At 61.9% G+C, this 112,555-nt stretch carries 109 protein-coding genes (1 of these 109 cut by a window edge); 42 read left to right on the top strand and 67 right to left on the bottom strand.

What is annotated here, in order from left to right:
- Window positions 1–7: the end of a GNAT family N-acetyltransferase gene (locus AAC029_RS05490; protein WP_339744864.1), read on the top strand. Its footprint begins 470 nt before the window's first position; the window shows 7 of its 477 coding nt (coding positions 471–477); the start codon falls outside the window, past its left edge; its stop codon occupies window positions 5–7.
- A 56-nt stretch (window positions 8–63) separates the two neighbouring features.
- Here the strand turns inward: AAC029_RS05490 and AAC029_RS05485 are convergent, their stop codons facing one another.
- The 4 genes from AAC029_RS05485 to AAC029_RS05470 all read right to left on the bottom strand — a co-directional run bounded on the left by AAC029_RS05485 (window position 64) and on the right by AAC029_RS05470 (window position 3,134).
- Complete coding sequence (locus AAC029_RS05485; protein WP_339744862.1) at window positions 64–693, bottom strand: trimeric intracellular cation channel family protein; 630 nt, start codon at window positions 691–693, stop codon at window positions 64–66.
- Window positions 690–1,154 carry a hypothetical protein gene (locus AAC029_RS05480; protein WP_339744860.1) on the bottom strand — a complete coding sequence of 155 codons (465 nt, stop codon included), beginning with the start codon at window positions 1,152–1,154 and terminating at the stop codon, window positions 690–692. The genes AAC029_RS05485 and AAC029_RS05480 overlap by 4 nt, the downstream gene beginning before the upstream one ends.
- A gap of 86 nt (window positions 1,155–1,240) precedes the next feature.
- The gene (locus AAC029_RS05475; protein WP_339744857.1) at window positions 1,241–2,260 is read right to left on the bottom strand and encodes a TIGR00341 family protein; all 1,020 of its coding nucleotides are present in this window, start codon (window positions 2,258–2,260) and stop codon (window positions 1,241–1,243) included.
- Window positions 2,261–2,264: 4 nt separating this feature from the next.
- Window positions 2,265–3,134, bottom strand: coding sequence for an NAD(P)-dependent oxidoreductase (locus AAC029_RS05470; RefSeq protein WP_339744854.1), 870 nt, complete (start codon window positions 3,132–3,134; stop codon window positions 2,265–2,267).
- Window positions 3,135–3,195: 61 nt separating this feature from the next.
- Here AAC029_RS05470 and AAC029_RS05465 point away from each other — a divergent pair, with 61 nt between their 5' ends.
- On the top strand, window positions 3,196–5,523 hold the full coding sequence (locus AAC029_RS05465) for a penicillin acylase family protein (RefSeq protein WP_339744852.1): 2,328 nt from the start codon (window positions 3,196–3,198) through the stop codon (window positions 5,521–5,523).
- Here AAC029_RS05465 and AAC029_RS05460 read toward each other — a convergent pair.
- Window positions 5,505–5,969 (bottom strand): flavin reductase family protein, encoded by a 465-nt coding sequence (locus AAC029_RS05460; protein ID WP_339744849.1) that lies wholly within the window; start codon window positions 5,967–5,969, stop codon window positions 5,505–5,507. The genes AAC029_RS05465 and AAC029_RS05460 overlap by 19 nt on opposite strands.
- 87 nt (window positions 5,970–6,056) lie before the next feature.
- Here AAC029_RS05460 and AAC029_RS05455 point away from each other — a divergent pair, with 87 nt between their 5' ends.
- The 7 genes from AAC029_RS05455 to AAC029_RS05425 all read left to right on the top strand — a co-directional run bounded on the left by AAC029_RS05455 (window position 6,057) and on the right by AAC029_RS05425 (window position 14,729).
- Window positions 6,057–6,971, top strand: coding sequence for a flagellar motor protein MotB (locus tag AAC029_RS05455; protein ID WP_339744846.1), 915 nt, complete (start codon window positions 6,057–6,059; stop codon window positions 6,969–6,971).
- A 125-nt stretch (window positions 6,972–7,096) separates the two neighbouring features.
- Window positions 7,097–8,944: an SLC13 family permease gene (locus AAC029_RS05450; protein ID WP_339744843.1), complete on the top strand. Its 1,848-nt coding sequence runs from the start codon at window positions 7,097–7,099 to the stop codon at window positions 8,942–8,944.
- A gap of 55 nt (window positions 8,945–8,999) precedes the next feature.
- Window positions 9,000–9,770, top strand: coding sequence for an arginyltransferase (locus AAC029_RS05445; protein ID WP_339744840.1), 771 nt, complete (start codon window positions 9,000–9,002; stop codon window positions 9,768–9,770).
- A gap of 22 nt (window positions 9,771–9,792) precedes the next feature.
- Complete coding sequence (locus AAC029_RS05440) at window positions 9,793–10,908, top strand: TRAP transporter substrate-binding protein (RefSeq protein ID WP_339744837.1); 1,116 nt, start codon at window positions 9,793–9,795, stop codon at window positions 10,906–10,908.
- A 2-nt stretch (window positions 10,909–10,910) separates the two neighbouring features.
- A complete protein-coding gene (locus tag AAC029_RS05435) occupies window positions 10,911–11,696 on the top strand; it encodes a TRAP transporter small permease subunit (RefSeq protein ID WP_339744834.1) in 786 nt (261 codons plus the stop codon).
- 1 nt (window position 11,697) lies between these two features.
- Window positions 11,698–13,293 carry a TRAP transporter large permease subunit gene (locus tag AAC029_RS05430; RefSeq protein WP_339744831.1) on the top strand — a complete coding sequence of 532 codons (1,596 nt, stop codon included), beginning with the start codon at window positions 11,698–11,700 and terminating at the stop codon, window positions 13,291–13,293.
- 332 nt (window positions 13,294–13,625) lie between these two features.
- Window positions 13,626–14,729: an AI-2E family transporter gene (locus AAC029_RS05425; protein ID WP_339744828.1), complete on the top strand. Its 1,104-nt coding sequence runs from the start codon at window positions 13,626–13,628 to the stop codon at window positions 14,727–14,729.
- A gap of 72 nt (window positions 14,730–14,801) precedes the next feature.
- On the opposite strand, the gene AAC029_RS05420 is transcribed toward AAC029_RS05425, so the two are convergent.
- The 4 genes from AAC029_RS05420 to parC form a co-directional block, all read right to left on the bottom strand.
- A complete protein-coding gene (locus tag AAC029_RS05420; RefSeq protein ID WP_339744825.1) occupies window positions 14,802–16,013 on the bottom strand; it encodes an AIPR family protein in 1,212 nt (403 codons plus the stop codon).
- Between the two features lie 154 nt (window positions 16,014–16,167).
- Window positions 16,168–17,196, bottom strand: coding sequence for a M48 family metallopeptidase (locus AAC029_RS05415; RefSeq protein ID WP_339744822.1), 1,029 nt, complete (start codon window positions 17,194–17,196; stop codon window positions 16,168–16,170).
- Between the two features lie 11 nt (window positions 17,197–17,207).
- Window positions 17,208–17,759, bottom strand: a complete 552-nt coding sequence (locus tag AAC029_RS05410) for a LemA family protein (protein WP_339744819.1) — start codon at window positions 17,757–17,759, stop codon at window positions 17,208–17,210.
- Between the two features lie 51 nt (window positions 17,760–17,810).
- Window positions 17,811–20,087 (bottom strand): DNA topoisomerase IV subunit A, encoded by a 2,277-nt coding sequence (parC, locus tag AAC029_RS05405; RefSeq protein WP_339744816.1) that lies wholly within the window; start codon window positions 20,085–20,087, stop codon window positions 17,811–17,813.
- A 263-nt stretch (window positions 20,088–20,350) separates the two neighbouring features.
- On the opposite strand from parC, the gene AAC029_RS05400 reads away from it, so the two are divergent.
- Window positions 20,351–21,670, top strand: a complete 1,320-nt coding sequence (locus AAC029_RS05400) for a hypothetical protein (protein ID WP_339744813.1) — start codon at window positions 20,351–20,353, stop codon at window positions 21,668–21,670.
- 44 nt (window positions 21,671–21,714) lie between these two features.
- Here the strand turns inward: AAC029_RS05400 and recO are convergent, their stop codons facing one another.
- The 10 genes from recO to folK all read right to left on the bottom strand — a co-directional run bounded on the left by recO (window position 21,715) and on the right by folK (window position 29,493).
- Complete coding sequence (recO, locus tag AAC029_RS05395) at window positions 21,715–22,443, bottom strand: DNA repair protein RecO (RefSeq protein WP_339744810.1); 729 nt, start codon at window positions 22,441–22,443, stop codon at window positions 21,715–21,717.
- Between the two features lie 8 nt (window positions 22,444–22,451).
- On the bottom strand, window positions 22,452–23,399 hold the full coding sequence (gene era, locus AAC029_RS05390) for a GTPase Era (protein ID WP_339744807.1): 948 nt from the start codon (window positions 23,397–23,399) through the stop codon (window positions 22,452–22,454).
- The gene (rnc, locus tag AAC029_RS05385) at window positions 23,389–24,078 is read right to left on the bottom strand and encodes a ribonuclease III (protein ID WP_339744805.1); all 690 of its coding nucleotides are present in this window, start codon (window positions 24,076–24,078) and stop codon (window positions 23,389–23,391) included. Before rnc ends, era begins: the two co-directional genes overlap by 11 nt.
- A complete protein-coding gene (gene acpS, locus AAC029_RS05380; RefSeq protein WP_339744802.1) occupies window positions 24,071–24,484 on the bottom strand; it encodes a holo-ACP synthase in 414 nt (137 codons plus the stop codon). The genes rnc and acpS overlap by 8 nt, the downstream gene beginning before the upstream one ends.
- Window positions 24,481–25,215, bottom strand: coding sequence for a pyridoxine 5'-phosphate synthase (locus tag AAC029_RS05375; RefSeq protein WP_339744799.1), 735 nt, complete (start codon window positions 25,213–25,215; stop codon window positions 24,481–24,483). The genes acpS and AAC029_RS05375 overlap by 4 nt, the downstream gene beginning before the upstream one ends.
- Window positions 25,215–25,799: an orotate phosphoribosyltransferase gene (gene pyrE / locus AAC029_RS05370; RefSeq protein WP_339744797.1), complete on the bottom strand. Its 585-nt coding sequence runs from the start codon at window positions 25,797–25,799 to the stop codon at window positions 25,215–25,217. Before pyrE ends, AAC029_RS05375 begins: the two co-directional genes overlap by 1 nt.
- Entirely contained in the window at window positions 25,796–28,024 is a 2,229-nt protein-coding gene (locus tag AAC029_RS05365; RefSeq protein ID WP_339744795.1) for a bifunctional (p)ppGpp synthetase/guanosine-3',5'-bis(diphosphate) 3'-pyrophosphohydrolase, read from the bottom strand. The genes pyrE and AAC029_RS05365 overlap by 4 nt, the downstream gene beginning before the upstream one ends.
- A 6-nt stretch (window positions 28,025–28,030) precedes the next feature.
- A complete protein-coding gene (gene rpoZ / locus AAC029_RS05360; RefSeq protein WP_339744793.1) occupies window positions 28,031–28,402 on the bottom strand; it encodes a DNA-directed RNA polymerase subunit omega in 372 nt (123 codons plus the stop codon).
- A 128-nt stretch (window positions 28,403–28,530) separates the two neighbouring features.
- Window positions 28,531–28,872 carry a hypothetical protein gene (locus tag AAC029_RS05355; RefSeq protein WP_339744790.1) on the bottom strand — a complete coding sequence of 114 codons (342 nt, stop codon included), beginning with the start codon at window positions 28,870–28,872 and terminating at the stop codon, window positions 28,531–28,533.
- A gap of 117 nt (window positions 28,873–28,989) precedes the next feature.
- The gene (gene folK, locus AAC029_RS05350) at window positions 28,990–29,493 is read right to left on the bottom strand and encodes a 2-amino-4-hydroxy-6-hydroxymethyldihydropteridine diphosphokinase (RefSeq protein WP_339744787.1); all 504 of its coding nucleotides are present in this window, start codon (window positions 29,491–29,493) and stop codon (window positions 28,990–28,992) included.
- 37 nt (window positions 29,494–29,530) lie between these two features.
- Here folK and AAC029_RS05345 point away from each other — a divergent pair, with 37 nt between their 5' ends.
- Both AAC029_RS05345 and AAC029_RS05340 read left to right on the top strand, forming a co-directional pair.
- Window positions 29,531–30,106, top strand: coding sequence for an NYN domain-containing protein (locus AAC029_RS05345; protein WP_339744784.1), 576 nt, complete (start codon window positions 29,531–29,533; stop codon window positions 30,104–30,106).
- Window positions 30,103–30,762: a uracil-DNA glycosylase gene (locus AAC029_RS05340; protein WP_339744781.1), complete on the top strand. Its 660-nt coding sequence runs from the start codon at window positions 30,103–30,105 to the stop codon at window positions 30,760–30,762. The genes AAC029_RS05345 and AAC029_RS05340 overlap by 4 nt, the downstream gene beginning before the upstream one ends.
- Here the strand turns inward: AAC029_RS05340 and AAC029_RS05335 are convergent.
- Window positions 30,710–31,102, bottom strand: coding sequence for a hypothetical protein (locus AAC029_RS05335; RefSeq protein ID WP_339744779.1), 393 nt, complete (start codon window positions 31,100–31,102; stop codon window positions 30,710–30,712). The two genes, AAC029_RS05340 and AAC029_RS05335, sit on opposite strands and share 53 nt — an antisense overlap.
- Between AAC029_RS05335 and AAC029_RS05330 the strand changes: the two genes are divergently transcribed.
- Window positions 31,101–32,102 (top strand): GlxA family transcriptional regulator, encoded by a 1,002-nt coding sequence (locus tag AAC029_RS05330; protein WP_339744776.1) that lies wholly within the window; start codon window positions 31,101–31,103, stop codon window positions 32,100–32,102. The two genes, AAC029_RS05335 and AAC029_RS05330, sit on opposite strands and share 2 nt — an antisense overlap.
- Before the next feature lie 143 nt (window positions 32,103–32,245).
- A complete protein-coding gene (locus AAC029_RS05325) occupies window positions 32,246–34,327 on the top strand; it encodes an ATP-binding protein (protein ID WP_339744773.1) in 2,082 nt (693 codons plus the stop codon).
- On the opposite strand, the gene smpB is transcribed toward AAC029_RS05325, so the two are convergent.
- Both smpB and dapA read right to left on the bottom strand, forming a co-directional pair.
- The gene (gene smpB / locus AAC029_RS05320; RefSeq protein ID WP_339744770.1) at window positions 34,324–34,788 is read right to left on the bottom strand and encodes an SsrA-binding protein SmpB; all 465 of its coding nucleotides are present in this window, start codon (window positions 34,786–34,788) and stop codon (window positions 34,324–34,326) included. The genes AAC029_RS05325 and smpB overlap by 4 nt on opposite strands.
- Window positions 34,785–35,666 carry a 4-hydroxy-tetrahydrodipicolinate synthase gene (gene dapA, locus AAC029_RS05315; RefSeq protein ID WP_339744768.1) on the bottom strand — a complete coding sequence of 294 codons (882 nt, stop codon included), beginning with the start codon at window positions 35,664–35,666 and terminating at the stop codon, window positions 34,785–34,787. The genes smpB and dapA overlap by 4 nt, the downstream gene beginning before the upstream one ends.
- A 145-nt stretch (window positions 35,667–35,811) precedes the next feature.
- Between dapA and AAC029_RS05310 the strand changes: the two genes are divergently transcribed.
- The gene (locus AAC029_RS05310) at window positions 35,812–37,848 is read left to right on the top strand and encodes a lytic transglycosylase domain-containing protein (protein WP_339744765.1); all 2,037 of its coding nucleotides are present in this window, start codon (window positions 35,812–35,814) and stop codon (window positions 37,846–37,848) included.
- A gap of 29 nt (window positions 37,849–37,877) precedes the next feature.
- Here AAC029_RS05310 and AAC029_RS05305 read toward each other — a convergent pair whose 3' ends face one another.
- The gene (locus tag AAC029_RS05305) at window positions 37,878–38,870 is read right to left on the bottom strand and encodes a threonine/serine dehydratase (protein ID WP_339744762.1); all 993 of its coding nucleotides are present in this window, start codon (window positions 38,868–38,870) and stop codon (window positions 37,878–37,880) included.
- A gap of 164 nt (window positions 38,871–39,034) precedes the next feature.
- Here AAC029_RS05305 and AAC029_RS05300 point away from each other — a divergent pair, with 164 nt between their 5' ends.
- Together AAC029_RS05300 and AAC029_RS05295 are read left to right on the top strand one after the other, a co-directional pair.
- Window positions 39,035–40,678, top strand: a complete 1,644-nt coding sequence (locus AAC029_RS05300) for a long-chain-fatty-acid--CoA ligase (RefSeq protein ID WP_339744759.1) — start codon at window positions 39,035–39,037, stop codon at window positions 40,676–40,678.
- A 160-nt stretch (window positions 40,679–40,838) separates the two neighbouring features.
- A complete protein-coding gene (locus tag AAC029_RS05295; RefSeq protein ID WP_339744757.1) occupies window positions 40,839–41,042 on the top strand; it encodes a superinfection immunity protein in 204 nt (67 codons plus the stop codon).
- On the opposite strand, the gene AAC029_RS05290 is transcribed toward AAC029_RS05295, so the two are convergent.
- From AAC029_RS05290 to AAC029_RS05275, 4 genes are all read right to left on the bottom strand, one after another.
- The gene (locus AAC029_RS05290; protein WP_339744754.1) at window positions 41,039–41,710 is read right to left on the bottom strand and encodes a nitroreductase family protein; all 672 of its coding nucleotides are present in this window, start codon (window positions 41,708–41,710) and stop codon (window positions 41,039–41,041) included. The two genes, AAC029_RS05295 and AAC029_RS05290, sit on opposite strands and share 4 nt — an antisense overlap.
- A gap of 184 nt (window positions 41,711–41,894) precedes the next feature.
- The gene (locus AAC029_RS05285) at window positions 41,895–42,584 is read right to left on the bottom strand and encodes a nitroreductase family protein (protein ID WP_339744752.1); all 690 of its coding nucleotides are present in this window, start codon (window positions 42,582–42,584) and stop codon (window positions 41,895–41,897) included.
- A gap of 4 nt (window positions 42,585–42,588) precedes the next feature.
- A complete protein-coding gene (gene tdh, locus AAC029_RS05280; protein WP_339744750.1) occupies window positions 42,589–43,617 on the bottom strand; it encodes an L-threonine 3-dehydrogenase in 1,029 nt (342 codons plus the stop codon).
- Window positions 43,614–44,351 carry a hypothetical protein gene (locus tag AAC029_RS05275; RefSeq protein ID WP_339744748.1) on the bottom strand — a complete coding sequence of 246 codons (738 nt, stop codon included), beginning with the start codon at window positions 44,349–44,351 and terminating at the stop codon, window positions 43,614–43,616. The genes tdh and AAC029_RS05275 overlap by 4 nt, the downstream gene beginning before the upstream one ends.
- Before the next feature lie 193 nt (window positions 44,352–44,544).
- Between AAC029_RS05275 and AAC029_RS05270 the strand changes: the two genes are divergently transcribed.
- On the top strand, window positions 44,545–45,474 hold the full coding sequence (locus AAC029_RS05270) for a polysaccharide deacetylase family protein (protein WP_339744746.1): 930 nt from the start codon (window positions 44,545–44,547) through the stop codon (window positions 45,472–45,474).
- Between the two features lie 17 nt (window positions 45,475–45,491).
- Here AAC029_RS05270 and AAC029_RS05265 read toward each other — a convergent pair whose 3' ends face one another.
- The 4 genes from AAC029_RS05265 to AAC029_RS05250 form a co-directional block, all read right to left on the bottom strand.
- Complete coding sequence (locus tag AAC029_RS05265) at window positions 45,492–46,601, bottom strand: NAD(P)/FAD-dependent oxidoreductase (protein ID WP_339744744.1); 1,110 nt, start codon at window positions 46,599–46,601, stop codon at window positions 45,492–45,494.
- 71 nt (window positions 46,602–46,672) lie between these two features.
- Window positions 46,673–47,113, bottom strand: coding sequence for a DUF1330 domain-containing protein (locus AAC029_RS05260; RefSeq protein ID WP_339744742.1), 441 nt, complete (start codon window positions 47,111–47,113; stop codon window positions 46,673–46,675).
- Window positions 47,114–47,183: 70 nt separating this feature from the next.
- Entirely contained in the window at window positions 47,184–48,386 is a 1,203-nt protein-coding gene (gene kbl / locus AAC029_RS05255; RefSeq protein ID WP_339744738.1) for a glycine C-acetyltransferase, read from the bottom strand.
- Between the two features lie 108 nt (window positions 48,387–48,494).
- Window positions 48,495–49,643: a serine hydrolase domain-containing protein gene (locus tag AAC029_RS05250; protein WP_339744735.1), complete on the bottom strand. Its 1,149-nt coding sequence runs from the start codon at window positions 49,641–49,643 to the stop codon at window positions 48,495–48,497.
- A gap of 187 nt (window positions 49,644–49,830) precedes the next feature.
- On the opposite strand from AAC029_RS05250, the gene AAC029_RS05245 reads away from it, so the two are divergent.
- From AAC029_RS05245 to AAC029_RS05235, 3 genes are all read left to right on the top strand, one after another.
- Window positions 49,831–50,112, top strand: a complete 282-nt coding sequence (locus AAC029_RS05245; protein ID WP_339744732.1) for a type II toxin-antitoxin system RelE/ParE family toxin — start codon at window positions 49,831–49,833, stop codon at window positions 50,110–50,112.
- 25 nt (window positions 50,113–50,137) lie between these two features.
- On the top strand, window positions 50,138–50,437 hold the full coding sequence (locus tag AAC029_RS05240) for a HigA family addiction module antitoxin (protein ID WP_339744729.1): 300 nt from the start codon (window positions 50,138–50,140) through the stop codon (window positions 50,435–50,437).
- 81 nt (window positions 50,438–50,518) lie between these two features.
- Window positions 50,519–50,953, top strand: coding sequence for a hypothetical protein (locus AAC029_RS05235; RefSeq protein WP_339744726.1), 435 nt, complete (start codon window positions 50,519–50,521; stop codon window positions 50,951–50,953).
- Window positions 50,954–51,182: 229 nt separating this feature from the next.
- On the opposite strand, the gene AAC029_RS05230 is transcribed toward AAC029_RS05235, so the two are convergent.
- From AAC029_RS05230 to hutI, 5 genes are all read right to left on the bottom strand, one after another.
- A complete protein-coding gene (locus AAC029_RS05230; RefSeq protein ID WP_339744723.1) occupies window positions 51,183–51,350 on the bottom strand; it encodes a hypothetical protein in 168 nt (55 codons plus the stop codon).
- Window positions 51,351–51,444: 94 nt separating this feature from the next.
- Window positions 51,445–53,115, bottom strand: a complete 1,671-nt coding sequence (gene hutU, locus AAC029_RS05225) for a urocanate hydratase (RefSeq protein ID WP_339744721.1) — start codon at window positions 53,113–53,115, stop codon at window positions 51,445–51,447.
- Complete coding sequence (hutG, locus tag AAC029_RS05220; protein WP_339744719.1) at window positions 53,112–53,921, bottom strand: N-formylglutamate deformylase; 810 nt, start codon at window positions 53,919–53,921, stop codon at window positions 53,112–53,114. Before hutG ends, hutU begins: the two co-directional genes overlap by 4 nt.
- Window positions 53,921–55,444, bottom strand: a complete 1,524-nt coding sequence (gene hutH / locus AAC029_RS05215; RefSeq protein ID WP_339744717.1) for a histidine ammonia-lyase — start codon at window positions 55,442–55,444, stop codon at window positions 53,921–53,923. The genes hutG and hutH overlap by 1 nt, the downstream gene beginning before the upstream one ends.
- Complete coding sequence (gene hutI, locus AAC029_RS05210; RefSeq protein WP_339744715.1) at window positions 55,441–56,649, bottom strand: imidazolonepropionase; 1,209 nt, start codon at window positions 56,647–56,649, stop codon at window positions 55,441–55,443. Before hutI ends, hutH begins: the two co-directional genes overlap by 4 nt.
- Before the next feature lie 79 nt (window positions 56,650–56,728).
- Between hutI and AAC029_RS05205 the strand changes: the two genes are divergently transcribed.
- Together AAC029_RS05205 and hutC are read left to right on the top strand one after the other, a co-directional pair.
- Complete coding sequence (locus AAC029_RS05205; protein WP_339744712.1) at window positions 56,729–58,099, top strand: formimidoylglutamate deiminase; 1,371 nt, start codon at window positions 56,729–56,731, stop codon at window positions 58,097–58,099.
- Window positions 58,096–58,836 carry a histidine utilization repressor gene (gene hutC, locus AAC029_RS05200; RefSeq protein WP_339744709.1) on the top strand — a complete coding sequence of 247 codons (741 nt, stop codon included), beginning with the start codon at window positions 58,096–58,098 and terminating at the stop codon, window positions 58,834–58,836. The genes AAC029_RS05205 and hutC overlap by 4 nt, the downstream gene beginning before the upstream one ends.
- On the opposite strand, the gene AAC029_RS05195 is transcribed toward hutC, so the two are convergent.
- Both AAC029_RS05195 and AAC029_RS05190 read right to left on the bottom strand, forming a co-directional pair.
- Window positions 58,833–59,795 (bottom strand): hypothetical protein, encoded by a 963-nt coding sequence (locus AAC029_RS05195; protein ID WP_339744706.1) that lies wholly within the window; start codon window positions 59,793–59,795, stop codon window positions 58,833–58,835. The genes hutC and AAC029_RS05195 overlap by 4 nt on opposite strands.
- Window positions 59,788–60,387 carry a hypothetical protein gene (locus AAC029_RS05190; protein ID WP_339744703.1) on the bottom strand — a complete coding sequence of 200 codons (600 nt, stop codon included), beginning with the start codon at window positions 60,385–60,387 and terminating at the stop codon, window positions 59,788–59,790. Before AAC029_RS05190 ends, AAC029_RS05195 begins: the two co-directional genes overlap by 8 nt.
- 223 nt (window positions 60,388–60,610) lie before the next feature.
- Here AAC029_RS05190 and AAC029_RS05185 point away from each other — a divergent pair, with 223 nt between their 5' ends.
- A complete protein-coding gene (locus AAC029_RS05185; protein ID WP_339744700.1) occupies window positions 60,611–62,116 on the top strand; it encodes an MFS transporter in 1,506 nt (501 codons plus the stop codon).
- A gap of 7 nt (window positions 62,117–62,123) precedes the next feature.
- Here AAC029_RS05185 and AAC029_RS05180 read toward each other — a convergent pair whose 3' ends face one another.
- From AAC029_RS05180 to AAC029_RS05145, 8 genes are all read right to left on the bottom strand, one after another.
- Window positions 62,124–63,332, bottom strand: a complete 1,209-nt coding sequence (locus AAC029_RS05180; RefSeq protein ID WP_339744697.1) for a serine hydrolase — start codon at window positions 63,330–63,332, stop codon at window positions 62,124–62,126.
- A gap of 114 nt (window positions 63,333–63,446) precedes the next feature.
- Complete coding sequence (hisIE, locus tag AAC029_RS05175; protein WP_339744695.1) at window positions 63,447–64,067, bottom strand: bifunctional phosphoribosyl-AMP cyclohydrolase/phosphoribosyl-ATP diphosphatase HisIE; 621 nt, start codon at window positions 64,065–64,067, stop codon at window positions 63,447–63,449.
- Complete coding sequence (gene hisF / locus AAC029_RS05170; RefSeq protein WP_339744693.1) at window positions 64,064–64,831, bottom strand: imidazole glycerol phosphate synthase subunit HisF; 768 nt, start codon at window positions 64,829–64,831, stop codon at window positions 64,064–64,066. The genes hisIE and hisF overlap by 4 nt, the downstream gene beginning before the upstream one ends.
- Window positions 64,813–65,547 (bottom strand): 1-(5-phosphoribosyl)-5-[(5-phosphoribosylamino)methylideneamino]imidazole-4-carboxamide isomerase, encoded by a 735-nt coding sequence (gene hisA / locus AAC029_RS05165; RefSeq protein ID WP_339744691.1) that lies wholly within the window; start codon window positions 65,545–65,547, stop codon window positions 64,813–64,815. The genes hisF and hisA overlap by 19 nt, the downstream gene beginning before the upstream one ends.
- Window positions 65,544–66,143 carry an imidazole glycerol phosphate synthase subunit HisH gene (hisH, locus tag AAC029_RS05160; RefSeq protein WP_339744689.1) on the bottom strand — a complete coding sequence of 200 codons (600 nt, stop codon included), beginning with the start codon at window positions 66,141–66,143 and terminating at the stop codon, window positions 65,544–65,546. Before hisH ends, hisA begins: the two co-directional genes overlap by 4 nt.
- Entirely contained in the window at window positions 66,140–68,041 is a 1,902-nt protein-coding gene (gene hisD / locus AAC029_RS05155; protein ID WP_339744687.1) for a histidinol dehydrogenase, read from the bottom strand. The genes hisH and hisD overlap by 4 nt, the downstream gene beginning before the upstream one ends.
- 1 nt (window position 68,042) lies before the next feature.
- Window positions 68,043–68,924, bottom strand: a complete 882-nt coding sequence (gene hisG, locus AAC029_RS05150; protein ID WP_339744684.1) for an ATP phosphoribosyltransferase — start codon at window positions 68,922–68,924, stop codon at window positions 68,043–68,045.
- Window positions 68,921–69,241 (bottom strand): YerC/YecD family TrpR-related protein, encoded by a 321-nt coding sequence (locus AAC029_RS05145; RefSeq protein WP_339744681.1) that lies wholly within the window; start codon window positions 69,239–69,241, stop codon window positions 68,921–68,923. The genes hisG and AAC029_RS05145 overlap by 4 nt, the downstream gene beginning before the upstream one ends.
- Before the next feature lie 176 nt (window positions 69,242–69,417).
- Here AAC029_RS05145 and AAC029_RS05140 point away from each other — a divergent pair, with 176 nt between their 5' ends.
- From AAC029_RS05140 to AAC029_RS05125, 4 genes are all read left to right on the top strand, one after another.
- Window positions 69,418–70,287, top strand: coding sequence for an MBL fold metallo-hydrolase (locus AAC029_RS05140; RefSeq protein WP_339744679.1), 870 nt, complete (start codon window positions 69,418–69,420; stop codon window positions 70,285–70,287).
- The gene (gene sulP, locus AAC029_RS05135; protein ID WP_339744677.1) at window positions 70,277–72,037 is read left to right on the top strand and encodes a sulfate permease; all 1,761 of its coding nucleotides are present in this window, start codon (window positions 70,277–70,279) and stop codon (window positions 72,035–72,037) included. Before AAC029_RS05140 ends, sulP begins: the two co-directional genes overlap by 11 nt.
- Before the next feature lie 161 nt (window positions 72,038–72,198).
- A complete protein-coding gene (gene acs, locus AAC029_RS05130) occupies window positions 72,199–74,151 on the top strand; it encodes an acetate--CoA ligase (RefSeq protein WP_339744675.1) in 1,953 nt (650 codons plus the stop codon).
- Window positions 74,148–74,663, top strand: a complete 516-nt coding sequence (locus AAC029_RS05125) for a hypothetical protein (protein ID WP_339744673.1) — start codon at window positions 74,148–74,150, stop codon at window positions 74,661–74,663. The genes acs and AAC029_RS05125 overlap by 4 nt, the downstream gene beginning before the upstream one ends.
- 84 nt (window positions 74,664–74,747) lie before the next feature.
- Here AAC029_RS05125 and aceB read toward each other — a convergent pair whose 3' ends face one another.
- Together aceB and aceA are read right to left on the bottom strand one after the other, a co-directional pair.
- Window positions 74,748–76,388, bottom strand: a complete 1,641-nt coding sequence (gene aceB, locus AAC029_RS05120) for a malate synthase A (RefSeq protein ID WP_339744671.1) — start codon at window positions 76,386–76,388, stop codon at window positions 74,748–74,750.
- An 80-nt stretch (window positions 76,389–76,468) separates the two neighbouring features.
- The gene (gene aceA, locus AAC029_RS05115; protein ID WP_339744668.1) at window positions 76,469–77,755 is read right to left on the bottom strand and encodes an isocitrate lyase; all 1,287 of its coding nucleotides are present in this window, start codon (window positions 77,753–77,755) and stop codon (window positions 76,469–76,471) included.
- A 146-nt stretch (window positions 77,756–77,901) separates the two neighbouring features.
- On the opposite strand from aceA, the gene AAC029_RS05110 reads away from it, so the two are divergent.
- The 3 genes from AAC029_RS05110 to AAC029_RS05100 all read left to right on the top strand — a co-directional run bounded on the left by AAC029_RS05110 (window position 77,902) and on the right by AAC029_RS05100 (window position 81,149).
- A complete protein-coding gene (locus AAC029_RS05110; RefSeq protein ID WP_339744665.1) occupies window positions 77,902–79,332 on the top strand; it encodes a short-chain fatty acyl-CoA regulator family protein in 1,431 nt (476 codons plus the stop codon).
- Window positions 79,333–79,453: 121 nt separating this feature from the next.
- Window positions 79,454–80,467: a hypothetical protein gene (locus AAC029_RS05105; RefSeq protein WP_339744663.1), complete on the top strand. Its 1,014-nt coding sequence runs from the start codon at window positions 79,454–79,456 to the stop codon at window positions 80,465–80,467.
- Between the two features lie 88 nt (window positions 80,468–80,555).
- The gene (locus AAC029_RS05100; RefSeq protein ID WP_339744661.1) at window positions 80,556–81,149 is read left to right on the top strand and encodes a class I SAM-dependent methyltransferase; all 594 of its coding nucleotides are present in this window, start codon (window positions 80,556–80,558) and stop codon (window positions 81,147–81,149) included.
- A gap of 79 nt (window positions 81,150–81,228) precedes the next feature.
- On the opposite strand, the gene AAC029_RS05095 is transcribed toward AAC029_RS05100, so the two are convergent.
- The 4 genes from AAC029_RS05095 to AAC029_RS05080 all read right to left on the bottom strand — a co-directional run bounded on the left by AAC029_RS05095 (window position 81,229) and on the right by AAC029_RS05080 (window position 86,608).
- On the bottom strand, window positions 81,229–82,317 hold the full coding sequence (locus AAC029_RS05095; protein ID WP_339744659.1) for a ferritin-like domain-containing protein: 1,089 nt from the start codon (window positions 82,315–82,317) through the stop codon (window positions 81,229–81,231).
- A gap of 121 nt (window positions 82,318–82,438) precedes the next feature.
- A complete protein-coding gene (locus tag AAC029_RS05090) occupies window positions 82,439–83,407 on the bottom strand; it encodes a sterol desaturase family protein (RefSeq protein ID WP_339744657.1) in 969 nt (322 codons plus the stop codon).
- A gap of 3 nt (window positions 83,408–83,410) precedes the next feature.
- Entirely contained in the window at window positions 83,411–83,827 is a 417-nt protein-coding gene (locus AAC029_RS05085; RefSeq protein WP_339744655.1) for a hypothetical protein, read from the bottom strand.
- A gap of 75 nt (window positions 83,828–83,902) precedes the next feature.
- Complete coding sequence (locus AAC029_RS05080) at window positions 83,903–86,608, bottom strand: TonB-dependent receptor (RefSeq protein ID WP_339744653.1); 2,706 nt, start codon at window positions 86,606–86,608, stop codon at window positions 83,903–83,905.
- Window positions 86,609–86,859: 251 nt separating this feature from the next.
- Here AAC029_RS05080 and AAC029_RS05075 point away from each other — a divergent pair, with 251 nt between their 5' ends.
- The 4 genes from AAC029_RS05075 to AAC029_RS05060 all read left to right on the top strand — a co-directional run bounded on the left by AAC029_RS05075 (window position 86,860) and on the right by AAC029_RS05060 (window position 92,265).
- Window positions 86,860–88,158: a serine hydrolase gene (locus AAC029_RS05075; protein WP_339744651.1), complete on the top strand. Its 1,299-nt coding sequence runs from the start codon at window positions 86,860–86,862 to the stop codon at window positions 88,156–88,158.
- On the top strand, window positions 88,151–89,761 hold the full coding sequence (locus AAC029_RS05070) for a GMC family oxidoreductase N-terminal domain-containing protein (RefSeq protein ID WP_339744649.1): 1,611 nt from the start codon (window positions 88,151–88,153) through the stop codon (window positions 89,759–89,761). The genes AAC029_RS05075 and AAC029_RS05070 overlap by 8 nt, the downstream gene beginning before the upstream one ends.
- A 54-nt stretch (window positions 89,762–89,815) precedes the next feature.
- Complete coding sequence (locus tag AAC029_RS05065) at window positions 89,816–91,237, top strand: coniferyl aldehyde dehydrogenase (protein WP_339744647.1); 1,422 nt, start codon at window positions 89,816–89,818, stop codon at window positions 91,235–91,237.
- Window positions 91,238–91,506: 269 nt separating this feature from the next.
- The gene (locus AAC029_RS05060) at window positions 91,507–92,265 is read left to right on the top strand and encodes an SDR family oxidoreductase (protein WP_339744645.1); all 759 of its coding nucleotides are present in this window, start codon (window positions 91,507–91,509) and stop codon (window positions 92,263–92,265) included.
- Between the two features lie 32 nt (window positions 92,266–92,297).
- Here AAC029_RS05060 and AAC029_RS05055 read toward each other — a convergent pair whose 3' ends face one another.
- The 4 genes from AAC029_RS05055 to AAC029_RS05040 are packed head-to-tail and all read right to left on the bottom strand — an operon-like array spanning window position 92,298 to window position 95,090.
- Window positions 92,298–92,654 (bottom strand): chorismate mutase, encoded by a 357-nt coding sequence (locus tag AAC029_RS05055; RefSeq protein ID WP_339744643.1) that lies wholly within the window; start codon window positions 92,652–92,654, stop codon window positions 92,298–92,300.
- Window positions 92,639–93,541 carry a U32 family peptidase gene (locus AAC029_RS05050; RefSeq protein WP_339744641.1) on the bottom strand — a complete coding sequence of 301 codons (903 nt, stop codon included), beginning with the start codon at window positions 93,539–93,541 and terminating at the stop codon, window positions 92,639–92,641. The genes AAC029_RS05055 and AAC029_RS05050 overlap by 16 nt, the downstream gene beginning before the upstream one ends.
- Window positions 93,538–94,539 carry a peptidase U32 family protein gene (locus tag AAC029_RS05045; protein ID WP_339744638.1) on the bottom strand — a complete coding sequence of 334 codons (1,002 nt, stop codon included), beginning with the start codon at window positions 94,537–94,539 and terminating at the stop codon, window positions 93,538–93,540. Before AAC029_RS05045 ends, AAC029_RS05050 begins: the two co-directional genes overlap by 4 nt.
- Window positions 94,536–95,090 carry an SCP2 sterol-binding domain-containing protein gene (locus tag AAC029_RS05040; protein ID WP_339744636.1) on the bottom strand — a complete coding sequence of 185 codons (555 nt, stop codon included), beginning with the start codon at window positions 95,088–95,090 and terminating at the stop codon, window positions 94,536–94,538. Before AAC029_RS05040 ends, AAC029_RS05045 begins: the two co-directional genes overlap by 4 nt.
- 191 nt (window positions 95,091–95,281) lie before the next feature.
- On the opposite strand from AAC029_RS05040, the gene AAC029_RS05035 reads away from it, so the two are divergent.
- A complete protein-coding gene (locus tag AAC029_RS05035; RefSeq protein WP_339744633.1) occupies window positions 95,282–95,662 on the top strand; it encodes a DUF6481 family protein in 381 nt (126 codons plus the stop codon).
- A gap of 295 nt (window positions 95,663–95,957) precedes the next feature.
- Here the strand turns inward: AAC029_RS05035 and AAC029_RS05030 are convergent, their stop codons facing one another.
- Genes AAC029_RS05030 through AAC029_RS05020 form a run of 3 tightly spaced genes read right to left on the bottom strand, consistent with a single transcriptional unit; the run spans window position 95,958 to window position 99,507 of the window.
- Entirely contained in the window at window positions 95,958–96,734 is a 777-nt protein-coding gene (locus tag AAC029_RS05030; protein WP_339744631.1) for a hypothetical protein, read from the bottom strand.
- A 46-nt stretch (window positions 96,735–96,780) separates the two neighbouring features.
- Window positions 96,781–98,553, bottom strand: coding sequence for an amidohydrolase family protein (locus AAC029_RS05025; RefSeq protein ID WP_339744628.1), 1,773 nt, complete (start codon window positions 98,551–98,553; stop codon window positions 96,781–96,783).
- Window positions 98,554–98,556: 3 nt separating this feature from the next.
- Complete coding sequence (locus tag AAC029_RS05020; RefSeq protein ID WP_339744625.1) at window positions 98,557–99,507, bottom strand: bile acid:sodium symporter; 951 nt, start codon at window positions 99,505–99,507, stop codon at window positions 98,557–98,559.
- A gap of 290 nt (window positions 99,508–99,797) precedes the next feature.
- Here AAC029_RS05020 and AAC029_RS05015 point away from each other — a divergent pair, with 290 nt between their 5' ends.
- The 4 genes from AAC029_RS05015 (at window position 99,798) to AAC029_RS05000 (ending at window position 103,203) form a co-directional block, all read left to right on the top strand.
- Window positions 99,798–100,280 (top strand): helix-turn-helix domain-containing protein, encoded by a 483-nt coding sequence (locus AAC029_RS05015; RefSeq protein ID WP_339744622.1) that lies wholly within the window; start codon window positions 99,798–99,800, stop codon window positions 100,278–100,280.
- Between the two features lie 87 nt (window positions 100,281–100,367).
- Window positions 100,368–101,606, top strand: coding sequence for a parallel beta-helix domain-containing protein (locus AAC029_RS05010; protein WP_339744620.1), 1,239 nt, complete (start codon window positions 100,368–100,370; stop codon window positions 101,604–101,606).
- The gene (locus tag AAC029_RS05005) at window positions 101,603–102,757 is read left to right on the top strand and encodes an SO2930 family diheme c-type cytochrome (RefSeq protein WP_339744617.1); all 1,155 of its coding nucleotides are present in this window, start codon (window positions 101,603–101,605) and stop codon (window positions 102,755–102,757) included. Before AAC029_RS05010 ends, AAC029_RS05005 begins: the two co-directional genes overlap by 4 nt.
- A gap of 137 nt (window positions 102,758–102,894) precedes the next feature.
- Window positions 102,895–103,203, top strand: a complete 309-nt coding sequence (locus tag AAC029_RS05000) for a hypothetical protein (protein ID WP_339744614.1) — start codon at window positions 102,895–102,897, stop codon at window positions 103,201–103,203.
- A gap of 66 nt (window positions 103,204–103,269) precedes the next feature.
- On the opposite strand, the gene AAC029_RS04995 is transcribed toward AAC029_RS05000, so the two are convergent.
- Complete coding sequence (locus AAC029_RS04995) at window positions 103,270–104,649, bottom strand: M28 family metallopeptidase (protein ID WP_339744611.1); 1,380 nt, start codon at window positions 104,647–104,649, stop codon at window positions 103,270–103,272.
- A gap of 168 nt (window positions 104,650–104,817) precedes the next feature.
- Here AAC029_RS04995 and AAC029_RS04990 point away from each other — a divergent pair, with 168 nt between their 5' ends.
- Entirely contained in the window at window positions 104,818–105,306 is a 489-nt protein-coding gene (locus tag AAC029_RS04990) for a DUF805 domain-containing protein (RefSeq protein ID WP_339744607.1), read from the top strand.
- Here AAC029_RS04990 and AAC029_RS04985 read toward each other — a convergent pair.
- On the bottom strand, window positions 105,263–106,039 hold the full coding sequence (locus tag AAC029_RS04985) for a Crp/Fnr family transcriptional regulator (RefSeq protein WP_339744604.1): 777 nt from the start codon (window positions 106,037–106,039) through the stop codon (window positions 105,263–105,265). The two genes, AAC029_RS04990 and AAC029_RS04985, sit on opposite strands and share 44 nt — an antisense overlap.
- Window positions 106,040–106,139: 100 nt before the next feature.
- Here AAC029_RS04985 and AAC029_RS04980 point away from each other — a divergent pair, with 100 nt between their 5' ends.
- Window positions 106,140–106,985, top strand: a complete 846-nt coding sequence (locus tag AAC029_RS04980; RefSeq protein WP_339744602.1) for a sterol desaturase family protein — start codon at window positions 106,140–106,142, stop codon at window positions 106,983–106,985.
- A gap of 18 nt (window positions 106,986–107,003) precedes the next feature.
- Here the strand turns inward: AAC029_RS04980 and AAC029_RS04975 are convergent, their stop codons facing one another.
- The 6 genes from AAC029_RS04975 to AAC029_RS04950 form a co-directional block, all read right to left on the bottom strand.
- A complete protein-coding gene (locus AAC029_RS04975) occupies window positions 107,004–107,981 on the bottom strand; it encodes an NADPH:quinone oxidoreductase family protein (protein WP_339744600.1) in 978 nt (325 codons plus the stop codon).
- On the bottom strand, window positions 107,978–109,180 hold the full coding sequence (locus AAC029_RS04970; protein ID WP_339744598.1) for an acetyl-CoA C-acyltransferase: 1,203 nt from the start codon (window positions 109,178–109,180) through the stop codon (window positions 107,978–107,980). Before AAC029_RS04970 ends, AAC029_RS04975 begins: the two co-directional genes overlap by 4 nt.
- 5 nt (window positions 109,181–109,185) lie before the next feature.
- Window positions 109,186–110,001 (bottom strand): thioesterase family protein, encoded by an 816-nt coding sequence (locus tag AAC029_RS04965; protein WP_339744596.1) that lies wholly within the window; start codon window positions 109,999–110,001, stop codon window positions 109,186–109,188.
- A 3-nt stretch (window positions 110,002–110,004) separates the two neighbouring features.
- Complete coding sequence (locus AAC029_RS04960; protein WP_339744594.1) at window positions 110,005–110,925, bottom strand: SDR family NAD(P)-dependent oxidoreductase; 921 nt, start codon at window positions 110,923–110,925, stop codon at window positions 110,005–110,007.
- A 22-nt stretch (window positions 110,926–110,947) separates the two neighbouring features.
- Window positions 110,948–111,409 (bottom strand): MaoC family dehydratase, encoded by a 462-nt coding sequence (locus AAC029_RS04955; protein WP_339744592.1) that lies wholly within the window; start codon window positions 111,407–111,409, stop codon window positions 110,948–110,950.
- Window positions 111,409–112,555 (bottom strand): fatty acid--CoA ligase family protein (locus AAC029_RS04950; protein WP_339744590.1); only part of this gene is annotated, 1,147 nt, incomplete at its 5' end. The genes AAC029_RS04955 and AAC029_RS04950, both read right to left, overlap by 1 nt.

Below are 112,555 nucleotides of genomic sequence, written 5' to 3'. Positions count from 1 at the left end.
CGGCTAGCCGACCGGCCCGGCGTCACCCAGCGGTGACGCCGGGCCTTTTTGCGTCCAAGCCGCTCAATCGCCCAGCATGATCGCGGGCAATGACCATTTGAATTGAATGGCGCAGCCGCGCAGCACGAAGGCAAGCACCGCAGAGCCGATGGTCACGGCGCTGGGGTCAAGGCCCAGTGCCATGCCGGCGACATAGGCCGCCGCGCCGGCCAGAGCCGCAAGCGCATAGATATCCTCGCGCAAGACCAGCGGCACATCATTGACGATGATGTCGCGCAACAGCCCGCCAAAGGCTGCGCTCATCACCCCGGTCAAAAGCGCGATCGTCCAGTGGGCCCCGGCATCAAGGCCGGCTCGAGCACCGAGCACGCAAAAAACCGCCAGCCCGATCGCATCGGCCCAGATCAGCACGATGCGCCGCGTCGCCAGCCATTGCGCGCCTGGCGCCAGGAAATAACCCAGCAAGGCACCGCCGAGCGCGATCCAGAGATATTTCGGCTCAACGATCCAGTAGACGGGCAGATCACCCAGCAAAACATCGCGCAAAGTACCGCCGCCCATGCCCGCGACAGCGCCGAGGATCGCCGCCCCAAACGGGTCGAGCGATTTGCGCGCTGCCAGCATGCCGCCGGAAAAAGCAAAGAATCCGATCCCGGCGAAATCCAGGATCAAAAAGACGGTGCCGACATTCATGCTGACGAAGTCCGGTTTGCACGGGCCAGAACCCGGCGCGCCTGTTCGAAACACAAGAGGTCGGCCAAATCGCGAGCGCGCCAAGCGGCGGCCATCAAGATCCCGACGGCGACGGCCCAGACACCCAGAATAACGATGACGGTTTCAATCTGGCTGAAGCCAGCCTGTTCCCAGATATCGGGGTCGATCTCATTGATCCCGACGGTCGCACCAACCGGGATTGTGACCAGGATCAAGGCGTAGGTTCTAAATGAGCGTTCAACCCTGCTGGCATTCAGCTCAGCATAGGTCTTGAGGAAATCAATCTGGCCGTCGTCCAGCCCGCCGAGCAGGCCCAGCCCGATTTTCCAGTGGACCGCCTTGTTGAGGGGCGTGAGATGATCATTCCCGAAATGGTGCGCGCCGCGCCGGGTAAAACCGGACAGAACAATCAGCCGCCAGGTCGCGAAACCTTTGGTCAAGCGCTGCCAAACTCCCATCGCAACCGGATCAGTGCGAATCAGACCATTTGCGGCGTTTGTGTTGGATTGAGTCATCTTCGCCTCATTCATGGCCGCGGCACGCCGGGCACTTCCGGCACGCCAGGGACTGTCAGATATACAGCCACCAGGGTCAGCGCCACAATCAGCACCGCCCAGACGGCGGCATTGATCAAGACCGAGCGCTTGGCCGAGCGGCGTTCCAGCCAGGTTCGCGGGCGTACGCCCTTGAAGAAGAAGACCAGCAGGGCTGCCAGATTGACGCTGACGATATTGATCATCAACAGCAGGCCCGCGCGCGCCGCCAACGGGAAGTCTCCCGAACCGGCAAACAGGCCAGTCGAGGCCGCCGGCGGCAAGAGCGCCACCGCCACCATCACCCCGACCAAGGTAGAGGGCAGACCGGCGACAATCGACAACGCCGCTGCCGCGCCCGAGGCGAGCGCCAGCGCAGTCGAATCCAGACCAACGATCGTCCGACTGGTCAGCTCGGTCGAGCCAAGATTGACGTCAAACACCAGGCCGATCACGACCGAGATCGCCATCCCCAGGAAGAGGCCTGACAACGCCGTGCGCGAGGCTTTGGTCATCAGTTCGAAATCGCCCAAGGCCGAGCCGAGTGCAAAGGCGAGGATCGGGCCGAGCAAGGGGGCGATCACCATCGCGCCGATCACGGCGGCGACATTATCGGCAGCCAGTCCAAACACGACCACAATGGTTGAAAGCGCCGTCAGGATCAGAAAATCACGGTCGAGCTTCGTGCCCGCCTCGATGTCCTGATAAATCTCTTCGCGCAACGCCACCATGCGGTGCTGCTTCTTCACTTCCGGGTCTTCTTCAGCCTGTTTGGGCAGGCTGGCCTCGACCGGTAAAACAACCAGACGCCAATCGTCCTGGTGTTCCAGCATGGTCGAGATGGCGTCGAGCGCTTTTTGCCCGTCACCCTCGCTGAACACCATCCGCATCAGTCGCCGCCCGCCGGAATCGGCATCGCTGAGACTGCAATCGAGTGGATTGGTCGCGAGCACGGCCTGATGCACCGGGCCTACGTTATCGCCATCGGCCATGCTCAGCTCAAACAGGCGCATGGTTTCAGCCTTTTCCAGGGGGTTGCAGGCGGAAAATCAGGCTCGACGTGTCCCAGCGGCTACCACCGGCATCCTGGATCTCGGCATAGAACTGATCGACCAGCGCTGCGACCGGAAGCTCGGCCCCGTTGCGCCCTGCTTCACCCAGCGTAATGCGTAAATCCTTGCGCATCCAATCAACCGCGAAACCATAATCGAACTTGCCCGCGACCATGGTTTGCCAACGATTTTCCATCTGCCAGGATTGCGCCGCGCCCTTGGAGATGGCACCGATCACCTTGGCCGGGTCGAGCCCGGCGCATTGAGCGAAATGCAGGCCTTCCGACAGGCCTTGGACGATGCCGGCAATGCAGATCTGGTTGACCATTTTGGCCAATTGCCCCGAACCAGCCGACCCGATCAGCGAGGCCGCTTTGGCATAGGCATCCATCACCGGCTGTGCGCGGGCAAAATCGGCCTCGCTGCCACCGCACATGATGGTCAATTGCCCATTCTCGGCTCCGGCCTGGCCACCAGAAACAGGACCATCGATAAAGCCGATGCCGGCAGCGCGCGCCTCTACATCGAGCTCGCGCGCCAGTTCGGCGGAAGCGGTGGTGTGGTCAACCAGAATGGCGCCGCGTTGCATGGCCGGGATCACCCGGTCGGCGACGATGCGCACATCGGGATCATCACCGAGGCAAAAGAAGACGAATTCGGCGGCTTCCACGGCCGCCTGCGGCGTCGCGGCGGCCGTGCCAGCGTGTTGCGTCGCCCAGTTGGCCGCCTTGCTTGCCGTCCGGTTCCAGACCGTGACCTCATGTCCCGCTTTCACCAGATGGCCCGCCATCGGAAAGCCCATCACACCGAGACCCAAGAATGCGCACCGTGCCATTAGACACTCCCAATTCGATTTCACTCTTGCTAGTCTCCCGCGCTCAGGGGAGCAAGTCATCATGATCAAATCAGTATTGCGCAAAACCGGCATCGCCGTTGGCATCCTTCTCGCCGCGATCGTGGTGTTCGCACTGGTGTTCGCCAACCGGCTCTATGCCTCGCTGCCGCAAACCACCGGCACGCTCGATATGGCAGGGCTCGAAGCGCCGGCCGATATCGTGCGCGACGCGCATGGTGTGCCGCATATCTTCGCCGCCAATGCCCATGATGCTTATTACGCGCTTGGCGCCGCCCATGCCCAGGACCGAATGTGGCAGATGGAGATTACCCGGCGTGCGATTCGCGGCCGGTTGTCGGAAATTCTCGGCGCCAGCACGCTCGATACCGATATTTTCTTTCGCACCATGGGACTGGCCAGTGCCGCAGAGGCTTCGGTCAGCAATCTTCCCGCCGACGTGCAAGCCGCGCTGCAAGCCTATAGCGACGGCGTCAACGCCATCATCTCCGCACCGGGCTATGTCGCTCCGCCGGAATACCAGATCCTGATGTTTGCACCGGAACCCTGGACCCCGGCAGACACCGTCACCGTGTTCAAGGCGATTGCGCTCGACCTGTTCGGCAATGCGTTCCAAGAGCCGGCCCGCGCAGCGCTCGAAGCCGTACTCGGTGCCGAGAGAACCGAGGAATTCATCGGCCGCTACCCCGCCGATGCGCCGCGCTCATTGAGCATGGCTGATCTTGGTTTGACGGGCGCGCCGGCTGACACCGGGATTGAAAGCCCTGCCCCCGCAATCGGGCCTGAAGATCCCGGCCGGGACGGCTCCAATAATTGGGTCCTCGCCGCCAGCCGCACCACGACCGGCGCACCGATCCTGGCCAATGACCCACATCTGGGCCTGAAAGCACCGGATATCTGGTATCTCGCCAGCGTGACCACGCCGCAGGGCTCGACCGTCGGAGCCACCCTGCCCGGCACGCCCTTCGTGACGCTGGGCCGCAATGACACCATCGCCTGGGGCTTCACCAATACCGGCCCTGATGTTGGTGATCTGCATCCAGCGACGCAGGCCGATGTCACCGGCAGCCGCGAGGAGATCATCCATGTCCGCTTCGGCGCGGACGTCACCATCACCCGCCGCGAAACCGCGACCGGGCCGGTACTCGATCCGGAGCATTTCAACTACCCGCTGCCCGAGGGTGCCGATTTCTTCGCCCTGCAATGGATGCTCGACGAGCCCGATGACACCACGCCCGGTGTCGGCATGGCGATTTCCAGCGGTCGCGGCTGGGATGATTTCGTCAATGCCGTGCGCAGTTTCGTCGCGCCGCAACAGAATATGGTGTTCGCCGCTACCGATGGCGATATCGGCTTTTACGCACCTGCGCGGATCCCCGTGCGCGATGGGTCTGGCGACTGGGTCTCGACCATTCCCTTCGATGACCTGCCGCACACACGCAATCCGACACGCGGCTTCATCGCGACCGCCAATAATATGATCGTGCCGGATGCCTATCCCTATTACCTGACCAATGAATGGTATGGCGTCAGCCGCATCCGTCGGATCTATCACGGCATTGAGGCGCAGCCGCGCCATGATCTCGACAGCCTGCAGGCCCTGCAGACCGATACCGTTTCGGACATGGCCCTGCGCATCCTGCCGGTTCTGCTGACGGCGGAACCAATGACGACGGCCGGGCGAGACGCGCTCGCTTTGCTGCAGGACTGGGATGCCGACATGGCGGTCGATGAGCCGCAACCGCTGATCTATTCAGCCTGGATGGTCGAGCTGCAACGGCGCGTTTATGCCGACGAACTCGGGACGCAATTCAATCGCTGGTATGCCGACCGCCGCGTCTTCATGATGGACGTGTTGACCGGCGATCTCGGCGCCTGGTGCGATGACGTCAACACCAGCGATGTCGAGACCTGCCATGAATTGCTCGGTGCCTCGCTCGACGACGCGATCGCCAATACGGTCGCCGCCCAAGGCCCTGACATCGCGGCCTGGCAGTGGGGCGATGTGCATTACGCCCGCAGCGACCACACGCCATTTTCCAGCTTTCCGGTGCTGAAGGACTGGTTCACCATCACCACGCCGGTGCCCGGCGACGGCTCGACGGTCAATGTCGCGCCCTTCTCCTTCCGCCAGACCGGTTATGCCGTCACGCACGGACCGTCCTACCGCTCGCTGTATGATCTGTCGGATATGAATAATTCGCGCTTCATGATCACCACCGGCCAGTCGGGCAATGTGATGTCGCGCCATTATGCCGATCTGGCCCCCTTATGGGCACGCGGCGAGTATTTCGAGGTCCGCACGGATTGGGATCCAGACGCCATGCCGGAGGGCGCAGAACGGCTCAGGCTTCAGCCCGCCTTGCCGTAGCTGCCGCGCGAAAACAGCAGGGACTCCACCGGCCGCAGTGTATCGAAAGCGATGACTTCGCCAATGATGATGTCGTGATCGCCACCCGAATGAACCGCGTGCTGGCGGCACAGGAGGCGCGCGACAGCGCCGTCGATCAGCGGTGCCACATCGCCTGACCAGCTTGCACCGCAAGCGGCGAGATTGGCCTCATGGGCACAGAGCTCCGCCATGGCGGACTGGTCATGCGCCAGGATATTGATCGCGTAATCCTTCGCGTTGCGTAACAAATCATAGCGATGCGTCGTGCGCTCGATCGACCAGAGAACCAGCGGTGGCTCAAGCGAAACCGAGGCGAAGGAATTCACCGTCATGCCCAGGGCAACGCCACCGGCATAGGTCGAGACGATGGTCACGCCCGTGGGGTAACACCCCAAAGCGTCGCGGAAAGCTCGGCTATCAATCAAAGTCTTCCCTTCACATACCGGCTCGAAACCTGGCCTTAACGTTAACCGTCTACAGGAGTTGGGTGAGTGTAAACAAGGTGGGTAGACATGGCGGCGAACGACAGGCCGATCATCATCAAGAAGATCACCAAGGTCGCAGGCGGACACCATGGCGGTGCCTGGAAAGTTGCCTATGCCGATTTCGTGACCGCGATGATGGCCTTCTTCCTCTTGATGTGGCTGATCAATACCACCACGCCCGAGCAAAAGCGTGGCATTGCCGACTACTTCGCACCCGCCAGTGTGAGCCCCTCGACCTCTGGATCGGGTCAGCCTTTTGGCGGCACGACGCCAGGTCAGGATGGCGTGCAGGGCAATGGCGATGCTTCAATGGTGCGCCGCCTCGCCCCGACTGTGCCGCAGGACAGCGATGAGAGCGAGCAGGCGACGCCGGCCTCGACATCCGAATCGACCGAGACCCCGCAAGTCACCCAGTCCGCTATGGCCCAGGCACAACAACGCCGCGAGGATGCCCTGTTCCAGAGCGCTGCGATGTCACTGCGCCAAGCGATGCAATCAATGCCGGAACTGGCCGAGCTCTCCAACCAGGTCATCATGGACGTCACCCCGGAAGGTCTGCGCATCCAGTTGATCGACCAAGAGGGGCGGCCGATGTTCCAGCCCGGCGTCGCCGAGCCAAATCCCCGCGCAGTGACCCTGCTCAACGCCATTGCCGCCATTGCAGACCGCCTACCCAATCGCCTGTCGATCTCCGGTCACACCGATTCCGGGCCGGCCGGCAGCGGCGACTACACCAACTGGAATCTTTCAGCTGACCGCGCCAATGCCGCGCGCGCCGTGCTACAAGAGGCCGGGGTCAATGATGACCGCATCTATGACGTGCGGGGCAAGGCGGGGTCCGAACCACTTTATCCCGACGATCCCTACATGCCCGGCAATCGACGCATCTCGATTGTGCTGCTGCGCGAAGCACCTATCCTGCCGTCCGGTCACGAACTCTGATTTCTGACTGAGACCGAAGCGACATCACAGACAGCGCCACGCACCAAAAGGGCTTCGCAAGCGCGGCGGCCGCATGCTAGCCTTGCAATGGCCAGATCGGGTCCGACGCTTCCTGAAACAACAATATGCCAGACATGACATCGGTAAACGATTGGCAGATGTGGGCTGTGCTTGCCGGCCTGTGTATCGCGATTGTTTTCTATTGCTGGGAGCGTTTCGCGATCGAAATGGTCTCTGCGGCCATCGTGGCCATATTGCTGGTCTTTTTCCATTTTTTCCCGCTCGAAACCGACAATCCCTCGGTCAGCGCACTGTTGGCCGGCTTCGCCAACCCGGCCTTGATCACGATCATGGCCTTGCTGATCGTGGGTCAGGGCATATTCCAGACCGGCGCAATGGAAGGTCCAACCCAGGCGTTGCTGCGCTCCTTCGACCAATACCCTAAAGCGACACTGCTGGGCATGTTCGCCTTTGTCTTTGTGATCAGTGCTTTTATCAACAATACGCCAGTCGTGGTGATGTTCGTTCCCATCCTCGGCGCCATCGCCAAGCGGATGGAACAGAGCGCCTCCAAACTCATGATCCCGTTGAGCTATATCTGCATTTTCGCTGGAATGACGACGCTCATAGGCTCCTCAACCAATCTTCTCGTCGCCGATTCACTGCTGACGACAACCGGCGTCCATCTGGGGTTTTTCGCCCCGACCGGACCGGGCCTTTTCCTCGCGGGGATTGGCGTGCTCTACGTCATGTTCATCCTGCCCAAGCTTCTGCCCGATCACTCTTCGATGGAAGAAGAACTGGCCGGCGCCGGCGGGCGCCAATTCATCGCCCAGCTTGAAGTGACCAGTGATCACCCGCTGGCCGGCAAGAAACCAGTCGCCGGCATGTTCGTCGATTTGCCTGACATGACCGTGCGCATGATCCAGCGCGGCGAGCACGCCTTGCTCCCGCCCTTCGACCAGATAGAATTGCGTCCGGGTGATCTTGTCATCGTCGCCGCGACGCGCCAGACCCTCACCGACCTTCTCTCGAAAAACGCTGATTTCATGCGCGGCCTGTTGCGGACCTCCGGCCCTGGCCCCGGCGAGGAGCCCAACCCGGGCGACCAGTTGAAAATGACTGAAGCTGTGGTCGCGCCAGGCTCGCGCCTGATCGGCCGGACGATTGCCCAGATTGGCTTTCGCCATGCCACCGGGTGCGTTGTGCTGGGGATCCAACGCCGCAGCCGGATGATCCGCTCGCGCATGGGAGAGATCCGTCTCGAGGCGGGCGACACATTGTTATTGTTCGGCACCTCCAATGCGATGCGCTCGATGCGGGCTGATCGTGATCTTCTGCTGATGGAGTGGTCCTCGACGGCCCTGGCCGACCCGCGCCGCGCCAATATTGCGCGCGCGATCTTCGCCGGGGTCGTCCTCTTCGCCGCGACGGGAACCATGCCGATTGCAGTCGCCTCCTTCCTCGGCGCTGTCGCGATGATCGTTGGTGGTTGTCTCAATACCCGTCAGGCGGCGCGCGCCGTCGATATCCGGGTCTATCTGCTGATCGGATCGGCCATCGCCCTCGGCACGGCCATGCAGTCCACCGGCGCGGCCGACTTGCTGGCGCTCGGCGTCGTTTCGGTGTTTGAGCCGTTCGGGCCTGTTGTGCTGATGTCGGCCCTGTTCATTCTGGTCGCGCTTTTGACCAATGTCCTGTCCAACAACGCCACGGCCATTCTGTTCACGCCGATCGCCATCGGAGCCGCGCACCAGATGGGCGCAGACCCGACCCTGTTCGCGATGACGGTACTGTTGGCCGCCAATACGTCCTTCGCCACACCGATCGGATATCAGACCAATTTGCTGGTGATGGGGCCGGGCCATTATCGCTTCATCGACTATCTGCGCGCCGGCACACCACTTATCATCTTGTTCTGGGCCGGATATACCGCCTATATTGCGATGTATTACGCGCTCGGTGGGGCTTGAGCGCGCTCCAGTAACCCGCTCGATTGAGCATCCAGATTGAACCCAAGGCGAAAACGTGACCCACCCGTTTGCCACCCAACAAATTCCATTTTTCCTGACCGCGTCCGCGCCCTGCCCCTATCTGCCGGGCCGGATGGAACGCAAGGTCTTCACCCGGATCGAACCCGGCGAAGGTCCGGCGCTGAACGACGCCCTCACCCATGCCGGCTTTCGCCGCAGCCAGGCCGTCCTCTACCGGCCAGCCTGCGAGAAATGCGATGCCTGCCGCTCGGTCCGCATCGATACCGGGCACTTCATCTGGAAAAGGCGTTGGCGCAAAATTCTGAGTCGCAACAGCGATTTGCGAGTCTCCACCCACGCAGTGGCGGCGACGATGGAACAATATGAGCTGCTCGATCGCTATCTGGAAAGCCGCCATCATGATGGCGATATGGCGGGCATGTCGTTCGGCGAATTCGTGATGATGATCGAGGATGGCGCCCAGCGCACCCATTTGACCGAATACCGCGATGCGGAAGGCGAACTGGTGGCGGCGGTCCTGACCGATCGACTGCGCGACGGACTGTCGATGATTTACAGCTTTTTCGATCCGGACGCCGGACGCCGCAGCCTTGGCGCCTATATGATTCTCGATGCGATCCGACAGGCGGAGCTTGCCAGCCTGCCCTTCGTCTATCTGGGCTATTGGGTTCGCGGCAGCCGCAAAATGACCTACAAGGCCGAGTTCCAACCACTTCAAGTCCTCACCCCGGCGGGTTGGCAGCCGCATGCCGAGCTGGAATTCGAGGATGAGGACGACATAGACTGCACGCCGAAACACGACTGACGCACTCTTGGGGGAGACATTCATGGACAGACGCACATTTCTCAGCGGTGCGAGCATCGCCGCGGCAACCGTCGCAACCGCCTGCGGCGACACGACCCAGACGGCCGCCCCCGCCTCGCCAGCCATTCTGCGCGGCGTCAAGCAATTGCGCATGGTCACGACCTGGCCGGCCAATTTCCCCGGCCTCGGCACGGCCGCCAATAATGTCGCCGCCTTCGCCACTGCCGCCTCGGGCGGCTCGTTGGAGGTTCGCGTCTATGCCGCTGGCGAGCTGGTCAGCGCCTTTGAGGCCTTTGATGCGGTCTCCGAAGGCACCGCCGACATGTATCACGGCGCCGAATATTACTGGCAGGGCAAGTCGCAAGCCTTCAATTTCTTCACAGCCGTGCCGATGGGCATGACCGCGAGCGAGATCATGGGCTGGGTCGAGTTTGGCGGTGGCCAAGCGTTGTGGGACGAGCTTTCGGCCCAATTCAACATCAAGCCCTTCCAAGCGGGCAATTCCGGCCACCAGATGGCCGGTTGGTTCAAACGCGAAATCAATACGCTGGAAGATTTCCGCGGTCTGCGCATGCGGATGCCGGGCCTCGGCGGCTCGGTGCTGCGCGAGCTTGGCGCCGCCGCCGTCACCCTCTCGGGCGGTGAGATTTATCCGGCGCTGCAATCGGGCGCCATCGACGCGACCGAATGGGTCGGCCCGTGGAATGATCTTGCCTTCGGCTTCTATCGCGAAGCGCCCTATTATTACGGCCCCGGCTTTCACGAACCAGGCTCGAGCCTCGGCGTCGGCATCAATCTCGATGTCTGGAACGGTCTTGAATCCGACCACAAGGCCATCCTGAAACAGGCATGCTGGGCCGCCAATAATCAGTGCCTGGCCGAGTTCCAGTATCAAAATGCCCTCGCGCTGGATGTGCTGATCAATCAGCACGGTGTGCAATTGCGCTCCTTCAGCGACGAGATCTGGGACCGGATTGGTGTGGTCTCAGAACAGGTCGTGGCCGACACCGCCAATGGCGATGCGATGACGCGGCGTGTCTATGACAGCTATCTGGCCGCGCGCAACGCGATGCGTGGCTGGGACCGGATCTCCGAGATGCCCTATATGGCACAGCGCGAACGCGTGCTGGGCCGCTAGGCATGAGACGCGCGGGCGACGGACTGATCCTGACGACCGGTGCGCTCATGCTGGCGCTGACGGTGGGCGATATCGCCACTGGCGGCGGCGTTGCCGCTTGGGCGAGCGAGCATCTGGCCAGCCAGGCCCAGGCGATTGGCGGCGTGCTCGGCACGCTGGGTCAATATGGTTGGCCGCTGCTGCTAATCCCGCTAGTGGCCGGTCTGGCCGGACGCTTCCTCACCCTGCCAACTATCCTCGCCGGCGGCCTGCGCCGCGCCATCGGCCTCATCGACTCCCTCAATCTGAGCTTGGGCGGCGCGGCGCGCTGGTTCGCGCTCGGCCTGGTGATCGCGACGGCGACGGTGGTGATCCAGCGCTATGTGTTCGGCTATGCCTCGACCAAGCTGGCCGAGAGCGTCATCTACATGCACGCCTTGCTCTTCCTGCTCGCCTCAGCCTCAACCCTGCTCAGCGACGGCCATGTCAGAGTCGATATTTTCTATTCCAAGATGAGCGAGCGCGGCAAAGCCTGGGTTGATCTGATCGGCACTTATCTCGCCCTGATCCCGACGAGCGCGCTGATCCTGTGGGCTTCAACCGGCTATATGAATTCGACCTGGCGCATTCTGGAGCGTTCGCGCGAAGCTGACGGTCTGCCGCTGGTCTTTGCGCTGAAGACCGCCATCCCGCTGTTTGCCATCCTGATGATCCTGCAAGGCCTTTCAATGGCGGCCCGTGCCGCCCTGACGATTGCCGGCCAGGAGGCGCCGCCAACCCCGGCCAATGCCAGCGCGGGAGAGATGTAGGATGAACCTGTTCATCGAACTCCTGCCCTTCTTGATGTTCCTGGTCGCCTTCGCCGCCTTGCTGCGCGGCTATCCGGTCGCCTTCACCCTGGCCGGCGTTGCACTGGCCTTCGCCTTCCTCGGCCTGGGCCTTGGCTTGTTCGACCCGGTGCATTTGCGCGCTTTCCCGCAGCGCATTTACGGCAATCTGATGGAGATGGATCGCTCCATCCTCGTCGCCGTGCCGCTGTTTGTCTTCATGGGCGTGATGCTGGAAAAATCGCGCATCGCCGAGGAATTGCTTGAAGCGATGGGGGCCTTGTTTGGCACCATGCGCGGGGGCTTGGGCATCTCGGTCATCATTGTCGGCGCGCTGCTGGCCGCCTCAACCGGCATTGTCGGCGCGACCGTGGTGACGATGGGCCTGTTATCCCTGCCCACCATGCTCAAACGCGGTTATTCGCCGGAGCTCGCCGCCGGATCGATTGCGGCGTCCGGCACGCTGGGCCAGATCATTCCGCCCTCCATCGTCCTCGTCCTGCTCGGTGACCAGATCTCCAATGCCTATCAGCAGGCCCAACGCTCGCAGGGAATTTTCTCGCCGGATATCGTCTCGGTCGGCGATCTCTTCGCCGGCGCGCTGATCCCGGGCCTGCTTCTGGTGGGCATGTATATTCTCTACCAGATCGGCATCGCCATCTTCCGCCCCAATGACGCGCCCGCCGCTCCTGCCAGCGAAGGCACCACCGATTGGGGTCAGCTGCTGCACGCCCTGCTGCCCCCGCTGGCGCTGATGACTGCCGTGCTCGGCTCGATCCTGACCGGTGTCGCCACACCCACAGAAGCCGCCGGTGTCGGCGCTGTGGGCGCGACCTTTATCGCCGGTGCGCGCAATGCCGGCGCTGCGAAGAACCCGTTGCCTGGCCAGCTCGTCGCCTTTGCCGGCCTCGCCGCCCTGCTCGGCCTGTTTGCCCTTGTGGTCGTCGCCAATATTGGCGCCGACCGCCGCCTCTATGTCGCCGATCTCGGCCCGGCCGCCACGATGTTCGCCTTCGTGCTCGTCGCCATCACCCTGGTCGGTGCGGCGCTCAGCCTGCTGCGTCTGAAACGCTCCGGCGTGCTTGACGATGTGATGGCCTCGACCGCCAATATCTCGGCCATGGTGTTCGTGATCCTGATCGGCGCGGCGCTGTTTTCCCTGATCTTCCGCGAGCTTGGCGGTGACCTCGTCGTGCAGCACGCCCTCACCGCCGTGCCCGGCGGCAAGTATGGCGCGCTGGCCGTCGTGATGCTGGTGATGTTCCTGTTGGGCTTCTTCCTCGACTTTATCGAGATCACCTTCGTCGTCGTGCCCATCGTCGCGCCGATCCTGCTGGTCATGGGGATCGACCCGGTCTGGCTCGGCGTGTTGATGGCGATGAATCTGCAAACCAGCTTCCTCACGCCCCCGTTTGGTTTCGCCCTCTTCTACCTGCGCGGCGTCGCCCCGCCTTCGGTGACGACCGCGGCGATCTATCGCGGCGCGATCCCGTTTGTGATCATTCAGTTGTTGGCGATCCTGGCGGTGGTGCTGCTGCCGTGGTTGGCGACGGCGTTGCCGGAATGGTTGTACGGGTAGTGGCTGGCGCATGGCGCCACCTCTCTTACTCACAAAATGCAAATTTTTGTCATCCCTGACCTATGCCCGGACGCGAAGCGATCCGGGCATAGGTCAGGGATCCAGACGCCCGACGCTTGGTGGCTCTCGTATCGAAGGTTCGGATTTCGCCGGTTTGCCCAACGGGAATCGCCTTGGCGCTTCTGGGTCCCGGATCTGCGCCCCGCATCCGCGGGGCATCCGCCTGCCCTCGCGAAGGCGAGGGTCCGGGATGACAAGGTATATATATGAGAAGAAGTAAGCTCGCCCGCCCCCACCCTTGGCGAATCTGCGCCGCGCGATAAGATGCCGCCATGACCCCGATCCGAAAAATCGCCATCGAGCGCGGCTTCATCATTATCCTCGCGCTGGTCGTCTCCTGGATCTTCCTGTGGATGATCCGCGATTATCTCGCGGCGCTCTTCCTCGCGGCGGTTCTGACGCTCTTCCTGCAGGCGCCGCAGGACTGGCTCAGTGCCGGGCTGGGCGGGCGCAAAGGGATTTCTGCGGGGCTGCTGGTGGCCGGCTCGGTGCTGGCCTTTGTGATCCCGGCCTCCATCCTGCTCGGCGTCGTCGCGGAGCAGGCGATTGAGGTCATGGGCATGGTGACGCCCTGGGTGCAGGAACAGGTGACGCTGATCCGCGAGAACGGGCTCGACAGCCTGCCGGCCTGGCTGCCGTTTCGCGATGAGATGATCCAGTATCAGGCCACCATCGCCACCCAGATCGGGTCGCTGGCCGGGTCGGTCGGGCGCATCCTCGTCTCCAGCCTGCGTGCCGGCACCGGCGGCGTGCTGATCGCGGCGCTCAACCTTTTCATCCTGATCTATGCGCTGTTCTTCTTCCTGCTCACCGGGCGCGAGAGCGGACGCCAGGCGGTCAATCTGATCCCGATGGTGCGCAAGGATCGCGAATTGCTGGCCGAGCGCGCCATCTCCACCATTCGCGCCACGGTGAAGGGCTCCTTCCTGATCGCGCTGGTGCAAGGCTCGCTGACGGGGATCGGCCTGTTCGCCGCCGGTGTGCCCGGCGCGATCTTCTGGGCTGCGGTCGCGACCCTGCTCTCCATCATCCCGATGATCGGACCACCGCTGATCTGGGGGCCCGCCGCGATCTGGCTGCTCGCCTCGGGTCACCCCGTCGCCGGCATCGCGCTGGCGGTCTGGGGCGCCGTCGTGGTCTCGACCTCGGACAATATCCTGCGGCCGATGCTGGTGGGCAAGGATGCGAAAATGTCAGACCTGATGGTGCTGATCTCGACCCTGGGCGGGCTGGCCATGTTCGGTGCCGTCGGGATCATTCTCGGCCCGGTGATCGCCGCGCTGTTCACCTCAGTCTGGTTCATCTTCCGCGAGGCATTTGCCGGTCTGCTGGAGGAGGAGGAGACGGAGGAGCCCGTTGTGGAGAGCGACCAATGACAGTACTCAACGCGCTATCTGGCCAGCCAAATTGAGAGGGCAGGACCAGCCTGCCCTCTCAGCCCGGTCAGATTATTTCGACCGGTGAAGACTACGAAGCAGGTGGACCTCAACGGTCTTGTGGACATTGTTCCAATGGCCGCGTGATTTACCAAGGACATCTGGCTTCCGCCCGTAATCCTTTATTGCCGCCTTAGTCTGCCTGACCAGCTCTACGGCAGTCGTGTCCCACAGCTCCAGAACTGAATCAAAGCCCCCATCCCATTCAGCGAGACCCGTTTCCGAGTTGATCCAAACCTTGTTCCGAAACGCCGCGAAAATCGGATACAGCGCGCCTTTGGTCAAACGGTACTCAGAGTCATCGAGACCCGCGAACGGGAAATCAAACGATTTCCCCTTCCGAGCCCTCTCCACGATATCGAGGGCCCCGGCATTCCCCAAGGTTTCGCGATTGTAGACCTCGCGAAAGTCATGACGAATGGTATCGTAGAGCACAAGAGCGTCCCGGAGCAACGGCCGCAAACGTTGGTAAGTAGAATGTTTGGGACTAAGTTCGTTCAGGTCTGCATCGTCGGAGAATTTTTTGGTGACCCTCTCGCGCGCCTCATAGGCAGAAATCGGGTGGATGCCGCTTTCGTTAGCAAAATCGATAACGTTCATCGCTTCAAGAACGCAAATCAAGTCACGTACATCATAATCGCCAGCGTCAGTTTCGCGCCAAGCGATCCTCGATGCGTACGGCTGATCTGCCACCTCTTCCTTGATCCACTCGTATTTGCCGTCAAGGTTTGCGATAGAGTGATGCTTCACCGCGATGCCCGTATTCAAGCCCGCTGAAATTTCGGTAATCAGATCATCATCGACGCCAGTACGAATTTGAATTTCGACATACTGATCCTCGGGAATACTGTCCTCAGCCTGCGCTTTGCAGATGATTTCGTATGTATGGCCGCCATCGACAATCCCTTGGCCCTCCCGAATCCGGATCTCATAAACGTCTTCACCGACCTTCCGCACGCTTTCGGCGAGTATGACGATCCCCTTATTCTTAAGATCAAAAATGCCGGGAAGGGAGTTCTCAGCCAAAAGGCTCTTTTGCACTTCCCGATAGACTTGTTTCCGCAAGTCCTGCCCTTCGCCGTCACGCGCGTTGGCGTCCTTCCGGATACCGTCGGGCACATCTATTGCCCGGACGGTCAGATAGTGTTTCTCGATTTCAGGGAATACGGGGTGCTTAATGCGGCGCGCTTCAGGTGCGCGAATTTTGTGCGTCGTAACGCCCATTTTCATTCTCCATAGGTTGTGTCGCGAGGCGACCAAAAATGCCGCAGACGAATCCACGTGCACTCACTGGATAGCACAACCTAATCGCACTGTGCAAGTGCAGATTTTGTCAACATGAACGGAGACGTAGGTAGAGCGTAAAAGCAAGTCGAGACTAAACCTGCGGCACACTCGACACCCGCTGCGCCCGCTTTCCACCGGCATATTCCACCAGCGCCTCGATGCGTTTCTCGATCGGTGGATGCGTCGCGAACACGCCCATGAAGCCCGTGCTGTGGTTCTCGATGAACATTTCGCGCACCTCTTCCGGCGCCTTGTCGATTTCGGAATGGCCCGAGATTTTCGCCAGCGCCGAGATCATCGCATCGGGGTTGCGGGTCAGTTCGACCGCGCCCGCATCGGCCATGTATTCGCGCCGCCGCGACAGCGAGAAACGGATCATGATACCAAGCAGATAGGCGACAGCGATGCAGGCCATGGCGATAATGATGAGCGCACCGCCATTACGCGATCCACTGCGCCGGCCGCCGCCGCGCATGCCGCCATAAAACATGCCGCGAAAGGCAATCTCGGCGGCAAAGGAAATGATGCCGACAAAGATGATCGCGATCACCAGCAGCCGCACATCCTGGTGGCGGATATGCGAGAGTTCGTGCGCCAGCACGCCTTCCAGCTCGGCATCATTGAGGGTCTGCATCAGACCGCGCGTGACCGTCACGGTGTATTGGCCCTCGCGTAGCCCCGAGGCATAGGCATTGAGGCCGGGCGTTTCGATGATCGCCATTTTCGGCACCGTCATGCCCCTGGAAATGCACAGGTTTTCCAGCAAATTATAAAAGCGCGGCTCATCCTTGCGGGTCACGGAGCTGGCACCCGTGGCGGCATTGATCATCGCCTGGTGGCCAAACCAGGCGATGACGAACCAGATCCCGGCCGCAATCGAGGCGAAGACAGCAATTTGCGGCAGGATATAAACCGCCGCCATCATGGAATCGCCCAGCGTCGCCGCGCCGTAACTGCCCTTGGAGGCCATGTAATCGCCCTCACCGCTCATCGCGATGACGATCAGGGCGATGGCATAGCCGATCAGGGTCAGCAGGACCGGAAACCCGGCCAGCAAGGCAATCGATTTGAGATTATTGTTCCAGATATGGCTGCGCAGTCCCGCGGCCCCGAACATCATGGCTCAAAATCCTAGAATTTGACCTGGGGTGCAGCGCGCTCGCCCTCACCGACTTCGAAGAAGTCACGCTTGGCAAAGCCAAACATCGACGCCATCAGCACGGCCGGGAATTGTTCGATCGAGGTGTTGAACTCAGCCACGGCATTGTTGAAGAAGCGGCGCGCGGCAGCGATCTTGTTTTCCAGATCCGACAATTCGCTCTGCAATTGCATGAAGTTCTGGTTGGCCTTCAGGTCGGGATAGGCTTCCGACAGGGCAAACAGTTGACGCAGGGCGCCGGAGAGCATGTTTTCCGCACCGGCGAGCTCTTTCACATTCGGAGCAGCCATCGCGGTTTGGCGCGCCTTGATGACGTTTTCCAACGTGTCTTTCTCGTGGCTGGCATAGCCCTTCACGGTCTCGACCAGATTGGGGATGACATCATGGCGCTGCTTGAGCTGGACATCGACATCGCCCCAAGCCTGGTTGCAGGTCTGCCGCAGCGCGACGAGGCGGTTATAGATCATCACCAGCATGAAGCCGACGGCGATGACGACGATCAGAAGGATCAATGAGGCGTCCATGAATAAGTCTCCCGGGCGGGCTGGGGGCAAAGTCTCAATTGGGCAGTCTAGTTATTGCGCTTTCGCCTGTGAAGCGAGGAATTCCGAACCGCGCGGCGCGAAGCGCAGGCTGCGCGGGAAACCGCGTGGTGCCATCTTGCCGGCTTGGGCGCGTTTGGCCCCCCACATCTGCCAGTCATCGAGCGCATGGCGGCGACCGGCACCGTCAAGCCAGGAGAGGCCCTCCTCGGCCGTGAACACCATCACATCGGCAACACGCGCCCCCTTGCCGCCGAGCAGGCGTACGCCCTTGCCGCGCGACATCACCGAAATTTCGTCGAGCGGGAAGACCAGCAATTTCTTGTTCTCGCCGATCACCGCGACCTGGTCGCCCATCGCCGGGATGCACAGCAGGGCCTCGTCGCCGGCATTGAGGTTGAGGATTTGCTTGCCGCCCTTGGTCGCGGCCATGCAATCCTTTTCCAGCACCCTAAAGCCATGCCCCTCGCCGGAGGCGACCAGCAGGGAGCGCGTCGGATCGTATTTGAACAGGCCGATTGGCGCCGCATCTTCGGGCAGGTCGACATGCAGCCGCACCGGCTCGCCATGGCCGCGCCCGCCGGGCAATTTATTGGCATCGAAAGTGTAGAATTTGCCGTCGGTGGCGAACATCAACAGCTTGTCGGTGGTCTCACACTTGATGGCGAAGGCAGAGCGGTCGCCTTCCTTGAATTTCAACTCGGTCACGTCGGAAGCATGGCCTTTGAGCGTGCGCACCCAACCACGCTCGGAGAGCACGGCGGTGATCGGTTCGCGCACGATGAAGGCCTCGATCGAGGTTTCGGCAGTGACCAGCGGCGCATCGGCGAAGACCGAGCGGCGCGCACCGATTGCCGACTTTGGCCCATAGAATTTCTCGACGTCTGCGATCTCGCCATCGACCTTGGCCCATTGCAGCTCGCTCGAGGCGATCAGGTCAGCCAAGCTCTGACGTTCGCCGCGCAAAGTGTCGTCTTCCTTGCGAATTTCGAGCTCTTCCAGCTTGCGCAAGCTGCGCAGCCGCATGTTGAGAATGGCCTCGGCCTGCCGGTCGGACAGTTCGAATGTCTTCATCAACAAGTCTTTGGGCTTGTCCTCGAAACGGATGATGCGGATCACCTCGTCCAGATCGGCATAGACAATCAGATAGCCGGCCAACACTTCGAGCCGGTCCTGCACCTTGGCCAGCCGCGTCTCGGCCCGGCGCACGGCAACCGAGCGCCTGTGTTCGACCCAGATCGCCAGCACATCCTTCAGGCTCATCACCCGCGGCGTGCCTTCAGGATCGAGCACATTGAGATTGAGCGGGAAACGGTTTTCCAGATCGGTCAGCTTGAACACCGACTCCATCAGCAATTCCGGATCGACCAGCTTGCTCTTCGGCTCCAGCACCAGGCGGATATCCTCGGCGCTCTCATCGAGCACATCTTCGAGCAAAGGCAGGCGCTTGGCTTCCATCATCAAGGCGATGCGTTCGACCAGTTTGGATTTTTGAACCAGATACGGGATTTCGGTGATGACGATGCGCCACATGCCGCGACCGATATCCTCGGTCTCCCATTTCGCCCGTACGCGGAAGCCGCCGCGCCCGGTCTCATAGGCCTCGCGGATGGCCGCTTCCGGCTCGATGATAATGCCACCGGTCGGAAAATCGGGGCCTTTGACATATTTCAGAAGATCGATGACTTCGGCATCCGGCTTCTTGATCAGATGCCGCGCCGCTTTGCACAGCTCGTAGGCATTGTGCGGCGGGATCGAGGTCGCCATGCCGACGGCAATGCCGGTCGAGCCATTGGCGAGCAGGTTGGGGAATGCGCCCGGCAGGACCAGGGGCTCGCGCTCGGAGCCATCATAAGTGTCCTCGAAATCGACCGTGCCGTGCTCGATATCCTGCAACACCAGTTCGGCAGCCTTGGTCAGGCGGGTTTCGGTGTAGCGCATGGCGGCGGCGCTATCGCCGTCAATATTGCCGAAATTGCCTTGGCCATCGACCAGCGGATAGCGCGAGGCGAAATCCTGGGCCAGACGCACCAACGCCTCATAGACCGACTGGTCGCCATGGGGGTGGTATTTACCGATCACATCACCGACGACGCGGGCGGATTTCTTGAACGCCGATTCCGGGTTCAGCTTCAGCTCGCGCATCGCATGGAGAAGCCGCCGATGGACCGGTTTCAGGCCGTCGCGGGCATCGGGCAGAGCGCGCTGGGTGATCGTCGACAGGGCATAGGCCAGATAGCGCTTGGACAGCGCCTCATCAAAGGGTTCCTCGATGATATGACCGGCATCCGGATCGAAATTATCGCCCATGGGACTTCGCCTCGTGATTCGTGGCTTTCAGTATAGGGCGATTGGCTTGTGGCACAGGGACGGGGCGCAGGAATATGTGGGGAAAGGGGTCTCTACCAGCCAAACGGAATATTTCTGGGTGCTCGTTCACGGTCGCTTTGACCAATCCGATGCTAGTCTTCTAGGGTTGTGCGTGGGATTCCGCTTCCAACAGTGCGCCCTCATCCACCGATGTGCTAATGCAACCAATCACGTCCATCACAACCCAAGGGCAAGTTCGACCGATGAGCGAAACAGAACGACGGCTGAAAGACTACTTAGACTCTCGACAGGCTGGGCGCGAGCGAATGTGCCTCGAAATATTGTCCGTTCAACACGGGTTTTCAGATGTTAGGCCACGTCTACCCAAGGGCGGCCCGGATGAAGCCCGCGATATCCAAGCACTGTATGAGGGCGAATTGTGTTTTGGAGCAGTCGGTTTTGTAAACGGGGCCACCGACACCCAACAACACCGCAAGCAAATCAAGAAAAAATTCGAATCCGATCTGGGTGCCGCATTTCGGGTCAAGAGAGATCAAACGCCCAACCCAAAATCATTTGTATTTTTTACAAATGTTGGACTTACTCCCGGAATCATTACGAGTTTACAAAAGCTCGCATACAAAAATGGGGTCCAGCATTGCGATATTTTTGATCGCGAACGCATTCGAGTAGCGCTCGATTCAAATCGAGGTTATGCGATTAGGTCGCGATATTTGGATTTGCAGCTCAATGATGCTGAACAAAAGGACTTTTTCAGCGCGTGGGGAGACGAGATTAATTCGGCTATAGGTGCGAAATTTCAGGGAATCGACCGTACTACTAAACGAATTCAATTCCTCCTTGAAGCAAACATTCCGCTAAATCAGCTCGGCACCAAAGTGAAGCTGGACTCGTCAATTTGGGACAGCTGCCAAGGTGAGTTTTTCTTTCAAACATACCTTTCGCTGCGCGCCCACTCGGACGGGCTTCTCGGGCTAACGTTCGGTGGCGGGAATGCGCGCATCGTCGAGACTTTGGAGGAGTGGGAAGAGAGGGGAAAAGGTCGCACCAAAAACTCTCAATATAGCTTTGGATTCAGTTGGATTATGCCCGACACACTCGAGCATTCGAGATATGTTGAGAATGTTGATGGCCTTGAGTACCCAACGAAATTAGGAGGAGAGGTCCACGAAGACGAAATTCGCACTTCGAGATCGGTGTCAATTCTAGAAGTGGATCGAACTCAATTTTATTTTGAATCCTTGTCCGAGCCATTCATCGAACGATTTCAGCCGACCTGCAATTTACTTGAATTGGACGGTTGCACTATCCTTTTCGATTGTAACCCCGAAATTGCCGACCATATAGTTGAAATCACCCTCGTTGCTGGGGGGTACGAGTTGCTAAAATTGTCCTCTAGCGATTTCTGCCCGGAGCCAAGCAATTCAAATCGCTTGAGGTTTCCCACGGAAGCAAAGCTGTTGGTCGGTAGCCATAAGTGGGTCGCGCTACGACCATCCAATTCCAATTCGTGCTTCACCCTAGATCTGATGGGCGAGACCCCTACCCGATACGATTGGTAGGGCGGTCTGCGAACAAACTCCGAGCCCACACCACGCGCGCCATCCTAAAGCCGCCCCACCCGCTCCAGCTCGGCGATCATGCGCGCCCGCGCTCCGGGCAATTGCTTGTCGATCTGCCACAGCACGCGGCGATCGATGAAATAGCCGGTCAGGGCCAGGCCCATGGCGATATCGCCGGGCTCGATCGTGCCGGAGCCCTGCATGAAGCCGGGGATTTGCAGCAGTTTGGCCAGATAGGGCGCCGCCTCTTCGCGGCAGACGGCGCGGCCGGTGCGCGGGCTGACATGGGTGAGATCATCGATGACGCCGGTGACGGCGCAGGTATCGAGATCGAGGCCATAGCCCAGAGCGGACAACAGTCCCGCTTCCCAGCTGACATAGAGTGCCGGCCAGACATCCTCCTGCTCCAGCGCCGCGAGAAAAATGCCAAAGCCCTCATGGACACGCGGATGTGGCTCACGCTCAGGTAAGGCCATCACGGCGACGGCGCAGGCTGAGTTGAGCCCCGCCAGGGCAGCGCGGTTTTCCATCACAGCGCCAGCGCCCAGATGCTCGGCTTCAACGACAAAAGTACCGAGATGATCGGCCAGCCGCGCCCGCCAGGTGACCGCGACACGATTGCCCGGCTGCAGCACCGGCCGCATGCTGCGCGAGCGCCCGCCGCGCACTAGGCCGGCATGGCGGCCATTCTCAGCCGTCAGCACCTCGATGATCGCGCTGGTCTCCCCGTGCGGCCGAACCGCCAGGACAATGCCGCTATCAGACCATTCCATCGCAATGCCTAAGCATCAAAATCAAGCCCGACATCAGAGAAGTGGGACCGCCGCGCCATCCAGCGTGGGTCGACCTTCACATTGATGAAGAGATGCACCCGGCAGCCGAGCATTTCTTCCAGCTCACGCCGGGCCGCTTCCCCAATCGCTTTGACGGCTGAGCCATGCTTGCCGAGCACGATGGGTTTTTGGCTGTCGCGCTCGATGATGATCGATTGCTCAACGCGGACAGAACCGTCGCGCAGCTTTTTCCAGCTCTCTGTCTCGACCATCGAGGCATAGGGCAATTCCTCGTGCAGGCGCAGATAGAGTTTTTCGCGGGTGATCTCGGCGGCGAGCAGGCGTTGCGGCAGATCGGCGATCTGGTCTTCGGGATAATGCCAGACGCCTTGTGGCATCAGGGTCGCCAGATGCGCTTTGAGCAGCGGAACGCCGAAGCCTTTTTTGGCGGAAATCATGAAAACGTCGGAATAAATGCCCGTATCGTAGAGCTCTTTCGACATCGCCAGCAGATGATCGCTATCGATGGTGTCGATCTTGTTGAGCACGAGCGTCGCCTGACGATTGGCCAGTTTGAGGCCTTCCATGACGCGGTCATCATCTTCAACCATCAGACGGTCGCCGGGCTTGCCATTGCCGGCCTCGATGCGGTCGCGAGCACCGACATCGATCACGTGGACCACACAGTCTGCGTCATCGGCGCCGCTCCAGGCAGCGCGGACCATGGCCTTGTCGAGCCGGTTCTTTGGTGCGAACACGCCGGGCGTATCGACCAGGCAGATCTGGGTCTTGTCCTCGATCGCCACGCCGCGCACGGCAAAGCGCGTCGTCTGCACCTTGTGCGTGACGATGGAAATCTTGGCGCCGACGAGCGCATTGACCAGGGTCGATTTGCCGGCATTGGGGGAACCGATCACGGCGGCAAAGCCAAATCGGGTTTCTGCTTCAGCCGACATCTTGGCCCTCTCTGTTCAACAGTGTCTTTGCGGCGGCGCGCTCGGCCGCCTGTTTGGTACCACCCTCGCCGATAGCCGGCTCAAGCGGTGAAATTGTGACCTCGACCGTAAAAACCGGCCGGTGATCGGGGCCGGAGCGCCCGGTGAGCCGGTAGCGCGGTGTGTCATGGCCGGCCTTGGCGGCCCATTCCTGCAGTGTCGATTTGGCATCGCACGGCTTGGATTTGAGCGCTTCGATCCGGTCATTCCAGTGCGTATCATAGAAAGCCTGCACGCAGGGCCGGCCACCATCGAGATAGAGCGCCGCCATCAGTGCCTCGCAGGCGTCACCGAGGATAGAGGTCTTGGCCTTGCCGCCACCCTTTTCTTCTGAGCGCCCCATGCGCAAGGCCGAGCCGAGGTCGATCTCACGCGCGACATCGGCGCAGGTTTCCTTGCGCACCAGCGCGTTCAAACGCGGTGCCAGCGCACCTTCGGACGCCGTGTCAAAAGCGCGAAACAGCGCTTCCGCCGTCATCAGTCCAAGCACGCGGTCGCCGAGAAATTCCAACCGCTCATAGCTGCGAAAGCCCGGACGGCCATCGCCAAAGCTGGAATGGGTCAGCGCCCGCTCGATCAGCTTTCTGTCCTTGAAGACATAGCCGATGCGGGTTTCCAGATCGGCGGTTGGATCAACCATGGGCCGAACCGATAACACGCGCTTCGATCACGACGAAGGCCTGGGCGTAGGGATGGTCATCGGTGATGGTGATATGGGCATGCGCTTCCATCCCCTCCGGCGTCAGCGCGATCAACCGCTCCAGCGCCCGGCCTGTGAAGGCCAGGGTCGGCTTGCCGCCGGGCAGATTGACGACCCCGATCTCTTTCCACGACACGCCGCGCGCGATCCCGGTGCCAAGCGCCTTGGCGCCGGCCTCCTTGGCGGCGAAACGCTTGGCATAGCTGGCGGCCCGCATGCGGCGCGCTTCGGATTTGGCCTGCTCGACCTCCGTAAACACGCGTTGCACGAAACGGTCGCCGAAGCGCTCGAGCGAACGCTCGATGCGGCGAATGTCCATCAGGTCTGAGCCGAGACCGATGATCATGCCCGGGCCTCGGCGATCAAGCCACGCATGGTGGTAACCGCTTCGCGCAGACCGCGAAAAATCGCCTCGCCGATCAGAAAATGGCCGATATTGAGCTCGGCGAGTTCCGGGATCGCGGCAACCGGCCTCACCGTGTCATAGGTCAGACCGTGACCGGCATGGACTTCCAGCCCGCGCGCATGGCCATCTGTCGCCGCCAGCTGCAGACGTTTCAGGTGCAGCGCCATGGCCTTGGCATCGCCGGCAATCGCCGCTTCGCAATAGGCTCCCGTGTGCAGTTCGACGACGCTGGCGCCCATCGCCTCGGCGACGGCGATCTGGACCGGGTCGGCCTCGATGAAGAGCGAGACGCGAATGCCGGCCTCGGCCAGCTGGCGCACATAGGGCGCGATATGATTGTGGCCGGCAGCGATATCGAGCCCGCCCTCGGTGGTGCGTTCCTCACGCTTTTCCGGCACCAGGCAGACCGCATGCGGCTTGTGACGCAGGGCGATCTCGAGCATTTCCGGCGTTGCCGCCATTTCCAGATTGAGCGGCAAATCGATCTCGGCCATCAGCCGGTCGATATCGCTATCGGTGATATGGCGGCGGTCCTCACGCAAATGCGCGGTGATGCCATCGGCGCCGCTTTCGGCCGCCTGACGCGCCGCGCGCACTGGATCGGGGTGCGCCCCGCCACGCGCATTACGAATGGTAGCGACATGATCGATATTGACGCCGAGGCGAAGCATCAGGCTAGACCTCTGCTGCCGGGTTTGATCGCCGGGATCGCGGCGAGTTCTGGCGGCAGCTGGTCAGCGGGATAGGCCGGCACCTTGTATTGCGTCAACGCGATCAGCGGCACGCCAACATCGGCCTCGCCGCCGGAACGGTCCACCAGACAGGCCTCGGCAATCACCCTCGCGCCGGTCGCCTGGATCGCCTCGATGCATTCGCGCGACGACAGGCCGGTGCTAACAATATCCTCGACCACAAGGACGCGGTCCTCAGGACCGAGTTCGAAGCCACGACGCAGAGTAAACTCGCCATTCTCGCGCTCGACATAGAGCGCCTTGAGCCCCATCTGCCGCGCCGTCTCATAGCCGGGCACAATGCCGCCAACGGCGGGCGAGACGATGACGGTCGGCTGTTCAGTGAGTTCCGCCCTCACCTTGTCGGCCAGCGCCTTGCAAAGCCGGGCGGTGCGTTCCGGATCGGCAAACACTTTCGCCTTTTGCAGGAAGACAGCGCTGCGCAGGCCGGAGGACAGGATGAAATGTCCTTCCAGCAAAGCGCCGGAGGCGCGGAATTCATCGAGCACTTCGTCACGTGTCATTCGTCTTGCTCCTCGGCCTCGGCCCGCATCCGTTCCGCCGAAACCACGGTGGAACACATCCGCACGGCGGCGAGGACATTGGCCAGGTGGCGGGTGTCGAAGACTTCGATGTCGAATTCCATCTCGAAGAAATCGGGGGCCCGCTTATAGGTTTTCACATTGGCAATATTGCCGCGATTCTCGCCGACCGTTTTGGCAATTTCGGCCAAGGCACCGGGTTCATTGTGCATCACCGCCTTGATGCGCGCCATCGAGACGGCGCTGGCACCAGCCTCGTCGGTCCAAACCAGGTCGAGCCATTGATCCATATCGCCCTCTTCGAACTGGGCCAGGCGTTCGCAATCGATCGTGTGAATCTCGATGCCGCGCTCGGGCACCAACATGCCGACGATACGGTCGCCCGGCAGCGGCGAACAACATTCGGCAAAGTGCAGCGTCACGCCCGGCGTCAGTCCGCGTCCGCGCACATAGAGCCGCGCCTTCTTGTCCTCGATCAGATCACGCTCGACGACATCGCTGCGATCATCAAGCCGGCCCGGGAAGACGGCATTGAGCAAGCCCGTTGAGGTAATACGGCCACGCCCAAGCGCCTCGTAGAGGCTTTCCACGTCCTTCAATTCCAGCCGGCTGATGGCTTCGGCGAGATCCGGCTCAACCAGCGCCCGGCCCTCACGGCGAAAGGCGTGGTCGGCCATAATCTTGCCAATGCGGCAGAACTCGTCGCGCTCCGATTCCCGGATCAGACGCCGGATCGAAGCGCGCGCCTTGCCGGTCACGGCCAAGCTCTCCCAACCACGCGGCGGCTGGCGCACCCCACCTTTGACGATCTGGACGATATCGCCATTGTGCAGCTCGGTGCGCAGGGGCCGTTCGCGGCCATTGACCCGTGCAGCGACCGTGGTGTGGCCGAGCTCGGTATGAACGGCATAAGCGAAATCGAGCGGCGTGGCCCCCGAAGGCAGGGCAATCAGATCGCCGCCCGGCGTGAAGCAATAGACCTGGTCAGCAAACATTTCGAGCTTGGCGTGCTCGAGGAATTCGTCCGGATCACCGCCTTGGTTGAGAATCTCGACGAAGGGCCGCAAGCGCTCCAGTGGATCGCCACCGGCGGCCTGGGCCGCCTCGGGGTCGTAGCGATAGGCACTGTCCTTGTAGCGCCAATGGGCCGCGACGCCGCTCTCGGCAACCGCCTCCATCGCCTCGGTGCGAATCTGCAATTCGATCCGCACGCTGTCGGGTCCGACAACGGTGGTGTGCAGCGAGCGGTAATTATTCGGTTTTGGTACCGAGATGAAATCGCGAAACCGTTCCGGCACGCTGCGCCAAGCCTGGTGGATCACCCCGAGCGCACGGTAGCACTCATCCGGCTCGGCAACGATAACGCGGAAAGCGTAGATATCGGCGATATCATCAAAGGTCAGTCCTTTGCGCTCCAGCTTGCGCCAGATCGAATAGGGCCGCTTCTGGCGGCCAAAGACGCGCGCGTCGATCCCGACCGCGCCGAGCTTGTCGGTGATCGCCTCGGAAACCACCGAAACCTCATCGGCATGTTCGTCGCGCAGCAATTGCAGGCGCCGGTTGATCGATTCATGAGCTGCCGGATTGATATGGTGGAAAGCGAGATCTTCCAGTTCGACGCAGACGCGGTTAATCCCGATCCGGCGCGCCAAGGGGGCATAAATCTCCAGCGTTTCACGTGCGATACGTTCGCGCTTTTCCGGCCGCGGGATGGCACCAAGCGTGCGCATATTGTGCAGGCGATCGCACAATTTGACGATCAGAACGCGGACATCGGAAGAGATCGCAACGACCAGTTTTTGCAGGTTTTCCGCCTGCTTGGTGCGCTTCGAACGCAATTCCATCTGGCCTAGCTTGGTGACACCGTCCACCAAGCCGGCGACTTCGCTGCCGAACAGGGTTTCCAGTTCGTCCAGCGTGGCGGGTGTGTCTTCAACGGTATCGTGCAGCAGGCCGGTACAGACGGTGGCGACGTCCATGCGCAATTCGGTCAGGATGATCGCCACGGCCACGACATGGCCGAAATAGGGTTCGCCCGACTGGCGCCTTTGTGGCCGGTGCGCCTCTTCGGCAAAATCATAGGCGCGACGCACATAATCGGCATCGACGGTCGGAAAATATTTCCGAATCCGTTCGATCAGCTCGTCCGCGCTCGGGATGGCGGGCGGCGGCGAAACCGTATCAGATGATATCGCCCCGGCAGTCAAGGCGCATCAGAGGCGGCCGTCAGGCGCGCCGTCCCGGTCGTTTTGCAGGGCTTTGAGCATTTCCGCTTCGTCGAGTTCGACCGGCGGGGCTGGCAGGGCTTCGAATTCCTGGCGGCCTTCGGCCTTGCGGGCATCTTCCTCGTCTTCGCTCGGCAGAACGCGCTGCAAGCCATTGATAAGGCTCTCACGAAGCACGTCGAGATCGAGGGTCTCGTCGGCGATTTCACGCAGAGAGACGACGGGATTTTTGTCGTTATCGCGATCAATCGTCAGCGCAGAACCGGCGGAAATATTCCGCGCACGGTGCGCCGCCAAGAGAACCAGGCGAAAACGGTTAGGGATCTTATCGATACAATCTTCGACGGTGACGCGGGCCATACGCGCGATCTCCTTGAACAAGCGCTGCAGTTTGAACCGCGTTTCCTATCGGTCCCGCCCCGGTCTGGCAAGGGCCAGCGGCGTTCAGCGCAGTACGGTGCGCAGCTGGGTGCGGCACGCTTACGGAGCTAGGGCTGGGCCTGTAGCTCGATCAGCAGAAAAGGCGTGTCAAAGGAGACAAACGGCGAGACTGCCATGAGGGCGATATTGTCGACCCGTCGAACCAGATCAGACTCGATTGATCCGTCGTCTGATCCACGGCAATTATTGAAGAAATAGGTCGTCAAGGCTTGTGCCTGATCCGCCTTGGACGCCGCATCCAGCGCTTCATAGGCGGCAAACACACCAAAGTTCGAGCCGGGGAAATGCGGCGTTGTGCGTGCAGGACAGGCCAGCACCGCTTCGGTGCGCAGCAAGGCACCAGCAAACAGCCCCATCACGACCAACAAGATTATAAACGCGATACGCATCACAAATCCGCCCCTGCCCGCTTTCGGCCATCACCACCGGTATCGGTGTGCCAGACCCTGCTTGATGGCCCGAGTCTAGCGGCAAACCTCGTGACTGGCGATCATTGATCGACCGCATCAGCGATGCGTCGCCGCAATATCGGCTGGTGGCAACTGGTCGATCAGATGCCCGATCAGCTTGCCCGAACCCGGCGCACACCAGTCCGGTGCAATCTCGGCCAGCGGCAGCAGAACAAAGGCCCGATCCGTCATGCGCGGATGCGGCACATCCATGCCACCCGCATCAGTGCAGCGCTCGCCGCGATAATCGAGCAGGTCGAGATCGAGCACTCGCGATTCCCAACGGATGTGGCGAACCCGGCCAAACTCGGCTTCAACCGCATGCAATTGGTCCAGCAGGGCGCGCGGAGCCAGCCGGGTTGCGACCTCCGCCACCGCGTTGACATAGGCCGGGGCGCTCGGATCGGGCCAGGCCGGGCTGTGCCAATCGGATGAGCGCGCCACCACCGTGATGCCGCGCGCCGCAAGCGCGTCGAGCGCCCGCGCCAATGTCTGAGCCGGGCTGAGTCCGGCCGATGGCAGATTGGCACCAAGCGCGATATAAATCGGTGATGTTTTCAATTTTTCATGCCCGCATATCTCAAAGGATTTTTTTCCAATGACTTTCTATCCCGATGAACGCATCGGCATCTTCATTGATGGTGCCAATCTGTTTGCGACCACCAAAGCGCTCGGCTTCGATATCGATTTCAAACGCCTTCTCGAGGAATTCCGCAAGCGTGGCCGGCTGATCCGGGCCAATTATTACACTGCCCTGCTGGAGCATGAGGAGTATAATCCGCTGCGTCCGCTGGTCGATTGGCTCGACTATAATGGCTTCCACGTCGTCACCAAGCCGGCCAAGGAATTCACCGATTCCGAGGGCAATCGCCGCATCAAGGGCGATATGGATCTCGAGCTCGCCGTCGACATGATCGATGCCGCCGATTATCTCCAGCACATCATCCTGTTTTCCGGCGACGGCGATTTCTGCCCCGCGATCGCGGCGGCGCGCCGGCGCGGCGTGCGGGTCAGCGTTGTCTCCTCGATGAAAACCAAACCACCGATGATCGCCACCGAGCTGCGCCGGCAGGCCGATGATTTCATCGAGCTGCTCGATTTGCAGCACATGATCGGCCGCCCGGAGAACCGGCCCGAAAACCGGCCCGACAGTCGGACGGATGGCACGGTATGAGCGTGCCGCCCGAACCGGCGCCAGATTGTCCGCTCTGCCCGCGATTGGTTGCCTATCGTGAACGCAATGCCGTGCTGTTTCCCGACTGGCATAACGGCCCGGTCAATTCCTTTGGACCCGATGATGCGCGCCTGCTGATTGTCGGTCTGGCGCCGGGCCTGCGCGGGGCCAATCGCACTGGCCGTCCCTTCACTGGCGACTGGGCCGGCGACCTCCTGTTTGCGACCCTGGCCAAACATGGCTTCAGCAGGGGCGCTTACGGGCTCGATGCCGATGACGGTCTGACCCTCGAAGACGTCATGATCACCAATGCGGTGCGCTGCGTGCCGCCGGAGAACAAGCCGGTTGGGGCCGAAGCCAATGCCTGCCGGCCGTTTCTGGTCAGCCGGATCGCCGCCCTGCCGCGTCTGACCGCCATTCTGGCGCTCGGCAAGATCGCCCATGACAACACATTGCGCGCGCTCGGTCAGCGCCTGGTCAGCGCGCCATTCGGCCATGCCGCCGCCAGCGATATCGACACCCCGACCGGCCCGCTGCGCCTGTTCAGCAGCTATCATTGCTCGCGCTACAACACCAATACAGGCCGTTTGACCGAGCCGATGTTCAGCGCCGTTTTTGCCGATATCCGCCGCTTCCTCGACGCAGATGCGCAGTAGCCAGCCAGCTGTGGATAACAAGGTTAATGAAATGATATCGCGGCTCTACCCTTGACGACACCATCGCGTTGGCGCGCCGAACCAGCTTTTCCAGCCAGGTTATCGATCGTGATGTCGAAATGGCAGCAGGCGCGTTGAATTTGTCACGACAGGCCGGATTGTAGAAGCCAACGACTTGACCGTGATAGCGGGTCAGGCTGTCCACCCGCACCGGTTTGCCCGACCATGGGCAAATCGCATTTATGACAACTTTCAGCTCTAGCCTTGCCATTGCAGCCCTCCCAAGTGGCGGTAAAAGCCACTGGCTATTCTTTTTCACTGATGGCACAAATGACAACATGCCAACCTTTCCTGCCAATACGCCCCTGATCGAACGTCATATCGCTTTCTTCCTGTTCGAAGGGGTGAAGCTGCTCGACGCGACCGGTCCACTCCAGGTTTTCGCTGATGCCAATGAGGTGTTGGGCTATGACGCCTACATCACCACCCTCGCCTCGCATCATGGTGGCCCGGTCAAGACCGATACCGGCATTCTGCTCAATACGCGCCGTGTCGCAGGCGTCGGGCTCGACGAAACCGATACGCTGATCATCTGCGGCGGCGACGGCGTTTACACCGCCAGCCGCGATAATCGCCTCGTCGCATCGCTGCTACGCGCGACCGAGCGATGCGGCCGCATCGCCTCAACCTGTACCGGCGCTTTTCTGCTCGGTGCCGCCGGTCTGCTCGACGGACGCCGCGCCGTCACCCATTGGCGCCGCTGCGAGCAATTGGCCGAAACCTGCCCGAAGGCCGAAATCGACCCTGACCCGATCTATATCGAAGATGATGGCGTGTGGACCTCGGCCGGCGTCACCGCCGGCATCGATCTGGCGCTGGCGATGGTGGAAGCCGATCACGGCCGCGACGCGACGCTGGAACTGGCCCGCAATCTGCTCGTCTATATCAAACGCCCCGGCGGCCAGGCGCAATTCAGCGAAGCGCTCAAGGAGCAGACCCGATCCGCCAGCGGCCGCTTCGATGCGCTACATTTCTGGATGCGCGACAATCTCACGGCCGACCTGCGGATCGAGGCCTTGGCCGAACGCTCCGGCATGAGTGCGCGCAATTTCGCACGCCTCTATATCCGAGAAACCGGTGACACGCCGGCCCGCGCCGTCGAACAATTTCGCGTCGATGCGGCCCGGGTAATGCTGGAAGACGTCAAATTGAGCATCAAGACGATCGCCACCGCCTGTGGCTTCGGCAATGACGAACGCATGCGCCGCAGCTTCGCCCGCCTGATGGGCGTCACGCCGCAGGCTTATCGCGACCGATTTGCTGCGACTGCACATGAATAAGGCTAATATTTCCTTTCTGCCTCGCAAATAAGTTAATCCCTGACATCGCCAAACTTCTGGTTGTACCGTCGCCGCAGATCTTGGCAGCCTCGACGATTCGGGGCTTGCGAGAGATTTGATACCTACCGGAGACGCTGTAGCGAATGACATCTGGAACCCGCGCTCCGGTCCTCGACCTGATACAGACGCAAGGCTTTCTCGCGGTGCTCGCCCTGGCATTGATCCCTGCTGTACTGATGTTGGCCGGTATCGATTTTTCTGCAATGGCGTCTACAGGCACCTCCGAAGCTGCGAAGGCGCCAGCTGTCCAAGACCATTATCAGGCGCTCCGGGGGGCGATCATACACGCCCTGCTCGAATGGAGTTCGGTGGCCTTCGCTCTCATCGTCGCAGCGCTGGCTTTCTTGCACTATCGGGTCAGTGGCGAGATAACGGCGCCAATTATCGGCCTCGCCATGCTTTTTTCCGGGGCGATGGACGCATTTCATACCCTCGCCGCGATGCGCTTGATCCACGCAGCCGCCCCCGACGCCGATTTCATACCCTTTACCTGGGCGCTGTCGCGCAGCTTCCACGCGCTGATCCTGCTCGTCGGGACGTTGCTAGCCCTGCGCGTCGCGCGAGCCGGAACCACCCCCTCACCCAAGACACTGCCCAGGGTCGCCCTCGCATTCGGCTTGGTCGCGCTCAGTTTGATCATCATCACCGCCACCGTCCGCGATCTGCCGAGCACCCAGTTCGAAAACTCCCTGGTAAGCCGTCCTTATGATCTGTTTCCCCTCGCGATTTTTCTTCTGGCTGCGCCATTTCTGGCCCGCCTGTATAAGGCAACGCCAAACCCGATGACCGCGTCATTGATCTTTGCGCTCATACCGGCCATTGCCCTTGAGATTCACATGGCCTTCGGCTCGCGAGTCCTCTTCGACTCCCATTTCAATGTCGCTCACGGGCTGAAGATTCTCGAATACGCCGTTCCCTTCATCGGGGTGACCGCAGAATATGTTCGCCAGAACGCCCAACTTGTCCGGGCACGCGAAGACGCAATTCTCGCCAACAAGGCGAAGAGCGCTTTCCTGGCCAATATGAGCCACGAAATCCGCACACCGCTGAACGGCGTGCTCGGCATGGTGCAAGCCCTCTCGGAGACGCCCCTCACGCCCAAACAAACAGAGATGCTGAACCTGGTGACCGGTTCCGGGCGCGATCTGACGGATATTCTCAATTCCATCCTGGATCTTTCCAAGATGGAAGCCGGCAAATTCGAGTTGGACGAGCAGGCGTTTGCGCTCGAGGACTGCCTCGAGAGTTCGATCGCCCTGCACCGGTATGCCGCCACGGAAAAGACCCTGAGCCTGAACCTCGTCATCGATAAAAGCTGCCGGCACACCTGCTATGGCGACGCACTGCGCATCCGGCAAATCATCCAAAACCTGGTCGCCAATGCGATCAAATTCACCCATCACGGATCGATCACCATAAGCGCCGAGTGTCGACCGGACCCGCAGGGTGGTGACCGGGAAACGCTCCAATTGCGAGTGGCCGATACCGGGATCGGGATCGCTCCCAAGCATCTGGACCGCTTGTTCAACGCGTTCACCCAGGCCGACAATTCAACCACGCGCCGGTTCGGCGGAACCGGGCTTGGCCTGTCGATCATCAAATCACTGGCCGAGCTGATGGGCGGGAGCGTCCGTGTCGCGAGCCAACTCGGTCAGGGGGCGACGTTCACCGTCGAAATCCCGCTTGTTCGACTGGATGCCAAGCCCGGCGAGATACCCGCCATTTCCGCCGACCTGCCGCCCACCGATGCTGCAGCGGGTGCTAACCGCTTCAGGCTGGCTGAGATGCGCGTTCTCGCCGCAGAAGACGTCAAGACCAACCAGATCGTACTGCAGGCGCTTTTAGGCCCGCGTTGCCAATCACTGGATTTTGCAGAGAATGGCGAGACCACGATCAAGCGTTGGCGCGACCTCCGGCCCGATCTTGTCCTGATGGATAAACACATGCCGGTGATGGACGGTTTGACCGCGATCCGCGCCATCCGCGACGCCGAACTGCAAGAAAAACTGCCGCGCACCCTGATTATCGCCCTGTCCGCCGACACGCTGAGCCATCATGTCACCGAGATGCTCGAAGCCGGCGCGGATAGTCATGTCGCCAAACCGATCAACCTCGACCTGCTGCTGTCCACGATCAATCGTGAGGGTGTGAAAAGAGCGGCCTAGCCGTGATCTTTCATTAGTCGTGATTTCTGTTTGTTCCACTCGCGGTCCTTGATCGTCTGGCGCTTGTCGATATTGCGCTTGCCCTTCGCCAAACCGATCTCAAGCTTGGCGATGCCGCGATCATTGAAATAGAGCTTCAACGCAATGACGGTGCGCCCTTCGCGGGTGACCGCACCGATCAGCCGATTGATTTCCTTCTTCTTCAACAACAGCTTGCGGTGACGCCGCGGCTCGTGATTGAAGCGGTTGGCGGGGGCGTATTGCGGGATATCGGAATTGATCAGCCACAGGCCTTCGCGCTCGGGGCTGACATAGGACTCCGCGATATTGGCGCGGCCCTCGCGCAAGGATTTGACCTCCGAGCCCATCAGCATCAGGCCGGCCTCGAATGTCTCTTCGATCTCGTAATCATAGCGGGCGCGGCGATTGAGCGCGACGGGCCGCGTATCGGGCTTGCTCATGAGCGATCCAGCAATCCGGCAATCACCATCGCCTTGCGTACCGCCAGTTTCGACGCCTCATCCGGCTCAGTCAGCGGCAGACGCATTTCTGTCCCGGTGACGCCGAGCAGGCTCATCGCATATTTGGTCGGTCCGGGGCTGGACGAGGTGAACAGCGCGTGGTGCAGCGGCGTCAGCCGGTCGTTCAACTGCCGCGCCCTCTCCCAATCACCCGCAAGGGTCGCGTCCTGGAACTGCGCACACAGAGCCGGAGCGACATTCGAGGTTACGGAAATCATGCCGACTCCGCCGCAGGCATTGAAGCCAAGCGCCGTTGGATCATCGCCGGACAGCTGGGTGAACCCCTCGCCGATCAGACGGCGATGGTCGGAGACGCGCGACATATCGCTTGTTGCGTCCTTGATGCCGACCACATGCGTCAGCCCGGCGATGCGCGCCACTGTCGAGGCCCCGATATCGATCACGGTCCGACCGGGTACATTATAGACAATGATTGGCAGATCGACGGCGTCATTAATCGCCCTAAAATGCTGGTAGAGCCCCTCGGGATTGGGCTTGTTGTAATATGGCGCAACCACCAGTCCCGCATCGGCACCAAGCGCCTTGGCGCGGGCCTGGTTCTGAATCGCGACACTGGTCGAATTCGATCCGGTACCGGCGATCACCGGCACGCGGCCGGCGGCGGTCTTCACCACCAGTTCGACCACGCGCATATGCTCATCAAAGCTCAGCGTCGCAGATTCGCCCGTTGTGCCGCACGGAACCAGCCCATGACTGCCGGCGGCAATCTGGCGTTCACACAGTGCGATTACCTTGTCCTCATCGACGGCACCGTTCTTGAACGGTGTGACGAGTGCGGTGATGGAGCCCTTGAACATGTTTTGGTCCCGAAGTCCGGATTATGAGCTGGCAAGCATAAGGGCGCCGCTGCCTGCGGCCAAGCGTCCTCAACAAGGCTGGACAGTGAGGGGCATTCGGGCCGATGATGGTAGCGTTAAACTATCAGGATCCGTGTTGCGACCCATGATTATCCGTTGTCTCTCGGCATTGTTAGTGCTCTCCTTCGCGCTGCCGGCGCAAGCCCAGGCACCGACGCCGCGCATGCGGCCCGAGCCGCAGAATTATTCCACCTATCTCAGCGACGCTGATTTCAACCTGTTTCGACAAGGCCTTGATGCGGCCGATGATGAGGATTGGGAGCTGGTTGCCGATACTCGCCTGCGCCTGAGCGACACAGCCGCGCGTAGCGTCCTGTTATGGCGCACGGTGTTGAACAATCCACGCGCCACCTTTCTGGAGCTCAATCTCGCCCTTGACGAACTCGACAATTGGCCGCGCGACAGCTTCATCCGCACCGAGGCCGAGTCCAAGATCACCGATTCCGGCCTCAGCCCGCCCTTCATCATCAGCTGGTTCGAGGCCAATCCGCCGACATCCGGGCGCGGCAGTATCGCCATGGCCGAAGCCCTGTTGGCCGATGGCCGCACCGAGGAAGGTGAAGCGCTGCTGCGCGAAACCTGGCGCACCAGCTATCTGTCGCTCACCGCGCAGAGCGAAGTTTACCGCAATCACGACTCAGTCCTGACCGCCGCCGATCACCAGGCGCGGATCGACTATCTGATCTGGTCCAATCAAATGTCGGCAGCGCGGCGCGTTCTGCCGCTGCTACAAGGCACCGACCACGATCTCGCCGATGCACGGCTGCGCCTGGCCGGGCGCCAGAGCGGCGTTGAGCGCGCGGTTGAACGCATCCCGGTCAGCCTGCAGAACGACCCTGGCCTGACCTATGAACGCGCCCGCTGGCGTCGCCGCTCGGGCATGACCGATACGGTCCTGCCCCTGCTGCTGCAATTGCCCGACGCCCATTCCGATCCCAACGCTCTCGGTTTGATGTGGACCGAGCGCAAGCTGATGATCCTGAACCTGATCCGCGATCAGGATTTTGCCACTGCCTATCAACTCGCCCAAGCGCATGGCATGCAATCCGGCGCCGATTTCGCCGACGCCGAATTCATGGCCGGCTGGCTGGCCCTGATTCATCTCGGCCAGCCCGACCAGGCGATGACGCACTTCACGCGTCTGCGCGACAATGTCTCGACGCCCGTCTCGCTGTCGCGCGCATCCTACTGGATGGCCCGCGCCGCCGATGCGGCCGGCAATCCGGAACTGGCCGCGACCTATTACGCCGAGGCCGGCACCCACTCGACGGCCTATTACGGCCAATTGGCGCTGGCACAACTCTCTGACGGCCCTGCCCAATTTTCGCTAGAGGCCGAGCCGGTGCCCGACGACGCGGCCCGCGTCGCCTTTGAAGCGCGGCCGCAAATCCGCGCCATGCGTCTGCTCGCCGAGCAGGGCGAAGATTATTATTTCCGCCTCTTCATGTACCGGCTCGACGATCAGGTTACAGACCCGGTCGAAGGTGTCTTGCTGGCCAATCTGGCGAATGAGTATCTGCAAACCCGCCAAGCGGTCCGGGCCGCCAAACAGGCGCGCCTCAACGGCATCATCCTGCCGCAAAGCGCCTATCCGACGATCAGCCTGCCGGCGTCTGCTGACAGGCTGCCGGAAAGCGCGCTGGTGCATTCCATCATCCGCCAGGAAACCGAATTCTCTCAAGACGCCGTGAGCGGCGCCGGGGCACGCGGCATGATGCAATTGCTGCCCTCGACAGCCCAGGCCACAGCCCGCTCAATCGGCGCGCCCTATCGCTTTAATTGGCTGACCGATGATCGCGACTACAATATCTCGCTGGGCATGCACCATCTCGAAGACGTGGTTGACCAGTTTGACGGCTCCTACGTGCTCGCCCTGGCCGCCTATAATGCCGGTGCCCACCGCGCCAATCGCTGGATCGAGAATTACGGCGATCCGCGCGATCCCGATGTCGATCCCATCGACTGGGTCGAGAGCATCCCTTTCTCCGAAACGAGAAACTACGTCCAGCGCGTGCTGGAGAATGTCCAAGTCTACCGTACCCGTCTGATAGACGACGCCCCGGCGCCGCTTATGATCGAGCAGGATTTGCGGCGTGGAGCGCCCGGGACTGTGCCGGAATAGGCTGGGAAACCCGAAAACCTACTGCGCCCTCATCCCAGCTCCAGCGCCCGCGCAAATACCGCCCGATCCACATTACCGCCCGTTGCGATCACGCAGACGGTTTTGCCGGTGACATCCAGCTTGCCGGTCAACACGGCGGCCAGCGCGACCACGGCGCCCGGCTCGATCACGATCTTCAAATGCCGCCAAGCGTAGGCCATTGCGGCCAGCACTTCGTCATCACTGACGGCGACGCCACCACTGAGCTGGCGGGCATTAAGCTGCCAGGTCAGCTCGCCGGGTGTCGGGGTGATGATGGCGTCGCAGATCGATCCGGTCAGACGCGCATTGGCGACGCGCTCGCCTGCCTCGAGCGATCGGCGGTGATCATCAAACTCAGCCGGCTCGGCGGCCCAGATCTGCGCATCCGGATGGGCATGCTTGACCGCCAGTCCGGTGCCAGCAATCAGCCCACCGCCACCGGCGGGGGCCGAGAGGATATCGGGCGCCAGACCAAGCTCAGCCAGCTGCTCGACCACTTCGAGCCCCGCCGTGCCCTGCCCGGCAATGATGAATTTGTCCTCATAGGGCGGCACCAGAATGCGGCCCTCCTCGGCCGCGATCCGCGCGCCCATTTCTTCGCGCGATTGGCTCGCACGGTCGTAGGAGACCACCTTGCCACCCCAGAAGCGCACGCCCTCAACCTTGGCCACGGGCGCATCGGCGGGCATCAAAATGGTGGCGTGGGTGCCGACCAACCTTGCCGCCGCAGCGACGCCCTGGGCGTGGTTACCGGAGCTGTAGGCGATGACACCGCGAGCCTTTTCCTCGGCATTAAGTCTGGAAATCCGATTATAAGCGCCGCGAAATTTGAAAGAGCCGGTGCGCTGCAGGCACTCAGCCTTCACGAAGATGCGCGCGCCGAGCCGTTCGTCGAGGACATCATTGCGCAAGAGCGGCGTGCGCACGGCCTGGCCGGCGAGCTGGCGCGCGGCGTCGAGCACATCGGCATGGCCAGGAAGATCGAAAACTGCAGACGCCATGGTCTCAACACTCCGGATCGGGCCGAAACCGGCCGCCAAACACGCTTAAACGCATAAGCATTTCAGCACTGCCGCGCAAAGGGATTGCGCGGCGGGGCGGGAAGCCTTTTGATAAGAAAAAAACAGAGCATTGCGAAATTGGTTGATATCCAAGGGGAGACACGATGACCTTGCGCGCACACATGATGGAACGTCCGTTGATGATTTCGGACATTCTGGTCCACGCCGCCCGATGCCATGGCGATCAGGAAATCGTCACCCGCCTGCCCGAAAGCGGTCTGATCCACCGCCAGGGCTATGCCGCCACCCACCAGCGCACCAAGCAATTGGCCAATGCGTTGCAGAAAAAACTGAAAGTCCGCGAAGGCGACCGCGTCGCGACAATCGCATGGAATTCACACCGGCATTTCGAGCTCTACTACGCGATTTCGGGAATCGGCGCGGTAATTCACACCGTCAATCCGCGGCTCGACCCGAAACAATTGATCTGGATGCTCGATCACGCCCAATCGAAAACCGTCTTCTTCGACAAAACGTTTGCGCCGCTCGTCGACGCGATCTCGAAACAATGCAAGTCCGTGCGCCACTGGGTGCTGATGACCGATTCCACCTATAAGGACGGCGTTGCGACCAAATGCCTGACCTATGAAGAGTTGATCGCCGACCAGAGCACGCAATATGACTGGCCGATGTTCGACGAGAACACTGCTGCGGGCCTTTGCTACACTTCCGGCACGACGGGCGACCCCAAGGGCGTGCTCTATTCCCACCGCTCCAACGTACTGCACGCCATGGCCTCCTCTGCCTCCGACGTGATCGGCGTCGGTGCCCGCGGCACGCTGTTGCCCGTGGTGCCGATGTTCCACGTCAACGCTTGGGGCATCCCCTATGCGGCACCGATGAACGGCGCCAAACTGGTCATGCCCGGCGCCCAGATGGACGGTGCCAGCATCCACGAGCTGATCGAAGCGGAAAACGTCAATTACGTCGCCGGCGTGCCGACCGTCTGGCTCGGCCTGCTGCAATTCCTGCAGAAAACCGGCAAGCGCATCGACAGCGTCGAGCGCGTCCTGATCGGCGGCTCGGCGCTGCCCGAAGCGTTGCTGCGCGCCTATGAGGACGAGTATGACGTCGTCATGCAGCAAGGCTGGGGCATGACGGAAATGAGCCCGCTCGGCACCGTCAACAATCTCCTGCCCAAGCACGACAAGCTGGACCGCGAGGCCCAGATCAAGGTCAAACTGAAACAGGGCCGGCTGGTATTCGGCGTCGGCATGCGCATCGTCAACGATGCCGGCGACATTCTGCCCTGGGACGGCAAATCCTCCGGCCACGTCCAGGTGCAGGGCCCGTGGATCGCCTCGTCCTATTATCGCGGTGCCGGTGCGGAGAGCTTCACCGATGATGGCTGGTTCAAGACCGGCGATGTCGCCTTCATGGACGGCGATGGTTTCATGACCATCACCGACCGCTCCAAGGACGTGATCAAAACCGGCGGTGAATGGATCTCCTCGATCGATCTGGAAAATGCGGCAATGGGACACCCCTCTGTGGCCATGGCCGCCGCCTTCGGCATGCCCCACCCGAAATGGCAGGAACGGCCCCTGCTGGTCGTCCAGCTCAAGGAAGGCGCCGAACCTGATGCCGCTTCGATCATCGACTATCTGCGCGGTCAGGTGCCCAAATGGTGGCTGCCCGATGCGGTTGAATTCATCGCGGAAATGCCAATCGGCGCGACTGGCAAAATCCTCAAGACCAAGTTGCGCGAAATCTATGCCGGCTATGAATTCCCGTCAGTGGAGAGCTGATCCGACAGTCTCATTGTCAACACGAGCAGGCCCTGGGCGACCACCCGGGGCCTGTTTGCGTCAGGAGGGATTGGTGCGCATCCAATCCCGCATCATGGGCCTTGTGCCGGGTCGTGGTTCGGCGTAATTTCATATCGAAAGTCGATAAGGAAACCACGTTATGGAGTATCATCTGATGGGGCCGGAAGGCGCAATCGCCGTTTTGATCATTGGCTTCCTGCCAACCCTGATCGCCCTGCTGCGCGGCCATGACAACAGCTTCGCCATCTTCCTGACCAACGTGCTGCTGGGCTGGACCGGGATCGGTTGGCTCATCGCCCTGATCTGGAGCTTCACTGCCATCCGCCGACGCGTGCGCCCTTAATCCCCCGATTCCAGCATCATGGCGACGGTGTGAAATGGCTTCTTGGATGCGTTGACGGCGTTGGCGGCCGTGATAGCTCCCTCAGCCGCATGGCCGACGAGCACTATCATGACCAGTTTTTCGCCCTCGGAATCGATGGCAATTTCCTCAAGATAGTCCGCCGCCGCCGGGATATGGACCAGCGTTTCCAGCCCCATTTGATGGAAGGCCGAGACCAGAAAGCCTGTCGCGATGCAGGCCGAATCGGTGACATGCAACTTGCGTCGACCGCTCGTCTCGGCACCAAGCGGCGTCTCATTGGCGAAGATCGCGATCAGCCAGGGTGCCTCTTCAATCACCGCGCAGGGATCGGGGCGCCAGCCGGGCAACTTGTTCGCTAGCCAGGGCTTGTTATCGTTTTGCACGAGGAACTCATCCCATTCCTCCTCCGCCAGCTGGCGCACCGCCTTGCGGATGTCGGGATCGGAGATCGCCACGAAGCGCCAGGCCTGAAGATTGACTCCGCTCGGCGCACTGACCGCGATTTCGAGCCCGGCCCGGATCACCTCCCGCGGCACCGGCGTGTCGGCGAAAGCGCGCACCGAACGCCTTGTCTGCATTTGCCGTGATAATTGCTGCGCACGCTCGATCAACGCGCGTGTCGCCCTATCCCCATCCGATGCTGTCATTGCCCGCTCCCGCCTAACCCAAACGACAAGTGCGACCGTTCAGATTTTGAAGTAAAACCAAGCGCGGGAACAGCATTGCCTGCGGATAACATCGGGCATTGTTATTAACATGGCATGTATTCAGAAGCGATGACGACACCGACGTTTCACCCCGGAACGAGCCTATGAAATAAAAGCGCCACTGCTACAACCAAGTTGAAATTTCGCCGACCGTTTTCTTGATCAACGCATGCTCGGGCACCGTCGCATCCTCGGCCGGATAACCGGCGACAATCAGCATGAAGGGCTTCTCATCGAGCGGCCGGCCACAAATCTCGGTGAGGAATTTCATTGGGTTGGGTGTGTGGGTCAGCGTCACCAGACCGGCCTCGTGCAAGGCCGCCAGCATGAAGCCGCAGGCGATGCCGACGCTTTCATTGATATAATAATTCTTCTTCGATTGCCCGATGCGCTCGCCGCCACGTTTCTGGGCGAAGACGGCGATCAGCACGGGTGCGGTCTCGAGGAAGGGTTTGGCGCTATCGGTGCCGAGCGGCGCCAGCGCCTCAAGCCATTCTTCGCCGCCCTTGCCTTCATAGAAGGCTTGTTCTTCTTTTTCCGCCGCTTCACGCAGGGCTTTGCGCCGCTCCGGATCACGGATCACGACGAAATGCCAAGGCTGGTGATTGGCCCCCGAGGGCGCGGTGCCGGCGGCATCAATGGCATGCCCGACGATCTTCGCATCGACCGGCCGGTCGGCGAAATCGCGCACGGTGCGGCGGCGCTTGAGATGCCGCGCGAAGGCGGCTGCCCGGCTGAGCATTTCAGCCGGGGCATATTCGACATAATCGGTCAGCGGCACGCGCTTGGCATCGCCCTGGTGTTCATCAATCATGGGCTCAGCTCCAGTCCAGGATGACCTTGCCAGACTTGCCCGAACGCATGGCGTCAAACCCCTTCTGGAACTCATCCGCTGAATAGCGGTGAGTGATCACGCGGCTGACGTCGAGCCCGCTTTCGAGCATCGCGATCATCTTGTACCAGGTCTCGAACATTTCGCGGCCATAGACGCCCTTCAGTGTGATCGCCTTCAAGACTAGCGAGCCAAAATCAACCGGGATCGGCTTGGACGGCAGACCGAGCATGGCGATCTTGCCGCCCATCACCATCGCGTCCAGCATCGCGCCGATGGCCGTCGGTGCGCCGGACATTTCCAGCCCGACATCAAAGCCTTCGCTCATGCCAAGCTCGGCCATCACTTCTTTCAGGCCAATCTCGGCGACATTGACGGTGTGGACGCGTGGCACGACCTGGCTGGCCAGGTGCAGGCGGTGAGTATTGATGTCGGTCAGCACGACATGGCGCGCGCCGACATGGCGTGCGATGGCGGCGGCCATAATGCCGATCGGGCCAGCGCCGGTAACGAGCACGTCTTCACCAACCAGATCGAACTGCAGCGCCGTGTGTACCGCATTGCCGAGCGGATCGAGAATCGCGCCGAGCTCGTCGGTCACTTCCTCGGGCAGTTTGACGACATTGAAGGCTGGCAGAGCGAGATATTCGGCGAAAGCGCCGGGAATATTGACGCCGACACCTTGGGTATCGGGATCGAGATGGAAACGGCCGGCGCGTGCGGCGCGCGACAAAGTGCCGACAACATGGCCCTCGCCCGAGACGCGCTGGCCGATCTCGACGCGTTTCACATTGGCACCCCGGTCGACGATCTCGCCGGAATATTCATGCCCGACCACCATCGGTGTCGGCACATTCTTGGCGGCCCAATCGTCCCAGTTATAGATATGGATATCGGTGCCGCAGATCGCGGTTTTATGGATCTTGATCAGCACATCGTCCGGGCCGATTTTCGGCATCGGCACGTCCTGCATCCAAATGCCTTCTTCGGGCTTTGCCTTGACCAGGGCCTTCATGGCGTTTCCTCGCGCTCGTGATGTTGCGACGCGTCTGTCGGTGACGGCGCAGATTTGTCGCGAAGATACAGCACCGCCGCCAGAGGGAAAGTCAGCATGAAAGGAATGAGCAGCGTGCTCATGATTTCAGCGACCTGACCATTGGACCCGCTCAGCCAGGTCGCGCCGATTGCGAGGGCCGCGATTATGCTGGGGATCGCCAGCAGGCGCCGCTTGTCCTGCCACATCAAGACGCTGAACAGGGCCGCATAAAGGCCAATCAGCCCCCACTTGATCCAGGTATGCCCGTGCAGAGCGGCCAGCAGTCCGGCGCGCGGCGCATCACCGGCGGATATCTCCGCCAACAGCCGGTTGAGCACGGCATTTTCGGCCCAATCGGCACCGATGGTGACCACCGCGACCGCAAGGGCAGCCCAAGCCAGCCAGCGCCCAGGGCGTCGCAGGCCGAGCGCGAGAAAGAACAGCGCCGCCATGCCGGCATAGGCGAGTGGGAAGAAGCGGTCGAGCGATTGGGTATGGACCAGGAAGGCGCGCAGCCCGGCCGCCGAATCGCCCTGCAAGAAGGTGAGCTCATCGGCCGAACGGGCAAATTCGAGCGCCAGGATCGGGGTTTTGAACCCGGCCGCCATCGGCGCCGCACCGAGATCAGGCGCCGAGCCGAACAGGATCGGGAAGACCAGCGTCGCGACGGCAGCCAAAATCGCTGCGATGAAGGCCAAATTCGATGCACGCATAGAGCTTTATCTCCGCCCGATTGTTCCGCACCGGATCAGGCCGCAGCGGGCGGGCAAGGTCAAGGGCGATGGCACGTCAGTGGGCTTTTCCTGGACTTCCGATATACTCAAGCATGAACCGGGCGCCGCTTGCATGAGGCTGGGGGCAGAGCGAAGGTTCCAGACTGCAATGAGGTGTGGCGTGAGAGTTGTCATGTTCGGATTGGCGCTGATGGCGGGCCTGGGCCCCATCGCAGCAGCTCAGGAGCCCACACCACGCGGCCGGATCGCCCTCTCCTTCGACGACGCGCCGCGCGGACCCGGTCCGCTCTATTCCGGCACCGAACGCGCCGAGGTCCTGCTCGCAAGCCTGCGCGCCGTGAACGCGCCGCCCGTCGTCTTCTTCGTCAAGACCGAGGGGCTTGATACCGAGGAGGGCCGGTCCCGCATCAGAGCTTATGCAGACGCTGGCCATCTCATCGCCAATCACACCAATAGCCACCCATGGCTGAGCCGAACCGACGCCGACGCCTATATCGCCGAGATTGATCTCGCGGAGACGCGGCTGGATGGACTGCCCAACCGACGCCCCTGGTTTCGTTTCCCCTATCTGGATCAGGGCACACCGCTCGAAAAGCGTGATGCCGTGCGCGCAGCTCTGACCGAGCGCGGTCTGCGCAATGGCTATGTCACGGTTGATGATTACGACTGGTATATCGAAAGCCTTTGGCAGGCGGCGGTGCGCTCCGGGCGGCAGGTCGATCAGGCAGCGCTCGGCGCGGCTTATGTCGAGATCATCCTGGGCGCGGTGGACTTCTATGACGCGCAGGCCCTGACGGCCCTTGGGCGTTCGCCGGCCCATGTGATCCTGCTGCACGAAAACGATCTGGCAGCGGAGTTTATCGACGAGTTGATCGTAGCCCTGCGCGCGGCTGGCTGGACGCTGATCAGCCCTGACGAGGCCTATGCCGACTCGATCGCGGCGATTGAACCAGAGACCTTGATGACCCGTCAGGGTCAAGTCGGCGCCCTGGCTGTGCAAGCTGGCATCGAGCCGGCCACGCTCACCCACAGGGCAATCGAAGAGGCGCAAATCGAGGCCTTCCTGGAAGAGCGCCACGTCTTCTCGTCGCCGGACCACTAGCGGGCGGCCTCAAGCCCTCAATCTACCAGACGCCGCACAACCTCATCACCAATCGCCAGCGAAGAGGTCAGGCCCGGGCTTTCAATCCCGAACAGGGCGATCAGGCCGGCGAGGCCGTGGGCATCGGAGCCATCGATGCGAAAATCGGTCTGTAGTTCGCCCGGCCCGTGCAGCTTGGGGCGAATGCCGGCATAATCCGGCACCAACGCCTCATCCTTGAGGCCGGGCCAGAAGCGGCGGATCGTGTCGTAGAAGGCCGCGGCGCGCGCCGGATCAACGCTGTAATCAAGCGCATCAACGAAATCGAGATCGGGGCCGAACCGCATCTGACCGCCGAGGTCACGCCGATAATGCGTGCCCAGCGCGCCGGGAATCGGCAGCGGATAGACCAGGTGTTTGAACGGCGCCTTGCCGGCACAGGTGAAATAGACGCCCTTGCCATAATGCAGGGCCGGGATTTGCGCGGCCGGAAAGGTCTCGACCGTGGCAGCGGCAGCCTGGGCCCCGAGGCCGGCGGCGATGACGAGATAACGCGTCGTCACTTCCGTCGCCGCCTCACCGGCGGTGCGGACCACGAAGCCGCCGCCCTCGAGCGGTGTTGCGCCGGCAAAGGGTGTATTGACCACCACCGCCCCGCCCAGCGCCGAGATTTCACCCGCCAGATTGGCCATATAGCCATGGCTGTCCATCACACCGCTCAAGGGTGAGAGGATCGCCGCTGTGGCATTGAGCTCGTGTTCCAGCGCCCGCGCCTGCTCACCGCTGAGGCGTTGCAGGCCTTCAACGCCATTTTCCTGCGCCTGCTTCAGAATCGCTTCGAGCCGTGCCGCCTCGTGCGGCCGGGTCGCCACGACCAGCTTGCCGCAGCGCTCATGCGCGATGTGGTATTTGTCGAGATAGGCGTAGAGCAATTGCCGTCCAACCACGCAGAGCCGTGCTTTCAGCGAACCTGTCGGATAGTAGAGCCCGGCATGAATGACTTCGGAATTGCGCGCCGAAATGCCCTGCCCGATAGCCGCCTCGGCCTCCAGCACCAGGGTCTCATGCCCGCGCAGCGCAAAGGCCCGGCCAGTCGCCAAACCGACAGCGCCAGCCCCAATGATGATCGCGTCTGTCTCGAAAGCCATTCAGTCCCCTCCGCCGCCCCTCTTCCATCCCCGAGCCACAAGACGGTGTCAACAGGATCGCAGGCGCGGCCTCACCCCTTGGCGAGCCCCGCCAGCAGGGCCGGCGGCATCACCGTCTCGATATTGAGCTGACCCTTGAGGCCGGCCTCGCGGTGCACCGCGATGTCCTGCCAAGCCGGCGCCATCGACATGCGCAAAAGCGCGGCGCGATCAGGATACATGATGATCGCCACCTCCTCCCAGAGCTCCTCGACCTGGCCGAGGGCGAGGAAGGTGGTGTTGCCCACGAAGACCAGCTTGCCGCCAAACTCCGGCAGGACTTTCATGATCGCCTTGCCGTAAATATTATAGGCCTCGCGCCCGGTCAGCGCGCACTCGCGCCCGTCGGCATATTCGGCCTTATCCTTGAATTTCAACATATTGACCATGAAGACCGGCCCGGCAGGACCGGGCTGCATCATTTCGTCGATCTGTTTGGGATCGGTGGGGAGGACTTCGTTGGTGACTTGCATGGTGTGGGCTCCGGGGTGGGTGCTGGGTTTCCGGGTCGGGACACGTACCAAAGGTACATGTCCCTTGGCGCTAGATGACCCCCAGCTCCTTGCCAACCTTGGTGAAGGCCGCCACGGCGCGATCGATCATTTCCGGGGTGTGGGCAGCGCTCATCTGGGTGCGGATGCGGGCCTTGCCCTTGGGGACGACCGGGAAGAAGAAGCCGGTGACATAGACGCCCTCGCCCATCAGCTTGGTGGCCATTTGCTGGGCCAGTTTGGCATCGCCGAGCATGACCGGAATGATCGGGTGTTCGCCCTCCAGGAGGTCGAATCCGGCCGCTGACATGCCGGCCCGGAAACGCTTGGCATTGTCGAACAGGCGGGCGCGCAGGGCATCACCCTCGGCGACCATGTCGAGCGCCTTGAGTGAGGCGCCGACAATCGCTGGCGCCAGCGAATTGGAGAAGAGATAGGGCCGCGAGCGTTGGCGCAGCATGTCGATCACTTCCTGGCGCGCCGCGGTAAACCCGCCCATCGCTCCGCCCAGCGCCTTGCCGAGCGTGCCGGTGATGATGTCGATCTGGCCGAACACGCCGCAATGCTCCGGCGTGCCGCGCCCCTTGGCACCCATGAAGCCATGCGAATGGCAATCATCGACCATGGTCAGGGCATCATATTTCTTCGCCAGGGCGACGATCTCGGCCAGTTTGGCGATATAGCCATCCATCGAGAACACGCCATCGGTGACGATCAGGACGTGGCGGCAGCCATCGGCCTTCGCCTGCTTGAGCTGGACTTCCAAGTCGCTCATGTCGGAATTGGCATAGCGATAGCGTTTCGCCTTGCACAGACGCACGCCGTCAATGATCGAGGCATGATTGAGCGCGTCGGAAATGATCGCGTCCTCTGCGCCCAGCAGGGGTTCGAACACGCCGCCATTTGCATCAAAGGCCGCCGCATAAAGGATCGCATCCTCGCAGCCGGTGAAGGCGGCGATCTTGGCTTCGAGCTGTTTGTGGATGTCCTGGGTGCCGCAAATGAAACGCACCGAGGCGAGGCCGAAGCCGTGGCTGTCGAGCGTATCCTTCGCGGCCTGGATCAGCTCGGGTCGGTTGGCGAGGCCGAGATAATTATTGGCGCAGAAATTGATGACGTGATGGCTGGTACCGTCCGCCGTCACATCGATTTCGGAGAATTGCTCCGAGGTGATGATCCGCTCGCGCTTGTAGAGCCCATCGGCGTCGATACGGGCGAGTTCTTCGGTCAGGTCGGAATAGAAAGCGGCGGACATGGCGGGGGCTCCTGGGGCGGGATTCGTTGGGGGCAGTTCTATTAGGCCGGCCTCCGATTGTCATCCCGGCGCGCGATCAATTGCCTGCCTCAAGACGATAACCCCAGATCAATCAACAAACTGCTCGGGATAGATCCACCACCAGGGCACCGGATTTGGTCCCATGGCCTGCTCGACAATGGCCGGGTAAATCAGCTCGGCGCGTACCGAATTGGCCAGCAGCACGATGCAGCGCTGGGTTTCCTCGTGGCAAATGGCGCGATTGCCGGTCCAGGGATTATGCCCGCCCTTGTCGAACCAGACCCCGTTTTCGTCGTGATAGACAATCAGGCCAAGCCCGCCCGACAGCCCGATCGCCGCAGCGCGGGGGTCCTCCGCTGTCGTGATGGTCGGAAATTGACTAGGTGAGCGAATGACTTGCGACGGCGCGATGAATTCATCGCGCGACGCCTCGCTCAGCCCGTCACCGGTCACGAAGCCGGCCCACATCCGCGCCTGATCGGCGATGCTGGTATCCATCGAGCCGGCAGCGGAGACGCCTGAGCGCTCGTCATGCGGCTCGAACGTGCCGTCCATCGCATAGCCGTCGGCGAGGTTGTCGCGGAAGTCCGGGCGCCACTGCATCGAGGTGTCGGTCATGCCAAAGCGATCAAAGATGCGCGTCTGCATTTCCGCTTTCAAATCAAGGCCCAGACCTTCCTCAATCACGTGCTGGAGAATGTAGAAGCCTTCGGCGGAATAAGTCTGGCGTTCGCCGGGCGCGAAGTGAAATTGCAGCCGACCGTCCTCCTCCAGCCAGCGAAAATTGGCGAAGCCGGTTCCCTGGGACAGGATGATCCGCGCCGTCAGATCGCGCCATTGCGGCTGATCGGCCAGATCGGCCCACTCCTCATAGTCCGGCAGCGGGCGCGGCAGGTAGTCCGCGATCGATGTATCGAGATCAAGCCGGCCCTCATCGACCAGCATCAGCACGTAATAGGCAAAGGCCGCCTTTGTCAGCGAGGCGCCGTACATGATGGTGTCGGTTTCAAGCGGCCATTCATGCTCCTGGTTGCGATAGCCAAACGAGGCAACATGCTCGACCTCGCCGGCGTCGATGAGCGCATAAGCCAACCCGACGACTTCCTGGTCCGCCATCAGCTGCTGGATCGATGCATCGAGCCCGGCGATTTCGGCATCTGTCCAGCCATCAGGCTGGGCGTGGGCGGCGGCGGTCAGGGCGACCAGTGAGGTCGCGGCGGCGAGCAGGGTACGCATGGGCGTTTCCTTCATGTTGCTTGAAGGAAAGCTAGGCGCGTTGCGGACAGGTGGGTAGCGGGAAACTGGCGGGAGCGATCCCGTGCGGGGGAGGTCAACAAACTCCGCCACGTACCGGTAGGAGATACAAAGTAATTGACTTGTGTACCGACAAACGGTACACCCCTCACAACCGGGAGCGCAACGGATGATCCGAAGCTGGGCCGACAAGCGGACACGGCAAGTCTTCGAAGGTCAGGTGCCGAAAGGCTTCCCGGCCGAGCTGGCGGCACGGACCCGGCGTTTGCTGGAGCGGATTCATGCGGCACATGCAGTCCGCGATTTGCGCTTCCCGCCATCGCACCGATTGCACCGCCTCACCGGCGATCAGGCCGGTCGTTGGTCGGTTTCGGTGAATGACCAATTCCGGGTGACATTCGCCTTCAGGGGCAATGACGCCCACGAAGTGCGGTTCGAAGATTATCATTGAGTTTTGCGTTGAAAGGGCGGCAATCATGACCAATACATTCAAGACCCCGACCCATACGGTCGGCGAACATCTGGCTGAATTCATGGACGAACTCGCCATCAAGGCGCCAACCCTGGCGCAACAGCTCGCCGTGCCCCGGTCGCGCATCGTCCGCCTGCTCGAGGGCGCGCGCTGCGATGGTGACATGGCCCTGCGACTGGCGCGCTATTTCGGCACCACGCCGCAATACTGGATCAATCTGCAGGCGCTGCGGGATCTGTCCGAGGCGCAAGTGAACCACGGCGCCGCGATCATCGAGGCGATCACGCCGCACAAGGCGGCTTGAGGCGGGGATAGGCAGCGACGAACGCCGACGAGCCTGCGCTTTTTCGCTTTGACCTCCGTCTCGCTTTGCTAGAATTGAGCCATGGCTACACCAATTCGAATTCGATCAGTACTGGCCTTCCTCATTGCCCCGCTATCCGTTGGCTTGCTCTTCTTCGTAATCTTGCCGTTTCTGACGTCGCCATCGGAGGGAATTTTTGCCCTCTTCTTCTCTGCCATCATTGGCTATCCTGTCGCAATTGTTCTTGGAACTCCGACATATATTCTCCTCAACAAACTGGGATGGACCGGGTTATTCCCCTACACACTCGCGGCTGTCGCGTTTTCGGTCATTCTGATCGGCGCGTTCCTTGTGGCGCCGGCACTCACACCACCATATTCCGCCGTCATTGAGCTGACATCCGAAACGCGGATCGTGCAAATGTCCGCTCTGACCGGTTTCATCTCTTTCAGCGTCCTCGTCTTCTGGCTCATCGCCAGGCCTGATCGAGCTGCTGGGATCCAGCAAGTTACCTGAAAATTGCGCGCCCTGGCGCAGGCCAAACCATTGATCGCTTGTCAGCCAAGGGGCCACCGGGGTTCAGCGCCGTCAAGGCCGCCTTCGGCGCCGCGAAGCGGGCATGCGCCTTGACGGCGCTGACCCCCGGTGGCGAAATCCCGGCAAGCGGTGAATGGGTTATTCCAGGCCCGAGGGTCTGAATTTCTGAACCAATGCGATTGCCGGTCCTGCCGAAGCGAGCGCAAGCCTAGGCTGCCGACCGGCCCCGACGGCTGGCGATGATGACACCGCCCAGCCCAGACAGGGCGGCCAGCAAGGCGATCCAGAAATAGAGAAAGCTTGTGTCGTGGTGCACGACGCCGTCGATGAAGCACCGCCCGTTCTCGTCGAAGCAGGCGCGGTGGTTCCGGTACATCGTCACAAATAGCCAGCCGAACCAGATCGCCAGCAAGGCGGATGACAGAGTCCATATCTAGGCGAGAAGTCTGATCAATGCGGCCGGAACGCCCCTACCCCACGCTCGGCAAATCCAGCCCTTGGCTCTTCGCGCACTCTTTCGCGATCTCATAGCCCGCATCGGCATGGCGCATCACGCCGGTCGCCGGGTCGTTCCACAGCACGCGTCCGATACGCGCCGCCGCTTCATCGGTGCCGTCGGCAAGGGTGACCTGGCCGGAGTGGATGGAATAGCCCATGCCGACGCCGCCGCCATGGTGGAGCGAGACCCAGGTCGCGCCGGAGGCGGTGTTGAGCAGGGCGTTGAGGATCGGCCAATCGGCGACGGCGTCGGAGCCGTCCTGCATGGCTTCGGTTTCGCGATTGGGGCTGGCGACGGAGCCTGAATCGAGGTGGTCGCGGCCGATCACGACAGGGGCGGACAGCTCGCCGGTGCGGACCATCTCGTTGAAAGCAAGGCCCAATTTGTGACGCTCGCCGAGGCCGACCCAGCAGATGCGCGCCGGCAGGCCCTGGAAGTGGATGCGCTCGCGGGCCATGTCGAGCCAGCGGTGGAGATGGGGATTATCGGGGATGAGTTCTTTGACCTTGGCGTCGGTCTTGTAGATATCCTCGGGATCTCCCGACAGCGCGACCCAGCGGAAGGGTCCGACGCCGCGGCAGAAGAGTGGACGGATATAGGCCGGGACGAAGCCGGGGAAATCGAACGCGTTGGTGACGCCCACGTCATGGGCCATCTGGCGGATATTATTGCCGTAATCGACGGTGGGAATGCCCGCCTTGTGGAAGGCCAGCATCGCCTCGACCTGGATCGCCATTGATTTTTTGGCGGCTTTCGAGACGGCGTCGGGGTCGGAAATTCGCATCGATTCCCACTGGTCGAGCGTCCAGCCGAGCGGGAGATATCCATTGACCGGGTCGTGGGCCGAAGTCTGGTCGGTGACGATATCGGGGCGGACGCCGCGTTTGACGAGTTCGGGGAAAACCTCGGCCGCATTGCCGAGCAGGCCGACCGAAACGGCCTCGCCCTTGGCGCAGGCTTCGTCAATCATTTCCAGAGCTTGGTCGAGATCGTGAGCCTGTCTGTCGAGATAGCCGGTCTTCAGACGCATCTCGATCCGGCTCGGCTGACACTCGATGGCGAGCATGGAGGCGCCTGCCATGGTGGCCGCGAGCGGCTGGGCGCCGCCCATGCCGCCAAGGCCGCCGGTAAGTATCCACTTGCCTGCCAGATCTCCGCCGTAATGTTGCCGTCCGGCTTCTACGAATGTCTCGTAGGTTCCCTGCACAATGCCCTGGCTGCCGATATAGATCCAGGAACCGGCCGTCATCTGGCCGTACATCATCAAGCCCTTTTTATCGAGCTCGCGAAAATGCTCCCAATTCGCCCAATGCGGCACGAGATTGGAATTTGCGATCAGAACGCGCGGCGCGTTGGAATGGGTCTGGAACACGCCGACCGGCTTGCCCGACTGGACCAGCAGGGTTTCGTCGTCTTTCAGGCGTTTCAGGGTGGAGACGATCCGGTCATAGCTTTCCCAGTCGCGCGCGGCGCGGCCGATGCCGCCATAGACGACCAGCTCTTCCGGTTTTTCGGCGACATCGGGGTCGAGATTATTCATCAGCATGCGCAGCGGCGCTTCTGTGGCCCAGCTCAGAGCGTCGAGTTCATTGCCGCGTTTGGCACGGATCACGCGCGCATTGTCGAGCCGGGTTGAGGTCATCTCATTTCTCCTGAATAGAGGTTTTCCGCAGCGCGCAGGGCTGCCGTCATCGTGTCCTTGAGGGCGAGGCGCAGCACATTGGCCTTGGTCTCGTCGAAGGCCTTGCTCGCCATGTCGAGATAGGCCGACTGGGCCAGCTCCATCTGCACGGCGTGGATATTCTGGTTGGGGCGGCCATAGGCGCGGGTGATGAAGCCGCCGCGAAAACGGCCATTGACGATCGAGGCGTATTCCTCGTGATCCATCATCGCCCTCAGCGCGGCGCGTTCGATCACCGGATCGCAAGACTCGCCGCCAACGGTGCCCAGATTGAGATCGGGCAACACGCCCTCGAAGAGGCGCGGCACTTCATCGGTGATCGAATGGGCATCCCACAAGAGGGCAAAGCCATGCTCCATCCGGGTCTCGACCAGAAGCTCGGTCAAGGCCTTGTGATAGGGGTCGTGATAATCGGTACGGCGCGCTTCCAGCTCGTCTTCGTCGGGCTCCTGGCCGTCGCGATAAACGGGTGAGCCATCAAAGAGGGTCAACGGCACCAGATCCGTCGTCGCCTGGCCGGGATAGAGCGAGGTATTGTTCGGTGCCCGATTGAGATCAATGACATAGCGCGAATAGTTCGCGCGGATCGTCGCGACGCCGAGGCCGTCGAGGAAGTCATAGAGCTGCGGCACATGCCAATCAGTGTCCGGCAGGCCCGAGGCGGCCGGCGTCAGCCGTTCGGCCAGACCGGGGCTCAGGGCAAGCCCGGAATGCGGCATTGAAACAACCAGCGGGCTGGTGCCGGCTGCAAGCGTATACACGTCCATCAAATGACTCCGGGCAAATCACCGGCGGCTGTGACCAGCCCGCCAGAGGCGACCAGATCGCGCGCCGCGGCGATGTCTGTCGCAAAATAGCGATCATCGCCATAGGGCGCCACATCCCGGCGCAACACCGTCTTGGCCGCCTCGATGCGGGCCGAGGAACGGTCAGGGGCATGGAAATCCGTGCCCTGGGCAGCGCAAAGCAATTCGATCCCGACCACGGCGTGGAGGTTTTCCGCCATTTTCAACGATCGGACGGCGCCATGCGTCGCCATCGAGACATGGTCTTCCTGATTGGCACTGGTGGGGATGGAATCGACGCTGGCGGGATAGGCTTTCTGCTTGTTCTCCGAGACCAAAGCGGCGGCGGTGACATGGGCGATCATGAAGCCGGAATTGATCCCCGGTTTCGGTGACAGGAAAGCCGGCAGGCCGCTGACGGCCGGATCGGTCAAAAGCGCGATGCGCCGCTCACAGATCGAGCCGATCTCACAGGCGGCCATGGCCAGTTGATCCGCAGCAAAAGCGACCGGTTCAGCATGGAAGTTGCCGCCGGAGATCGCTTCGCCGGTATCTGTGAAGATCAGCGGATTGTCGGTGACGGCATTGGCTTCGATCTCGAGCGTGCGTGCGGCCTGACGCAGCAGATCGAGCACGGCGCCCATCACCTGTGGCTGGCAGCGCAGGCAATACGGATCCTGGATTTTCTCGCACACCGCATGGCTGGCGAGGATCGCGCTGCCTTCGGCGAGACTGCGCAGGGCGGCGGCGGCATCGATCTGGCCCTGATGGCCGCGCAGGTCATGGATGCGGGGGTCAAACGGGGCAATCGAGCCCTTGGCGGCGTCGAGACTCATCGCGCCCGAGACCAGCGCCGCCTTGAAGCCAGCCTCGATGCCGAACAGCGCCGCGAGCGCCAGAGCGGTCGAGGTCTGGGTGCCGTTGAGCAGGGCCAGACCCTCTTTCGGGCCAAGCTTGACCGGCTTGAGACCGGCGCGCTTGAGCGCTTCGGCAGCGGGCAGGCGTTCGCCGCGCCAGAAAGCCTCGCCATGACCGATCAGGGCCGCGCTCATATGCGCGAGCGGGGCCAGATCGCCGGACGCCCCGACGGAGCCCTGGGCCGGTATCACCGGCAAGACGTCATGGGTCAGCAGGTCTTCGAGTGACTTCAACGTCGACCAGCGCAAGCCGGACGCGCCGCGTCCAAGGCTGGCGATCTTCAGGGCCAGGATCAGGCGCACGATATTGGCCGGCAGCGCATCGCCAATCCCGGCGGCATGCGAGAGCACCAGACGTTCCTGCAGCGTCGCCAGTTCGTCCTGGGCAATACGGGTCTGGGCCAGCTTGCCGAAACCGGTATTGAGGCCATAGACCGCCCTGCCCGAAGCAATCAATTCCTCGACGGTTCGGGCCGCGGCATCGACCGCGCCCTTGGCGTTGGGGTCAATGCGGGCGGCAGCGCCGCGATAAATGGACTGCCAGTCGGCGAGCGCCATTTGGCCCGGTCTGATGATGATCGCACTCAAAGCCATTCTCCTCCGAGGATGCGGCCATGCAGCGGCCGCAAACCGATCCATTGAATAATTTCTGCCGGACGCTCGACATCCCAGATCGCCAGATCGGCGCGTTTGCCGGTTTCGAGCGTCCCGATATCACTGGCCAGACCCAGCGCCCGGGCGCCTTCGCGGGTGATGCCCGCCAGCGCTTCCTCGACGGTCAGTCCAAACAGGTTGCACGCCATATTGGCCGACGTCAGCAAGGACACCATCGGCGATGTGCCCGGATTGGCATCGGTCGCCACCGCCAGCGGCACGCCCGCCTTGCGCAGCGCCGCGACCGGCGGTTTTTGGGTTTCGCCAATGCCGTAATAGGCGCCGGGCAGCAACACGGCGACCGTGCCGGCCTTCGCCATCGCCTTGATCCCGGCAGGATTGGTGAATTCGAGATGGTCGGCCGACAGCCCGTCGAATTCGGCGACAAGCTTCGCACCGCCGGTGTCGGAGAGTTGATCGGCATGCAGTTTGACCGGCAGGCCGGCGGCCTTGGCGGCGATGAAAAGACGGCGGATTTCTTCCGGCGAAAAGGCAATCGTCTCGCAATAGGCGTCCACCGCATCGGCCAAGCCTTCGCGCGCCGCCTCGCGGATCAGCGGAATGCAGACCTCGTCGATATAGGCGCCGGAGCGGCCTTCATATTCGGGCGGGATGGAATGGGCGGCCAGCAAGGTGGTCGAGACGCGCAGGCCCGAGACCAGTCCGAGCGACCGCGCCGCCTTGAGTATGGCCAGCTCGCTCTCATAGGTCAGGCCATAACCCGACTTGATCTCGATTGTGCCGACACCCTCGGCCGAGAGCGCATCAAGCCGCGACAAGGCACCGCCAGCGAGCTCGGCCGCACCGGCCTTGCGCGTCGCCTCGACGGTCTTGCGGATACCGCCGCCGGATCTGGAGATCTCGGCATAGGTTTCGCCAGCGAGGCGGCGTTCGAACTCGTCGGAGCGGTCGCCGGCAAACACCAGATGCGTATGGCAATCGACCAGGGCCGGTGTGACCCAGCGGCCCTTGACGCTATCGGTTTGCAGCGCCGTTTCGGGCACCTCCGACATCGGCCCGATCCAGGCGATGCGACCATCGCGAATCCCGATCGCGGCATCGAGCAAAGCGCCGTAGGGCACAGCCCCCGGCACCATGGTGGCGAGCCTCGCATCGGTCAGCAATCGGTCGAAACGCATTGAATGGCCCTTCAATCTCGCCTAATTGTCTATACAATTAAATTGCGCACATGAGTCTGTCCAGCCGGGAGGCCTGCCAATGTCCGAATTTCACTTCGCCGAAATTCTCCTGCCCGAGGGCTGGGCCCGCAATGTTGCCATCACGGTCGACGCCAATGGCTTGATCGCCAGTATCAGCCCTGACACGCCGCATGGTCCCGAAGCGGTCCGGCTGGGCGTCGCACTGCCCGGCATGGCCAATGTCCACTCCCACGCCTTCCAGCGCGGCATGGCGGGGCTGTCGGAGCGACGTGGGCCGGGCGAGGACAGTTTCTGGTCCTGGCGCCAGATCATGTATGCCTTCAACGACAATCTCACCCCCGACCATGTCGAGGCGATTGCGGCGCTGGTCTATTGCGAGATGCTGGAGACCGGATTCACCTCGGTCGGCGAATTCCATTATCTGCATCATGACGAAAGCGGGCACCCCTATAATGATATCGGCGAAATGGCCGGCCGGATCTGCGCCGCAGCTGGCGCGACCGGGATCGCCCTCACCCTGTTGCCCGTGCTCTACCGCCATTCCAATTTCGGCGACATGCCGCCCAGCCCGGGCCAACGCCGATTCATCAATACGCTCGACAATTTCGCCGACCTGGTCGTCTCGGCCAAGCGTCATATGGACACGATTGATCACGCCGTGCTCGGCCTCGCGCCGCACTCGCTGCGCGCGGCCTCGGCCTCGGAGATCACCTCCATATTGCCATTGAGCGAGGGGGGGCCGATCCATATCCACGCCGCCGAACAGCAAAAAGAGGTCGATGATTGCCTTGCCGCAACCGGCCAACGCCCGGTCCAATATCTGTTCGGCACGCAGGACGTCGATCAACGCTGGTGCCTGATTCACGCGACCCATATGAGCGAGGCCGAGACGGCGATGCTGGCGGCCTCCGGCGCGGTCGCCGGCCTGTGTCCGCTGACCGAGGGCAATCTCGGCGACGGCTTCTTCAATGCCAGTACCTATCTGGCCGCCGGTGGCCGCATCGGCATTGGCTCGGACAGCCATATCCGGATCGATCTGGCTGAAGATCTCCGCCTGCTGGAATATGGCCAGCGACTGCAGGCGCAGCGGCGCAATGTGCTCGCCCCGCCCGGCGGCAGCACTGGCCGCCGCCTGTTTGACGCCGCCCTGGCCGGCAGTAACCAGGCCCTGCAGCAACCGTCCGGGCGGATCGAGACCGGCCGACGCGCCGATTTCGTCATTCTCGACGACCAGCACCCGACCCTGGTCGGGCGGGCGGAAGATGCACGCCTCGACAGCTGGCTGTTCTGCGGCGATAGCCGTCTGGTGCGCGAGGTCTATGTCGGCGGCCAATGCGTCGTGCACGAGGGCCGCGCCCTCACCCGCGACCGCATCGAAGCCGCCTATCGCACCGCCATGCTCGATATCCGCGCGGCGATTGACCGATGAGCGAATGGGCCGGCGATCTCTGCCTCGACGGCTCTGGCCCGGTCTATGACCAGATCCGGCGCGCGATCCTGGGCAATATCCGCGCTGGCATCTGGCCGCCGCGTCATCGCATTCCGGCCGAAGCCGAGCTGGCGGCACATTTCGGCACCGCAAGGATGACCGTCAATCGCGCGCTGCGTGGACTAACCGAGGACGGGCTGATCGTGCGCCGGCGCCGCGCCGGCAGTTTCGTCGCCCAGCCACCCTCGCCGGCGGCGATGCTGGAAATTGTCGACATGTCGACCGCGATCCCGGCGCGCGGCCAGGTCTATGGCTATCAATGCCTCACCGACCAGACCGTCGCCGCCAGCCCCGAGCGAGCCGCCCAGATGCAGGTGGCGACCGGCGCGCCCCTGCAACATCTGGTCTGCCGCCACACCGCCGATGGCGATGTGATCGAACTGGAAGAACGCTGGATCAATCTGGCGCTGCTGCCGTCGGCCGCCGACCAGGATTTCCGCGCCACAGCACCGGGTGCCTGGCTGTTGTCAGCGACACCCTGGACCGCCGCCGAACACACGGTTCTGGCGATCAATGCCGATGCCCGCCTGGCCGGGTTGCTCGAAATCAGGCGCGGCGATGCCTGTCTCGTGCTGGAGCGGCGCACTTTTCAGAACGAGGCCGTCGTCACCTTTGCCCGCCTGACCCATCCGGGCGACCGCCATGTGATGACCGAGCGCTTCGCACCGGCGGGTTAGCCTGACGATTTGCTGCCCGTCCCGGGCCCGAAGCCCGCGATGCAATCGAGCACAATCGCCACTGTTTCCTGCCATTGCAGATGATCACCCTGCCGGGCTTCACCGAAATAGCCGCGCGGACCGTTATGGGTGACACCCGGCAGCGCGATGCGCTGGAGGCGGCCGGACTGGCGCGCAACCGCCCATTCCGATCCGGCCGCGATCGGCCAGCGGGCGGGAAAGGCCAGCACGCCGGCCGCCTCGACCCGGTCCGCGCTGCCGGCGAGATGATGGATGCGGGCCAGCCGGTTCAGGCCCGGCGTCGAGGCGATGACACCACCGATCGAGATCAGCTGGATCGGGCCATCGAAGATGTCGGCCAGATCATCGGCGGCACCGGCCGCCATCTGGGCCCCGCCGCTCAACCCGATCAGGGTCAGCCGGGCACCGCTGCGCGGCTGCCAGCCGGCGGCGCGCAGACTGTCTTCGATCAGACCGGCAATCGCCAGATTGAACACCGGCCCATAGCGCCGGTCGGCCGAGACCAGCACCTGAAAGAAATTGCGCGCGTTGACCAGATTGGCCAGCAAGGGCCGGCGCTGCTGTGCCGGTGCGGCATCGAGCGCGCGCCAGACCCGGCTGAACACGCGCGGTCCGTGCAGCAGCGGGTTGCCAGAGGCAGCGTAGGGAAAGACCGTGTCGACCAGCACCGCGTCGGGGGCCCCCTTGCGCAGCGCGTCCAGAAAGCGTCGCTCGCGGCCGGAATTGGACGTGCCGCTGATGCGGTCAATCCCGCCGAGATAGACAATGAAGTCACCCGAACTCACAGCCGGGACACTCGCAGGCGCCAAGGCCGGATCGAGATCGGTATCGGTGTGCCGCGACCACCAGAACAGGGTCTCGAGCGGCGCCAGCGTGCCCGCCAGGACGAAGGCGATAAAGCCGGTCAGGAGCAGCCAGCCGAGCGCGACCTCAAACATGGCCACCTCCCGGTGTCACCAGACGCAAGCGGCGCAGCAGGGGTTCACTCATCCGGCCGCCGAAATGGCGAACGCCGGCAGAAACCAGCCAGCCGGCACCCGCACACAGGATGACCAGAATAATCGGTCCGCCGATCACGACCCAAAAACCCCAACCGATGCAGACAAAGGTCCAGGCATCCAGCGCCCGGTCGAGGAATTCGCCATAATAGGGCGCCACCGTCAGCACGCTCAAAAGCCGCGGCGCATAGCCCAGGGCAATCGTGCCGGCCAGAACCGTCTCGGACACCGCCAGATGGCTGCCCAGGCCCAGCAGGAAATGCGCGCTGATGCCCCAGATCACGACGCCGAGCAGATAGACGAGCCCGGTCAGGGCGAGGCTGGCGATCAGGCGCCAATGGCCAACTTTTTGCGCCGCCAGCACATAAGCCTTGCCGAGCATTTCAGACGCCCCGGCGATCAAGGGCACGGCCAGCGCCGCCAGGGCGATGGAGGGATGGCTCGCGAGATAGGCGAATGCCGCGCGCTTCAACAGGGCAGCATCGATCGCCAGGCCCAGCGCTTGGGCGATATCGGAGAAAAGGCTTAACACTCCAAAGTGCTCCAATTTTGCGTCACGGCGTCCACTTGCGCTGCATTGAGGCCTGATTCTGCGATGATCCAAGGCCAAAACCCGCGCGCGGGCCCATACCCGGGGTCGGTGTCAAATCGGATGCTTTGCCCGCATGATAATGCTATGCGGCTTGTCCCGCTTTGCAGCTGCCCGCCCGTCACCGGGAAAGCCTGCCAAACGGCCGAGCGCCAAGGACGAACCGATGTTCCCGACATCGCAATTGACCGATGCAGACCGCGAGGCGGGTCTGAAATGGTATGTGCGCAATGGCATGTTCTTCAAGATCATGGAAACGCTGTCGATTGGCGTCTTCCTCACCGCCTATGCGCTCAATCTCGGTGCCTCCAATTTGGTGATCGGTGTGCTCGCCTCGATCCCGTCGCTGACCCAGCTGGCGCAATTGCCGGCGGTCTATCTGGTCGAGCGGATCGCCAGCCGCCGGTTGATGGCGGTGTCGATGACGCTGGCGAGCCGTCTGCTCCTGCTTGCCGCGGCAGCTGCAGCCCTGATCCATCCCGGCTCGATGGCGCTGCTCCTGCTCGTGGTCGCGTTCGCGGTCCGCTATGTGCTCGGCGCGCTGGCCGGCTGCGCTTGGAATAGTTGGGTGCGTGATTTCCTGCCACCGGAACGTCGCGGCATGTTCTCGGCCCAGCGCCTGACCTGGATGACAATCATGGCGGCGATGGCGGCGCTCGCGGGCGGGTTCTTCGTTGATCACTGGACCGGCCTCACCGGCATGCCCGAGATCTACGCCTATGCCGCCCTGCTGGTGCTGGCGACGCTGAGCGGCATGCTGGAGACCTTCGCCATGGCGCAGATCCCCGAACCGACACCGCTGCCACCCGCCGAGCCCACCGACCACAAGACCAGTCTGTTCTCGCCGCTGAAGGAAAAGAATTTCCGCCGGCTGGTCACCTTCCTGTTCTCGTGGAATTTCGCCAGCAATCTGGCGGCGCCCTTCTTTGCGGTGCAGATGCTGCGCCAGCTCCAGCTGGATTTGACGACGGTGATGCTGCTGACCGCGCTCAGCCAAGGCGCCAATGCGCTGGTGACCGGGACATTCGGGACGCTCGCCGACCGCTATTCCAACAAGCGGGTCTTGCAATTTGCTGCGCCGCTCTTCATCGCCTGCATCTTCGCCTGGACCTTCACCAGCCTGCCGGAGCGGCATTATTTCACCATCCCTCTGCTGGTCGGCATCCATATCCTGACCGGTATCGCGACCGCTGGTGTCACGCTGGCTTCAGGCAATATGGCCAATGCCTTGTCGCCGAGCACCGGAGCGACGCGCCATCTCGCCCTGGTGGCCGCCTTCACCGCGATTGCGGCCGGCACCGCGCCGATCATTGGCGGGCTCTATGCCGATGTGTTGGCCAATTACGAGTTTTCGCTGACCGTCAATTGGAGCGCGCCGGGCGGTGATACCGCCATTCATGCCTTCGACGTCACGCGTTGGGATTTCTACTTCCTCGCCGCCACCGTGATCGGCCTGTGGTCGCTGACCCGGCTCGACCAGATCGAGGAACCCTCGCTGGGCGGCCATGTCCGCATGCGCCAGGAGCTGATGATGGGCATCTGGCGCGGCGTCCAGACGGCATCGAGCATTGCCGGGCTGAAAGCCGTCAGCGATCTGCCCATCGCGCTCATCACCGAACGGTTGTCGCGCCAGAAGAAGCCGCGTGGCGGCAAGGGGAAGGCGGAGAAGTAGGCCGGCCCTACTCCGCCACCGCCGTCATCAGCCGTTCGATAAACCCATTGCGCTCGCCACTATCGATCCAGCGCACGACGGCGACGATGTCATGCTCCGGGTCGATATAGATCATATTGGCGCCGGCCCCGAGATAGGCAAAGCTGGATGCCGGAGCTGACGGCACCGAGATCGCTGCGCCTTCGACATCGGGGCGGTTGAGGAAGAAATTCATCATGCCGTAGAAGGGCGCGACATCGGTCGGGGTCAGTGAACGCTCATACCAGGCGTCGGACAGCAATTGCGTGCCATTCCAATTGCCGCGATTGAGGCCGAGCAGGCCGAAACGGGCCTGGTCATAGGCGGAGAGCATCATGCCGCCGCCCCAATGGCCGCCGCCGGAGACTGACCAGTACAGCGCCTCATCCTCGTCCTCATCCAGCGCGACCCAGCTATTCTTGTAGCCCTGCCACTCCCAAGTGCCGGATGAGCCGATTGGCGTCATGATCCGCTCGTCGAGCACCTGTGCCAGCGGTTCGTGCCAAACATGCAAGGCAGCGAGGGCCAGCGCATTGACGCGGACATCATTATATTCCCAAGCCGCGCCGGGCACGGGCGGTCCGGCGACAAGATCGCTGGCGGGATTGTCGCGCGAGGGACGGTCGGCCCAGTCCGGCTTATCCCAGAGCGTGCCCGACCAGCCCGAGGTCTGGCGCAGCATCTGGTCCCAGCTGATCGGCGTATTGTGATCGGTATGGAAGAGAGGATCGTCGAGGTAATCGGAAACGGGATCATTGATATCGGCGATCAGGCCATCATCGACGGCGAGGCCCACCACATGGCTCAGGAAGGATTTGGAGATCGAGAACGTCATATCGACCCGGTCCAGATCACCCCACTCGGCGACGATATAGCCCTGGCGAATGATGATGCCGGCTGGGCCGCCGCGCGGGCGCAATTCGCCGACCGGGCTTGAAAACGGCTCATAGGCCCAGGTCAGCGGCACCATCACCTCCAGATCGCGCGCATCAATCCCCTCGCCCCAAGCCTGCGGAGCGCGGGTCTCATGCGTGACGGCGAAATCAATCGCGGCCTCGAGTGCAGGGACATCAAAGCCGAGCGTCGCCGGATCGCGGCGTTCCCAGTCACTATCACCAGCGGCGGGGAAATAATCCTGGGCCTGGCCGCAGGCCGTCAGGACAAGGCCAGCGAGGCCGGCAAGCAGCAGATGTTTCATGGTTTTCCCCCGGAGCGTGCTGGCCACCAAGCAGGCGCCAAGACTGATCGCAGCACGATAGCGCGCCCGTCGCCCGGACAATAGCCCTGATCGGCCAGCGGCCGGCCCCAAACGCTATTGCGCGGCGCGCACCGCGTGACGTTTGCGCAGCACGGCGACCACATCCTCAAGGCCGAGATCGCGCGATTCCAGCAGCACCAGCAGGTGGAAGATGAGATCCGCCGATTCTTCGGCGACAGCCGTGCGGCTTTCCGAGACGGCGGCGAGCGCGACTTCAACGGCTTCTTCGCCGACTTTCTGGGCCGGGCGCTTCGGGGCACGCGCCATCAGGGAGCCGACATAGGAGCCTTTCGGCTTGTCCTTCTTGCGCTTCTTGATGATCGCCCGGAGATGCGCCAGGAAGCCCAACCCCGGACCCGGATCGTCGCCGAAACAGCTCACGGTGCCATTATGACAGGCAGCTCCCTTCGGTTTGACCTCAACCAGCAAAGTGTCCTGGTCACAATCAAGCGCGATATTGATCAGCTTGAAGCTGAGGCCGGACGTTTCACCCTTTTTCCAAAGAGATTGACGGGAGCGGCTGAAAAAATGGACTTTTCCACTCTCCTGCGTCAGCTGCAAAGCTTCCGCATTCATATAGCCCAGCATCAGGACCTGACGCGTGGCGACGTCCTGGATGATGGCCGGTATCAGCCCGTCACCCTTGGCCCAATCGATGGCGTTCGTATCGATCATGTCCTAACCCTGATACCGTATTGGCTGAGATTGGCTTTCAATTCGCCAATTCCGAAGACCCGTTTGTGAAACACGCTGGCCGCCAGCGCGCCATCGACTTTGGCGTCTTTAAAGACGGATTTGAAGTCTTCTTTACTGCCCGCGCCGCCTGAGGCAATCAAAGGTGTGGAACACACCGCCCGCGCGGCGGCAAGCTGTTCGATATCATAACCATCGCGCACCCCGTCCCGGTCCATGCAATTGAGCACCACCTCGCCGGCCCCGCGCGCGATGGCCTCGGCGATCCATTCCAGCGTCAGGCGCTGCGAGATCTGCGTCTTGTCGGGATCGCCAGTATATTGATGCACCCGCCACTCACCCTCAATCCGGCGGCTATCGACGCCCAGTACAACGCACTGGCAGCCAAATTCAGCTGCCAGCGCATCGATCAGGCCCGGATTTTCCAGCGCAGGCGAATTAACCGAGATCTTGTCAGCGCCGGCAAACAGGCGCGCGCGCGCATCATCGACGGTACGGATACCGCCAGCGACGCAGAAGGGAATGTCCAGCTCGCGCGCCACGGCGGTGACCCAAGCCGGCTCGACCGTGGCCCCACGTGTGCTGGCCGCGATATCGTAGAAGACCAGCTCGTCCGCCCCTTCCGCCGCATAGCGCCGCGCCAGATCGACAATGCCGCCAACATCCACGTGATCGCGAAAGCGCACGCCTTTCACCACGCGGCCATCGCGTACATCGAGGCAGGGAATTATCCGTCTTGCGAGCATGCCAGCGCCTCTTCCAGCGTGAAAATGCCCTCATAGAGCGCCTTGCCGGTGATCGCGCCGGCCATGCCAAGCTCGCGCACGGCATCCAGGTCGGCGAGCGATGAGACGCCGCCGGAGGCCTGCCAGTCGATCTGTGGGTGGCGCTGACGCAGGTCGCGATAAAGCGCCAGATTGGGCCCGGACAAATCGCCATCGCGGCTGATATCGGTGACCAAAGCGTGCTGCAGGCCGCAGCCCTCATAGGCGGCGATCACTTCGGGCAAGGTCGTCATCATCATGTCGGTCCAACCTTGCAGCGCAGGACGGTAGACGCCGCCGAGGCGTTTGACGTCGAGGGCGAGCGTGATGCTTTGGGCGCCGTATTGCTCGATCCACGCGCGCACCAGCGGCGCATTGGTGACGGCCAGCGAGCCAATGATGACGCGCGCGACCCCGATCGCCAGCAGGCTCTCGACATCCTCAGCCGAACGCACGCCGCCGCCGGTCTGCACCCGCAGCCCGGTCTGGCAGATGGCGCGGATCGTCTCGGTCTGGCGGCGGGCGCCGTCTCGCGCTCCGGCGAGATCGACGACATGGACCCAGCTCGCGCCGGCCTCACCGAAGGCTTCAGCGACAGCGACCGGATCGCCGCCATAATCGGTGACCGCATCGAAAGCGCCCTTGTGCAGGCGCACGACACGACCTTCGAGCAAATCAATCGCAGGATAGAGGATCATGACCTGGCTCCCGCGAAATTGGCCAGAATGCGGGCACCGGCAACGCCGGAGCGTTCGGGGTGAAACTGGCAGCCGGCGACATGGCCCTGGCGGACCAGGGCGGAGACCGGCGTGCCGTAGTCACAGGTCGCGCGCGTGGCCGGGCCCGGCGCGGCGTAATAGCCGTGCACGAAATAGGCATGGCTGCCCGGCGCGATACCGGCAAGCAGCGGCTCGTCGGCATCAAGTGCTTCCAGCTCATTCCAGCCCATATGCGGCCAGACCAGATCGGCAGACTGTGGCAGGCGGACGATATCGCCGCCAATCAGGCCGAGCCCGTCGACGCCGCCCTCGTCGGAGCGGTCAAACAGGAGCTGCATGCCCAGACATATACCGAGCAAGGGTCGGTCATCGCCGCGCAAGAGCTCGCTCCAGCCGCGACCCGCGAGGCGGGCCATCGCCGGTGCTGCCGAGCCAACGCCGGGCAGGATGAGGCGATCGCAATCGCCCAGTCCGGACGGTTTTGCGGCAGCGACATGGTCGAGCCCCGCCCGTTCCAGTGCGAAGCGCACCGAAGCGAGATTGGCGCAACCGGTATCGATGACGCCGATCCTCATTCGAGGAATTCCTTGGTCGATGGCAGGCGCTCGCTCTCGATCCGCACTGCCTGACGCAGCGCCCGGCCAAACGCCTTGAACGCGCCCTCGACCATGTGGTGGGCATTCTCGCCCTCGACGCGGACATGGATCGCCGCCTTCATCGATTCCGCCAGCGAGCGAAACGCGTGCGGCACCATCTCGACCGGGAAGTCGCCGACGCGTTCGCCGGGGATTTGGCCCTCGAACTTGGCAAAGGGGCGGCCGGAGAGATCGATCCAGACCCCGGCCCGTGTCTCGTCCATCGGCAATTCGAAGCCGAAGCGGGCAATGCCGCGCTTGTCGCCGAGCGCTTCGTGCAGGGCTTCGCCGAGCGTCAGGCAGACATCCTCGATCGTGTGATGGGCATCAATCTCCAGATCACCGGTCGCATCGATAGTGACGGCGATGCCGGCATGGCGGGCGATCTGGTCGAGCATGTGGTCGAAATAGCCAATCCCGGTCGCAATCGTGCTCGGCCCGTCGCGATCAAGATCGAGGAAGACGGTGATATCGGTCTCCTTGGTCTTGCGACGCTTGGCGCTGGTGCGCAGACGCGGGCCGGACACATCATCGGGCCAGGCCTCGGCCCAGACACGCCGCAGCCGCATCGCGTGTTCATGCCCGGCCAGCCCTTCCAGGGCCGCCAGCCGCTCGACCGTCGGTGCCATCGCCGCAGCGCCGGCCTTGCTGGCGCGCAATATCGTGGTGGTCTTCTGGAAGGCCTCGACCGTGACGCCGCCATGCGCCCGCGCCGCGCCGCCGGTGGGCAGGGTGTGATTGGGTCCGGCAGCGTAATCGCCGGCGGCTTCCGGTGCCCAGGCGCCAACGAAGATCGAGCCGGCATGACGTACGCGGCTCACCAGCGCTTCCGCCTCGCCGAGCTGCAGGATCAAGTGTTCCGGCGCGTAGGCATTGGCGATCTCGGCCGCCTTATCGATGCTGGCGCACAGAATGGCGCGCGAGTGGCGCATGGACTGGCGCGCGATATCGGCGCGTGGAAGCACTGCGAGCTGTTCTTCAACGACGGCGAGGATGCGCTCGCGCGTGGCGGAATCGAAACAGACCAGCATCACCTGCGCCGACGGGTCGTGTTCGGCCTGGCTGAGCAGATCACTGGCAACGAAATTCGCGTCGGCATTGGCGTCGGCGATCACCATCACCTCGCTCGGCCCGGCCGGTAGATCGACGGCCGGTCCACCGGGCAGGCTGGCGACATAGGCCTTGGCGGCGGCGACATAAGCATTGCCCGGTCCGAAAATCTTGTCAGCGCGCGGCAGGCCGGCCGAGCCGGTGGCCAGAGCCGCGACGGCCTGGGCCCCGCCGATGGCATAGATCTCATCGAGCCCGAGCAGGCTGGCGGCGGCGAGCAGGACGGGATCAACACCTTCAGGCCCCGCAGGCGGTGCCACCACAACAACACGCGGCACACCGGCCAGCTGGGCCGGGATCGCCAGCATGATCAGGGTCGAGACCAGCGGTGCACTGCCCGCGGGCACGTAAAGCGCTGCGACATCGACCGGCGTCGCACGGCGCGAGGCGGTAACGCCGGGCCAAGTCTCGACGCTATAGCTGCCATAACCCTGACGGACGTGAAAACGGCGCACAGCGTCGGCGGCGGCGAGAATGGCTTCGGCATCGGCCTCGTCGAGCGCGGCCCTCGCCTTTGCGATACTGGCGGCATCCACGCGGAAATCCGTGGGCGCATAACCATCAAGCCGCGCCGCATAATCGCGCACGGCCTTGTCGCCACCGGCATAAATGGCATCAACGATCTCGCGCGCGGCCGCGGCGGCCGTATTGGTCGCTTCGGGCCGCTGAAGGGCGGTGCGGCGCGCACCGGCATCGGCCCCGGACCAGTTGAGGGTTTCAAGCATCATATCAGGCCAGCATTTTTTCGATGGGCAGGACCAGAATGGCGCGTGCGCCCTGGGCTTCCAGCGCTTCCAGCGTTTCCCAGAACACGCGCTCACGGCAGACCGCGTGCAGCGCCACAACATCATCGCGGCCCGCGACCTGGGCAATGGTCGGAGCGTCGGCGCCGGGCAGGAGCGCGCGGATGGCGTCGAGCCGGTCTTTCGGCGCGTTGAGCATGATGTATTTGGTCTGCGAGGAGGCAATCACCCCCTCGGCGCGGCGCATCAGGATGCGGGCGATAGTCTCCATCTCCGGTGGGCGCTCGCCCTTGCGCCGGATCAGCACGGCCTCGCTCTCGAACACGGTCTGTAACGCCTTAAGACCATTGGCCTGCAGGGTCGCACCGGAGGACACCAGATCGCAGATCGCATCGGCAATGTGCAGGCGCGGCGCGACTTCGACCGAGCCGCGCATTTCGACGATCTCGACATCGATACCGCGTGTCGCGAGATAGGCTTTGGTGATGCCCGGATAAGAGGTGGCGATGGCCTTGCCCTGCAGATCAGCGAGCGTGCGAATTTCGCCCTCGACCGGGACTGCCAGTTTGAGGCGGCACGAGGCGAATCCGAGCCGCAGCGCGATTTCCAGTTCGCTGGTGCGGCCACCGGCAAGCTGTTCCTCGCGCAGCACATTTTCGCCGACAATGCCGTAATCACAAGCGCCGCTGGCGACGAAGTTCGGGATATCGTCATCGCGCACCAGCATCAGATCGACCGGCATGTTTTCGGCCCGCTGGTGCAGCTTGTCGCGGCCATAAGCGAAGCGCAGGCCGCAACGCTTGAGCAGATCCATGCCGCCTTCCGAGAGACGTCCCTTGCTTTGAACGGCGATACGCAGACGGGTCATGATGGGCTGTCCTTGAGACGGTTGAGGACCAGGCGATAGCCCTGCCAAGGCTCCTGGGTGAGAAAGCGCGAGACGCGGGTGACGGTGGTCGTGCTAGCCCCGGTCATCTCAGATATTTCGCGGTAGGAATGACCACCCTCGGCCAGCAGGCCGGCAACGCGCCAGCGCTCGGTCAGGGTTTTCATTTCACCCGGCGTCAGCAGATCGCGCAGGAAGCGTTCGCCCTCGGCTTCGGTCCGGATCGCGCGCAATGCGGAACACAGCGGACCCAGGTCCGGCTGTGTGCTGCGGCGGTCGTCAGGTGTCTCGTCGCTCATGGATCGTCCTCCTGAGCGGCGGTATAGCGTGTTAGCGCGCTAACACAATGGGGCAAATGCAGGGATTGCGCGGGCTTGAGACGGGGGAATTCTGGCCCGACGCATCTGGGCAGTTTTGCAGCGCAGCGATATGGCCTACAGACTAACTCACAGAGCCGCGTCCCAGGAGCCTATCGATGAAGCGCATGCCCGAGATCAAATCCTTCTTCGAGCCGGACACGTTTACCGTCAGCTATGTCGTTTGGGATGCGCAAACAAAGCGTGCTGCGATTATCGACTCGGTGCTCAATTATTGCCCGACCTCGGGGCGCACCCACACCCAGTCTGCCGATGCGCTGATCGGTTTCGTGCGCGCTGAGGGGCTTTCGGTGGACTGGATACTGGAAACCCATGTCCATGCCGATCATCTCTCGGCCGCGCCTTATCTCAAGGACAGGCTCGGCGGCAAGATCGGGATCGGCAATCATGTCAGCCAAGTGCAGGACGTGTTTGGCGAGATCTTCGATGCCGGGCCGGACTTCGCCCATGACGGCTCGCAATTCGATCATTTGTTCGAGGATGGCGAGCGCTTCCTGATTGGCGAGATCGAGGCCGAGGCGATCTGGACGCCGGGGCATACGCCGGCCTGTCAGGTCTATCATATCGGCGATGCCGGCTTTGTCGGCGACACGCTTTTCATGCCCGATTTCGGCACCGCGCGCTGTGACTTCCCGGGCGGCGATGCGGCGACGCTCTACCACTCGATCCAGAAAATCTACGCCCTGCCCGACGCGACGCGGCTCTTCATGTGCCATGATTACATGGCGCCGGGCCGCGAGCATTATCAGTGGGAAAGCACGGTGGGGGAACAAAAGGCGACGAATATCCATCTCAAGGCCGGCACGAGTGAGGCCGAATTCGTCGAGATGCGCACAACGCGCGATGCGACCCTGTCGATGCCGACGCTGATCCTGCCTTCGGTTCAGGTCAATATGCGCGCCGGGCATTTGCCCGAGCCGGCCGCCAATGGCCGCCGCTATCTGAAAATCCCGCTCGATGCAGTCTGAATTGTTCAAGCGCGCCAAACGGGTGCTGCCCGGCCTGCAATGGCTGGAGGGCTATAGCCGCCGCACCTTCGGCGAGGACGCGCTCGCCAGCCTGATCACCGCGATCCTGCTGATCCCGCAAAGCCTCGCCTACGCCCTGCTCGCCGGCCTGCCGGCCCAGGCGGGGCTCTACGCCTCGATCGCGCCGCTGCTGGCCTATGCCCTGTTCGGCTCGAGCCGGGTGCTCGCAGTCGGGCCCGTCGCCGTCGTCTCGCTGATGACGGCGGCCGCAATCGGCAATCTCGGCCTGACCGATCCGGCCCAGCAAATGGCCGCCGCCGGGGCGTTGGCCGCGCTCTCCAGCTTTTTCCTGCTGCTGTTCGGCCTGTTCAAGCTGGGCAGTGTCTCAAACTTCCTCAGCCGGCCTGTAGTCGGCGCCTTCGTCACGGCTTCGACTGTGCTGATCATGGCCAGCCAAGCCAAGCACATCCTCGGAATCAGCTCTCACGGCGCGACCTTGCCGGAACTCATCTTGTCGATGAGCGGGCAGATGAGCGCCATCAATCTGGCAGCGCTGGTCATCGGCATTGGCAGTATTGTCTTCCTCGTCGCGGGCCGCACGGTATTGCCGCGCCTGCTGACCCGGTTGAATCTCGAACCCAGCTTGGCAACAGGCCTCGCGCGCGCCGCGCCAGGCGCCCTCGTCGTGATCGCGACGGCCATCGCCTGGGGACTTCATCTCGACACCAGTGCCGAACTGGCCGTGGTCGGCACCCTGCCGACTGGCCTGCCGCCCTTCCAGCTCCCACTGGTCGACCTGACGATTTGGCGCGCCCTGATCGGGCCGGCAGCGCTGATCTCGCTGATCGGCTTTGTCGAAAGCGTCTCGGTCGGCCAGTCGCTGGCGGCGCGGCGGCGCGAGAGCGTCAATCCGGATCGCGAACTGATCGGACTGGGTGCAGCCAATGCCGCTGCAGCCCTGACCGGCGGCTATCCGGTGACAGGCGGCTTCGCCCGTTCAGTGGTCAATGAGGCCGCCGGGGCCCAGACGCCGCTGGCGGGTGTCTTCACCGCCGTCATCATCCTGGCTGTCGCCGTCTTTTTAACGCCGCTGTTTCACTTCCTGCCCAAGGCAACCCTGGCGGCAACCATTCTGGTGGCGGTCGCCAAGCTGGCCGATTTTGGCGGGCTCTGGAAAGCCTGGAAATACGCGCCGGCCGACGGTGCGGCCGCATTTTTGACCCTGTTCGGTGTGCTTTTCCTCGGCGTCGAGCTGGGACTGACACTGGGCGTGGTCATCTCGGTCGGCGCCGCCCTGCAGCGCACGATGAGCCCGCACTGGACCCGGGTCGGACAGGTTCCCGGCACACATCATTTCCGCAATCCGCACCGGCATGACGTGGTCATTTCACCGCATGTCTACGCGCTGCGCGTCGACGGGGCGCTGTATTTTGCCAATGCGCGCTTTCTCGAGGAGCTGGTCGCCGACATCATCGCCCATAATGAGGGCATCACCGATTTCGTGCTGATGTTCCCGGCGGTCAATTTCGTCGATGCCAGCGCGCTGGAAAGCCTGCGCGCGATCAATCATCGCCTCCAGGATGCCGATGTGAAACTGCATCTGTCCGAAGTGATCGGCCCGGTCAGTGACCGACTCGGCGCGGCCGGCTTCCTCGATGAGCTCAGCGGCGAGGTCTTCCTGTCGCAATATGCCGCCATGCGCACCCTCGACCCGGCAACAACGCTCCGGGCCGAAGGTCTGCAAGCCTGATCAGAAGCGCCAACTGAAACGGCCACCTGATGCGCGACGCGCGCACCGCACCCGGAATTTGAACCCAAAACCCTCGATTTCATGATGTTCTCAGGGATTATCGAGAATGCCGCGATGGGTTAAACTGATTGTCACCCGGTCGCACAACTTGGAGTTCCGCCATGTCGTCCCAAGATCAAACCCTGTTTCCCGTCACCGAAGTGAGCCAGCGCTCAGCCCTGGTTACCGCCGAGCGCTATGCGGCGATGTACCGCCAGTCGATTGAGGATTCCGACGCCTATTGGCGCGAGGAAGCCAAACGTTTGGACTGGATGACGCCCTTCACGCAGATCGAGGACGTGTCCTGGGACAAGGATGACCTGCATATCCGCTGGTTCGCCGACGGCACGCTCAATGTCAGCACCAATTGCATCGACCGGCATTTGCCCGAGCGCGCCAACGACACGGCCATCATCTGGGAAGGCGATGATCCGGGCACGGATCTCAAGATCACCTACCGCCAGCTGCATGACCATGTCTGCCGCTTTGCCAATGGCCTCAAATCGCTCGGCGTCAAGAAGGGCGACCGCGTCACCATCTATATGCCGATGATCCCGGAAGCGGCCTATGCGATGCTCGCCTGCGCCCGGATCGGCGCGGTGCATTCTGTTGTGTTTGGCGGCTTTTCGCCCGAAGCCTTGGCCGGACGGATCAAGGATTGCGCCAGCGATATTGTGATCACGGCTGATGAAGGCGTGCGCGGCGGCAAGCCGACGCCGCTGAAGGCCAATGTCGACAGGGCGATGCTTCACGCGCCCGGCGTCAAGCATGTCGTGGTTGTTCAGCGGACTGGCGGCCCGGTCAGTTGGGATGAGGCGCGTGATGTCTGGTATCACGACCTCGTCGGCGAGCAGGCGGCGACTTGCGATCCCGAGCCGATGAATGCCGAGGACCCGCTCTTCATCCTCTACACCTCCGGCTCAACCGGCCAGCCCAAGGGCGTATTGCACACCACGGGCGGCTATCTGCTCTGGGTTGCGATGACGCATGAATATGTGTTCGATTACAAACGCGGCGAGATTTACTGGTGTACCGCCGATGTCGGTTGGGTGACCGGCCATAGCTATATCCTCTACGGCCCGCTCGCCAATGGCGCCACGACGCTGATGTTCGAGGGCATTCCGACCTGGCCGGGGCCTGACCGTTTCTGGCAGGTGATCGACAAGCACCAGGTCAATATCTTCTACACCGCACCGACCGCGATCCGCGCCCTGATGCGCGAAGGCGATGAGCCGGTGAAGCGCACCTCGCGCGCCTCCCTTCGTTTGCTCGGCTCGGTTGGTGAGCCGATCAATCCGGAGGCCTGGACCTGGTATCACCGCGTTGTCGGCGATGGCCGCTGCCCGGTGGTCGATACCTGGTGGCAGACCGAGACCGGCGGCATCATGATCTCCCCCCTGCCCGGCGCGACCGACCTCAAGCCCGGCTCGGCGACCAAACCGCTGTTTGGGATTGTGCCCGCCCTGGTCAGCAATGAGGGCGATCCCCTGCCCGATACCGGCGCAGCCGAGGGCAATCTGATTATCAAACGCTCCTGGCCCGGCCAAGCGCGGACGATTTATGGCGATCACCAGCGCTTCATCGACACCTATTTCACTACCTATCCCGGCAATTACTTCACCGGCGATGGTGCCCGCCGCGATGAGGACGGCTATTGGTGGATCACCGGCCGCGTCGATGATGTCATCAATGTTTCCGGTCACCGGCTCGGCACCGCCGAGATCGAAAGCGCGCTGGTCGCCCATAGTGATGTCGCGGAAGCGGCCGTTGTCGGCTATCCGCACGATATCAAGGGCCAAGGCATTTACTGCTATGTGACGCTCAATGCCGGCATCGTGCCGACCGAGGATTCTGCCAAGATGCTGCGCCAATGGGTGCGCCAGGAAATCGGACCAATCGCGACACCGGACCTGGTCCAGTTCGCCCCCGGCCTGCCGAAAACCCGTTCCGGCAAGATTATGCGGCGAATTTTGCGCAAGATCGCGGAGAACCAGTTTGGCAATCTCGGTGACACGTCTACACTCGCAGACCCGAGCGTTGTTGAAGACCTGATCGAGAACCGGAAAAACCGATGAAGCGTGTAGTAGTTCTGAGCCTTGCCGCGACCAGCCTGCTGGCCGCCTGCGCCACCGAGACCGTGCCCGCTTGCCGGGCGCCACAGCCCCATGAGATGGCCGCCTTTGCTGCCATCATCAGCCATAATGAAACCGCGGTGAGCCAGACCTTGGCGCCGAGCGCACTGCGCAATGCGTTCATTCGCCGCGACCCTTTGCTGCGGGCCTGGGTCTGGGGTGCACCGGGCCAGACCGAGGGCACGCTGGTGGGCATGTTGTCCCAACCGCCGCTCTGCATCATCGATGATCCGCGCGTCGCCGCAACGGAGACCGTCCGGCAGGTTCTGGTCTACCCGCAGGCCAATTTCAGCCGCGTCGCTCCGCCAGCAGAAACCCCGCTGGTCGATGCGCCGCCACCCTATGGCAGCGCCATGCGCGATTATCTCAGCTGCCGTTTCGAACAGACCGCCGAAGGCTGGAAACTGTCCGATATGTGCGGTTATGTAATGCCGGCAACGGAGACCGGCTCCTGATCCGCAGATTCATTTGAGTGCATGAAAAGACCGGCTGCGACGCTCGCAACCGGTCTTTTCTTTGGGGTCTGGAAGGCGAAGACCTCAGTCCTCGAACTCCTTGAGGCGCATCGATTTCTTCAGACCCTCGGTCAGGATGTCATAGGCCGGCAGGGTGAGGAATTCGACGAAATCTTCCGATAGGACGAGATCGTGGAGGATGGTCGTCGCCTGACGGATCTGGTTCTGCAGCTCGGTCTGGCCGGCAACCTCGTTTTGCAACACCTTGCAGGTCGCTTCGATCTGGCCCTCGAGCGTGGCCGCTGTCAGGGCGGTGCCCTCGGCGGTGGACTTGTTGAAACGGCGCCACTGCCAGAGCTGGGCCCGGGCGATTTCGGCGGTCGCCGCATCCTCCATCAGATTGCGGATCGGCACTGCACCGCGCCCGCCCAACCAAGAGGCGACATAGCGGATCGCGACATCGATATTGTCGGCGACGCCGGCGTCAGTGATCTCGCCTTGCGGCGCGGTCAGCAGATCCCGGGTCGTGACCGGCATCGCAAACTCATCGACGAAATCGATCTGGTTGGCCTGCGGCATGTGTTGGTCGAACACCGCCTTGGCGACGGGGACGAGATCGGGATGCGCCACCCATGTGCCGTCATGGCCGTTCTTGACCTCGCGCAGCTTGTCCTGGCGCACTTGCTCGAGCGCGGCATCATTGGCCGCTTCATCGCCCTTGACCGGGATGAAGGCCGACATGCCGCCCATCGCATGCGCACCACGGCGATGGCACACCGCAACGACGCGTTTGGAATAGGCGCTCATGAAGCCGGTCTTCATCGTCACCGCCGAGCGGTCGGGCAGAACATGTTCCGGCCGTGCCTGCAGACGTTTGATATAGCTGAAGATATAATCCCAGCGACCGCAATTGAGGGCGACAATATTGCCGCGCAGCTCGTACAGGATCTCGTCGAGCTCGAAACTGGCCGGCAGGGTTTCGATCAGGACCGTGGCGCGGATCGTGCCCCGCTCAAGACCGAGCTCGTCCTCGGCATGCTGGAAGACCAGGCTCCACAGGCGCGCCTCGAAACGGGACTCGATCTTGGGCAGGTAGAAATACGGCCCCGTCCCACGCTCTTTCAAAGCGGCGTGGTTATTGAACAGATAGAGGCCGAAATCGAATAGCGCTCCGGAGATGGCCTGACCGTTGATCCGGAGATTGCGCTCTTCGAGATGCAAACCGCGCGGGCGCACAATCAGCACCGCAGCGTCTTGATTGATGGCGTAACGTTTGCCGTTTTTCTCGTCGACATAATCGATCTCGCGTCGCACGGCATCGCGCAGATTGATCTGGCCCTCAAGGAGATTGGACCAGCTCGGCGCGGTCGCGTCTTCGAAATCGGCCATGAAGCATTTGGCGCCGGAATTGAGCGCATTGACGACCATTTTACGATCCACCGGACCGGTGATCTCAACGCGGCGATCAAGCAGATCGGCGGGGGCCGCGCGGACTTTCCACTCGCTGGCGCGAATATCGGCGGTCTCGTGGGGGAACATCAGCAGGGCGCCGGCATTCAACTCGGCCTGGCGCTCGGTGCGATGGCGCAGCAGCGATTGGCGACGCTTCTCGAACCGGCGATGCAGGCCGGCCAGGAAAACGAGCGCATCATGGCTGAGAATTTCGCCATAGCCCGGCTCGAGATGGCCCAGGATCTCAACGCCGCTCGGTGTAATCTGTGTCATGGCTGTCTCCTGTCGGCAAAAGGGATGCGGGGCGCACGTTTGGGGCGCGCACCCCGCTTCGGACCCGAAAGCCCGAATGCTTATTCGGCGGCTTCGAACTGCGACGACTCGGTCGACTCGCCCATCGCGGTCGTCGAGGAGGTACCGCCGGTCAGCGCCAGCGAGACCTTGTCGAAATAACCGGTGCCGACTTCGCGCTGGTGACGCGTCGCCGTGTAGCCATCGGCTTCGGAGGCAAATTCAGCCTGCTGAAGCTCGGAATAGGCCGCCATGCCGCGATCCTTGTAGCCACGCGCCAGCTCGAACATTGAGTGGTTCAGGCTGTGGAAGCCGGCCAGGGTCACGAACTGGTATTTATAGCCCATCGCGCCCAGCTCACGCTGATATTTAGCGATCGTGGCCTGGTCCAGATTGGCTTCCCAGTTGAAGCTTGGCGAGCAGTTATAGGCCATCATCTTGCCGGGATAGACCTTGTGCACGGCTTCGGCGAAGCGGCGCGCCTCGTCGAGATTCGGCTTGGATGTTTCCCACCACAACAGGTCGGCATATTTGCCGTATTCGATCGAGCGCGCGATGCAATGATCGACGCCGACACCGTCCTTGATGCGGAAGAAGCCCTCTGGCGTGCGCCCGGCCTCAAAATCGATGAAGGGATGGTCGCGCTCGTCAATGTCTGAGGTCAAAAGCTTGGCGCTTTCCGCGTCGGTGCGGGCGACGGTGATGGTCGAGACGCCCATGACATCAGCGGCGAGACGCGCGGCGATCAGATTGCGCTCATGTGCCTGGGTCGGGATCAAAACCTTGCCGCCCAGATGGCCGCATTTCTTTTCCGAAGCGAGCTGGTCTTCGAAGTGAACGCCGGCAGCGCCCGCCTCGATATAGGCTTTCATGATCTCGAAGCAGTTGAGCGGTCCGCCAAAGCCGGCTTCGGCATCGGCAACGATCGGGGCAAACCAGTCGCGCGTCACATTGCCTTCGGAAAACTCGACCTGGTCGGCGCGCTGCAGGGTACGATTGATCTTGCGCGCCAGCTCGGGACCCGAATTGGCCGGATAGAGCGACTGGTCGGGATACATGGCGCCAGCGACATTGGCGTCGGCGGCAACTTGCCAGCCCGACAGATAGATCGCCTTCAAACCGGCGCGCACCTGTTGCATCGCCTGATTGCCCGACATCGCGCCGAGCGCATTGATATAGGGCTCAGTCTTGAGCAGGTCCCAGAGCTTTTCCGCACCGCGTTCAGCCAGCGTGTTGCGGATCTGGACCGAGCCGCGCAGTTTGAGGACATCATCGACGCCATAGCCGCGCTCAATACCGTCAAAACGGTCGGCAGCGGCACCGGGAACCAGATCTTTAAAGCTTGTCATTTTTTTTCACCGTAACTGTGGGAGTTGAATTGCCCCTACGGTGTCAAACGGAATAGCGCCTGTCCACAAAGCCTTCCATAGAAAGCGGACACGGTGTATACAAATTACACTGTAATGATGTCATCTTGTAAATTTCGGTACAAAACATGAGCGAAGCCCAACCCCTCGAAAAGATCTTCGCCGGCGCGCGTTTGCGTCGTTTACGGCGCGAGCGCGGCCTGACCCAGGCCGAAACGGCAACGGCGCTCGGCCTCTCGCCGAGCTATCTCAATCTGCTGGAGCGCAATCAGCGCCCAGTCACGGCACGGGTTCTGCTCTCACTCGCCGATGCCTTCGATGTCGATGTCCGCGCTTTCGCCCAAGAGTCCGACAAGCAATTACTGTCCGATCTGCGCGAGGCTGCGGCCGACCCGCTACTGGCCGGGATGGAACTCGACCGGATCGAGCTCAACGAGTTGAGCGAAGCACATCCGCGCGTCGCCGAAGCCTTTGCCCGGCTCTACCAGTCCTATCGCGAGACCAATGCCGCGACCGCCGATCTCGCCAGCCGCATGTCCGGCCCCGGTGCCGCCCATGGTGGACCGGGCGCGGTGCTGGAAAGCGTGCGCGATGCGCTCGATGCGCGCCAGAACCATTTTCCCGAACTGGAAGATGCCGCCGAGGCGCTGATCGAGCAGGCCGGCATTCGCCCGCGCCTATGCGAGGCCGCCCTCTCCCGCCATTTGCTGGAACGGCACGGCTTTGCCGTCCGCGTCCTCGATGAGACGATCATGGCCGGCGCCCGCCGCCGGCTCGACTTTCATGGTCGCCGCCTGCTCTTGTCCGAAGCGCTGGCACCGGGCTCACGCTCCTTCAACATGGCGGTTGTGCTCGCCTCGCTCGAGTTGGGGGAGACGCTCGATGCCCTGAGCGCGAGCGCCAATTTGCCCTCCGACGAAGCGCGCAAGCTTTACCGCATCGGTCTGGCCAATTATTTCGCCGGCGCGGTGCACATGCCCTATGGCGACATGCTGAAAACGGCCGAGGCGACGCGCTATGATGTCGACCGGCTGCAACGCCGCTTCGAGGTCAGTTTCGAACAGGTCTGCCACCGTCTCACCACGCTGCAGCGTCCGGGCGCACGCGGCCTGCCCTTCTTCATGATCCGGGTCGACCAAGCGGGTAATGTCTCCAAACGCTTCGGCGGCGGCATCATGCCGTTTGCGCGCTCCGGCGGCGGCTGTCCGAAATGGAATCTCTATGACGCGCTCGGCCAGCCCGAACGCCTGCTCGTTCAGGCTTTCGAATTGCCCGACGGAACCCGCAATCTGTCCATCGCGCGTGGTCAGGTCAGTGCTGCCCCGATCGGACAACGTCCGGTGATCCACGCCATCGCGCTGGGTTGCGATTGGGCCCATGCCGACAAGATTGTTCATGCCGACGGGCTGGAGGGCGGCCGCGTGCAGCCGGTCGGGATTGCCTGCCGCCTGTGCGAACGCGAAGACTGTGCCCAACGCGCCTTCCCCCCGCTCAATCGCAAGCTCCACATGGACCTGCACCAGTTGCGCGCATCGCCCTACTCGTTTGGCGAAGACTAAGCTGCGCGGCACGCCGCCCAGAAAATTCATGGTTTCTCGTGACTTTCCCGGCGGATACCTAGAGGATATTACCCTACCGGCTGCCGGGTGACGCTGCGGCTACGCGAAGCAAGGACACCCCATGAAACACGCTCAAACCCGGCGGCGCGCCGCATTTCTGGCCGCCACAACGCTAGTCATCGCCAGCTTGGCACCGATCGCCAGCCAAGCCTATGGCACCGTTCGCGGCATGGGCCAGGATGCCGAGCATGCGCGCATCACCCGCCACGCCCTGGCCTGCGAGAATGGCCGCACCGGCGATGCCTGTTTCGAAGCCGACACGCTCGACAGTCTGGCTGGAGCCGAAGGTTCATTCGGCGCAGTCGGCGCACCGGACCGTGGGCGCGGCATGCTGACCTCCTATGCCCATTGCAGCGCTGGCGATTATCTCGACGTGCCGGGCTATCCGCGCAGCGCTGCCGAGGCGCAGGCCTCCCTGACCGAATGCCGGACGCAAATGATGTCCAATCTGGATCACGCCGTGCTCGACGCTGCCGACCTGCTCGACGAGGATGGCGATATCCGTGGCAGCCAAATCCCGAGCTATATCGATTGCGTCTATGCCGGCAGCCAACATGGCCGCGCCAAGTGCAATGTCCTCGCTCATCTCGGCCTGATCCTGCATGCCGGTCAGGACTTCTACTCGCATTCCAATTGGGTCGACGAGGCCGATCCGAACCAGCCGGTCGGGATTGAAAACCCTCCGGGGCTGGGCCAGACCGGCCGCGCGCCCTGGCTCGATTTGCGCACCGCCAACCCGGCCTTCCCGGCCGGTCTGATCTCCGGCTGCTTCGACATGGAATCCTTCGTCAATGAGGAGGAAGGCTGTTTCTACGGCGATCAGGGCCAGCACAGACTGCGCCACTTCAATCTCGCCAAGGATACCGGCCCGATCGACCCGGTCATCGGTGTTGGCAATCTGCGCCGCGGCACGGTGGGCGATAATTTCCGCCGCAGCGTCGAAGCCGCCATCGAGGACAGCGCCGACAAATGGGCAACCCTGCGCGAACGTCTGGTCACGACCTATGGCGAGACGAATGGCGGGCTGATGATTTGCGCGCTCACACGCGATAATCCGACGCGCGATTGCGATTGAACCTGATTCAGCGAACCTATGATTTTCATCGAATGAGATGGGACGTTGAACCGCCAGAGCGGCGTCACACCAGGAAAGCGTCTGCAAAATGACTGATAGCTGGAACGAATATGCAGAGGGCTGGGACGACAACCCAGCCGTCAAACACTATGCAAACCAAGCGTTTGTGTCGTTGGATGCCCGGTTCGATATGTCTGGCGCCAGCTGGAAATCAAAACGGGTTCTCGACTTCGGGTGCGGCACGGGGCTGCTCGCCGAAAAGATTGCGCCGCACGTGCATGAATTGATTGCCGTTGATACCTCGCAAAAAATGATTGCGGTTCTGAACGGCAAGAATCTCGGCAATGTGACCGCCGTCCATGGCGACATTCTGGATAAGGATTTCCGGATTGACGGTGATTGGTTTTCAAACTTCGACCTGATTTACGCGTCATCCGTTTGCAGTTTTTTGCCCGATTACGAGCACGCGGTCCCAGCGCTGGCTCGTTTGCTCAGACGCGGCGGGCATTTTGTGCAATGGGACTGGCAGGCGTCGGGCGGCGACGGTTTTGGACTCTCAGAGAACCAAATCAGCGCAGCGCTCAACCAAGCAAAGCTCCATGATATCCGGGTCGGTCCAGCGTTCACGATTGACGCTGAAGGCGAGAGCATGCCGGTGCTGATAGGTGTCGGCACGCTCTAGGCATTTACGCGCGGAAATGGAGATTGTCTGACCGCCGCTGGCAGCGGCCCGAGGGCCGGGCCAGCGGTGCTTTCAGATCTTATTCGGCATGCCCGGCGACAGATTTGACATAGGCGGTGCGGACATCCTCATTCTGCTCGTCGAATTCGGCGGCAATCTTCTCGTCCTGGGCTGAGAGCTCGTCGAGATTGAGCTCCGAGAAGTGCATCACGCCCATATCGACATAGGCTTTCTGGATGCGCGGGCCCCACAGGCCGATATCCTTGACGATCGGCACGATGCGTTGAAACAGGAAGGTGCGGAACAGCTGCATGGTCGCTGAATTCTCGACCCATTTGACGCACTCATCGACCGGCAGGCCCATCACTTCGAACACTTCGCGCGCCTGGAAGCGGTCGCGCATCAGGTAGCAGGCCTCAACGAGGAACTCCTCGCGCTCATCGCGCTCGGCATCGCTGAGGGTCGGATAATAATCGCGCAGCGACAGGCGACCAAAGGCGACATGGCGCGCCTCGTCTTCCATCACATAGGCATTGACCATGCGGGCCAGCGGGTTCTGGGCCACATCGCGGATCGTGCCGAAGGCGGCCAGCGCCAGGCCTTCAATGACGACCTGCATTGCCAGATAGGTCATATCCCAACGGCTGTCGCGCAGGGCCTGGTCGACCAATTGCTGCAGCGGTGCCGTCATCGGATAGGCGACGCCGAATTTGGTCAGGAGATTCTTGTAGGCCTCAACATGGCGCGCTTCGTCCATCACCTGGGTGGAGGCATAGAATTTAGCGTCGAGGCTGGGAACCTGCTGCACAATCTTGGCGGCACAGATCAGCGCCGCCTGCTCGCCCTGCATGAATTGCGAGATGTTCCAAGCCTGCGAGTGGCGGCGAAATTCGCGCTTCTCCGACTTGTTCATCTTGTCCCACATCGGGGACCCGAAAATCGCATTCGCCTCTTCGGGCATCTGCATCGGATTTTCGAAATCGAGTTCTTGCGTCCAGTCGATGCGGCTCACCGCATCCCACTGCATATCTTTGCCCTTCTGGTAGAGATGCATGAGCGTCGTGCGCCCCTCATCATAATCCCAGTCGAACAGGGTGTCGAAATCCTGTGGCACGGACCACGACTTGTCGATATTCGGAATCGGATAGAGATCGCGCAGCGTTCCCATGGCGTAGAACCTCCCCAGGTGTGGCCAGAAATGCAGAAGTGAACGACGTTCACTTCCGTAACGTGGGTCAAAATTTCCCGGAAAGCAAGAGGCTATCCGGCCCGCTCATTGCCTGGTGCCCTCACTCGGCAGCACTCGGTGCCGCCCGTGTCGAGCTGTCATCGTCAGCCTCACTGCGCGGCGTGCCGTTACGGGCCTGCCAGCGCGCCAGCAATTGCTTCGAAGTGGCGCGTGAACCATCCGGCGACCAGCCTGGCGGCGCCAGCAGATACATCATCGCTTCGCGCAAGGACGCGGCGCCGCGCATATCAGCGACGATGGCGAACCATTCATGCATGCTGATCTTGATCGGGTTGTTGGTGCCGAGATTTTTGACGATGCCATAGCGGCAGGGTTCGGCCTCCAGCTCCGGCTGAAACGTCCCGAACAGCTTGTCCCAGACGATAAAAACGCCGGCATAATTGCGGTCGAGATAGAGCGGGTTGGTGGCGTGGTGGACGCGATGGTGCGAGGGCGTGTTCATCACCGCCTCGAACCAGGGCGGGCAACGCTTGATCACCTCGGTATGGATCCAGAACTGGTAGATCAGATTTATCGCACCGAGAAAGCCGACCATCAGCGGGTGGAAGCCCAGCAGGACCATCGCCGAGCCGATCCAGAGAAATTTGAGCGTCAACGGACTGAGCCAGGGCTGCCGCAGCGCTGTGGTCAGATTATAATGCTGCGAGGAATGGTGCACGACATGATCGGCCCAGAACCAGCGTACCGTATGCGCCAGCCGGTGCGACCAGTAATACACGAAATCATCCAGCACGAATGCCAAGACCCAGATCCACCAGGCAAAGCCGATGGTGAAGAAGCGGTGGTCATAGACGAACATGAACCAGGCCGTCAGCAGACCGGCAAACACCAGGCCTGACACCGTATTGCCCAGCCCCATCAACAGGGAGGAGGCGGTGTCGCGCGCATCGAAGCGGGCGGCGCCCGTATTGCGCGCATAGATCATTTCGGCAAACACCGCGATGACGAAGATCGGGATGGCATAAATGATCGGATCAAGCTCACGGACGAAGTCTGGCACGTTTTCCATGGTTCAGCCCTGCAATGCGTTGAGTTTGTCGGCCCAGTGCCGGATGTGCGGCGAGTCGCCAAAGGGAAAGCTGACCGGCGCGAAGGTGAAATCGGCCAAGCGGATCGTCAACGATCCACCCTCCCCGATCCGCGCCGCGCGCACTTGGCCGGGTGTCAAAAAGCGGATGACGAACTGGTCCCCGCGCGCGGCCAAGAGCCCGATCGTCGCGCCATCGGCTGATTCGACCAGGGCGGCACTGCCGTCTTCGGCCAGCACCGATTCGCCGGCTTCAAACCCGACGGCATCGACATCGAGGCGTTCAACCGCTTCGTCGATATCGCGCAGGCGGGCCGGCTCGCTCAAGCCAAGCCAGTGATTGAGCGCCACCATCGCGGCGACGCCGGCCAGTGATCCCAAGAGTAACAAGGCGAGCATCATCGCGCACTCCCACAAAGAATAAGGGCGAAGGCTATACAGCCTTCGCCCCCATTCAAAGCGAAAATTGAACGCTGTTTACCCGCGGATGCGCAGGGTCACACCATAGGTCTGTGGATCGCCCGGATAAGCATTGACGCTGGTTCCGAGGTAACCGACCGATGGGAAGGCGCCCTTGACGTAGTCCTGTTCGAAAATATTGCGGCCCCAGAACTGGAGACCCCAGCGGCCATCCTCGGCGCCAAGACCAAAGCTGGCATTGACGAGGGTGAAGGCGGACTGGTTGGTGAAGGAGCGTGGGTCCTGCGAGGTGGTGAGGCCGAAGTCAGAGATATTGGTGGCTTCACCGCGAACGAAGGCTTCCATGCTGTCACCGACGGCCCAGGTATAGGTACCGGTGATCGAACCGACGAACTCGGAATTACCGCGATCACGACCGGAGAGGTCGTTGAACAGGGCTGTTACGCCGCCTGTATTGGTCCGCTCGGCACCGATCTCGCACAGCGCGAAGTTCGGATCGCCGGCATCCCAGACGCCGACACCATTAAAGGTGTCCGGGCAAGGGGCATATTGGTAGTCACCATACTTGCTCTGGAACAGGTAGGTGAAGCCACCGGTGAAGACCAGACCGGCCGTCGGAGCCCAAGTACCTTCGAATTCGAGACCGGAAACCTGGATGGAACCGGCATTCTCAAGTGCGAAGCCATTGCCAACGAAGTTATTGGTCTGGAAGCCCTGAATTTCCTGATCGAACAGAGCCACCGCATAAACGAAGTGGTTATCCGCCAGTGAACCCTTCATGCCAATCTCGAACGAGCTGGAAGTCTCTTCCTCAAACTCGAACACACCGGTGAAGGCCGCATTGGTCGAGACGTTGAACCCGCCTGGCTTGAAGCCCGTGGCATAGCTCGTATAGACGTTCAGCGTGTCCGACACATCATAGGACAGGATGATATTGCCCGAGAAATTGGTGTCATTCCGTGACGTCGGGAAATCAGCCGCATTGACCGGAGCCCAGTTCTGGAAGGCGGTAAAGCCGAGCAGTGGGTTAAACGCCGTGCCCGCCAGATAGGCCGGCAGCGGTGCGCTCGGATTGATCGGAGCCCCGCCCGGGTATTGGGTCAGGCCTTGGCCGAGCAGGACAACCGGCACCAGATAAGCACAGGCATCGCCACCGACGACAGGGAAGAGACCCGGGTCACAGAAGCCCGGTGCGACCAGACGCAGATCCTGCGCCAGATCGGTAAAGCTGAAGGCCGAGATCGGATCAGGCTGATTGATCTGGGTGACCATCGTCTTGTCTTCATTGGAATAACGACCACCAACCGTGACGGTGAAGTCATCGGTGAGGTGGAAGTCAAGCTGGCCGAAGAAGGACCAGGCCTCGGTGTCATACTGATAGTCTTCCGAAATCAGGCCATGGCTGGTGGAAATGAAGCCTTCGGTTGGAGTCGTTGGCAGGGCAGCGCTGCCCGAAGCCAGCGGTACGAAATTGCCGACCCCGGCCGCCTGGTTCATGTTGAGGAAGAATTCCAGCAGTGAGATACCGCCGGTCCCGGTGGGCAAGCCAAGGCTGGCCACAAGCGGTGCGACACTCGAAGCGGACGCTGCGTTGAAGAAGTTCCGCGCATCGGCGCCATAGGGCGTCGAATTCTGGAAGTGCAGCTTGTTGTCGTAATAGAACCCGCCCAACATCCAGTCGATATCATTATCGCCGGTCGAGGTCAGACGGAATTCCTGGGTGAAGCTGTCATACTGGTTCTGGATATGACGGATGCTCACCAGGTCGAGATCCGAGAAATCGGCGTCAAAATTCTGGTCTTCGTCGTAATTGCGCCAAGCGGTGATGCTGGTGAAGGTGAAGTTCTCGAAATCATGATCGACCTGGGCCGAGAAACCCGACGTATCCAGAACCGTGTTCAGATCACCATCGATGGCGATACGGCCACCATTCGGATTAGCCGGAACCGCTGTTCCGCCCAAGCCGACAATCGCGCCGAGATCAACCGGATCATAATAGGCGAACGGTGCGGCGCAGCAGTTCTCGTCGATCGTGCTGTAATCACCGATAATCCGAACTTCGGTATTATCGCCGGGATTCCACAACAGCTGACCACGATAGCTCTGGCGATCACGATTATTGATGTCGCGGCCATCGACGGCCGTGATGTAACCGTCATTCGTGTGGGTCGTGGCGTCGAAGCGGAAGGCCATCGTGTCGGAGATCGGGCCAGTGACGGTACCACGAAGAATGCGGGTACCGAAATTGCCGATCGTCGCTTCGGCGCTATAGCCGAAATCATATTCCGGCTTCTGCGTGATGATGCTGACAACACCCGCCGGCGTATTGCGCCCGAACAGGGTCGATTGCGGACCGCGAATGACCTCAACGCGCTCCACCGTCAGGAAATCGTTGATCGCTGAGCCGGAGCGCGGACGATAGACGCCATCGATAAAGATGCCGACCGAAGGCTCAAGGCCAGGGTTGAAGCTCGAAGTCCCGATGCCGCGCAGATTGAACTCGGTGTTCGTCGAGGTCGCGAATTCGGAAACCCGCAGCGAAGGGACCAGCATTTGCAGATCGGCGGCGTCGCGGATCTGGGATTGCTCGATTTGGGCGCCCGTAACGACGGCCACCGAAACCGGTGTGTCCTGCAGGGTTTGTTCGCGCTTTTGCGCCGTAATGGTGATCGTTTCGACCTGGGCAAAGGCGCCCGAGGCGGCGATCAACCCGCTGAGAATTGCGGTCGTGCCCAAGGCAGCCGCTTTTGAGAACATTTTCATGTGAATTTCTTCTCCCCTAGGTGACGCGGTTTTTTTTAACCAACCGATCCGCGTATCTGTTTGGCATTTGAGCATCGACCGTGCGCGCTGTCAGCCCGTTTTTCCCTTTGCGAAAAAAAACTTCTAACCTGATGCAAGCATACCGCACTTACCAATTTCCGGTGCGGCGTCCGCGAGCCTCTTTCTTCCTGCCCGGACTCTGCTAGGCTGCGCAGTGAACAGCGTTCAGTCTTGAGACTCTGGGGAGAGAAATGAGAAGATTTTTCATAGGCTTGGGCGCGATTATCGCCACCCTCATCATGGTCGCAGCCGGTTGGTATTACCGCCCTTGGTCCGAATATTCTCCGGCCGAGATCCAGGCCGCCACCCAGCCAGACCGGCTCGCCGCCACATTTCGCGATATGGACGATATTTTCCCCTACAGGACGATTTTCGCTGGGGATTCTCCGATTCCCCTGCCACGCGATGTGCGCAATGACCCTGTCACATTCGAATTTGATGGCCGCCAGGACAGCGTTGATGACTGGCAGGCCGCCTCCGATTCCACCGGGCTGATCGTGCTGCACAATGGTGTCGTCGTGCACGAGCAATATCTGCTCGGCTCGACACCGGAAACCCGGCATACGAGCTGGTCAGTCGGCAAGAGTTTTGTCGCCACACTGATCGCGATGGCGATGGAAGACGGGCATATCGCCAGCCTCGACCAGACCGCCGAAATGTTTGCGCCACAATATGCCGGCACGGATTACGGTCAGACGACGCTGCGGCATCTGCTGATGATGTCCGCCGGAGTGCACTTCAACGAGGATTACAACGCGCCGGATTCGGATATTCGTCGCCTCTTCCTTGGCGCCAATATCTATGGCCAAAATATCGATACCCTGGTTGGCGAGATTGAGCGCGACCGTCCTGCCGGACAGGATCTGCAATATGTCAGCGCCAACACCCAGGTCCTCTCGGCGGTCATCCGCGGCATTTACAATGCACCTCTGGCCCAGGTCGTCGAGACGAAGATTTGGCGTCCGTTGGGCATGGTAGGCAATGCCTCATGGAACCAGAACATCCAGGGCGATAACGGCATGGCGATCGGCTATTGCTGCCTCAATGCCCGCCTGGAAGACTATGCCCGCATGGGCCAGTTCTACCTGCAGGACGGCGTGTGGGATGGCCAGCGCCTGTTGCCCGAAGGTTGGGTGACGATGGCGACGCGCCCGAATGCGCCCTTCCAGGAAGCCGGGCCAGCCTCTGTCTATCCGCATCGCGGCTATGGCCTGCATTTCTGGGTGCCAGAAAACCATGACGGCGAATACTTCATGGCCGGCGTTTACGGCCAATATGTCTGGGTCGATGAGCGTCGCCATATCGTGATCGCCCGCACAGCGGCCGATACGACTTGGGGGCCCCGTACCGCAGAATCGATTTCTGCCATGCGCGCCCTCGCGGCGCATTATGGTGACCCCATCGCCGTGCCGGATTTGCCCGGTGAAGGTGAACCGGCCACCGGCCCTGAAACCGGCGAAATCCCGGTCACGGAGACTGGTGATGAGTGAAACGGCTTATGATTACATCATCTGCGGTGCCGGTTCGGCCGGCTGCACCGTTGCTGAACGCCTGTCGCGCGATCCAACCGTCTCGGTCTGTCTGCTTGAGGCGGGCGGCTCTGACGATAGCCCGATTATCCGCACGCCGATGCTGTTGCAATTCGCCGTCACCGGCGAGGATTTCAACTGGGGCTATTGGACCGAAGAGCAGAAACACCTGCATGACCGCAAACTGCTCTGGCCACGCGGCAAGACGCTAGGCGGCTCCTCCTCGATCAATGCGATGCACTATATGCGCGGCGCCCACGAAAATTACGACGAGTGGGAAAGTGCTTATGGCGCGAAGGGCTGGAACTGGGCCAATGCCCTGCCCGCCTTCAAGGAAGTCGAGCACCAGACGCGTGGGCCGAGCGAGTTGCACGGCACCGATGGTCCGCTCTGGGTCCAGGATATAGCGCCGCTCAATCCCCTGACCGAGGCCTTCTTCAAGGCCGGAGATGAGCTGCAATACAAACGCAATCCCGACTTCAATGGTCCAACCCAGGAAGGCTTCGGTCCCTACCAGGTGACCCAGAAGGGCAAGAAGCGCTGCTCTGCCGCCGATGCCTTCCTGCGCCCTGCCCTGGAGCGGGAAAACTGCTCGGTGACGACCAAGGCGATGGTGCGCCGGGTAATCATTGAGGGCGGCCGCGCTACCGGCGTCGAGGTCGATATTGACGGTGTCACGACCACGCTCACAGCGCGCAAGGAAATCATCCTGTCGGGCGGGGCGATCAATTCGCCGCAAACCCTGCTGCTCTCGGGCGTCGGGCCGGCCGATGAATTGCGCGCCCTGGGCATCGCTGTTGAATCCGACGTGCCCGGTGTCGGCAAGAATTTGCAGGACCATCTCGACATCACGGCCCAGCTCTGGACCAAGTCCTCGACTTCGATCGGCAATTCGCTGCGCTCCATGCCCAACCACCTCTATATGGTGGCGCGCTGGGCTCTGGCGGGGGACGGACCCTTCACCGTCAATCCCGTCCAGGGCGGCGCCTTTATCAAATCGGCGTTTGCTGGCGATCTGCCCGATATGCAGTTGGTCTTCATCCCCGCCATTTCCAATCCGCACGGGCTGGAAAAGGCTTGGGGGCATGGTGTCACCCTGCATGTCTGTCAGCTCTACCCCAAGAGCCGCGGTGAAATCACGCTCAAATCAACCGATCCCTATGAGCATCCGGCGATCCAGCCGAATTATCTCGAGGACGAGTTCGATCTCGAAGTGCTCGCGGATGGCCTCGGCAAGGTGCGCGATATTCTCGCCTCGCCGGCCTTCGATTATGATCGCAAGGCCGAGCGCTGGCCCGGCGCCGAGGTGACGACGCTGAACGGTCTCAAGGATGATGTTCGGAAACGCGCCGAAACGCTGTATCATCCGACCTCGACTTGCGCGATGGGGTCGGGCGAGATGGCCGTCACGGACAGCCGCTGCCGCGTCAAGGGTGTCGCGGGGCTGCGTGTCGTCGATGCCTCGGTGATGCCACGCCTGATCGGCGGCAATACCAATGCGCCGACGATCATGATCGCGACGCGTGCCAGCGCGATGATCGCCGAAGATAATAACACGGCCTGAGCTCGAGCTCATTGAGACCAGCCCGTCGAGCCCAGACTAAATCAGGAGGCCGCCATGAGCGAAGCCGAAGCCAAGCAGATCGAACGCATGAAATCCCTGCTCGCCACCCAGCGGGACGCGTTTCGTCATGAACGTCACCGGCCGCTCGATTTGCGCAAGCGCGACCTCGCCCGCATTGCCGCTCTGTGCCGGAATAATAGTGATGCGATCTGCGACGCGATCAGCCGTGATTTTGGCAATCGCGCCAAGCAGGAAAGCGTCATCGGCGAGATCGCCTTCGTGATCCAGGATGCCGATCACACCGCCAAACACCTAAGCAGATGGGCCAAATCGCGCACCGTCTCGACGCCGATGACTCTGATGCCCGGCAAGTCAACGATCCGCCGCGAACCCAAGGGCGTGGTCGGCATTGTCTCGCCATGGAATTACCCCTTCCAGCTGGCCATGGCACCGCTGGTGGCAGCACTGGGTGCCGGCTGCCGTGCGATGATCAAACCGTCTGAACTCACGCCGGCGACAGCGGATCTGATGAAGCGTCTGATCGGCGAAGCGTTTGAGGAGGACCATGTCTGCGTCATCAGCGGCGGGCCGGCGGTTGGCGAGGCCTTTTCCAAGCTGAAATTCGACCATCTCTTTTATACCGGCTCGACCCAGGTCGGCCGGCTCGTCGCCATGGCGGCGGCAGAGAATCTGGTGCCCGTCACGCTGGAACTCGGCGGTAAATCGCCCGCCATCGTCACGCCGGGCTATCCACAATTGAGCGCCGCCAAATCAATCGGTTGGGGTAAATTCTTCAATGCCGGCCAGACCTGCGTTGCGCCCGATTACGTGATGGTGCCCAATGGCGAGGAGCGCGCCCTGGGCGAAGCGATCATCAAGATCGCCGAGCATCAATTCCCCGAATCCTCCAGCGATGATGCCTATACCGCCATCGTCTCGGATCGCCATTACGAGCGCCTGACCGGCATGATCGAAGAAGCTCGCGCTGGCGGGGCCGAAATCCTGCAGGCCAAGCATGATGCCCAAGCCGCCCAAGCGGCACGCAAAATCCCGCCAACGGTGGTGCTCAACCCGCCCGCCGATTCAAAGCTGATGACCGAGGAAATCTTCGGCCCGCTATTGCCAGTGATCGGCTATAGCGAGATCGACGCCGCGACGAATTATGTCGCTGACCGCGAGCATCCGCTGGCGCTGTATGTCTATTCCACCGACAAGGAGATGGCATCGCGCATCCTCGATCAGAGCCAGTCCGGCGGTGTTGGCATCAATACCAATCTGCTCCACCTCTCCGTGCCCGACCTGCCCTTTGGCGGTATCGGAGCGTCGGGTCAGGGCAGCTATCATGGCGAGGCCGGTTTCCTCACATTCACCCATGAACGTGCGGTCTTTGCGACCGGCAAATGGCACCCCTCCCGCCTGCTCGCCCCGCCCTACGGGAAATTCTACGAGACGGTGTCAAAGAAGCAGATGAGCTAGCATCGACGCCAACGGCAGCACTTTACGATCATCACAAGCTCCGTCCCGGACTTTGTCCGGACCACCTCTTCCATCAGGGAAGAGGAAGGAGATAATCGAGGCCGGTCAGATCAAGCGCCCACCTCTTCCTTGATGGAAGAGGTGGGCGCGGAGCGGTCGGAGCTGGTGAAGACGACGAGCACAACGCGACGGGTCTGGTGCTCCCAGCTTGGCGGCGTTTCCGAATTCGCCTAACACAGCGCTAACTTCAAGCTCTACAGGAACGCCCCATGTCCCTTCCCCTTTCCGGCAAGCGCGCCTTGATCACCGGTTCCAGCCATGGCGTTGGCCTGGCGGCGGCGAAACTGTTTGCCGAGCAGGGCGCGGAAGTCGTGCTGCATGGCAATGCCAATATGGCCGATGCCGATCTGGCCGTACGCGAGATCGGACCGCGCGCGCTGGGGGCTGTCGAGGCGGATCTGTCCATGCCGGGAGCTGGCCGCGATCTGGTCGAGGCGGCGCAACATCTCGCGGGCGGCAAGCTCGACACGATCATCAATAATGCCGGCATCCATTGGGCAACGCCCTTCGAGGCCTCAGATCCCGATTGGGAGGCGGCTTGGGCGACCATTCTCCAGGTCAATCTGATGGCCGTCGCCGATATCTGCCGTGCCGCCATTCCCTCCATGGTGACGCGCGGCGGCGGCTCGATCATCAATATCTCCAGCCGCGCCGGCTATCGCGGCGAAGATCGCGACCACATCGCCTATGGCGCCTCCAAGGCCGCGCTGCTGTCGCTGACGAAAACGCTGGCGCGCCAATGGGGGCCCGACGCGATCTACGCCTATGCCCTCACGCCCGGCTGGATCAATACCCGCATGGCACCGCAAAACGCCGCCGGCATCGCCGCCGCCCAGTCGGAAATACCGATCGGCCGCATGGCTGAACCCGAAGAAATCGCCGCCATGTGCGCCTTCCTCGCCTCGGGCGCCTGCCAAAGCGCGACGGGCAGCTGTATCGACATCAATGGCGCGAGTTATGTGCGCTAAACGCCTGTTGGGCTGACAACCTTCACCACGCATCAACCCGGCCGAACACCGCGCTCATGCGAGGCAGGCCTGTTGCCAGCATAGGGTATTTCGCCACTTTCGCGCACCATCAGATCGAGCTGGTGGCGGATCCATAACTCGGTCTGATAGCGCCAAACCCGTTCGGCAAATGCCTCCGGCAGGCCAAATTCGCGCGCGCAGCGCCTCACATTCTCCAACACCGCCTCATTGCGATCCGCATCGACGACATAGCGCGGGAAGCGCTTGATCCGCGCCGCCGTCTCGACGAGGACTTTGCGCGCGGCCAGCATGCGCACCAATTGGCGATCTACCCGGTCGATCTTCAACCGCACCGCAGCGAGATTGGTTTCGCTCACGCCATCGTCCATTCCAGCCCCGCCTTCCCGGCCAGATAGCCATTCACAAGCGGCAGCGGCAGCGTCGAGGCGCGCACGGCCTCGACCATCTCCCGCGCGCTGCTGTCGCCGTCGAGAAATTTGCGCAGGGCGTTGGCGACCTCGACCGTCCCGATGCTGTGCGGCGACAGACGCAGGGCCGATATCCCCGCCATCCGCAAAGTCTCCGGCGTTTCGGTGCACAGCTGCAGGCCATCGGACAGCGTCTGAACGCCGTTGAAAGCGAGAAAGGCGGTGCCATCGAGCGTCGAGACTCGGCAGCCATCGGGATCATGTTCGCAGACATAGCGGCAAGAATCGCGATTGAGGCCATGCTGACGCGCGTGATAGCAGCGGCCTGAATGCGCCAGCGGCAAACGGCCAAAGCCAAACAGTTCAGTCTCCAGCCCGGGACAGCGCGCCGCGATGTCAGAGATCGACTGCAAGGACAATTCTACCGGCGGACACCAGCGCGTGCAGCCCATTTCCTGCAGCATCAAGGCCGTGTCTTCATTATAGACATTGAGGAAGGGTCCGGCCGTAAACCCGGCGCCGGCGCGGCCCGCCAGCCCGCCGAAATCATTCAATTCCACCTGTTCACCTTCGCGCACCAGCTCCTCGGTCAGGCGACGTTCGCGGCGATTGACCGGTGAGATCAGCGTTGACCAGATCACGGTCTTGCCGGCCCGCTCGAGCCGTTCTGCTGCGGTGGCGACGGCGAGCTGGGTCAAGGGGCCCCGCTTGCCGCAGACGATTTCACCCAGATAGACCCGTTCGACCGGCGTCTCATCGGCAATCCGGGCATAGAAATCGAGCAATTGACCGGAGGGCCAATTGAAATAGAGCGGCCCGAGGCTCAGCGCGATCGGGGACGGGTTCATCGCCATGTTTTCTTGTACGCTCCCACCGTGCCGCGCTGGCCTTCCGCCAGCGTATTGAGCATCGCAGCCCCAGCTGCCGGCTGCCCATCCGCGCCGCCCAGCGCATCAATCGCCTGCCGGAACTGGCGCGTCACCGCTTCGACATAGGCCTTGCCGCGCTGGCGGCCCTCGATTTTGAGCGCCGTGACACCGGCATCGAGCAATTGCGGTAGCACATCGATTGTATTGAGACTGACGGGATCCTCGAACAAATGCCCGGTCTTGCCGCCCGCCATGAAGCGGCCCTTGCACAGGGTTGGATAGCCCAGCGGGGCGCCGTCGACCTGCCGGTCAATCGTCAGTCCACCGAGCGCGACTGAACGGCTGCCATCCTGGCGCGAATAGCTGACCGCTTCAGGCGGCGAGCAAACGCCGTCGAGATTGGGCGAGCGCCCGGTGACATAGGAGGACAGGTCACAGCGCCCCTCCGTCATCACACATAGCCCGCCAAAGGCGAACACCTCGACCTCGATATCGATCTCGCCGATCAGCGCCTTGATCTCGGGAATCGACAGGATCCGCGGCAGCACGACCCGTTTGACGCCGAAGCGGTTTGCGTAAAACCGGATCGCTTCCGGCGTGCCCGCCGCCGCCTGGACCGACAGGTGCACTCGTAGATCCGGATGGTGTGAGGCGGCCTGTCCCAGCACAGCCATGTCGGCGGCAATGATGGCATCGGCACCGGCCGCCGCTGCCGCATCAACGGCGCGGGCCCAGATGGCCGTTTTGCCGGCTTGGGCAAATGTGTTGATCGCGACCATCACCTTGGCGCCGCGCTGGTGCGCATAGGCAACGCCTTCGGCCAATTCGGGATCGGAGAAATTGAGACCGGGGAAATTGCGGGCATTGGTCTCGTCGCGCAGCCCGCAATAGACCGTATCAGCGCCGGCATTGACCGCCGCGCGCAAGGCCGAAGGCGTGCCCGCCGGGCAGACCAGTTCGAGTGGGCCGCGCGTCATGCCTGGCTCCCCGGCATTACGGCACGCCACGGCGCTGACGGCACAAGCGGCAAAGCCGGTAGCGGCAGGAGATCGAGCAGTGTCATCTCCGCCTCCTCGATCGCATTGCGCAAGCTGAGTACAATGGCGGTATCGCCTTCAATCCATAGATCGGAGGCGAAGAATGCGGCATCGCCATCCTCGCTGCCCTGCATCAGACGCAATAACAGATCGAGCGGTGCCTCGATCCGCGCCTCGCACGGCGTCAACGACCCGGCCCTCACCGCCTTCACCGATCCACGCCGCCCGTCCGGGCAGACCAGAAACGCAATCGGTGCACCGGCCGGGCAGATCAGAATGCGCGCCTGACGCGCCGCACCAAGCCGCTCAAAGACTTCGGGCCTCCGCCGAGCCAGCCGCCGTAGCGACGCCGTCAGCATCAACGCCGCCGGCTGCATCGCCAAGGTCGACGCTTGCGCGGCGCCGCGACCCAGCGGGCCCGCCGGCCAAGGCCGCGCTGCGAGGATCCGACCCATGGTCTGAACGGGACGAAGCAGTGATTGTGGCAACATGATCGATCAACCCGGGCCGTTTCGGTCTCCAAGTGATAGCCCCGTGACTTGATATTTATCAAAGCAAGAATCTGCGACAAAGGCGCACAGGCGGGGTTGTGCTGACGCGTCAGCAAGGGCAGACAGGGGCAGATCGTCGCCGATGGCGGCGCGCCAGACCGGCTTTGACCCGAACCAAGGACGAATACAGCTTGAAAAACTACGCAAATCCGACCTTCGCCGACCGCAAACAGAGTGCTGCCGAGGCCAAGAAAAAGCTCCTGGAAAAATTCAAGACCGCGCCGAAGCTCGACGACCCGGAACTCGCTGCCAAGCGCGCAGAACGCGAAGCCATTGCCAAGGCCCGCGAAGCGCGCCGCCTTGAGCGCGAGCGCGTGAAAGAAGAAACAAAAGTCCGCAAAGCTGCCGAACTCGCCGCCAAGGCCGAAGCCGCCCTCGCCGCCGAACAGGCCGAGATCGCAGCGCGCGAAGCCGAAGAAAAGCTTGAGCTCGAGCGGCATATCGCCGAAGAAGCCGCGAAGAAAGCCGAGCGCGATGCGCGCTATGCGGCAAGGAAGAAGCGCAAGCGCTAAACGCGATTCGGGCGGGCGTCAGCCCGCTTCCCGCTCCACCCATACAACCCATCTTCCCCCGGAGGAGCGCAGCGAATTCCGGGGCCTGCATCCCGTTGGCAGCCTAGCTGGATTCCCCTCCGGCAGACCCCGGAATAAATCCGGGGGAAGGGATATGATGTGTTTGGTGGAGAAGTGGCCAGCGGCCACACCTTGCCCTGAAACCCATGCCGGGATCCGCCAGGCTGGACTTGGCAAGGGATTTAAGGGCGGGTCTGCCTCAGCTGGCTGCAACTCGAGAATATGGAAAAAACCATCAAGCGTTAGAAGCTTTTCCAAGGACATCTTCTGGATCCACCAAAAACTTACGGTTCGCACGTTCAACTGCAGCGGGTAGATAATCTTGGAGCCCGTCAATTTCACTGATCTCTACTCCACCAAGCCGTAGCGCCGCCCCTAGATCCTGCAGCGTCATTCCACTTACATTGATCTCCAAGGTCTCTCGTCGAGCGTACGGGAACAAATGATTGATACGGGCCTGAATCACCCCAAGTGCACGAATGTAGTCCATCACAGTGAGGGGCACGACGATCGAGCTTTGATCCTCAAAGCTCTTCCGAAGGCTTCTAAGTCTTGAATTGTGAATTTGAAGCTCAGCCAATAGCACAGCGAGGTAACGCGATACGTCTCGTGGAGCAAACCGGATAATTTCCTTCAGGACCTCACGGTACTTATCTGGCAATTCAGGGGGCGCTGGTGCCAAGGGAGCAGTCGACGCACTGCCATTTTTTTTTGAGCGCTTCCAAGCGGACACCAGCGTAGCGAAGCACCCGTCACAATACTCAGTAAGCGCGCTCAACTGTTCAGGGAGAAAGGGCAGCTCAGCAATAAAGTTGCGCTCCGCGGCCCGCACCTCTTTCAATTGAGCCGCACCGAACGCGACGATACTAGCGGCCAAGGCGAGCATTCCGACATTGAATCCTTGCCAAGCGTACCAGGCACGCTGAATTTCCGCCCAATCGAAACAGGCGATAAAAATCGGTGCTACGATTGCAATCAGTATCCAGACTGCAAAACCGAGAGCCGCTAACATGTAGTGCCATCGGGACGGTGCCCAAAGCCTCAACATCTATTTCCCCCTACTCCGCCGCCGCCAGCACCCGCCCGGCGCGATAAACCGTCCCCGGCTTCGCCCCTGTCAGCTTGCCATTCTCGATCACCACCTCACCGGCGACAATCGTCGCGGTATAGCCGGTTGCGCCCTGCAGCAGGCGCTGCCCGCCGGCTGGCAGATCGCGGACCATATGGGGCGGTTCCATCTGGAGATTGTCGAGATCGATGATGTTGAGGTCGGCTTTCAGGCCTTCGCGGATATAACCGCGATCGGACATGCCCATATAATCGGCTTGGGCACCGGTCAGCATGCGGACGACGCGCGGCAGGGATAGTTTGTCGCCGCGGGTGCGGTCGCGGGTCCAGTGGGTGAGCATATAGGTCGGCATTGAGGCATCACAAACCGTGCCGACATGGGCGCCGCCATCGGACAGGCCATAAAGCGCCTGGGGATGCTGCATCATCTTGAGGACATTGTCGTAATTGAGCTCGGTGTAATTATACAGCGGCAGATAGATCAGCTCATGACCGTCGCGCTCAAGCAGGGTGTCATAGATCATCTCCATCAGGGTGACGCCCTTGGTGCGGGCCTTGGCGGCGAGTGAATTTTCGGCGGCCTGTTCATAGTCCGGCGGATTGCCGAGCTGGAAGAATTTCTCGGCGACATAGTCGATATGCTCCATCAACATATCGGCGAGCGGCGGCACGGATGAGCCCGGCCCGGCCAGTTTTTCGCTTTTCTCGCTGAGGATTTTCGCCTTGAAGGCGGGAGCCTTCATGCGCTCGACCCGTTCCGCCAGCGGCAGGTCGGCGATGGTCTTGTAGCTGGGATAGCCCATGAACGGGTGGAAGGTGCAATTGAAGCCGAGGAAGACACCAATGGCGCGCGGTGCCACCTGCATGCGGGCATCGACGCCCTCTTCCTTCAGCTTCTCGGTGCGGGCGATCAGTTTGAGCCATTGATCGGGCGCGAAATCGCGCTGCATCAGAGAGAAGGAGAATGGCCGGCCGGAGGCTTTGGCATAATCGGCGATGATCGACCATTCCTCGTCAAAATCGGCTTCGCCGCGTTCCAGATTGAAATCGCTCACGGCCTGCAGCACGCCGTAATCGAGACCGTTGAAGGCTTTCGCGATACCGGTCAGTTCGGCGCGCGTGGCTTCGGATGAAGGTGTCCAGTCGCCATCGGCGCTCTTGTGGACGTCGGAGCGGCCGGTGGCGAAACCAATCGCGCCAGCTTCCAGCGCTTCGCGCGTCAGGCGGCGCATCTCGGCGATGTCATCATCATTGGCGGGCTCGGAATGGATCGCCCGCTCGCCCATCACATAAACCCGCAGCGGATCGTGTGGCAGCATGGCGGCGATATCGATCGTGCGCGGCACTTGGGCCAACGCGTCGAGATAATCGGGGAAGCTTTCCCAATTCCAGGTCAGGCCTTCTGCCAGCGCGGTGCCGGGAATGTCCTCGACGCCTTCCATCAGCCGGATCAGCTTGTCGTGATCGGCTTCACGGACCGGCGCGAAGCCGACACCGCAATTGCCCATCACGGCGGTGGTGACACCATGATCGATCGAGGGCCGCAGATCGCCATCCCAGCTCGCTTGGCCATCATAATGGGTGTGGACGTCGATGAAGCCTGGCGTGACGATCTGACCCTTGGCGTCAATCGTGCGTTTGGCCGCGCCGATATCATTGCCGATCGCCACGATACGCCCGTCCGTAATCCCGATATCGGTCCACACGGCCGCGCCGCCTGTGCCGTCAAACACCAAGCCGCCCTCGATTTTGAGATCAAACATCGCCTATCCCTCCGCATCCATTATTGTGCTTTTTTGCTTGTCACCCTTGTGCACCCAATCGAGCGTCCGGAACAAGCCTACCAGCGTTCCGCCGGAAACAAGGTGCCATATCCCCCAAAAGGCGGTCATCACGGCGGCGCCGCCAATCCCGTCGAACTGGTTGAGCAGGATCAGCAAGCCCAGACCACTATTCTGGATCCCGACCTCGAAGGTCAGCGCCCGTCGCCGTGCGATATCGAGGCGCAGCAGCCTAGCTGTGCCGGCACCGAGCGCCAGGGCGCTGGCATTGTGGATCACCGCGATTGGCACCACGACCGCGCCAGCGACCAGCAGCACAGACCAGTTCTGCTGCAGCCCGACCGCGATCAGCGCCACCAACGACAGCAAAGAGAGCGGCGACAGGACCTTGCGCATCGCCGCGGCGGCGCGTGGAAATTTCGCGGCCACCAGCATCCCGACGGCCAGCGGCAGGGCCAGCAATAACAGGGTTTGGGTCAGGAAGGGCAAAGCATCAACGTCGAGCGTGCGCACCAGAGCGGCGGTTGGCGGATACAGGCTCGCCCAGACCAGGATTGAAACCGGCGTCGCAATCGCCGAGCTAACACTGGAAATCGCAGTCAGAGAGACGGAGTACGCGGTATTGCCGCGCGCGAAATCGGTCAGGATGTTGGAGACATTACCGCCGGGGCAGCAACCGACGACGATCATGCCCAGGGCGATACTCGCTGGCGGCGACAGGATCAGGATCAATCCCATGGTCACCAGAGGCAGACCGAATATCTGCGCTGCAACACCACCCAGGATCCGCACCGGCTGTCGGCGCAGCGCACCGAAATCCTCCAGCCGCAGCGACAGGGCGACCGTAAACATCATCCCGATCAGGATCAGCGCAATCGCGGCGCGGATTTGATCGTTCAAGACGACCCTGAGATCGTCGATTGCCACTGCGTCCATCGACCGGCCCCACCCCGCTTCAACGGCCAGTGTGCAGGGAAATGGCGAGTGGGCAAACACCCAGCCCAGCACAGCGCCGACCCGTCTGTTTGGGCCTCGGACAAAAAGGGTCGCCAAACACGGATCGGTCCCGTATCGTCCGCCCACATCAGACTTACGGACCGAGTGGCGAGGATGGGCAATCCCACCGATACGGGCCAAGGGCCACGATCCTTTCGATCCTGATCGATTGGATTTCAAGTATACGAAAAATCCAGGTGTAGGTTGCTACGGTCTTTGGGGGACTGTTCATGGGACGCAAACGATTCGACGAAATGCCCTGCGCGATTGCGCAGACGCTCAACCAGGTTGGCGATTGGTGGACACTCCTCATCGTCAGGGACGCCATGAAGGGCGCCCGCAGGTTCAGCGATTTTCATGACAGTACGGGCATCGCCAAGAACATACTGACGGACCGGCTCAACAAGCTGGTAGAAAACAAAATCATGGCGCGCGAAGAGGTCGGCGTACGCGGTCATCGGCAAGAATATATCCTGACCGAGCGCGGAGAAGCGCTCTTCCCGATCCTGATCGCCATGCAACAATGGGGCGATTGCTGGGTTTACGGGAACAACGATATGCCCGTCGAGCTGGTCGATACCCGGACTGGCGAAAGGCTTGCACCCCTGACCGTTTCCAATGAAAGCGGCGAATTGGTCTCGCACCATGATATCGGCGCCAGAGAACCGTGCGAACCCGCCAATGAGCGCGCTGCCAATGAGGGCCGCCGCTAGAGTATTTCATCGGCCCCGCACAGAAAACATCGACATAAACAGCGTTCACCGCTTATCCTGCCTGCACTATCCGGGAGGGGATGATTCATGATCGACACATTCAAGCGCGTAGCCGTCCTGGCACTGGCAGTCAGCCTCGCCGCGTGCGGCGGGCCGCAGGAACGCGACCTGGCCGGGGCCGACCACAGCTATCAAAACCAGCTGATTGAACGCTTGATCGACGCCCAAGCCGGCGATGTGATTGAAATCCCTGAAGGTGTCTTCGCCTTCGACCGCTCGCTCAGCCTGACGGTTGATGGTGTCACGCTTCGCGGCCAAGGCCCCGACCGCACGATTTTGACCTTTCAGGGTCAGGTACAGGGTGCCGAGGGCCTGCTGGTCACGGCCAATGATTTTACGATTGAAAACCTCGCCATCGAGGACACTGCGGGCGACGGCCTCAAAATCAATGAAGGCGAAAACATCATCATCCGCGGCGTCCGGGTCGAGTGGACCGCCGGGCCGCGTACGGAAAACGGCGCCTATGGCATTTATCCGGTGCAAACGACCAATGTGTTGATCGAGGATTCGATTGCCATCGGCGCCTCCGATGCCGGTATTTATGTCGGCCAGTCGCACAATGTCGTCATCCGCCGCAATCGAGCCGAGCGAAATGTCGCCGGCATTGAGGTGGAGAATACGATCGGTGCCGATGTCTATGACAATGTCGCAACGGAAAACACGGGCGGCATTCTGGTTTTCAACATGCCCAACCTGCCCCAGCCTGGCTATCAGACGCGGGTCTATAACAATCATGTTTTCGGCAATAATACCGGCAATTTCGGCCATGCCGGCACGCCCGTTGCCAGTATCCCGGCCGGCTCGGGCATTGTCGTGAATTCCAATGATCTCGTCGAGATTTTCGACAATGACATCTCCGACAATCGTACCGCCAACATCATCATCTCCAGCCTGCATTCGACGGGTTATTCAAGCTATTCGGTGCAGGAGGATTTCGATCCATATCCGGAAGGCATCTACATCCATGGCAACCGGTTTACCGGTGGCGGCGACAATCCGGACGGGCTTGAACTGCAAGGGCTCAAACTGCTCGTTTCCGGGCCACTCGGCCGTATGCCGGACGTGTTGTGGGACGGGTATTGGGACGCGGCCAAACTGGTCGATGGCGTCCTGCCGGACAATTTGCGCCTCTGCCTCGATAATGGCGAGGCCCAGATGGTCAATGCCGACGGGCCGAATGATTACGCTTCTCCCGCCATCGTGACCGACCAGCACCGCTGCACCTTGGCGCGCCTGCCAGTAATCGAGCTTGCTTCGGCCCAATGAAACGTCTTGTTCCGATGCGTGTTGCTTTGAGCCTGATCCTGTTACCGGTCCTGTCGCTGGCGCTCTTCGCCTGCGGCGGACCGGAGAGCTCGACGCCGCGATACATCGCCGAGGGCAATCCGCCACTGCTCAGCGATTGGGGCATGATGGCCTCCAACGGGCGCAGCCTCACCCTTGGTCCGCGCGTCGAGCCCTATGATCTGGTGACGCCGCTATTCAGCGATTATGCTCACAAGCAGCGCACGATCTGGATGCCTCAAGGCGTCAGCGCCAATTACCGCGACGACCAGGTGCTCGATTTCCCGGTGGGTACGGTTATTTCCAAGACCTTTTACTATCCGCGCGGCAGCGGCGATGACGAGGTGTTGCGCTCGCTCGATCACGCACCGGGCTGGCGCGCCGACGGGCTCGACCTGGCGCAAATCCGCTTGGTGGAAACGCGCATACTGGTCCACCGCGAGGCCGGCTGGGCCGCCATCCCCTATGTCTGGAACAGCGAACAGACCGAGGCCCACCTCGCCCGCGCCGGCGATATCCAGCGCCTGACCCTGGTCGCCCCCGACGGCCGCCGCGAAGACTTCGTCTATGCCGTCCCGACCAGCAATCAATGCGCCGGCTGTCACGCGATCAATAATACGACGCGGGAGATCGAGCCGATCGGACCGGCGGCGCGCCATCTCAATCGCGATTTCGATTATCTCAGCGGCCCGCAAAACCAGCTCGCCCACTTGGCGGCTGTCGGTTATCTCGGCACCTGGCCCGGTAGCGAGGCGACCCCGCGCGACGCCGATTATCTTGACGAGACCGCCGATCTCAATGACCGCGCCCGCAGCTACCTCGATATCAATTGCGCCCATTGCCACAACCCGACCGGACCAGCCGACACTTCGGGCTTGCATCTGCGCCATGATACGGCTCCAGGGCCTCATCTCGGCTTTTGCAAACCGCCCATCGCGGCGGGTGGCGGCACGGGCAACCGGCCCTATGCGATCCAGCCCGGCGAGCCTGACCAGTCGATCCTGCTCTACCGGATGCAGATCACCGATCCCGGCTCACTAATGCCCGAACTGGGCCGCGCCGTGGAACATGTCGAGGGCATCGCCCTGATCTACGACTGGATCGCCTCGATGTCGCCGAGTTGTACCGACTGAAGTCGCCAACCCAAGCGTCCACCTCGCGTCTGACGCGAATTTCAGCCATATCTTCGCTTGAGAGCGGCGCAGCGGCGAGCTAGAATTATTACAAATGGCAGGCCATTCCGGCCCTGCCGTCCCTGGGGAGTAAATTGATGATTACGATGATGCTGGCCGCCCTGGCCCTGATGTCGACACCGGCAGAAACGCTGGTCGACAACGCGCTGCAAATCCAGGCAGGCGAGATCACCTACACCACGTTTTTCGAGGCCGATGGCACCTACACCACCGATGTCGGCATCAGCGGAACCTGGTCGATCAGCGATGGTCAAATGTGCGTCGTGCGCAGCACCGGCGAAAGCGGCTGCCAGCCGGTCGCTGAAAGCCTCGCTCTCGGCGATAGCTGGGAAGGCGTCAATCCAGCTACCGGTGCGACCGTGACCTATACCGTCATCGCGCGCTAATAGCAGCGCAGCGATACCGCATGAACTGAGAAGACCGGCAGCTTGGCGCTGCCGGTCTTTTTCTGTTCAGTCCCCGAAGGAACCGGCGGCGCCAGGAAACACCACCGGCGTCTCCGACCCATCCAGCGCGACCGCCGATACCCCGAAATAATAATTGTCGATCACCACATTATCCAGCGTGTATTCGCTGACCGGACCGACAAAACGGCTATAGGTCCATTGCGGCTGGTCGGTCAGGCGCCAGTAAATGCGGTAACCGGCCAGATTGGCGACCGCTGGCCCAGTCGCCGGAGTCCAGCTGAGATGCGTGCTCGGCTGCACGGCGCCGGCAATCGTCACACCGGACGGGAATGGCGGTGCACCAGCCATCTGGGCCATCGTCGCGACATTCAGCGCTGTCAGCTTGGCGGCATAGGCGAAATTCACCCCATCAACGGTATCGCCATAAACGTGGCCATTCTCGGTACGCAAATCCTGGTGTTGACGGTGGTAATTCTCATTCGTCTCCATCACACGCACGCCGGGAATGCCGACCGCATTGAAGGGACGGTGATGGCCGCCGCGGCCAAAACGGTCGAGGCGGTAAACCATCATCACATCGAGATTGGGGACATATTGATCGGCAGTGCGATCAATGAAGCGGGCCAGATTGCGTGACGGACTGTCAACTTCGCCGCCCGTGAAGCGGCGCGCCCTCGCCTCCTCCGGCGTTTCGACGTCGCGCGTACCTTCAGAAAACACCCGGGCGGTGGAATTGTCGGTGACGCCGTTAATACCGGAAATATTACCAATCATATCGTTATTGAGCACGCCCTTGATGCGCCACCCGGCCTCGAGCGCGTGGGCGGCGACGATCTGGCCGCCGAACAGGCCCTGTTCCTCGCCGGACAGGCCGGAATAGATGATCGAGCCATCGAATTGGTGCTGGCTTAAAACACGAGCGGCTTCGAGCACGCCGGCCATACCGGAGGCATTGTCATTGGCACCGGGGCTGTCGGATGTGCCGTCGAGCGGATCAGTGACGCGGCTGTCGATATCGCCGGACATCACCACATAGCGATCCGGATCGATGCGGCCACGCTGGATGGCGATGACGCTGACCACTTCGGTTGGCTCTGGAATACGCGTCTCGCCGGAAATCGTGTCGGAGATATACATCACTTCGAGACAGCCGCCGCATGTCGCAGAAATCCGCTCGAATTCGTCATGGATCCAGCGCCGGGCGGCACCAATGCCGCGTGTGTCGCTCTCTGTCTCCGACAGGGTGTGACGGGTGCCGAAGCCCACCAGGGTCCGGATATCCGCTTCGATCCGGTCCGCCGAAACAGCATCGACATAATCATGCACGGCTAAGACTTCCGATGGCGGGCCCTGAAGCGGGGCCTGTGCCTGGGCCATGCTGGTCGCCGCCAGCAGGGTCGTGCCGAGAAGGATAAATCTGCGCATCACATTCCCCTGTATCCATATCGATATCCTGTCCCAGTGTTGGCGCGCCGCGAGGCCGGGTCAAGCATCGGCACGGTAGAAGACAGCTGACGGCCCCAATGAGATTCTGAGAGTGGCTTGTCAGGCCGGGCATGACACCTCATAGTTGTTGAGTGATCTGGAGCGTCCATGAATTTTTTCCAATCCATCGCCAGCGTGGCCCGGAATTATTTCGGCTTTGACGGGCGCGCCTCGCGCAGCGAGTTCTGGCATTGGGTCCTGTTCCGCTACGGGGTTATCTTCGTCATCGTGGTGCTCATTATCATGCGGGCTTATGCCCAAGGCTATCATGATGGCTTGGCTGCCAGCTTGGCCTCGCCGTACATATGGTCTGACGGCAACACGGTTCTGGTCGACAACAGGCCGCCCTTCGGGACGCTGGCTTTGATCTTTCTGGCCCTGACCTTTTTCCCCAATGCCGCCGTTTCGATCCGGCGCCTTCACGATATCGGGCGATCGGGCTGGTGGTTCGTCGCCCTGCACTTCATCCCGCTCGGCGAAATCCTGCTGTTTGTGTTTTATCTCCAGCGCAGTTCGCCCGGATTGAACCGGTATGATGACGGACCCAACCCCCTCATTCGTCCCGCACACCGGAACAGCCCCTTCTCCCAAGCTTGAGCGGGCCTGTCCCCGAACGCGACTCGTCTGACCGGCGCCGGGCCGGAAGCGCTGACAGCTTTGCGCGCGCACTGATCCACGCCTGCAACCGATCTCGATCCGGAACCCCGATCTGTCCATAGCCCGGTTTCACCAGACCAAGTTTATGCAACACGGCCAGAGCCCTGCCGCTGGACACGCGGGATACGCCCAACGCAAAGGCCAGTTCAGTCTGGGTGCAGCGGACAGGACCTCCCGAGCGTGTCGAGGCACGGGACATCTGCCAGAGCAGCTTGGCAGCCCGGACCGGCAGCGGCAGGCGGCGCATATCATCGATCAGCTCCGTCGCCGCATGCAATCGCCCGGTCACCGCCGTCAACATGATCCGGCTCAATTCGGGCTCCACGGCAAGGATGGCGTCAAATGCGGCGCGGTTGATCTGGTCAACGACGGTTTCGCCAATCGCGACGGCATCATGGGTGCGCGGCAAATCGGCAAACAGTGAGAACTCGCCAAAGCATTGCCCCGGCCCCATCAGCGTGATGACGACATAGGATCCGTCGCTACCGGCATTGCCAAAACGCACCGCCCCGGAGCGCACCATCGACAGGCCGGGCTTGATATCGCCGCGGGCGTGGATCAGCGTTTGATCGGGATAGCGGACCGGCACGCCGCCCGCGCGCAGCAATCCCGCCAGTCGCGGCGTCAACAAATCACCCAGAGCCGGCATGGTGAATTCAAACAGATCCGACATCCTGGCCTCAATTGTAAACTTATTGGCATTCTATCGGCTCGATCTGCGCTAGTTCAAGAGCGACGGATCCATCCGGACCTGCATCGGGACGATATCGACCATGAAACTGGAATATCTTGCTGTTCTCGGCGTTTTCGCCAGCTTCGTGCTGCTCGAGATCATGTTCACCGGCTTCTTCCGCAAGCCGGGTCAGACGCGCGGCGATGGCTGGGTCGAACTGGCAGCCGGTTTCGGGCTCGTGCTGTTGATCCAGCCAATGGCCGTGGCCGGTGGTGGGCTGGTGGCCAGCCTGGTTGCACCGCAGGCGCAGGGCATGTTGGCGAGCTGGCCGGTTCTGGCCCAGCTGGGCCTGCTTTTGATCTTCGACGATCTGTCACAATACTGGTGGCACCGCGCCTCGCATTCGATCCCGTGGCTCTACAAGCTGCACCGGCCGCACCATAATGCCGAATACCTGTCGATCCGCGTCTCTTACCGCAATAACCTGTTTTATTACGCGATGATGCCCGGCCTGTGGGCGTCCGGCGCGCTGATCTGGCTCGGCCTTGGCTGGGTCTATGCCGCCTATCTCGTGGTCAAGATGAGCGTGATTTTCGCGGCCCATTCCGACGTGCGCTGGGACGAGCCGCTCTACAGGATCAAATGGCTCTCGCCCGTGATGTGGGTCGTTGAGCGCACCATCTCGACGCCCGCCACCCATAGCGCCCATCACGGCAAGCATGCCGATGATGGCATCACGAATTACAAGGGCAATTTCGGCAATCTCTTATTCTTTTGGGACGTGTTGTTCGGCACCGCCAAGATCACCCGGCGCTATCCGGAAAAGATCGGCGTCGAGAATTTGCCGCCGACCAGCGTTGGCGAGCAGCTGATCTGGCCGCTGGTGCGGGTGAAAGCGGGAACGGCGCCAGCGGTCACCGACGGAGGCGTAGGGGACACACTATAGTGTGTCCCCGTCATCACCCTACGGAACCAGAACCACTTTCCCGATCGCCTTGCGGCCGGACAGTTCGCCAAAGGCGGCGAGGAAATCGTCGAGCTTGTAGCGCCCGGCGACATGCGGCTTGATCTTGCCGGCTTCGAACATGGCGAACAGCTCGTCCATATTCGCGTAGTGCGCCGCCGGATCGCGCATCGCCCAAGCGCCCCAGAACACACCGACCACGGATGCGCCCTTCAGCAGCGGCAGATTGAGCGGGAGCTTCGGGATCGGCCCTGCGGCAAAACCGATCACCAGGTGACGGCCTTCCCAGGCGATTGAGCGGAATGCAGTTTCAGCGAAATCGCCGCCCACCGGGTCATAAATCACATCGACACCCCTGCCGCCGGTGATTTCCTTGATCCGGGCGCGCAGGTCTTCGGACGTGTAGTTGATGCCCTCATCGGCACCATGTGCCTTGGCGGCGGCAAGTTTTTCGTCGCTGGAGGCACAGGCGATGACCTTGGCGCCCATCGCCTTGCCAAGCTCGACCGTCGCGAGGCCGACGCCGCCGGCGGCGCCGAGCACCAGCAGGGTCTCGCCCGGCTGAAGTTTGGCGCGTTGTTTCAAGGCGTAATAGGAGGTCGCATAGACCACCGTCAAACCCGCGCCCTCCTCGAAGGACATGCTGTCGGGGATTTTGACGACGGCACCCGCGGGCGCCGCGACCTGCTCGGCAAAGGCACCTGTGAGGCCGTTGAAACAGACCCGGTCACCGATGGCGACATTGGTCGCGCCCTCGCCCAGCGCGGTGACGATGCCCGCCCCCTCACCGCCCGGCACGAAGGGCAGAGGCGGTTTGAACTGGTATTCGCCGCGCACGCACAACAGGTCGGGAAAGTTGAGCCCCGCCGCCTTGACGTCAATCAACACATGCGCTGCGGGCAGCAATGGCGTGTCGATTTCCTCGACCTTCATGCCGGCTTCCAGACCAAATTCGCGGCAATAGAGCGCGCGCATCATGCCACCTCAAACAGGCCGGCTGCGCCCATGCCGCCGCCGACACACATGGTGCAGACGACATATTTGGCACCGCGGCGTTTGCCCTCGATCAGGGCGTGGCCAACCATGCGCGCGCCCGACATGCCATAGGGGTGGCCGATTGAGACGGCACCGCCATCGACATTGAGCAATTCATCGGGAATGCCCAGCTTGTCGCGGCAATAGATCACCTGGACGGCGAAGGCTTCATTGAGCTCCCACAAGCCGATATCGCTGACCTTCAGGCCATTGGCCTTGAGCAGCTTCGGGATCGCGAACACCGGACCGATCCCCATCTCGTCGGGATGGGTGCCAGCCACCGCCATGCCGCGATAGATGCCCAGCGGGGCAATGCCGCGACGCTCGGCGTCCTTGGCTTCCATCATCACGGCCGCCGAAGCGCCATCAGAAAGCTGGGAGGCATTACCGGCGGTGATGAATTTGCCTTGCTTGATCCGCAGGCCATCGGCGAAAACCGGCTTCAGCCCGGCCAGGGATTCCGCCGTGGTGCCGGGGCGGTTGCCCTCATCTTTTTCCAGCGTGACGGCGCGGTCTGTAATTTCGCCGGTCTCCTTGTTCATGACTTTCATGACCGAGGGCAAAGGCACAATCTCGGCATCGAAACGGCCGGCCCGTTGGGCGGCATCTGTGCGGGCCTGTGACTGGGCGGCGTATTCGTCCTGGGCTTCGCGGCTGATGCCATAGCGATCGGAAACGACTTCGGCCGTTTCCAGCATCGACATATAGAGCTCTGGCTTGTTCTCGACGATCCAGGGATCGAGCGCCCAATTCTTGGTCATCTTGTCGGTCTGAACCAGCGAGATGCTCTCCAGCCCGCCGCCAATGGTGACAGTCATGCCATCGATGATGATCTGTTTGGCGGCTGTGGCAATCGCCATCATGCCGGAGGCACACTGACGGTCCATCGACATGCCGGCGACCGTGTCCGGCAAGCCGGCACGGATCAGGCTGTTGCGGGCGATATTGCGGCCCGTCGTGCCCATCTGCATGGCACAGCCCATTACGACATCATCAATCTCATTAGGGTCGACGCCGGAGCGTTTAACCGCTTCGCCGATGGCGTGACCGCCCAGTGTCGGGCCGGAAGTGGCATTGAAAGCCCCGCGATAGGCCTTGCCGATCGGGGTACGCGCCGTGGATACGATGACAGCTTCACGCATGGGTCTCACTCCTTGATTGTTGTTTTATACCAGACGATTTGCTGGGTGGTGGCCAGCAGGCGTCCGTCGCGGCTCCAGATCCGCGCATGTTGATCATAAAAACCGCGGCCGCCGCGTGCGGCATGGGCCTCGATAAGCATGTAGTCGGTACCAACCGCAGCATAGTCCTCGGGGCTGGCATGAAGATAGACGGTCATCGAGACCGTCGCGACCATGTCGAATTCACCGATGACGTGAAACAGGCGCGGCGTCGGCGTGTCGGCCAAGGCGACGAGCGCGACCGCATCAAGCGGGCGGGCCGGGTCGAGCCGGATCCAGGCCAAGCTGTGGGTGCAGCCATCACCCTTGGCGAAGGGCGGGCTGCGTGTCGGGCGCATTTCCACCGTGCGTGACCAGGCCATCGGCAGGTCGGCGCGGACGCAATCTTCCGGTGCCGGCGCTTCAGGTCGCTCACCCTCGGTCCAAGCCACAGTCTCCCGGCGGCGCGACAGTATCCCCATCGCCCGGTTCGATGGCCCGGCATCGCCGGCTGCCGTCAGATCGACATGCCAGAATTGCGTATTCTTACCGCCGCGATCACAGACGACGTCCAGCGTAACCGGGCCTTCACGCGCGCCGGCCAGAAAATCGGTCGTAATCGAGACCAGCTCCATTTCCGGCCCGGCGGCCTCGATCATCGCCTTGGCCAAGATCGCGGCGCTCCAGCCGCCATAGGGGCCGATGATATTCTTGAAGTGGGGCGTTGCCGCGCCGGTGAAGCGGACATCCGCTCCTTCGCCAGCGGCCCGCTCCAACGCGGTGGATTGGTCAAAGGCGTGCACGGATCAGCCCAGCTTCACGCCGAAATGAGCCGCAGCCTTGCCGAGGAATTTCATCGTCTGCTGGCCACCCTGTTCAAACATTTGCTGCCCGGCCGGATCGATGATGGCCTCGATATTGGCGGCGACATGTTCCGGTGTCTGCTGTTCCGGTGGCAGGTAAATGCCATCGGTCTCGTAGACGCGGGTCGCGGCATAACCGCCGGCACCGGCGCACAGCACCAGACGCGAGGGTGCATCATCGCTGACCAGATAGACCAGACCGGCGGAGACGCTCTCGACCGTCATCAGCTTGAGCGCCTCTTCCGGGATCAGGCCTTCGGTCATGCGCGTCGCTGCCGTTGGCGACAAGGCATTGACGCGGATGCCGTATTTGGCGCCTTCCAGATGCAGCACATTCATGAAGCCCACGAGGCCCATCTTGGCGGCGCCGTAATTGGCTTGGCCGAAATTGCCGTAAATGCCCGAGGAGGACGAGGTCATGACGATGCGGCCATACTGGCGCTCGCGCATATGATCCCACAGCGCCTTGGTGCAGATGGCCGAACCGGTCAGGTGCACCGACGTGACGGCGTTGAAGTCGGCCATGTCCATCTTGGCGAAGCTCTTGTCGCGCAGGATGCCGGCATTATTGACCAGGATATCGACCTGACCGAAGGCCTTCATCGCCTCGGCCACCATGTCAGCGACTTCGTCTTCCTTGGTGACATTGGCGCGGTGCGAGATCGCCTCGCCGCCGGCCGCACGGATTTCCGCGGCGACATCCTCGGCGGCCGAGCCGGAGCCAGTGCCATCGAGCGAGCCGCCCATATCATTGATCACCAGTTTGGCACCGCGCGAAGCGAGCGCCAGCGCGTGCGAGCGCCCAAGCCCGTTGCCGGCGCCGGTGACAAGGGCAACGCGGCCGTCAAAACGAATTTCACTCATATCATGTCTCCGAAAATGGACTTCAGGCGACGACCTGCATCGTCAGCCATTGGGCAATAAGGGCGGGCTTGTCCTCGCCTTCGATTTCAACCGTGACGCCGAAGCGTAGCATCCACTGGCCCGGTTTTTTCTCGACGGCATCCTCAAGCACGAAGCGGCCGCGAATTTTCTTGCCCGAGCTGACCGGCACCAGGAAGCGCACCTTGTCAAAGCCGTAATTGATCCCCATCGCCATGCCCTCCAGCACGAAGGCGATGTCCATCGCCATGCGCGAGAGCATGGAGAGCGAGAGGAAGCCGTGGGCGATCGTGCCGCCAAACGGGGTTTCCTTCGCGGCGCGCTCGGCGTCGAGATGGATGAATTGATGGTCTTCGGTGACATCGGCGAACTGGTCGATGCGAGACTGGTCAAGCTCGATCCAGTCGGACAGGCCGATCTGCTGGCCGATATGCTTGGCAAGGTCTGCGGGCTTGGTGCTCGCCATCAGTTCATGTCTCCATCGCTCAGAAGTTCTTTTCTCAGGCCCGGCTTGTCGACCTTGCCGGTGCCGCCACGCGGTAATGGCGCGTCGAGACGCCAGTAATGAGCGGGGCGTTTGAAGGCGGCCAGATGCGGCTTCAGGAAAGCGTCGATCTCGTCATTATGCAGGCTCGCACCGTCGCGCAGCAGGACTGCCGCGCCGACACGTTCACCGAGCCGCTCGTCGGGAATGCCGATCACGGCTGCCTCGACAATATCGGGATGACGCGCCAGAGCGCCCTCCACTTCCAAACAGGAGATATTCTCGCCGCCGCGGATCACCATGTCCTTGAGCCGGTCGACGATGGAGAGGAAGCCCTCTTCATCAAGCACGCCGACATCGCCGGACTTGAACCAGCGATCCCCGGTCAGCACAGCCGCCGTCGCCTCGGGCTGGTTGAGATAGCCCTTGAACAGGCAAGGCGACTTGATCCAGACCTCGCCCGGCTCGCCGGTTGGTGCCGTCGAGCCATCAGGTCGGACGATCTTGATCTCGGTGACAGCAGGCACAACGCGGCCGCACGAGCCCGGCTTGGCCTGGTATTCGGCCATATTATTGTAGGCGCCCAGCGCATTGGTCTCGGTCAGGCCATAGCCCGAACTCGACCAAGCTTGCGGGAAAACCTTGGTCAGGCGCTCGACATGCGCCGCAGGCCGCTTTGCGCCGCCCGAACCCATATCCATCAGACTGTCGAGATGCACGCCGCGGCGTTCCGCTTCCAGGGTGACCTCATGCGTCATGGTCGGCACGCCCACCATATTGGTCAGCTGTTCGCGCTCGATCAGATCGACGGCATCGGCCGCATCCCATTTGCGCATCAGCACCATTTTACGGCCCGAGAGCAACGAGGTCATGAAGACGGCATGCGATCCGGTGCAATGAAAGAGCGGCACCGCAACCAGCACGCCGGGATTCTCGCCGAAATGATCGGTGCCGCCCATGGCATGCTTCATCGCCGCACCGAGCAGACCGTAGGACATCACCGCCGTGACCGCGCCTCGATGCGTCAATACCGCCCCCTTGGGCGCACCGGTCGAACCGGAGGTGTAGAAAATTGCGAAATCGGAATCGGTGTCGATCACGAGTTCCGGTGCGGGCTTGCCGGCACCC

It is taken from the genome of uncultured Maricaulis sp. (assembly GCF_963975345.1).
GTDB lineage: Bacteria > Pseudomonadota > Alphaproteobacteria > Caulobacterales > Maricaulaceae > Maricaulis.
Note: the sequence above shows the minus strand (reverse complement) of the source record. Positions and strands in the feature narration are given on the sequence as shown.

Excerpts from the sequence above, each read along its gene's own strand:
- AAC029_RS05485 (WP_339744862.1), bottom strand. The coding sequence starts at position 693 with ATGAATGTCGGCACCGTCTTTTTGATCCTGGATTTCGCCGGGATCGGA.
- AAC029_RS05475 (WP_339744857.1), bottom strand. The coding sequence starts at position 2,260 with ATGCGCCTGTTTGAGCTGAGCATGGCCGATGGCGATAACGTAGGCCCG.
- AAC029_RS05470 (WP_339744854.1), bottom strand. The coding sequence starts at position 3,134 with ATGGCACGGTGCGCATTCTTGGGTCTCGGTGTGATGGGCTTTCCGATG.
- AAC029_RS05465 (WP_339744852.1), top strand. The coding sequence starts at position 3,196 with ATGATCAAATCAGTATTGCGCAAAACCGGCATCGCCGTTGGCATCCTT.
- AAC029_RS05455 (WP_339744846.1), top strand. The coding sequence starts at position 6,057 with ATGGCGGCGAACGACAGGCCGATCATCATCAAGAAGATCACCAAGGTC.
- AAC029_RS05450 (WP_339744843.1), top strand. The coding sequence starts at position 7,097 with ATGCCAGACATGACATCGGTAAACGATTGGCAGATGTGGGCTGTGCTT.
- AAC029_RS05440 (WP_339744837.1), top strand. The coding sequence starts at position 9,793 with ATGGACAGACGCACATTTCTCAGCGGTGCGAGCATCGCCGCGGCAACC.
- AAC029_RS05435 (WP_339744834.1), top strand. The coding sequence starts at position 10,911 with ATGAGACGCGCGGGCGACGGACTGATCCTGACGACCGGTGCGCTCATG.
- AAC029_RS05430 (WP_339744831.1), top strand. The coding sequence starts at position 11,698 with ATGAACCTGTTCATCGAACTCCTGCCCTTCTTGATGTTCCTGGTCGCC.
- AAC029_RS05425 (WP_339744828.1), top strand. The coding sequence starts at position 13,626 with ATGACCCCGATCCGAAAAATCGCCATCGAGCGCGGCTTCATCATTATC.
- AAC029_RS05420 (WP_339744825.1), bottom strand. The coding sequence starts at position 16,013 with ATGGGCGTTACGACGCACAAAATTCGCGCACCTGAAGCGCGCCGCATT.
- AAC029_RS05415 (WP_339744822.1), bottom strand. The coding sequence starts at position 17,196 with ATGATGTTCGGGGCCGCGGGACTGCGCAGCCATATCTGGAACAATAAT.
- AAC029_RS05410 (WP_339744819.1), bottom strand. The coding sequence starts at position 17,759 with ATGGACGCCTCATTGATCCTTCTGATCGTCGTCATCGCCGTCGGCTTC.
- parC (WP_339744816.1), bottom strand. The coding sequence starts at position 20,087 with ATGGGCGATAATTTCGATCCGGATGCCGGTCATATCATCGAGGAACCC.
- AAC029_RS05400 (WP_339744813.1), top strand. The coding sequence starts at position 20,351 with ATGAGCGAAACAGAACGACGGCTGAAAGACTACTTAGACTCTCGACAG.
- recO (WP_339744810.1), bottom strand. The coding sequence starts at position 22,443 with ATGGAATGGTCTGATAGCGGCATTGTCCTGGCGGTTCGGCCGCACGGG.
- era (WP_339744807.1), bottom strand. The coding sequence starts at position 23,399 with ATGTCGGCTGAAGCAGAAACCCGATTTGGCTTTGCCGCCGTGATCGGT.
- rnc (WP_339744805.1), bottom strand. The coding sequence starts at position 24,078 with ATGGTTGATCCAACCGCCGATCTGGAAACCCGCATCGGCTATGTCTTC.
- acpS (WP_339744802.1), bottom strand. The coding sequence starts at position 24,484 with ATGATCATCGGTCTCGGCTCAGACCTGATGGACATTCGCCGCATCGAG.
- AAC029_RS05375 (WP_339744799.1), bottom strand. The coding sequence starts at position 25,215 with ATGCTTCGCCTCGGCGTCAATATCGATCATGTCGCTACCATTCGTAAT.
- pyrE (WP_339744797.1), bottom strand. The coding sequence starts at position 25,799 with ATGACACGTGACGAAGTGCTCGATGAATTCCGCGCCTCCGGCGCTTTG.
- rpoZ (WP_339744793.1), bottom strand. The coding sequence starts at position 28,402 with ATGGCCCGCGTCACCGTCGAAGATTGTATCGATAAGATCCCTAACCGT.
- AAC029_RS05355 (WP_339744790.1), bottom strand. The coding sequence starts at position 28,872 with ATGCGTATCGCGTTTATAATCTTGTTGGTCGTGATGGGGCTGTTTGCT.
- AAC029_RS05345 (WP_339744784.1), top strand. The coding sequence starts at position 29,531 with ATGACTTTCTATCCCGATGAACGCATCGGCATCTTCATTGATGGTGCC.
- AAC029_RS05340 (WP_339744781.1), top strand. The coding sequence starts at position 30,103 with ATGAGCGTGCCGCCCGAACCGGCGCCAGATTGTCCGCTCTGCCCGCGA.
- AAC029_RS05330 (WP_339744776.1), top strand. The coding sequence starts at position 31,101 with ATGCCAACCTTTCCTGCCAATACGCCCCTGATCGAACGTCATATCGCT.
- AAC029_RS05335 (WP_339744779.1), bottom strand. The coding sequence starts at position 31,102 with ATGTTGTCATTTGTGCCATCAGTGAAAAAGAATAGCCAGTGGCTTTTA.
- AAC029_RS05325 (WP_339744773.1), top strand. The coding sequence starts at position 32,246 with ATGACATCTGGAACCCGCGCTCCGGTCCTCGACCTGATACAGACGCAA.
- smpB (WP_339744770.1), bottom strand. The coding sequence starts at position 34,788 with ATGAGCAAGCCCGATACGCGGCCCGTCGCGCTCAATCGCCGCGCCCGC.
- dapA (WP_339744768.1), bottom strand. The coding sequence starts at position 35,666 with ATGTTCAAGGGCTCCATCACCGCACTCGTCACACCGTTCAAGAACGGT.
- AAC029_RS05310 (WP_339744765.1), top strand. The coding sequence starts at position 35,812 with ATGATTATCCGTTGTCTCTCGGCATTGTTAGTGCTCTCCTTCGCGCTG.
- AAC029_RS05305 (WP_339744762.1), bottom strand. The coding sequence starts at position 38,870 with ATGGCGTCTGCAGTTTTCGATCTTCCTGGCCATGCCGATGTGCTCGAC.
- AAC029_RS05300 (WP_339744759.1), top strand. The coding sequence starts at position 39,035 with ATGACCTTGCGCGCACACATGATGGAACGTCCGTTGATGATTTCGGAC.
- AAC029_RS05295 (WP_339744757.1), top strand. The coding sequence starts at position 40,839 with ATGGAGTATCATCTGATGGGGCCGGAAGGCGCAATCGCCGTTTTGATC.
- AAC029_RS05290 (WP_339744754.1), bottom strand. The coding sequence starts at position 41,710 with ATGACAGCATCGGATGGGGATAGGGCGACACGCGCGTTGATCGAGCGT.
- AAC029_RS05285 (WP_339744752.1), bottom strand. The coding sequence starts at position 42,584 with ATGATTGATGAACACCAGGGCGATGCCAAGCGCGTGCCGCTGACCGAT.
- tdh (WP_339744750.1), bottom strand. The coding sequence starts at position 43,617 with ATGAAGGCCCTGGTCAAGGCAAAGCCCGAAGAAGGCATTTGGATGCAG.
- AAC029_RS05275 (WP_339744748.1), bottom strand. The coding sequence starts at position 44,351 with ATGCGTGCATCGAATTTGGCCTTCATCGCAGCGATTTTGGCTGCCGTC.
- AAC029_RS05270 (WP_339744746.1), top strand. The coding sequence starts at position 44,545 with ATGTTCGGATTGGCGCTGATGGCGGGCCTGGGCCCCATCGCAGCAGCT.
- AAC029_RS05265 (WP_339744744.1), bottom strand. The coding sequence starts at position 46,601 with ATGGCTTTCGAGACAGACGCGATCATCATTGGGGCTGGCGCTGTCGGT.
- AAC029_RS05260 (WP_339744742.1), bottom strand. The coding sequence starts at position 47,113 with ATGCAAGTCACCAACGAAGTCCTCCCCACCGATCCCAAACAGATCGAC.
- kbl (WP_339744738.1), bottom strand. The coding sequence starts at position 48,386 with ATGTCCGCCGCTTTCTATTCCGACCTGACCGAAGAACTCGCCCGTATC.
- AAC029_RS05250 (WP_339744735.1), bottom strand. The coding sequence starts at position 49,643 with ATGCGTACCCTGCTCGCCGCCGCGACCTCACTGGTCGCCCTGACCGCC.
- AAC029_RS05245 (WP_339744732.1), top strand. The coding sequence starts at position 49,831 with ATGATCCGAAGCTGGGCCGACAAGCGGACACGGCAAGTCTTCGAAGGT.
- AAC029_RS05240 (WP_339744729.1), top strand. The coding sequence starts at position 50,138 with ATGACCAATACATTCAAGACCCCGACCCATACGGTCGGCGAACATCTG.
- AAC029_RS05235 (WP_339744726.1), top strand. The coding sequence starts at position 50,519 with ATGGCTACACCAATTCGAATTCGATCAGTACTGGCCTTCCTCATTGCC.
- AAC029_RS05230 (WP_339744723.1), bottom strand. The coding sequence starts at position 51,350 with ATGTACCGGAACCACCGCGCCTGCTTCGACGAGAACGGGCGGTGCTTC.
- hutU (WP_339744721.1), bottom strand. The coding sequence starts at position 53,115 with ATGACCTCAACCCGGCTCGACAATGCGCGCGTGATCCGTGCCAAACGC.
- hutG (WP_339744719.1), bottom strand. The coding sequence starts at position 53,921 with ATGGACGTGTATACGCTTGCAGCCGGCACCAGCCCGCTGGTTGTTTCA.
- hutI (WP_339744715.1), bottom strand. The coding sequence starts at position 56,649 with ATGCGTTTCGACCGATTGCTGACCGATGCGAGGCTCGCCACCATGGTG.
- AAC029_RS05205 (WP_339744712.1), top strand. The coding sequence starts at position 56,729 with ATGTCCGAATTTCACTTCGCCGAAATTCTCCTGCCCGAGGGCTGGGCC.
- hutC (WP_339744709.1), top strand. The coding sequence starts at position 58,096 with ATGAGCGAATGGGCCGGCGATCTCTGCCTCGACGGCTCTGGCCCGGTC.
- AAC029_RS05195 (WP_339744706.1), bottom strand. The coding sequence starts at position 59,795 with ATGTTTGAGGTCGCGCTCGGCTGGCTGCTCCTGACCGGCTTTATCGCC.
- AAC029_RS05185 (WP_339744700.1), top strand. The coding sequence starts at position 60,611 with ATGTTCCCGACATCGCAATTGACCGATGCAGACCGCGAGGCGGGTCTG.
- AAC029_RS05180 (WP_339744697.1), bottom strand. The coding sequence starts at position 63,332 with ATGAAACATCTGCTGCTTGCCGGCCTCGCTGGCCTTGTCCTGACGGCC.
- hisIE (WP_339744695.1), bottom strand. The coding sequence starts at position 64,067 with ATGATCGATACGAACGCCATCGATTGGGCCAAGGGTGACGGGCTGATA.
- hisF (WP_339744693.1), bottom strand. The coding sequence starts at position 64,831 with ATGCTCGCAAGACGGATAATTCCCTGCCTCGATGTACGCGATGGCCGC.
- hisA (WP_339744691.1), bottom strand. The coding sequence starts at position 65,547 with ATGATCCTCTATCCTGCGATTGATTTGCTCGAAGGTCGTGTCGTGCGC.
- hisH (WP_339744689.1), bottom strand. The coding sequence starts at position 66,143 with ATGAGGATCGGCGTCATCGATACCGGTTGCGCCAATCTCGCTTCGGTG.
- hisD (WP_339744687.1), bottom strand. The coding sequence starts at position 68,041 with ATGATGCTTGAAACCCTCAACTGGTCCGGGGCCGATGCCGGTGCGCGC.
- hisG (WP_339744684.1), bottom strand. The coding sequence starts at position 68,924 with ATGACCCGTCTGCGTATCGCCGTTCAAAGCAAGGGACGTCTCTCGGAA.
- AAC029_RS05145 (WP_339744681.1), bottom strand. The coding sequence starts at position 69,241 with ATGAGCGACGAGACACCTGACGACCGCCGCAGCACACAGCCGGACCTG.
- AAC029_RS05140 (WP_339744679.1), top strand. The coding sequence starts at position 69,418 with ATGAAGCGCATGCCCGAGATCAAATCCTTCTTCGAGCCGGACACGTTT.
- sulP (WP_339744677.1), top strand. The coding sequence starts at position 70,277 with ATGCAGTCTGAATTGTTCAAGCGCGCCAAACGGGTGCTGCCCGGCCTG.
- acs (WP_339744675.1), top strand. The coding sequence starts at position 72,199 with ATGTCGTCCCAAGATCAAACCCTGTTTCCCGTCACCGAAGTGAGCCAG.
- AAC029_RS05125 (WP_339744673.1), top strand. The coding sequence starts at position 74,148 with ATGAAGCGTGTAGTAGTTCTGAGCCTTGCCGCGACCAGCCTGCTGGCC.
- aceB (WP_339744671.1), bottom strand. The coding sequence starts at position 76,388 with ATGACACAGATTACACCGAGCGGCGTTGAGATCCTGGGCCATCTCGAG.
- aceA (WP_339744668.1), bottom strand. The coding sequence starts at position 77,755 with ATGACAAGCTTTAAAGATCTGGTTCCCGGTGCCGCTGCCGACCGTTTT.
- AAC029_RS05110 (WP_339744665.1), top strand. The coding sequence starts at position 77,902 with ATGAGCGAAGCCCAACCCCTCGAAAAGATCTTCGCCGGCGCGCGTTTG.
- AAC029_RS05105 (WP_339744663.1), top strand. The coding sequence starts at position 79,454 with ATGAAACACGCTCAAACCCGGCGGCGCGCCGCATTTCTGGCCGCCACA.
- AAC029_RS05100 (WP_339744661.1), top strand. The coding sequence starts at position 80,556 with ATGACTGATAGCTGGAACGAATATGCAGAGGGCTGGGACGACAACCCA.
- AAC029_RS05095 (WP_339744659.1), bottom strand. The coding sequence starts at position 82,317 with ATGGGAACGCTGCGCGATCTCTATCCGATTCCGAATATCGACAAGTCG.
- AAC029_RS05090 (WP_339744657.1), bottom strand. The coding sequence starts at position 83,407 with ATGGAAAACGTGCCAGACTTCGTCCGTGAGCTTGATCCGATCATTTAT.
- AAC029_RS05085 (WP_339744655.1), bottom strand. The coding sequence starts at position 83,827 with ATGATGCTCGCCTTGTTACTCTTGGGATCACTGGCCGGCGTCGCCGCG.
- AAC029_RS05080 (WP_339744653.1), bottom strand. The coding sequence starts at position 86,608 with ATGAAAATGTTCTCAAAAGCGGCTGCCTTGGGCACGACCGCAATTCTC.
- AAC029_RS05075 (WP_339744651.1), top strand. The coding sequence starts at position 86,860 with ATGAGAAGATTTTTCATAGGCTTGGGCGCGATTATCGCCACCCTCATC.
- AAC029_RS05070 (WP_339744649.1), top strand. The coding sequence starts at position 88,151 with ATGAGTGAAACGGCTTATGATTACATCATCTGCGGTGCCGGTTCGGCC.
- AAC029_RS05065 (WP_339744647.1), top strand. The coding sequence starts at position 89,816 with ATGAGCGAAGCCGAAGCCAAGCAGATCGAACGCATGAAATCCCTGCTC.
- AAC029_RS05060 (WP_339744645.1), top strand. The coding sequence starts at position 91,507 with ATGTCCCTTCCCCTTTCCGGCAAGCGCGCCTTGATCACCGGTTCCAGC.
- AAC029_RS05055 (WP_339744643.1), bottom strand. The coding sequence starts at position 92,654 with ATGGACGATGGCGTGAGCGAAACCAATCTCGCTGCGGTGCGGTTGAAG.
- AAC029_RS05050 (WP_339744641.1), bottom strand. The coding sequence starts at position 93,541 with ATGAACCCGTCCCCGATCGCGCTGAGCCTCGGGCCGCTCTATTTCAAT.
- AAC029_RS05045 (WP_339744638.1), bottom strand. The coding sequence starts at position 94,539 with ATGACGCGCGGCCCACTCGAACTGGTCTGCCCGGCGGGCACGCCTTCG.
- AAC029_RS05040 (WP_339744636.1), bottom strand. The coding sequence starts at position 95,090 with ATGTTGCCACAATCACTGCTTCGTCCCGTTCAGACCATGGGTCGGATC.
- AAC029_RS05030 (WP_339744631.1), bottom strand. The coding sequence starts at position 96,734 with ATGTTAGCGGCTCTCGGTTTTGCAGTCTGGATACTGATTGCAATCGTA.
- AAC029_RS05025 (WP_339744628.1), bottom strand. The coding sequence starts at position 98,553 with ATGTTTGATCTCAAAATCGAGGGCGGCTTGGTGTTTGACGGCACAGGC.
- AAC029_RS05020 (WP_339744625.1), bottom strand. The coding sequence starts at position 99,507 with ATGGACGCAGTGGCAATCGACGATCTCAGGGTCGTCTTGAACGATCAA.
- AAC029_RS05015 (WP_339744622.1), top strand. The coding sequence starts at position 99,798 with ATGGGACGCAAACGATTCGACGAAATGCCCTGCGCGATTGCGCAGACG.
- AAC029_RS05010 (WP_339744620.1), top strand. The coding sequence starts at position 100,368 with ATGATCGACACATTCAAGCGCGTAGCCGTCCTGGCACTGGCAGTCAGC.
- AAC029_RS05005 (WP_339744617.1), top strand. The coding sequence starts at position 101,603 with ATGAAACGTCTTGTTCCGATGCGTGTTGCTTTGAGCCTGATCCTGTTA.
- AAC029_RS05000 (WP_339744614.1), top strand. The coding sequence starts at position 102,895 with ATGATTACGATGATGCTGGCCGCCCTGGCCCTGATGTCGACACCGGCA.
- AAC029_RS04995 (WP_339744611.1), bottom strand. The coding sequence starts at position 104,649 with ATGCGCAGATTTATCCTTCTCGGCACGACCCTGCTGGCGGCGACCAGC.
- AAC029_RS04990 (WP_339744607.1), top strand. The coding sequence starts at position 104,818 with ATGAATTTTTTCCAATCCATCGCCAGCGTGGCCCGGAATTATTTCGGC.
- AAC029_RS04985 (WP_339744604.1), bottom strand. The coding sequence starts at position 106,039 with ATGTCGGATCTGTTTGAATTCACCATGCCGGCTCTGGGTGATTTGTTG.
- AAC029_RS04980 (WP_339744602.1), top strand. The coding sequence starts at position 106,140 with ATGAAACTGGAATATCTTGCTGTTCTCGGCGTTTTCGCCAGCTTCGTG.
- AAC029_RS04975 (WP_339744600.1), bottom strand. The coding sequence starts at position 107,981 with ATGATGCGCGCGCTCTATTGCCGCGAATTTGGTCTGGAAGCCGGCATG.
- AAC029_RS04970 (WP_339744598.1), bottom strand. The coding sequence starts at position 109,180 with ATGCGTGAAGCTGTCATCGTATCCACGGCGCGTACCCCGATCGGCAAG.
- AAC029_RS04960 (WP_339744594.1), bottom strand. The coding sequence starts at position 110,925 with ATGAGTGAAATTCGTTTTGACGGCCGCGTTGCCCTTGTCACCGGCGCC.
- AAC029_RS04955 (WP_339744592.1), bottom strand. The coding sequence starts at position 111,409 with ATGGCGAGCACCAAGCCCGCAGACCTTGCCAAGCATATCGGCCAGCAG.